This window comes from Sphingomonas sp. Leaf30 (genome assembly GCF_001422525.1).
Classification (GTDB): Bacteria; Pseudomonadota; Alphaproteobacteria; order Sphingomonadales; family Sphingomonadaceae; genus Sphingomonas; species Sphingomonas aerolata.
Window position 1 is genome coordinate 63,106 of the sequence record NZ_LMKZ01000017.1, and the last position, 100,065, is coordinate 163,170.

General features: G+C 68.7%; 85 protein-coding genes, 1 tRNA gene and 1 pseudogene. 37 read left to right on the forward strand and 50 right to left on the reverse strand.

Translation table 11 applies throughout. The features are described from left to right. Both ASE89_RS13345 and ASE89_RS13350 read right to left on the reverse strand, forming a co-directional pair. The coding region (locus ASE89_RS13345; RefSeq protein WP_056678654.1) for a DUF2189 domain-containing protein at positions 1-772 on the reverse strand (772 nt) is incomplete at its 3' end. Positions 773-809: 37 nt separating this feature from the next. After that, positions 810-1,304 carry a TspO/MBR family protein gene (locus tag ASE89_RS13350; protein WP_056678816.1) on the reverse strand — a complete coding sequence of 165 codons (495 nt, stop codon included), beginning with the start codon at positions 1,302-1,304 and terminating at the stop codon, positions 810-812. Between the two features lie 47 nt (positions 1,305-1,351). Here ASE89_RS13350 and ASE89_RS13355 point away from each other — a divergent pair, with 47 nt between their 5' ends. Genes ASE89_RS13355 through ASE89_RS13370 form a run of 4 tightly spaced genes read left to right on the forward strand, consistent with a single transcriptional unit; the run spans position 1,352 to position 5,095 of the window. Further along, entirely contained in the window at positions 1,352-2,317 is a 966-nt protein-coding gene (locus ASE89_RS13355; protein ID WP_056678657.1) for an ATP-binding protein, read from the forward strand. Further along, positions 2,314-4,014, forward strand: coding sequence for a magnesium chelatase subunit D (locus ASE89_RS13360; RefSeq protein WP_056678660.1), 1,701 nt, complete (start codon positions 2,314-2,316; stop codon positions 4,012-4,014). The genes ASE89_RS13355 and ASE89_RS13360 overlap by 4 nt, the downstream gene beginning before the upstream one ends. Then, positions 4,011-4,901: an alpha/beta fold hydrolase BchO gene (gene bchO / locus ASE89_RS13365; RefSeq protein WP_056678663.1), complete on the forward strand. Its 891-nt coding sequence runs from the start codon at positions 4,011-4,013 to the stop codon at positions 4,899-4,901. The genes ASE89_RS13360 and bchO overlap by 4 nt, the downstream gene beginning before the upstream one ends. Next, complete coding sequence (locus tag ASE89_RS13370; protein WP_056678666.1) at positions 4,898-5,095, forward strand: hypothetical protein; 198 nt, start codon at positions 4,898-4,900, stop codon at positions 5,093-5,095. Before bchO ends, ASE89_RS13370 begins: the two co-directional genes overlap by 4 nt. On the opposite strand, the gene ASE89_RS13375 is transcribed toward ASE89_RS13370, so the two are convergent. Together ASE89_RS13375 and crtD are read right to left on the reverse strand one after the other, a co-directional pair. Then, positions 5,042-5,752: a hydratase gene (locus ASE89_RS13375; protein ID WP_082451539.1), complete on the reverse strand. Its 711-nt coding sequence runs from the start codon at positions 5,750-5,752 to the stop codon at positions 5,042-5,044. The genes ASE89_RS13370 and ASE89_RS13375 overlap by 54 nt on opposite strands. Before the next feature lie 122 nt (positions 5,753-5,874). Further along, on the reverse strand, positions 5,875-7,449 hold the full coding sequence (gene crtD, locus ASE89_RS13380; RefSeq protein ID WP_236701794.1) for a 1-hydroxycarotenoid 3,4-desaturase CrtD: 1,575 nt from the start codon (positions 7,447-7,449) through the stop codon (positions 5,875-5,877). A gap of 51 nt (positions 7,450-7,500) precedes the next feature. Between crtD and ASE89_RS13385 the strand changes: the two genes are divergently transcribed. From ASE89_RS13385 to ASE89_RS13425, 11 genes are all read left to right on the forward strand, one after another. Continuing rightward, positions 7,501-8,625, forward strand: coding sequence for a methyltransferase (locus tag ASE89_RS13385; protein ID WP_056678671.1), 1,125 nt, complete (start codon positions 7,501-7,503; stop codon positions 8,623-8,625). Positions 8,626-8,712: 87 nt separating this feature from the next. Then, entirely contained in the window at positions 8,713-9,639 is a 927-nt protein-coding gene (gene bchC / locus ASE89_RS13390; RefSeq protein ID WP_056678675.1) for a chlorophyll synthesis pathway protein BchC, read from the forward strand. Beyond that, positions 9,636-10,619 carry a chlorophyllide a reductase iron protein subunit X gene (locus ASE89_RS13395; RefSeq protein ID WP_031394550.1) on the forward strand — a complete coding sequence of 328 codons (984 nt, stop codon included), beginning with the start codon at positions 9,636-9,638 and terminating at the stop codon, positions 10,617-10,619. Before bchC ends, ASE89_RS13395 begins: the two co-directional genes overlap by 4 nt. Before the next feature lie 286 nt (positions 10,620-10,905). After that, entirely contained in the window at positions 10,906-12,306 is a 1,401-nt protein-coding gene (bchY, locus tag ASE89_RS13400; protein WP_156363501.1) for a chlorophyllide a reductase subunit Y, read from the forward strand. Then, positions 12,303-13,748, forward strand: a complete 1,446-nt coding sequence (gene bchZ / locus ASE89_RS13405) for a chlorophyllide a reductase subunit Z (protein WP_056678677.1) — start codon at positions 12,303-12,305, stop codon at positions 13,746-13,748. The genes bchY and bchZ overlap by 4 nt, the downstream gene beginning before the upstream one ends. 136 nt (positions 13,749-13,884) lie before the next feature. Then, positions 13,885-14,049, forward strand: coding sequence for a light-harvesting antenna LH1, beta subunit (gene pufB, locus ASE89_RS19945; protein ID WP_081874172.1), 165 nt, complete (start codon positions 13,885-13,887; stop codon positions 14,047-14,049). Between the two features lie 41 nt (positions 14,050-14,090). Further along, positions 14,091-14,261: a light-harvesting antenna LH1, alpha subunit gene (pufA, locus tag ASE89_RS19950; RefSeq protein ID WP_081874173.1), complete on the forward strand. Its 171-nt coding sequence runs from the start codon at positions 14,091-14,093 to the stop codon at positions 14,259-14,261. A gap of 153 nt (positions 14,262-14,414) precedes the next feature. Continuing rightward, positions 14,415-15,239: a photosynthetic reaction center subunit L gene (gene pufL / locus ASE89_RS13410; RefSeq protein WP_031439813.1), complete on the forward strand. Its 825-nt coding sequence runs from the start codon at positions 14,415-14,417 to the stop codon at positions 15,237-15,239. A 13-nt stretch (positions 15,240-15,252) separates the two neighbouring features. Continuing rightward, the gene (gene pufM / locus ASE89_RS13415; RefSeq protein WP_031439814.1) at positions 15,253-16,227 is read left to right on the forward strand and encodes a photosynthetic reaction center subunit M; all 975 of its coding nucleotides are present in this window, start codon (positions 15,253-15,255) and stop codon (positions 16,225-16,227) included. Continuing rightward, positions 16,224-17,342, forward strand: a complete 1,119-nt coding sequence (gene pufC / locus ASE89_RS13420) for a photosynthetic reaction center cytochrome PufC (protein WP_236701796.1) — start codon at positions 16,224-16,226, stop codon at positions 17,340-17,342. Before pufM ends, pufC begins: the two co-directional genes overlap by 4 nt. 58 nt (positions 17,343-17,400) lie before the next feature. Next, positions 17,401-18,717 (forward strand): DUF3422 domain-containing protein, encoded by a 1,317-nt coding sequence (locus ASE89_RS13425; RefSeq protein ID WP_056678827.1) that lies wholly within the window; start codon positions 17,401-17,403, stop codon positions 18,715-18,717. Positions 18,718-18,774: 57 nt separating this feature from the next. Here ASE89_RS13425 and hemA read toward each other — a convergent pair whose 3' ends face one another. The 14 genes from hemA to bchF form a co-directional block, all read right to left on the reverse strand. Continuing rightward, complete coding sequence (hemA, locus tag ASE89_RS13430) at positions 18,775-19,995, reverse strand: 5-aminolevulinate synthase (RefSeq protein ID WP_056678680.1); 1,221 nt, start codon at positions 19,993-19,995, stop codon at positions 18,775-18,777. Beyond that, entirely contained in the window at positions 19,985-20,788 is an 804-nt protein-coding gene (gene puhE / locus ASE89_RS13435) for a putative photosynthetic complex assembly protein PuhE (protein WP_056678830.1), read from the reverse strand. The genes hemA and puhE overlap by 11 nt, the downstream gene beginning before the upstream one ends. Then, on the reverse strand, positions 20,785-21,843 hold the full coding sequence (gene acsF, locus ASE89_RS13440; RefSeq protein WP_056678833.1) for a magnesium-protoporphyrin IX monomethyl ester (oxidative) cyclase: 1,059 nt from the start codon (positions 21,841-21,843) through the stop codon (positions 20,785-20,787). Before acsF ends, puhE begins: the two co-directional genes overlap by 4 nt. Before the next feature lie 71 nt (positions 21,844-21,914). Next, positions 21,915-22,211, reverse strand: coding sequence for a hypothetical protein (locus tag ASE89_RS13445; RefSeq protein WP_031439820.1), 297 nt, complete (start codon positions 22,209-22,211; stop codon positions 21,915-21,917). Beyond that, on the reverse strand, positions 22,208-22,690 hold the full coding sequence (puhC, locus tag ASE89_RS13450; RefSeq protein ID WP_056678685.1) for a photosynthetic complex assembly protein PuhC: 483 nt from the start codon (positions 22,688-22,690) through the stop codon (positions 22,208-22,210). Before puhC ends, ASE89_RS13445 begins: the two co-directional genes overlap by 4 nt. Then, entirely contained in the window at positions 22,687-23,343 is a 657-nt protein-coding gene (puhB, locus tag ASE89_RS13455; RefSeq protein ID WP_082451525.1) for a photosynthetic complex putative assembly protein PuhB, read from the reverse strand. Before puhB ends, puhC begins: the two co-directional genes overlap by 4 nt. Next, positions 23,340-24,107 (reverse strand): photosynthetic reaction center subunit H, encoded by a 768-nt coding sequence (puhA, locus tag ASE89_RS13460; protein WP_031439823.1) that lies wholly within the window; start codon positions 24,105-24,107, stop codon positions 23,340-23,342. Before puhA ends, puhB begins: the two co-directional genes overlap by 4 nt. A 10-nt stretch (positions 24,108-24,117) precedes the next feature. Beyond that, on the reverse strand, positions 24,118-25,578 hold the full coding sequence (locus tag ASE89_RS13465; RefSeq protein WP_056678687.1) for a BCD family MFS transporter: 1,461 nt from the start codon (positions 25,576-25,578) through the stop codon (positions 24,118-24,120). Next, the gene (gene bchM, locus ASE89_RS13470; RefSeq protein ID WP_056678690.1) at positions 25,575-26,273 is read right to left on the reverse strand and encodes a magnesium protoporphyrin IX methyltransferase; all 699 of its coding nucleotides are present in this window, start codon (positions 26,271-26,273) and stop codon (positions 25,575-25,577) included. Before bchM ends, ASE89_RS13465 begins: the two co-directional genes overlap by 4 nt. Next, a complete protein-coding gene (bchL, locus tag ASE89_RS13475) occupies positions 26,273-27,175 on the reverse strand; it encodes a ferredoxin:protochlorophyllide reductase (ATP-dependent) iron-sulfur ATP-binding protein (protein ID WP_056678693.1) in 903 nt (300 codons plus the stop codon). Before bchL ends, bchM begins: the two co-directional genes overlap by 1 nt. A 10-nt stretch (positions 27,176-27,185) precedes the next feature. Next, positions 27,186-30,734 carry a magnesium chelatase subunit H gene (locus ASE89_RS13480; protein WP_056678697.1) on the reverse strand — a complete coding sequence of 1,183 codons (3,549 nt, stop codon included), beginning with the start codon at positions 30,732-30,734 and terminating at the stop codon, positions 27,186-27,188. After that, complete coding sequence (gene bchB / locus ASE89_RS13485) at positions 30,724-32,277, reverse strand: ferredoxin:protochlorophyllide reductase (ATP-dependent) subunit B (RefSeq protein WP_056678699.1); 1,554 nt, start codon at positions 32,275-32,277, stop codon at positions 30,724-30,726. The genes ASE89_RS13480 and bchB overlap by 11 nt, the downstream gene beginning before the upstream one ends. Further along, positions 32,277-33,578 carry a ferredoxin:protochlorophyllide reductase (ATP-dependent) subunit N gene (locus tag ASE89_RS13490; protein ID WP_056678701.1) on the reverse strand — a complete coding sequence of 434 codons (1,302 nt, stop codon included), beginning with the start codon at positions 33,576-33,578 and terminating at the stop codon, positions 32,277-32,279. Before ASE89_RS13490 ends, bchB begins: the two co-directional genes overlap by 1 nt. Continuing rightward, the gene (gene bchF / locus ASE89_RS13495) at positions 33,575-34,114 is read right to left on the reverse strand and encodes a 2-vinyl bacteriochlorophyllide hydratase (protein ID WP_056678704.1); all 540 of its coding nucleotides are present in this window, start codon (positions 34,112-34,114) and stop codon (positions 33,575-33,577) included. The genes ASE89_RS13490 and bchF overlap by 4 nt, the downstream gene beginning before the upstream one ends. Before the next feature lie 356 nt (positions 34,115-34,470). Here bchF and ASE89_RS13500 point away from each other — a divergent pair, with 356 nt between their 5' ends. The 6 genes from ASE89_RS13500 (at position 34,471) to ASE89_RS20855 (ending at position 40,963) form a co-directional block, all read left to right on the forward strand. Continuing rightward, positions 34,471-35,244 (forward strand): cobalamin B12-binding domain-containing protein, encoded by a 774-nt coding sequence (locus ASE89_RS13500; protein ID WP_168427677.1) that lies wholly within the window; start codon positions 34,471-34,473, stop codon positions 35,242-35,244. Positions 35,245-35,352: 108 nt separating this feature from the next. Then, positions 35,353-36,705 carry a transcriptional regulator PpsR gene (gene ppsR / locus ASE89_RS13505; protein WP_236701797.1) on the forward strand — a complete coding sequence of 451 codons (1,353 nt, stop codon included), beginning with the start codon at positions 35,353-35,355 and terminating at the stop codon, positions 36,703-36,705. Positions 36,706-36,777: 72 nt separating this feature from the next. Next, positions 36,778-37,686, forward strand: coding sequence for a chlorophyll synthase ChlG (gene chlG / locus ASE89_RS13510; RefSeq protein WP_056678713.1), 909 nt, complete (start codon positions 36,778-36,780; stop codon positions 37,684-37,686). Further along, complete coding sequence (locus ASE89_RS21520) at positions 37,683-40,229, forward strand: geranylgeranyl diphosphate reductase (protein WP_330219061.1); 2,547 nt, start codon at positions 37,683-37,685, stop codon at positions 40,227-40,229. Before chlG ends, ASE89_RS21520 begins: the two co-directional genes overlap by 4 nt. 6 nt (positions 40,230-40,235) lie before the next feature. Then, positions 40,236-40,718, forward strand: coding sequence for a TspO/MBR family protein (locus tag ASE89_RS13525; protein ID WP_192003381.1), 483 nt, complete (start codon positions 40,236-40,238; stop codon positions 40,716-40,718). An 89-nt stretch (positions 40,719-40,807) separates the two neighbouring features. After that, on the forward strand, positions 40,808-40,963 hold the full coding sequence (locus tag ASE89_RS20855; protein ID WP_168427679.1) for a hypothetical protein: 156 nt from the start codon (positions 40,808-40,810) through the stop codon (positions 40,961-40,963). 158 nt (positions 40,964-41,121) lie between these two features. On the opposite strand, the gene ASE89_RS13530 is transcribed toward ASE89_RS20855, so the two are convergent. From ASE89_RS13530 to ASE89_RS13550, 5 genes are all read right to left on the reverse strand, one after another. Beyond that, a complete protein-coding gene (locus ASE89_RS13530; RefSeq protein ID WP_056678716.1) occupies positions 41,122-41,682 on the reverse strand; it encodes a c-type cytochrome in 561 nt (186 codons plus the stop codon). Positions 41,683-41,928: 246 nt separating this feature from the next. Beyond that, positions 41,929-43,281 (reverse strand): MFS transporter, encoded by a 1,353-nt coding sequence (locus ASE89_RS13535; protein ID WP_168427681.1) that lies wholly within the window; start codon positions 43,279-43,281, stop codon positions 41,929-41,931. After that, positions 43,259-45,334, reverse strand: a complete 2,076-nt coding sequence (locus ASE89_RS13540) for a glycoside hydrolase domain-containing protein (RefSeq protein WP_082451529.1) — start codon at positions 45,332-45,334, stop codon at positions 43,259-43,261. The genes ASE89_RS13535 and ASE89_RS13540 overlap by 23 nt, the downstream gene beginning before the upstream one ends. 194 nt (positions 45,335-45,528) lie before the next feature. Beyond that, positions 45,529-46,758, reverse strand: coding sequence for a YdcF family protein (locus ASE89_RS13545; RefSeq protein ID WP_156363497.1), 1,230 nt, complete (start codon positions 46,756-46,758; stop codon positions 45,529-45,531). Continuing rightward, positions 46,755-49,319 carry a TonB-dependent receptor gene (locus tag ASE89_RS13550; protein ID WP_056678722.1) on the reverse strand — a complete coding sequence of 855 codons (2,565 nt, stop codon included), beginning with the start codon at positions 49,317-49,319 and terminating at the stop codon, positions 46,755-46,757. The genes ASE89_RS13545 and ASE89_RS13550 overlap by 4 nt, the downstream gene beginning before the upstream one ends. 122 nt (positions 49,320-49,441) lie before the next feature. On the opposite strand from ASE89_RS13550, the gene ASE89_RS13555 reads away from it, so the two are divergent. Further along, positions 49,442-50,554, forward strand: coding sequence for an ROK family transcriptional regulator (locus ASE89_RS13555; protein ID WP_236701798.1), 1,113 nt, complete (start codon positions 49,442-49,444; stop codon positions 50,552-50,554). A gap of 15 nt (positions 50,555-50,569) precedes the next feature. On the opposite strand, the gene ASE89_RS13560 is transcribed toward ASE89_RS13555, so the two are convergent. From ASE89_RS13560 to ASE89_RS13580, 5 genes are all read right to left on the reverse strand, one after another. Then, positions 50,570-51,886, reverse strand: a complete 1,317-nt coding sequence (locus ASE89_RS13560) for an MFS transporter (RefSeq protein ID WP_056678729.1) — start codon at positions 51,884-51,886, stop codon at positions 50,570-50,572. Then, the gene (locus ASE89_RS13565; RefSeq protein WP_056678732.1) at positions 51,883-52,776 is read right to left on the reverse strand and encodes an ROK family protein; all 894 of its coding nucleotides are present in this window, start codon (positions 52,774-52,776) and stop codon (positions 51,883-51,885) included. The genes ASE89_RS13560 and ASE89_RS13565 overlap by 4 nt, the downstream gene beginning before the upstream one ends. Next, a complete protein-coding gene (locus tag ASE89_RS13570) occupies positions 52,773-54,575 on the reverse strand; it encodes an alpha-amylase family glycosyl hydrolase (protein WP_056678735.1) in 1,803 nt (600 codons plus the stop codon). The genes ASE89_RS13565 and ASE89_RS13570 overlap by 4 nt, the downstream gene beginning before the upstream one ends. Positions 54,576-54,588: 13 nt before the next feature. Beyond that, positions 54,589-57,123: a TonB-dependent receptor domain-containing protein gene (locus ASE89_RS13575; RefSeq protein WP_056678738.1), complete on the reverse strand. Its 2,535-nt coding sequence runs from the start codon at positions 57,121-57,123 to the stop codon at positions 54,589-54,591. 116 nt (positions 57,124-57,239) lie between these two features. Next, the gene (locus tag ASE89_RS13580) at positions 57,240-58,223 is read right to left on the reverse strand and encodes a LacI family DNA-binding transcriptional regulator (protein ID WP_056678741.1); all 984 of its coding nucleotides are present in this window, start codon (positions 58,221-58,223) and stop codon (positions 57,240-57,242) included. A 284-nt stretch (positions 58,224-58,507) separates the two neighbouring features. Between ASE89_RS13580 and ASE89_RS13585 the strand changes: the two genes are divergently transcribed. Together ASE89_RS13585 and ASE89_RS13590 are read left to right on the forward strand one after the other, a co-directional pair. After that, complete coding sequence (locus ASE89_RS13585) at positions 58,508-59,443, forward strand: DMT family transporter (RefSeq protein WP_197979481.1); 936 nt, start codon at positions 58,508-58,510, stop codon at positions 59,441-59,443. A 34-nt stretch (positions 59,444-59,477) separates the two neighbouring features. Next, complete coding sequence (locus tag ASE89_RS13590; protein ID WP_197979482.1) at positions 59,478-60,947, forward strand: sugar porter family MFS transporter; 1,470 nt, start codon at positions 59,478-59,480, stop codon at positions 60,945-60,947. A 3-nt stretch (positions 60,948-60,950) separates the two neighbouring features. Here the strand turns inward: ASE89_RS13590 and ASE89_RS13595 are convergent, their stop codons facing one another. Next, entirely contained in the window at positions 60,951-61,904 is a 954-nt protein-coding gene (locus ASE89_RS13595) for a LacI family DNA-binding transcriptional regulator (protein ID WP_056678744.1), read from the reverse strand. A 110-nt stretch (positions 61,905-62,014) separates the two neighbouring features. Here ASE89_RS13595 and ASE89_RS13600 point away from each other — a divergent pair. Beyond that, positions 62,015-63,844, forward strand: a pseudogene (locus ASE89_RS13600) (DUF885 domain-containing protein). A 13-nt stretch (positions 63,845-63,857) separates the two neighbouring features. Here the strand turns inward: ASE89_RS13600 and ASE89_RS13605 are convergent. From ASE89_RS13605 to moaA, 6 genes are all read right to left on the reverse strand, one after another. Further along, entirely contained in the window at positions 63,858-65,507 is a 1,650-nt protein-coding gene (locus ASE89_RS13605; RefSeq protein WP_236701799.1) for a L,D-transpeptidase family protein, read from the reverse strand. Between the two features lie 37 nt (positions 65,508-65,544). Then, entirely contained in the window at positions 65,545-65,889 is a 345-nt protein-coding gene (locus ASE89_RS13610; protein ID WP_056678747.1) for a hypothetical protein, read from the reverse strand. A 7-nt stretch (positions 65,890-65,896) separates the two neighbouring features. Beyond that, entirely contained in the window at positions 65,897-66,727 is an 831-nt protein-coding gene (locus tag ASE89_RS13615) for an aldo/keto reductase (protein WP_056678750.1), read from the reverse strand. A gap of 154 nt (positions 66,728-66,881) precedes the next feature. Next, positions 66,882-66,956, reverse strand: a tRNA-Asn gene (locus ASE89_RS13620). Between the two features lie 90 nt (positions 66,957-67,046). Continuing rightward, positions 67,047-67,826 carry an NAD kinase gene (locus ASE89_RS13625; protein ID WP_056405940.1) on the reverse strand — a complete coding sequence of 260 codons (780 nt, stop codon included), beginning with the start codon at positions 67,824-67,826 and terminating at the stop codon, positions 67,047-67,049. Continuing rightward, positions 67,823-68,851, reverse strand: coding sequence for a GTP 3',8-cyclase MoaA (gene moaA, locus ASE89_RS13630; protein WP_056678753.1), 1,029 nt, complete (start codon positions 68,849-68,851; stop codon positions 67,823-67,825). The genes ASE89_RS13625 and moaA overlap by 4 nt, the downstream gene beginning before the upstream one ends. A gap of 115 nt (positions 68,852-68,966) precedes the next feature. On the opposite strand from moaA, the gene ASE89_RS13635 reads away from it, so the two are divergent. Both ASE89_RS13635 and ASE89_RS13640 read left to right on the forward strand, forming a co-directional pair. Further along, complete coding sequence (locus ASE89_RS13635; protein WP_236701800.1) at positions 68,967-70,652, forward strand: EAL domain-containing protein; 1,686 nt, start codon at positions 68,967-68,969, stop codon at positions 70,650-70,652. After that, positions 70,649-71,092 carry a YybH family protein gene (locus tag ASE89_RS13640; RefSeq protein ID WP_236701801.1) on the forward strand — a complete coding sequence of 148 codons (444 nt, stop codon included), beginning with the start codon at positions 70,649-70,651 and terminating at the stop codon, positions 71,090-71,092. Before ASE89_RS13635 ends, ASE89_RS13640 begins: the two co-directional genes overlap by 4 nt. Positions 71,093-71,104: 12 nt before the next feature. Here ASE89_RS13640 and mfd read toward each other — a convergent pair whose 3' ends face one another. Then, entirely contained in the window at positions 71,105-74,575 is a 3,471-nt protein-coding gene (mfd, locus tag ASE89_RS13645) for a transcription-repair coupling factor (protein WP_056678762.1), read from the reverse strand. Positions 74,576-74,703: 128 nt separating this feature from the next. Further along, complete coding sequence (locus ASE89_RS13650; protein WP_031395519.1) at positions 74,704-74,970, reverse strand: FAD assembly factor SdhE; 267 nt, start codon at positions 74,968-74,970, stop codon at positions 74,704-74,706. Positions 74,971-75,043: 73 nt separating this feature from the next. Between ASE89_RS13650 and recG the strand changes: the two genes are divergently transcribed. Beyond that, positions 75,044-77,095: an ATP-dependent DNA helicase RecG gene (gene recG, locus ASE89_RS13655; RefSeq protein WP_056678765.1), complete on the forward strand. Its 2,052-nt coding sequence runs from the start codon at positions 75,044-75,046 to the stop codon at positions 77,093-77,095. A gap of 12 nt (positions 77,096-77,107) precedes the next feature. On the opposite strand, the gene ASE89_RS13660 is transcribed toward recG, so the two are convergent. From ASE89_RS13660 to serS, 5 genes are all read right to left on the reverse strand, one after another. Next, entirely contained in the window at positions 77,108-77,425 is a 318-nt protein-coding gene (locus tag ASE89_RS13660) for a PilZ domain-containing protein (protein ID WP_056678769.1), read from the reverse strand. 105 nt (positions 77,426-77,530) lie between these two features. Next, on the reverse strand, positions 77,531-78,754 hold the full coding sequence (gene tyrS, locus ASE89_RS13665; protein WP_056678772.1) for a tyrosine--tRNA ligase: 1,224 nt from the start codon (positions 78,752-78,754) through the stop codon (positions 77,531-77,533). 85 nt (positions 78,755-78,839) lie between these two features. Continuing rightward, a complete protein-coding gene (locus ASE89_RS13670) occupies positions 78,840-80,060 on the reverse strand; it encodes a LysM peptidoglycan-binding domain-containing M23 family metallopeptidase (protein WP_056678774.1) in 1,221 nt (406 codons plus the stop codon). Continuing rightward, entirely contained in the window at positions 80,057-80,821 is a 765-nt protein-coding gene (gene surE / locus ASE89_RS13675) for a 5'/3'-nucleotidase SurE (protein ID WP_056678777.1), read from the reverse strand. Before surE ends, ASE89_RS13670 begins: the two co-directional genes overlap by 4 nt. Beyond that, positions 80,821-82,101: a serine--tRNA ligase gene (serS, locus tag ASE89_RS13680; protein WP_056678779.1), complete on the reverse strand. Its 1,281-nt coding sequence runs from the start codon at positions 82,099-82,101 to the stop codon at positions 80,821-80,823. The genes surE and serS overlap by 1 nt, the downstream gene beginning before the upstream one ends. Before the next feature lie 97 nt (positions 82,102-82,198). On the opposite strand from serS, the gene ASE89_RS13685 reads away from it, so the two are divergent. Further along, entirely contained in the window at positions 82,199-82,639 is a 441-nt protein-coding gene (locus ASE89_RS13685; protein WP_056678783.1) for a host attachment family protein, read from the forward strand. 77 nt (positions 82,640-82,716) lie between these two features. Here ASE89_RS13685 and ASE89_RS19955 read toward each other — a convergent pair whose 3' ends face one another. After that, the gene (locus ASE89_RS19955; protein WP_051916670.1) at positions 82,717-82,971 is read right to left on the reverse strand and encodes a PEP-CTERM sorting domain-containing protein; all 255 of its coding nucleotides are present in this window, start codon (positions 82,969-82,971) and stop codon (positions 82,717-82,719) included. Between the two features lies 1 nt (position 82,972). Here ASE89_RS19955 and ASE89_RS19960 point away from each other — a divergent pair, with 1 nt between their 5' ends. The 3 genes from ASE89_RS19960 to ASE89_RS13700 all read left to right on the forward strand — a co-directional run bounded on the left by ASE89_RS19960 (position 82,973) and on the right by ASE89_RS13700 (position 85,118). Then, positions 82,973-83,623, forward strand: coding sequence for a hypothetical protein (locus ASE89_RS19960; protein ID WP_236701802.1), 651 nt, complete (start codon positions 82,973-82,975; stop codon positions 83,621-83,623). Positions 83,624-84,146: 523 nt separating this feature from the next. Next, positions 84,147-84,608 (forward strand): RNA polymerase-binding protein DksA, encoded by a 462-nt coding sequence (dksA, locus tag ASE89_RS13695; protein WP_031393916.1) that lies wholly within the window; start codon positions 84,147-84,149, stop codon positions 84,606-84,608. An 87-nt stretch (positions 84,609-84,695) separates the two neighbouring features. Further along, a complete protein-coding gene (locus tag ASE89_RS13700) occupies positions 84,696-85,118 on the forward strand; it encodes a PilZ domain-containing protein (protein WP_235188463.1) in 423 nt (140 codons plus the stop codon). Positions 85,119-85,303: 185 nt separating this feature from the next. Here the strand turns inward: ASE89_RS13700 and ASE89_RS19965 are convergent, their stop codons facing one another. Then, positions 85,304-85,459, reverse strand: a complete 156-nt coding sequence (locus ASE89_RS19965) for a YdcH family protein (RefSeq protein ID WP_081874429.1) — start codon at positions 85,457-85,459, stop codon at positions 85,304-85,306. 221 nt (positions 85,460-85,680) lie between these two features. Between ASE89_RS19965 and ASE89_RS13705 the strand changes: the two genes are divergently transcribed. Beyond that, positions 85,681-85,878, forward strand: a complete 198-nt coding sequence (locus ASE89_RS13705) for a YdcH family protein (protein WP_031393918.1) — start codon at positions 85,681-85,683, stop codon at positions 85,876-85,878. A 168-nt stretch (positions 85,879-86,046) separates the two neighbouring features. Beyond that, positions 86,047-86,508 carry a DUF1465 family protein gene (locus tag ASE89_RS13710; RefSeq protein WP_031441823.1) on the forward strand — a complete coding sequence of 154 codons (462 nt, stop codon included), beginning with the start codon at positions 86,047-86,049 and terminating at the stop codon, positions 86,506-86,508. Positions 86,509-86,549: 41 nt separating this feature from the next. On the opposite strand, the gene ASE89_RS13715 is transcribed toward ASE89_RS13710, so the two are convergent. Continuing rightward, complete coding sequence (locus ASE89_RS13715; protein WP_056678853.1) at positions 86,550-87,524, reverse strand: NAD(P)H-dependent flavin oxidoreductase; 975 nt, start codon at positions 87,522-87,524, stop codon at positions 86,550-86,552. Positions 87,525-87,652: 128 nt separating this feature from the next. Between ASE89_RS13715 and ASE89_RS13720 the strand changes: the two genes are divergently transcribed. Then, a complete protein-coding gene (locus ASE89_RS13720) occupies positions 87,653-90,238 on the forward strand; it encodes a M1 family metallopeptidase (RefSeq protein WP_056678787.1) in 2,586 nt (861 codons plus the stop codon). A 49-nt stretch (positions 90,239-90,287) separates the two neighbouring features. On the opposite strand, the gene ASE89_RS13725 is transcribed toward ASE89_RS13720, so the two are convergent. The 4 genes from ASE89_RS13725 to paoA form a co-directional block, all read right to left on the reverse strand. Next, positions 90,288-90,812 (reverse strand): gamma carbonic anhydrase family protein, encoded by a 525-nt coding sequence (locus ASE89_RS13725; RefSeq protein WP_056678790.1) that lies wholly within the window; start codon positions 90,810-90,812, stop codon positions 90,288-90,290. 140 nt (positions 90,813-90,952) lie between these two features. Next, on the reverse strand, positions 90,953-93,154 hold the full coding sequence (gene paoC / locus ASE89_RS13730) for an aldehyde oxidoreductase molybdenum-binding subunit PaoC (RefSeq protein WP_056678793.1): 2,202 nt from the start codon (positions 93,152-93,154) through the stop codon (positions 90,953-90,955). Positions 93,155-93,159: 5 nt separating this feature from the next. Continuing rightward, positions 93,160-94,110, reverse strand: a complete 951-nt coding sequence (locus ASE89_RS13735; RefSeq protein ID WP_056678795.1) for an FAD binding domain-containing protein — start codon at positions 94,108-94,110, stop codon at positions 93,160-93,162. After that, positions 94,107-94,748 (reverse strand): aldehyde dehydrogenase iron-sulfur subunit PaoA, encoded by a 642-nt coding sequence (gene paoA / locus ASE89_RS13740; RefSeq protein ID WP_037529025.1) that lies wholly within the window; start codon positions 94,746-94,748, stop codon positions 94,107-94,109. The genes ASE89_RS13735 and paoA overlap by 4 nt, the downstream gene beginning before the upstream one ends. 274 nt (positions 94,749-95,022) lie before the next feature. Between paoA and ASE89_RS20545 the strand changes: the two genes are divergently transcribed. Together ASE89_RS20545 and ASE89_RS13745 are read left to right on the forward strand one after the other, a co-directional pair. Next, complete coding sequence (locus ASE89_RS20545; RefSeq protein WP_156363498.1) at positions 95,023-95,193, forward strand: hypothetical protein; 171 nt, start codon at positions 95,023-95,025, stop codon at positions 95,191-95,193. Between the two features lie 443 nt (positions 95,194-95,636). Then, positions 95,637-97,163, forward strand: a complete 1,527-nt coding sequence (locus tag ASE89_RS13745; RefSeq protein ID WP_168427683.1) for a hypothetical protein — start codon at positions 95,637-95,639, stop codon at positions 97,161-97,163. Between the two features lie 22 nt (positions 97,164-97,185). On the opposite strand, the gene ASE89_RS13750 is transcribed toward ASE89_RS13745, so the two are convergent. After that, entirely contained in the window at positions 97,186-99,795 is a 2,610-nt protein-coding gene (locus ASE89_RS13750) for a glycoside hydrolase family 3 protein (RefSeq protein ID WP_056678801.1), read from the reverse strand. Between the last annotated feature and the right edge of the window lie 270 nt (positions 99,796-100,065).

Consider the following 100,065-nt stretch of genomic DNA (forward strand, 5'->3'; position numbering starts at 1 on the left):
TATAGAGGTGCCAGGTCGCATAGCCGAGCCAGGGCAGCACGACCGCCAGCCCGATCGCGAGCGGGATCAGCCCGAGGACCAGCAGCCCGGCGACGCGCGCACCCCAGCCGAACACCGCACGCGGGTTTCGTCGCGCCGCCGCGAGCGAGGTGCGCAGCGCAAGGCCTGCATCGACCGGCTGATCGACCACCATCGGGAACGCGACCAGCGCGAAGACGAGCGTGGCGATCGCGAACGGCGCGCCCGCCAGATTGCCGAGCAGGATCAGCGTCCACCCCTCCTGCGTGGTGAACAGCCGGCCGGCGACGTCGCCAATCCGCAGCGGCGCGGTCGCGCCGAAGGTCAGGTCATAGACCGCATAGGCCGTCGCCAGCCATCCGACCATGAGGGCGGCGAGCCCGGCGGTGAGGACCGCAAGCGGCAGGCGGCTGCGTCCGTTGAGCGGATCGAGGAAATGCCACCAGCTCGAGTCGCGCCTCTCTTCGCGGCGACGCGCGAGTTCGTAGAAGCCCGAGGCGGCGGCGGGGCCGAGGATCGAGAGTCCTGCGACCAGCGGGAAGAACAGCGGGAGCAGCGGCGCGTTGTACGTCACCACCGCGGCGACCAGGCAGACGATCGGGTAGAGCAGGCCGATCACGATCAGGTCGCCGCGCTTGGCGAGAAAATCCTTCCACCCCTCGGCGAGGGCCCAGCGCAGGTCGGCGGTGCTGATCTTGCGGATCTCGGGGATGGCGGGTGCTGGCGCGATGAAGCTGTGCGGATGGGTGGCCATGATCTGCTCTCCGTTCAGGGGGTGGCGTATATCCTCGTCATGCGGGGTATCGTTGGGCGGCGTGACCGAACGGCCGGTTCAGCCGCACGATCGCCCAGTTGAGCCAGGCCGCAAAGCTGACCCACAAGAGATAGGGCGCGATCAACAGGCTCGCGAAGCGGTCGATGGGCCACAGCCCGACGACCAGCGCGACCAGCGACGCCCAGAGAAACACGACCTCGATCAACGCCCAGTCGGGGCGCCGGGCGCGGAAGAAGAGCGGGCTCCATAGCAGGTGGAAGACCGCGTTGACCGCAAACAGCGTGACCACCTGCGCGCGCGTCGCGGCGTCGGGGGCGGCGGTCCAGGCGATCGACGCGGACCAGGCGGCTAGGCCGAGGATGATCGTCCAGGCGGGGCCGAACAGCCAGTTTGGCGGCTGCAACCGCGGCTTGCGCAGCGTGCGGTACCAGGGGCCGATCGGCGTCATCAGTCCGCCGACGACGCAGAGCGCGATGGCGGCACTGCCGCTCACGACAATCGGGTTAAGCATTACATTGTCCATCTTGCCGAGTGTCCAATGCGTGTTACACCTTTGGCATGCGCGTGTCTTTCCCCTTTTCGGCGATCGTCGGCCAGGACGAGATGAAACGCGCGCTGCTGATCGCGGCGATCGATGCGCGGATCGGCGGAGTGATGGTGTTCGGCGATCGCGGCACGGGCAAGTCGACCGCGGTCCGTGCGCTCGCCGCGCTGCTGCCGCCGGTGCGTGCCGACCAGGCGGGGTATCAGGACGGTACGCCGCGGAGCGGGCAGGTGCCGGTGCCGTTCGTCGACCTGCCGCTCGGCGCGACCGAGGACCGGGTGGTCGGCGCGCTCGATCTCGAACGCGCGCTGGGGGCCGGGATCAAGGCGTTCGAGCCGGGGCTGCTCGCGCGGGCTAATGGCGGCTTCCTGTATATCGACGAGGTCAATCTGCTCGAGGATCACATCGTCGACCTGCTGCTCGACGTCGCCGCGTCGGGCGAGAATGTCGTCGAGCGCGAGGGGCTGAGCGTCCGCCACCCGGCGCGGTTCGTGCTGGTCGGCAGCGGTAACCCCGAAGAGGGCGAATTGCGGCCGCAGCTGCTCGACCGGTTCGGGCTGTCGGTCGAGGTCCGCACCCCGCAGGATCTGGACCAGCGCGTGGAGATTCTGCGGCGCTGCGATGCGTTCGAGCGGTCGCCGGCGGCGTTTGTCGAGCACTGGGCGGCCGACGAGCGCGCGACGCTGGCGGCGATCGCGCGGGGGCGGGCGGGGTTGCCGATGGTCGTGCTGCCCGATGCGGTGCTCGCCTTCGCCTCCCGGCTGTGTATCGCGGTGGGGGCTGACGGGTTGCGCGGCGAACTGACGCTGATGCGGGCGGCGCGGGCGCTCGCGGCGCTCGAGGCGGTGGCGGAGGTGACGCAGGCGCATGTCGCGACGATCGCGCCGATGGCGCTGCGCCACCGGTTGCGGCGCAACGTGCTCGACGAGACCGGGTCGACCGCGCGGATCCTGCGCGCGCTGGAGGAGGTGGCGGGGTGACCGGGCCGGCAGCGGGGGCGCCGGATCCGCTGGCCGATGCGCTGATCGCGGCGCAACTCTGTGCTGCCGATCCTGGGCTTGGCGGCATCGCGCTGCGCGGCGGCGGCGCGCTGCGCGATGCGGTGATCGCGGCGCTGCGGTCGCATCTGCCGGCCGATGCGCCGCTGCGGCGGGTGCCGGTCCATGTCGATGACGACCGGCTGTTCGGCGGGCTGGATCTGGTCGCGACGCTGGCCCAGGCGCGCGCGGTGCAGCGCGCGGGGCTGCTCGTCGAGGCGGCGGGCGGGGTGCTGGTGCTGGCGATGGCGGACCGGCTGTCCGATGCGGTGGCGGGGCGGATCGTCGCGGCGATGGACGGCGGCGGCGTCGGGCGAGCCCTTGTCGTGGCGCTCGACGACGGGGACGGTCCCGACGAAGGGCCGCCCGCGGCGCTGCTCGAACGGCTGGCGTTTCGCATCGACCTGCACGACGCCAAGCCTGCGGGGGCGATGCGGGGCGGGGAAGATTTCGGGGACGCGGGGACGCCGCAGACGCCCGACGCGGTCCTTGCAACGCTGGTCGCGACCGCGGCGGCGCTGGGCATCGAGACCGCGCGCGCGCCGCTGTTCGCGTTGCGCGCGGCGCGGGCTGCGGCGCGGTGTGCGGGGCGCGACGTCATCAGTGACGAGGATCTGATGCTCGCCGCGCGGCTGGTGATCGCGCCGCGTGCGACGCGTCTGCCGGCCGAGCAACCGGACGACGCGCCGCCGCCACCCGAGCCGCAGCCGCCTGACGCGCCGCCGCCGGACGCGGGGGATCGCGACCAGCCGGAAGGAGAAACCCGGCCACTCGACGACGTCGTGCTGGAGGCCGCGCTCGCGGCGCTGCCGAAGGATGTGCTGGCGCAGATCGCGGCGGGGGGCGTACGGCGCGGGCGGACGCGCGCGTCGCGCGGTGCGGGCGAGCGGCGTCGATCGCCGGCGCGTGGCCGGCCCGTCGGGGTGCGCCCGGGCGTGCCGGGCGGCGGGCAGCGCCTGAGCCTGATCGACACGCTGCGCGCGGCGGCGCCGTGGCAAAGGCTGCGGCGCACGGCGGACAGCGCGTCGCGGGTGCTGGTCCGCCGCGACGACCTGCGGATCCGCCGGTTCGAGACGCGCGCGGAGTCGGTCACGATCTTCGTCGTCGACGCGTCGGGATCCGCCTCGTTGTCGCGACTCGCGGAGGCGAAGGGCGCAGTCGAGCTGCTGCTCGCCGATTCCTATGTTCAGCGCGCGCAGGTCGCGCTCATCGCGTTCCGGGGCAGCGGCGCGACGGTGCTGCTCCCGCCGACCCGGTCGCTGGCACGCGCGCGGCGATCGCTCGCCGAGCTGCCGGGCGGCGGTGGCACGCCGCTCGCGGCGGGACTGCGCGCCGCGATCGACGTCGCCGATGCGGCACGCGCGCGCGGCCAGACCCCGTTCGTCGTCCTGCTGACCGACGGGCGCGCGAACATCGCCGCGGATGGCCGGGCGGTGCGCAGCGTCGCCGCCGCGGATGCGAGCGCCGCCGCCGCCGCGCTCGGCCGTGCGGGAATAGCCGCGGCATTCCTCGACATCTCCGCGCGGCCGGGACCCGAGGGGGCGGCGCTCGCCGCGGCGATGCAGGCGCGCTATCTGCCGCTGCCGCGCGCGGATGCGGTGCGGATGCACGCGGCGGTCCGCGCGGTGCAGCCCGCATGAGCGCGCCGCGCTGGAGCGTCGAGGGGCGCGGATGGCCCAATCGCGCCGCCAGCCGCTTCGTCGCGGCCGGTGGCCTGCGCTGGCATGTCCAGACCTTCGCGCCCGAGGCCCGCGACGCGCCCGCGACGATCCTGCTGCTCCACGGTACCGGCGCGGCGACGCACAGCTGGCGGACGCTCGCACCGTTGCTCGGCCAGCACTACCACGTCGTCGCGGTCGATCTGCCGGGGCATGGCTTCACCACCGGCCGCCCAGTCGACGGCCTGTCGATCGCGGGCATGGCGGGCGCGGTCGCGACGTTGCTCGGCACGTTGAAGGTCACGCCGCAGGTGATCATCGGCCATTCGGCGGGGGCGGCGATCGCGGCGCGGCTGGCGATCGACGGCACGGCGACCCCCGCGGCGATCATCGGGTTGAGTGCGGCGCTGCTGCCCTTTCCGGGGCTGGCCGCGACGCTGTTCCCGACGATGGCACGCGCGCTGTTCGTCAATCCGATCGCACCGCATCTGTTCGCGCGGATCGCCCGCACCCCGGGCGAGACAGGTCGGTTCCTGTACCGGTCGACCGGATCGCGGATCGATGACGCGGGCGTGGCCTGTTATGCAGCGTTGCTCGGCACGTCGGCGCAGTGCGCGGGCGCGATCGGCATGATGGCGGCCTGGGATCTGGTCGGGTTGCGGCGGGATCTGGCGCGCCTGAAGACGCCGGTGCTGCTCGTGCATGGCGACGCCGACCGGGCGATCCCGTTGTCGAACGCGCGCGAGGCGGCGGCGGCGGTCGGTGACGGGCGGCTCGAGACGCTGCACGGGCTCGGCCATCTCGCGCATGAGGAACGCCCCGAAGAGGTCGCGGCGATCGTCCGGCAATACATGGAGGCCCGTATATGACCGGTGTTCTCGGCCTGCTCGACCTGATGATCGCGGGCGCGCCGGTCATCATCTTCTGCGTGTGGCAGCTCGTCTCGGTCAATCGGGCGATCGCGCGGGACAAGGTCGCCGGAGACTCCCCGACACCGCCCGACGCCGCTTCACCAGAAGGCGCGGGGCATCCGGTAGGGGAGCATCGACTGGACGATCGGTGACCGGAAGCGGCCGAGCGCGAGGCTTTCGTGCACCGCGCGCACCTCCTCGCCGAACAGTCGCGTGGCGAGCGCGGAACGGGCATAGAAGGGCGCATCGATCCACGTCTTCACCACGCGCGGGCGATGTCCCGCATCGGCCCGCGTCGCCCGCTTTATGAGCCAGCCGGTCCGGGGCAGGGCCGCCGGGGCGGGCTGGACGACGTCGTGCCACCGGCCCTGCGCATCGAATTTGAGCACGAGGTCGAACGGCGTGCCGTCGCGGCGCCGCCCTTCGTACAGCACCGCGACATCGCTTTTAAGATGCGCGCGCGACCAGTGCCAGTCGTCGAACCCCGCCTCGAGCGGTTCGTCGCCGAAGTTCGAATCGAAATAGCCGGGGCCCGACCAGCGGACGCCGGGATGCGTCATCGCGACCTCGACCTGGGCGCGCGGTGCGACCGGATGCCAGCGATGCCGCCCGCCCGGATCGAGCGCGAAGGCGGTGGTGCCGATCATCGCGGGGCTGACGCGGATCGTGCCGCGCACAGGGTAGGGCAGCGGCGCGGATCGCTCGCGGATCTCGATCACCAGCGTGTCGCCGTCCCAGCTGAGGCCGCTCGGGCCGACGACGAGATGATCGGTGCCCCGGTCGACGCGGTGCGCGGGACGTTCGGTCATCGCCCAGGCGCTGCCGCGCGGGCCGGTCAGCGCGACGTTGATCGCGCAGTGGTTTTCGGGGGTCTTCCGGCCGCTAAGCTTGTAATAGGGCGAGAAGACGCTGCCGATGAAGGCGATGATCGTCAGCCCGTGGGCGCCGTCCGCGCTGGTCGCGTCGACATACCACCAGGCATAGCCCTGGGCATCGACACGAACGTCGAAGCGTGGTCCCTGAGCAGGCAGTCGACGGCTAGCCGGCCGGAAAGCGCCGCCATCGGGACGCCCGCGCCGGGGTGGGTGCTCCCGCCCGCGCAATAGAGCCCAGGGATCCGAGTCCGGCTGCCCTGCCGGCGGAAGGACGCCGCCCACCCGTGCGAGGCCCGTCCATAAAGGGCTCCACCCGTCGAGGGACACAGTGCCTCGAACGCGTGCGGCGTCGTCATGACGGTCGAGGGCGCCAGATCGAGCGAAAGTCCCGCCTGCGAAACGCCCTCGAGCATGCGCCTCGTCCATGTCGCGATCTCCTCCTGGCTGGTGTCCGGTCCGTCGCCGGTGGGCGGCGCGTTGACGATGATCTGCACGCGTTCGGGGCGGGCCGGGGCGCGCGCGCCGCGGCGGTCGTCGTCGCCGCTGTCGCTGCGATCCTGCGCGCAGACATAGACGCTCGGCCGGGCGGCGGCGCGACCGGCCGACAGCGCGGCGAATTCGGCCGGATAGTCGTCCGAGAAGAAGACGGTGTGGCGGGCGAGCGGGAAGCCCGCGGCCTGCGCATGTCCGGTCCACACCATCGCGCTGAGCGATCGGTGCGCGGCGGGGACGGGGGCGACCGCGTGACGGACCGCGGCGCCGAACCGGCCGACGGCGAGGGCGGCGGGATCGGCGTTGCAGATCACCGCCGACGCGGCGATGCGCTCGCCGTCCTCGAACATGACCCCGGCGGCGCGGCCCCGCTCGATGAGGATCGCGCGAACCGGCGCGCGGTAGCGGAAGCGGACGCCGTTCTGCCGGCCAAGCGCCTCCAATGCGAGCGCGAGCCGATACATGCCGCCGTCGATCAGCCACACGCCGCTCGCCTCGACATGCGCGATCAGCATCAGCGTCGCCGGGCACTGCATCGGCGACGCCCCGCAATAGGTCGCATAGCGCGCGAAGAGCTGGCGCAGTCGCGGGTCGGTGAAATAGCCGCCGAGCGCGTGCCACAGCGACGTATAGGGGCGCAGCGTGCAATAATCGCCAAGGCCGCGCAGGCCCATCCGCCAGCCCAGCGTCAGCGGCCCCGGGCGTGTCGCGTGGAGAAAGGGCTGGTCGAGCGCGGTGAACAGCCGTTTCGCCTCGGCCCGGAACGCGCGATAGCCGCGGGCATCGGCCGCGCCGGCAAAGGCGCCGATCGCGTCCTCGCTCGCGGCGGGATCGGCGAACAGGTCGAGGCGGGCGGGACCCCAGGCATGGCGGGCGAGCAGCGCGGCGGGGCGCATCGTCACGTGGCGGTCGAGCGTGTCGCCGCATGCCGCAAAGACATCCTCCATGACCGATCGCAGCGTGAACACCGTTGGCCCCGCATCGATCGCGTCGCCATCGACCGCGATCGTGCGCAGCTTGCCCCCCGGCCCGGGTTGCGCCTCGACGACCCGCACGGTGCGGCCCTGCGCGGCGAGCAGCGCGGCGCTGACCAGCCCGCCGACCCCCGCCCCGATCACCACCACGCCCGCATCCGACACCGGCATCCTCCAATTGACGCGATGCTAACACCTGTCCACAAATATGGACACATGAAAACGTATCATCATCTTTTCGCCCGGGTGCGGGAGCGGTGGCTGGATTGTCGCAACCGCCTGCTCGCCGATCCGCGCGTCCAGCACGCGGCGCAGCGCTTTTCGCTCAGCCGGCCGATCGCGCGCCGCCGGGCGGGCGCGCTGTTCGATCTGGTCGCAGGGTTCACCTATTCGCAGATCCTTGCCGCCTGCGTCGAAACCGGGCTGCTCGCGCGGCTGGCCCGCGGCCCGGCGGACGCGCAGACGATCGGGGCGCAGCTCGACCTGCCGGTGGCGGGCGCCGAACGGCTGTTGCGCGGTGCGGCGGCGTTGCGGCTCGTCGAGGCGTGCGGGGCGGACTGGGCACTTGGCAGCGACGGCGCGGCGCTGCTCGGCAATCCCGGCATCACCGCGATGATCGCACATCACCGTCTTCTCTATGCCGATCTGGCCGATCCCGTCGCGCTGCTGCGCCGCGGGGGCGGGGGCGGGGCGGTGTCGGATCACTGGCATTATGCCGAGTCGGCGGGGCAGGGCGATGCCGCCACGGTCTCTGCTTATTCGACGCTGATGGCGGCGTCGCAACCGATGGTCGCAGGCCAGACACTCGCGGCCTATCGGTTCGACCGGCATCGCCGCGTGCTCGATGTCGGCGGCGGCGAGGGCGCGTTTCTCTGCGCGCTCGGGGCGCGGTTCGCGACGCCCGGTCTCGGGCTGTTCGACCTGCCCGCGGTCACCGAGCGCGCGCGCGGGCGGTTCGACTCGGCAGGGCTGGGGACGCGCGCGACGCTGCACGGGGGCAATTTTCTCGCGGATCCGCTGCCCGAGGGCTATGATCTGATCACGCTGGTGCGCGTCCTGCATGATCATGACGACGCGGTGGCGCTGACGTTGCTGCGTCGTATCCATGCCGCGCTGCCCCCCGGCGGGACTATGCTGATCGCCGAACCGATGGCGCAGACGCCGGGTGCGGAGCGGTCCGGCGATGCGTATTTCGGCTTCTACCTGCTCGCCATGGGGACCGGGCGACCGCGCAGTGTCGCGGAGATCCGCGCGATGCTGCACGCCGCGGGCTTCGGCCAGGTCCGCACCCGGCGCACCGCGCTGCCGCTCGTCGCCTGTGTGATCACCGCGACACGATAAGGTGTCCAATCAAGTTGACAACCTCATCTGTCTAGAGCAGATTACGGCCATGATCTGATGGAGGACGGGGCGGTGGGCAACGGACGTATGGACGCACTGGCGGTCATACTGGAAGCGCCGGAAAGGCTTGCGCTCCGCACCCTCTCGCTCACGCCGATGGGCGATGCCGATCTGTGCGTCGAGATCGACTGGAGCGGGATCAGCACTGGCACCGAACGGCTGCTGTGGAGCGGCCGGATGCCCGAATTTCCGGGCATGGGCTATCCGCTGGTCCCGGGATATGAATCGGTCGGGCGGATCGTCGATGCCGGTGTCGATGCGCGCGCGCGGATCGGCGAATATGTCTTCGTCCCCGGCGCCAATTGCTATCGCCAGGCGCGCGGCCTGTTCGGGGGGGCGGCCCGGCGGGTGATCCTGCCCGGTGCGCGCGCGGTGCCGATCGACGCGACGCTCGGGCGCAACGGCGTGCTGCTCGCACTCGCCGCGACCGCGCACCACGCGATCGCGGTCGGCGGCGCGCCCGACCTGATCGTCGGACATGGCATATTGGGGCAGCTGATCGCGCGGATCGCGGTCGCGTCGGGGGCGGGTGCGCCGACGGTGTGGGAGGTCCAGCCGGCGCGTCGGATCGGATCCGGCTACCGCGTGATCGACCCGGCCGACGATGATCGCTCCGACTATCGCACGATCTGCGACGCGAGCGGGACCGCCGATATCCTCGACCTGGCGTTTGCGCGGCTCGGCAAGGGCGGCGAGGTGGTGCTGGCCGGCTTCTACGATCGGCTGTCCTTCGCCTTCCCGCCGGCATTCCTGCGCGAGGCGCGGATGCGCGTCGCGGCCGAGTTCACCCCTGCGGACATCACCGCGGTGCTCGCGCTGATCGAGACCGGGCTGCTCGAGCTCGACGGCCTGATCAGCCACACCCGCCCCGCCGGCGAGGCGATGGACGCCTATCCACAGGCCTTCACCGACCCCGATTGCGTCAAGATGGTCCTCGACTGGAGAGCGCTATGAGCATGTTCGATCCCGGACCCCTGCGGCGCGAGGCCGAACAGGAGCCGGATCCGGTCCCGACCGGCCCGGTCACCAAGGAGACGCAGATCATCGCGATCTACGGCAAGGGCGGCAGCGGCAAGTCGTTCGCGCTCGCCAACCTCAGCTACATGATGGCGCAGCAGGGCAAGCGCGTGCTGCTGATCGGCTGCGATCCCAAGAGCGATACCACCTCGCTGCTGTTCGGCGGCAAGTCGACCCCGACGATCATCGAGACCAGCTCGCGCAAGAAGCTCGCGGGCGAGGAGATCGGGATCGAGGACGTCTGCTTCCAGCGCGACGGGGTGTTCGCGATGGAACTGGGCGGGCCCGAGGTCGGGCGCGGCTGCGGCGGGCGCGGGATCATCCACGGGTTCGAGACGCTCGAGAAACTCGGGTTCCATGAATGGGGCTTCGACTATGTCTTGCTCGACTTCCTCGGCGACGTGGTGTGCGGCGGCTTCGGCCTGCCGATCGCGCGCGACATGTGCCAGAAGGTGATCGTCGTCGCCTCGAACGACCTGCAGTCGCTCTATGTCGCGAACAACGTCTGCAAGGCGGTCGAATATTTCCGCAAGATGGGCGGCAATGTCGGCGTCGCGGGGATGATCCTCAACAAGGACGACGGCACGGGCGAGGCGCAGGCGTTCGCCGCCGCGGTCGGCATCCCGGTGCTGACCGCGATCCCCGCGAACGAGGACATCCGCAAGAAGAGCGCGAACTACCAGATCATCGGCAAGCCCGGCGGGCAATGGGCGAGCCTGTTCGAGGAGCTTGCGGTCAATGTCGCCGAAGCCCCGCCGCTGCGTCCGACACCGCTCGACCAGGACGGGTTGCTCGGGCTGTTCTCGGCGGATGTGACGGGCGCGGATTATGCGCTGAAGCCTGCGAGCCAGGCGGACATGCGCGGGGTGGCCTATGTGGCGAAGCCGACGCTCGAGGTCGTGTACGATGCCGTCTGATGCTCCTCTTCTCTCTGAGCCCCTCCCCTTTAGGAGTGAGGCGGCAGCCCTGTCCCCCGGACAGGGCCAAGAGCCGCCTCACTGGGTTGGGGTGGGGACGTCCGACCGCGTTCGGGACGTGATTTCGAACTTCCCCACCCCAAACCCAGTGGCAGGTCGATCAGGCTCCCAGCCTGATCTGAACCGCGCGGGGCGCGGTTCACCCGCCACTCCTGAAGGGGAGGGGCTAAGCTGTTCGAGCGCCGGCACCCTCCGCGCAGCCGCTGAACTCGCGGGAAAGTCCGATATCCTAGCCCGCTACGACGCAGACTACCCCAAAGGCCCGCACGACCAGCCGCAATCCATGTGCCCAGCCTTCGGATCGCTTCGCGTGGGGCTTCGGATGCGCCGCACCGCGACGGTGCTCTCGGGCTCCGCCTGCTGCGTCTACGGCCTGACCTTCACCTCGCATTTCTACGGTGCGAAACGCAGCGTCGGCTATGTGCCCTTCTCGTCCGAGACGCTGGTGACGGGCAAATTGTTCGAGGACATTCGCGACGCGGTCCACCAGCTCGCCGATCCGGCTTTGTACGACACGATCATCGTGACCAATCTCTGCGTGCCGACCGCATCGGGCGTGCCGCTGCAATTGCTCCCCGACCAGATCAATGGCGTGCGGATCATCGGGATCGACGTTCCTGGTTTCGGCGTGCCGACGCATGCCGAGGCGAAGGACGTGCTGGCGGGCGCGATGCTCAGCTATGCGCGCAAGGAGGCCGAGAGCGGCCCCGTCGCCGCGCCCAAGCAACGACCGGACCGGCCGAGCGTGACTCTCCTTGGCGAGATGTTCCCGGCTGACCCGCCAGGAATCGGGCTATTGCTCGAACCGCTGGGCCTTGCGGCCGGCCCGGTCGTCCCGACGCGCGAATGGCGCGAGCTCTATGCGGCGCTCGACTGCGCGGTGGTGGCCGCAATACACCCCTTCTACACCGCCAGCGTCCGTGAGTTCGAGGCGGCGGGGCGGACGGTGGTCGGCTCGGCGCCGGTCGGCGCGGACGGGACCGCGGCGTGGCTCGATGCGATCGGCGCGGCGTGCGGGATCGCGCAGGACAAGGTCGATGCGGCAAAGAACCGTGTCCTCCCGGCGATCTGCGGCGCGCTGGCGGCACGGCCGATCAAGGGGCGGATCACCGTGTCGGGCTATGAAGGCTCCGAACTGCTCGTCGCGCGGCTGCTGATCGAGAGCGGTGCGGACGTGCCCTATGTCGGCACGGCCTGCCCGCGCACGCCCTGGTCCGAACCCGATCGTGACTGGCTGGTGAGCCGCGGCGTGCAGGTCCAGTATCGCGCGAGCCTCGAACAGGATCTTGCCGCGGTCGACGCGTTCGGCCCCGATCTCGCGATCGGCACCACGCCGGTGGTGCAGCACGCCAAGCAGAAGGCGATCCCGGCGCTGTATTTCACCAACCTCATCTCGGCGCGGCCGCTGATGGGGCCGGCGGGGGCGGGGAGCCTTGCGCTGGTCGTCAACGCGGCGCTTGCCAACCAGGCGCGGTTCGACCGGATGACCGCGTTCTTCGACGGTGTCGGCACGGGCGCCACCGCGGGTGTGTGGGAAGACACGCCGGTCGACCGGCCCGAGTTCAAGGCCAAGTATGCCGCCAAACGCATCGCTGCGGCCAAGGCCGAAGAAAGCATCGGGATATGACCCTCATCCTCGATCATGACCGCGCGGGCGGTTATTGGGGGGCGGTCTATGCCTTCACCGCGATCAAGGGATTGCAGGTGATCATCGACGGGCCGGTGGGGTGCGAGAATCTCCCGGTCACCTCGGTGCTCCATTATACCGACGCGCTGCCGCCGCACGAATTGCCGATCGTCGTCACGGGCCTTGGCGAGCAGGAGCTTGGACGCGACGGCACCGAAGGCGCGATGAAGCGCGCCTGGGCGACGCTCGATCCGGACTTGCCCGCGGTCGTCGTGACGGGGTCGATCGCCGAGATGATCGGCGGCGGCGTCACGCCCGAGGGCACCAACATCCAGCGCTTCCTGCCGCGCACGATCGACGAGGATCAATGGCAGTCGGGCGACCGCGCGCTGACCTGGCTGTGGACGCAGTTCGGCCCGAAAAAAGTGCCCGCGCCGCGTCCGCTCAAGGACGGCGAGCGCCCCAGGGTCAACATTATCGGGCCGATGTACGGCAGCTTCAACATGCCCTCCGATCTCGCCGAGATCCGCCGCCTGATCGAGGGGATCGGCGCGGATGTAGGCATGGTCTTCCCGCTCGGCAGCCATCTCGCCGATGTCCGCAAGCTGGCGGATGCACAGGTCAATGTCTGCCTGTACCGCGAGTTCGGACGCGGACTGTGCGAGGTACTCGAACGGCCCTATCTGCAGGCGCCGATCGGGCTGGAGAGCACGACGCTGTTCCTCCGCAAACTCGGCGAGATGCTCGGGCTCGATCCCGAGCCTTTCATCGCACGCGAGAAGCACACGACGATCAAGCCGCTCTGGGATCTCTGGCGCTCGGTCACGCAGGATTTCTTCGGCACCGCGAGCTTCGGCATCGTCGCGACCGAAACCTATGCGCGGGGTATTCGCAACTTCCTCGAAACCGACATGGGGTTGCCCTGCCACTTCGCGTTCGGGCGGTCGGCGGGGGTCAAGCCCGACAATCAGGCTGTGATCGATGCGATCCGCGGCAATCCGCCGCTGATGGTCTTCGGCAGCTTCAACGAGCGGATGTACATGGCCGAGGCCGGCGCGCGGGGCGTCTATATCCCGGCGAGCTTCCCCGGCGCGGTGATCCGCCGCCACACCGGTACGCCGTTCATGGGCTATGCCGGCGCGACCTATCTGATCCAGGAGGTGTGCAACGCGCTCTTCGACGCGCTTTTCCACATCCTTCCGCTCGCCGGACAGCTCGACCAGGTTGAGGCGACGCCGGCGCGGATCGACCGAGACGTGGCCTGGGACGACGATGCCAAGGCCGCGCTCGACGCGGTGATCGAGCGCGAGCCGGTGCTGGTGCGGATCTCTGCCGCCAAGCGCATCCGCGACGCGGCCGAACGCGGCGCGCGGCGCGCGGGCGAAGCGTCGATCAGCACGGACCGCCTCGCGCACGCAATCACCGAAAGCCGCGGGCGATGACCCCGGCACTGCCTTTCCCGTCCGGCCCCAGCGGTGCCGATGCGGGTGACTCCTTCCTCGCGGGCATCCGGTCCGCCTGGATCCAGGGAGCGCGATTCACGCTCCCCTTCTCCTCGGGAACAACGGAGACGTCATCATGAGCGACCTGAGAGACAAGGACGAGAGGATGGGGCTTGGCACCTACCTCACGCCCGAAGAGGCCAAGGAGTTTCACAAGCTGTTCATCACCAGCTTCCTGATCTTCACCGTCGTCGCGGTCATCGCGCATTTCCTGGTCTGGAACTGGCGCCCCTGGTTTTGAGCCGCACGCCCTAATCGCAAACCAATGAGAGGAACCACGTCATGTGGAGAATCTGGCTGATCTTCGATCCGCGGCGTTCGCTCGTCGCTCTGTTCACGTTCCTACTGGTGCTGGCATTGCTGATCCACTTCATCCTGCTCAGCACCGATCGCTTCAACTGGCTCGATGGCCCGCACAAAGCGCCCGCCGTCACCGCGCCCGCGGGCAGTTGATGCGACGATCGGCGGTTGCGGAGGACGGGGGCAGACCGAACCCGTCCTCCCATACCCCCTGGCTCCACCGCAGTCCCGACCCCGGCCGATCGGCACGGGTGATGGGACGGCGTGACGGGATGCGGTGACGAAACGGGGAAACGGAGACGTGCCATGGCGCTGTTGAGCTTCGAGCGAAAATACCGGGTGCGCGGCGGGACGCTGCTTGGCGGCGACCTGTTCGACTTCTGGGTCGGGCCCTTTTACGTGGGCTTCTTCGGCGTCACGACCGCGATCTCCGCGCTGCTCGGCACGTTGCTGATCTTCTACGCCGCGTCGCTCGGGCCGAGCTGGAATCCCTGGCTGATCAGCATCGCGCCGCCCGACATCGCCTATGGTCTGGGGCTGGCGCCGTTGCGCGAGGGCGGGTTCTGGCAGGTCATCACGATCTGCGCGATCGTGGCCTTCGTATCCTGGGCGCTCCGCGAGGTCGAGATCTGCAACAAGCTCGGCATGGGCTATCACGTGCCCTTTGCCTATGGCTTTGCGATCTTCGCCTATGTCTCGCTGGTCGTCGTCCGGCCATGGCTGCTCGGCGCGTGGGGCTTCGGCTTTCCGTACGGGATCTTCAGCCATCTCGATTGGGTGTCGAACACCGGCTACCAATATCTCCACTTCCACTACAATCCCGCGCACATGCTCGCGGTGAGCTTCTTTTTCACGACCGGGGGCGCGCTGGCGTTCCACGGCGCGCTGGTGCTGTCCGCGGTCAACCCGGCGGAGGGCGAACCGGTCAAGTCGCCGGAATATGAGGACGCGTTCTTCCGCGACACGATCGGCTACTCGATCGGAACGCTCGGCATCCACCGGCTGGGCCTGTTCCTCGCATTGTCGGCGGGGTTCTGGAGCGCGATCTGCATCATCATCTCGGGGCCGCTCTGGACGCGCGGCTGGCCCGAATGGTGGACGTGGTGGCTCAACCTGCCGATCTGGTCCTGAAGGGGGTATGGCGATGGCGCGCTATCAGAACATGTTCACCCAGGTGCAGCTGCGCGGTCCGCTCGAGGCGGGACCGCGGCTTCCCCCGGGCAGCTTCCCGCGGGTCGGCACGGGGACCTATAATTACTGGATGGGCAAGCTCGGCGCGGCCCAGATCGGTCCGATCTATCTCGGCAGGCTGGGCCTCGCCTCGCTGATCTGTGCGTTCCTGTCGTTCGAGATCATCGGGCTGAACATGGCCGCCAGCGTCAACTGGGACCCGGTCCAGTTCGCGCGCCAGCTGCCCTGGCTCGCGCTCGAGCCGCCCGGCCCGCAATGGGGGTTCAAGCTGCTGATGCCGCTTGCCGAAGGCGGCTGGTGGCAGATGGCGGGCTTCTTCATGAGCGCGTCGCTGATCCTGTGGTTCGTGCGGACGTACCTACGCGCGCGCGCGCTCGGCATGGGGACGCATGTCGCCTGGGCGTTCGCGGCGGGGATCCTGCTGATCCTGACACTCGGCTTCATCCGGCCGATGCTGATGGGCAGCTGGGCGGAGGCGGTGCCGTTCGGCATCTTCCCGCATCTCGACTGGACCGCCGCTTTCTCGATCCGCTACGGCAATCTGTTCTACAACCCGTTCCACTGTCTCTCGATCGCGTTCCTCTATGGCTCGACGATGCTGTTCGCGATGCACGGCGCGACGGTGCTGGCGATCGGCCGCTATGGCGGTGAGCGCGAGATCGAGCAGATCACCGACCGCGGGACCGCATTCGAGCGCGGCGCGCTGTTCTGGCGCTGGACAATGGGGTTCAACGCGACCGCCGAGTCGATCCATCGCTGGGCCTGGTGGTTCGCGGTGCTCACCCCGCTGACGGGCGCGATCGGGATCCTGCTGACCGGGACCGTGGTCGACAACTGGTATCTCTGGGCGGTGCTGCACGGCTATGCGCCGGGCTATCCGGACACCGGCGTCGTCGATCCCGCCTTGCTTCCGGGAGGTGTACGATGACCGCATTACCCACCAAGACGCCCACCAGGACGCCCACCAAGACAATGGTGCTCGGCGTGGCGCTCGTCCTGCTCGGGGGGTGCGAGATCGGCCCCAAGACAGCGACGCAGACGGGCTATCGCGGCGCCGGACTGAACCAGATCATCAACCCCAAGCTGATCGCGGCGGCCAGCACGATCCCAGAGCCGCCCTATCCGTTGCCGCCCGAGGGCGGTCCGACGGCGGGCGAGAGCTACGAGAATGTGAAGGTGCTCGCCGGGCTGGGCCGCGAACGGTTCGACCATCTGATGGCCGAGATGACGCAGTGGGTCGCGCCGCCCGAACAGGGGTGCAATTACTGCCACAACCCGGAAAACATGGCGTCGGACGAGAAATACACCAAGATCGTCGCGCGCCGGATGCTGCAGATGACTCAGGCGATCAACGGACGCTGGGCGACCCATGTCAAGCAGACGGGGGTGACCTGTTACACCTGCCATCGCGGCAATGCGGTGCCCGCGTATAAATGGGCGATCGCGGAGGGGACGCCCGAGCCCGGCAAGGTGCTGGGCAACCGGCATGGCCAGAACGCGCCGAACCCGAATGTCGGTTATGCGTCGCTGCCCTATGATCCGTTTGCCGAATATCTCGGCGGACGGGCGCAGATCCGTGTCGCCAGCAGCAGCGCGTTCCCGAACGCCAACCATATCGTCTCGATCAAGGCGGCGGAGAAATCCTATGGGCTGATGATGCATGTCAGCGGCGCGCTGGGGGTCAATTGCACCTATTGCCACAACAGCCAGTCGTTCCGTTCGTGGAACCTCAGCAGTGCGCAGCGCGGTACGGCCTATTACGGTATCCGCATGGTCCGCGACATCAACCAGACCTACATCACACCGCTGCAACCGATCTTCCCGGCCAATCGCAAGGGGCCGCATGGTGATCCCTACAAGGTCAACTGCACCACCTGTCACCAGGGCATCAACAAGCCGCTGGGCGGGGTGAGCATGATCGACCAGGCGCCGATCCTGCGGGGCGCGTCGATCGCCCGCGCGGTGCCCGAGGGTGGACCGGCCGCCGGCGTCGCGGTGCCGGCCGCCTTTGCCCGGCCGGCGGCGATGACGGACACAAAGTGATGTGGTCCGCGCCGCCGGGGGCGCGGATCCCACCGCTATCGGCCGGGCGGGCCTGACGATGCACAATCACCCGCTGCGCGCCGCGCTGGCCGAAGAGATGCATCTTCGGCGACTGCCGCGTTTCGCCGCGCCGTGCCGGATGGTGCAGATCGTGACCGTGATCGAGGAGGCGGCGGCGGACGCGGCACGCGCGCATATCGCGACGCTCGCCGAGCAGGGCCGCGAGATCGTACCCGTGGCGGGAAAATACGGCGTGCTGGGCCTGGGGCCGGTGACGCTGGTGTGGGAGCGCCATACCGAATTCGCGACCTATACGCTGTTGCGCGGCGGTGCGGGCGAGGCCGAGGCTGGGGCTGAAGCAGAGGCAGAGGCTGGGGCCGCCGCCGGCACGCCGTCGCGATACGCGCCGTCGCTGTTCGATCCCGGCCCGTTCGAGCCCGCGCTGTCGGCCATATTTAAGGACCTGCCCGGTGCGATCATCCGGGCGACGCAGATCGCGCTGGTGCCGCGCGCGGCGGGCGATCCGACACCCGACGATCTCGAACGCTGGTTTGCATCCGAAGCGACGATCCTGTGCGATGTCGCGGACGGGGCAGCGCGGATCGTGTCGGATTTCCGGCTCAACCCCGACGGCTATGGCCGGCTGCTGGTGCTCGACCGGGGCCTCGAGCGGGACGAACCGGCGCAGCTCGTCATGCGGCTTCAGGAACTGGGCAATTACCGGAACATGGCGCTGCTCGGCCTGCCGCTGGCGCAGCGGCTGACGCCGAGCGTCTCGGACCTGGAATCGCGTCTGGCGCATCTGACCCAGGCGGTCTCCGAACGGACATCCGAAGACGACCGGCTGCTCGACGAGCTGACCTACCTGTCCGCCCGGCTCGCCCGACTCGTCGCCGAGACACGCTACCGGATGAGCGCGACGCGCGCCTATGCGCAGTTGAGCACCGACCGTCTTGCCAGCCTGCGGATCGGCGGGGTGCGCGGCTATCAGACACTGGGCGATTTCACCGAACGGCGGCTGGTGCCTGCGGTCCGGACCTGCGATTCCTTCTCGGCCCGGCTCGAGGATCTGTCGCAGCGCGCAGCCTGGACGAGCGAATTGCTGCGGACGCGGATCGACATCGCGCTCAGCAAGCAGAATCGCGACCTCCTCTTGTCGATGGACCGTCGCGCGACGGTGCAGCTGCGGCTGCAACAGACGGTCGAGGGACTCTCCGTCGTTGCGATCAGCTATTATCTGGTGTCGCTCATCGGCTATCTGCTGACGGCCATTCCGGGCGTCCATCATGACGTCGCCACGGCGGCGGCGGTGCCCGTGGTGATCGCGCTTGTCGCGCTGGGGCGCTGGCGGATGCATAAACACCTGGCGGCGTGACGCCCGGCGGCGGCGGTCCCGAGCGGTCGGCGCGCTTTAGACGCCGACGGCACCCGGTCAGGCCGCCATCGCCCGCCGCGCCAGCGCGCATTGCGACCATATTTCGCTGAGCGCGGTCACCAGCGTGTCGATATCCGCATCGCTATGCACCGGCGACGGCGTCAGCCTGAGCCGTTCCGTGCCGACGGGGACGGTCGGGTAATTGATCGGCTGGACATAGATGCCGTGATGTTCGAGCAGCCAGTCGCTGATCCGTTTGCACTTATGCGCATCGCCGACCATCACCGGGATGATATGGCTCGGATTGTCGACCGTGGGAATCCCGGCCGCATCGAGCCTGCGGCGGACGGTCGCGACGCGATCGCGGTGCCGCGCACGCTCGACCTGGCTCACCTTCAGATGACGGATGCTCGCGGTCGCGCCAGCGGCGAGCGCGGGGGGGAGGGCGGTGGTGAAGATGAAGCCACTCGCGAAGCTGCGGACGAAATCGCACAGCGCCGCCGACGCGGCGATATAGCCGCCCATCACGCCAAAGGCCTTGCCGAGCGTGCCCTCGATCACCGTGACCCGGTCCATCAGCCCCTCGCGCTCGGCAACGCCGCCGCCGCGCGGACCATAGAGACCGACGCCGTGCACCTCGTCGAGATAGGACAATGCGCCATGCGCCTCGCACACGTCGAGCAGCTCGGCGATCGGCGCGATGTCGCCGTCCATCGAATAGACGCTTTCAAAGGCGACGATCTTGGGCCGCGACGGATCGAGTTGCGACAGCCGGCGATCGAGATCATCGGGGCTGTTGTGCGTGAAGACCTGCACCTCGGCGCGGCTGTGGCGGATGCCCTCGATCATCGACGCATGGTTGAGCGCGTCGGACAGGATGACGCAGCCGGGCAGCCGCGCGCCGAGCGTGCCCAGCGCGGCCCAGTTCGAGACATAGCCCGAGGTGAAGAGCAACGCCGCCTCTTTCCCGTGGAGATCGGCCAGTTCGGCCTCGAGCAGCACATGGCTGTGCGTCGTCCCCGAGATGTTGCGCGTCCCGCCCGCGCCTGCCCCGCACCGGTCGATCGTCGCATGCATCGCCTCGAGCACCGCGGGATGCTGGCCCATGCCGAGATAATCGTTCGAGCACCACACCGTCACCGGTCGCCGGGTCCGGCGGATGACCTGTTCGGCGGCGGGAAAGGCGCCCGCGGTGCGCTCGAGCTCTGCAAACACCCGGTAGCGCCCATCGTCGCGGAGCGCCGCGAGTTCACCTTCGAAAAATGCCTCATAGTCCATGCGATCGTCCCCGTCCGTCGGTGATGGCGGCCTGTGCCGCTCGTGTGGAGGAAGCGGCCCAGCGCCAGAGGCGCGCATCGCGCATCGGCAGGACCAGAAACAGATGCTCGACGAGCCCGAGAACCGCCAGCCCCGCGAGCAGCGTACCCGCGGCCGCAGCGCCGCTGCCGGTGGGGGCGGCCTCCGCCACCGTCCATGCCCAGGCGGCGGTTGCGCCACTGGCCAGGATCGAGACCGGGAACAGCGCGTTCAGTCGGCGCTTGCGAAAATAGCTTTTGAGATAAGCCAGATGCGCGGGAAACACCTCGTCGCTGAGATTGGGCACGCCCAAGTAGAGGTTGAACTTGGCCGACAGCCGCAACACGAACAGCAGCAGGAAGGTGAGCGGCGCGGCCTGGTTCGGCCCGCCCCAGCTGACCGCGAAGAGCAGGATCGCGGTCGCGGCGATCGCGAGCTCGTGATGGATCACGGTGGCGGTCGCGGCGCGGAAGCGGGGCCAGCCGGTCGCGTCGGGGGGACATTCCGTCCGGCGCGGGCCCGCGACCGCCCCCATGAGAAAGCTCATTTCGTGCCACCCCCAGATCAGGATCGCCGCGGCGAACCCGGTATAGGCGGCGCCGGCGCTCGCATCGTCGGCGATCGACCCGACCAGCGCGACCGCGGCGATCGCGACCAGCCCGGCCAGCGTCAGGCTGGTGCGGAAGGTCGCCGCCGGACGGCTGTCGAGCCAGACCACGGCGGCGGTCCCGATAAACCACATCAGCAGCGCGAAAAGCAGCGGGGGGATGCTCACCACGCCGGGACCAGCCGCACCGTCGCGGGCGCGGTGTTGCGCTTGACCGGCGTGAGGTACAGCCAGGCAAAGCTGACGGCGGCGGCCGCGGTCAGGCCGAGGCGCTGGATCCCGCCGAGCACCCCGCCGCCCGCCTTGGCCGCGTCGATCGCCCCCGCGATCCGCCGCATCCGCTCAAGCCCGGCGCGAAAGCGCGGACTGTCGGTGTCGAGCACGACCGGAAACACCTGCCGCGTGATCGCCGAACAGATCGAAAAGACGCGCATGTCATAGTCGGTCGGGTCGATCCCCAGCGCCTTGTGGAAGGCGGGCCGGTTGTGATCGCGCACGTACATCGTCGCATAGACCGCGACGAGGAAGAAGCGGATCCACCATTGGTTGACGCCGCGCAGCAGCTTCGGATCGGTGCGCATCAGGATCGCAAAGGCGTCGCCGTGGCGGAACTCGTCATTGCACCAAAGTTCGAACCAGTCGAAGATCGGGTGGAAGCGCAGCTCGGGATGCCGGGCGAGGTGGCGGTAGATGGTGATGTAGCGCGCATAGCCGATCTTCTCGCTGAGATAGGTCGCGTAGAAGATGAATTTCGGCCGGAAATAGGTGTATTTCTTCGTCCGCGTGAGGAAGCCGAGATCGACGCCGATGCCTGCATCCTTGAGCGTGTCGTTGATGAAGCCGGCATGGCGGCTCTCGTCGCGGCTCATCAACTTGAACAGCTGTTTGACGTCGGGGTTGGTCACGCGCTTGGCGATCTCGGCATAGAGGATGCAGCCGGAGAACTCGGCGGTCAGCGAACTGACGAGGAAATCGGTGAATTCCTCGCGGAGGCCGTCGGGGAGGCTTTCGATCACGCCGTCGAATGCGGCGGTGCGCTTGAAATGCAGGCGGTTGGGATCGCTCGCCATCTCGCCGATCAGCGCATCCCATTCGCCGCGAACCGCCGAGACGTCGATCCGGTCCATCGCCGCGAAATCGGTGGTGTAGAAGCGGGGCGACAGGACGGTGTCGGCGCGGGCGATCGCGAGTGTATCGGGCAGGGGGGTATCGGGCGGGGGCATATCGGGCAGGGGCGCGGGCGACGCGGCGAGAGGGGCGGCGAGCGGCGCGGGGGCGAGGCTGGTAATCCTGTTCATGCTATCGTCCGATCCGAAAAGCTGACCTCGTATAATTCCGTCATCGCGAAGTGGCCGGCGAACTGCGTCCAGAGCCGCCCGGCCAGACCCGCGCGTTCGACCGTTGCGATCCGGTCGACCACGCAGCGCTCGCCGAAACCGACCCGGATCGGTGCGCCGTGCACGCGGACCCGGTCGCCGGGCCCGATCGCGACATCGCCCGCCAGCACGACATGCGCGCAAAGGAACGCGTCGCTATGCTCGATCTCGACGCGGCAGGGCGTGTCGAACCGGGTGGACCGCAGCAGCGTCATGTCCCGGGCGCCTGTGCGGGCAACAGCGCGGCAAAGGTCGCGCGGTTGGTCGGGCCGAAGGCGCTGAGCTCGATCGTCCGGCCCGTCGCGGTGTCGGTCAGCGACAATTCGCCGTCGCGCCAGAGCGTCAGCGTGAAGGGGGGGCGGTCGTTGATCCCGCGCGCGCGCCGGTCGCGCGCCAATCCGCGCATCACGCCGCGGACGAACCCGGTCTTCTGCCCCGCCGCAATCACCGCCACGGTCCCGCCGCGCGCATTGCCGATCACCACCGAGCCATCGGCGCGGTCGACGAAGCGCAGGTCGCGCGACGCGAGGGGGAGGATCTTCGCCTGTTCGCGCATCAGGACGGGCGAGGCCGCCGGGGCGATGTTCGCGATCCGGACGATGCTCGTGGCCGCGAGCGTGAAGGCCAGCAATGCGCCGGCACCGATGAGCGTGGTGCGCGGGACGAGGTCCGGATGGCGATGCGTGCCGCTCATGCCGCCTGCGCCTTGGCGAAGACGCTGTCGACAGAAGCATTTTGGGTTGTCTCGGAAGCCGCCAACTGCCCTGTCGGGTGCACCGTCAGGCAGGTCCGGGCGATCAGCGCGGCGACGGTCGCGGCATCGGGCACCGCACGCAGCATCGGCCGGGGCGTGACGATCCGCCAGGGTCGGGCGTGCGGCCACAAGGCGAGATAGCCGAGCTTGTAGCGGCCGGTGACCGTCAGCGGCATGTCGCCCGTCCCGTCGGCGCGCTCCGCGAGATCGACCGCGCCGATCAGCGCCAGCGGCAGGTTGATGCATTTGGGCAGCGCCATGCCGATCCGCAGCACCACACGCCGGGTGGTCAGCGTATAGAGCGTCGTCCGCGCCGCGCCCCAGGCGAGCAGGTGGAGCAGCGCGACGCCCAGCAGCCCGACGATCGCGGTCATCGCCGCTCCGACGAGGTCCCGCGGACCGTCGATCCCCTGCCGTCCGGCCTCCGCCAGGGCCCACAGCGTCAGCGCCGCGAAATAGGCCGCGACCAGTCGGGTGTGGAAGGCGGTGCGCGCGAGCACCCGCCAGTCGGGTGATCCCTGCCACAGGATCCGCTCACCGGGCGGGGGCACCCCGGGAAGGCCGGGGATCGGTTCGACGTCATGCTCGGTCACAGCAGCGGCTCCTGACGTGCGGGCGTGGCATAGAGATAGCCGCCGCCGAAATAGGCCTGGACGCGCTCCTCCTCGTACAGCGTGATCCGGTCGGCGGCCTCGATCGGCGGCACGTCGGCGAACTGGCTGGCGAGCAGCGCGTCGATGACGACGCGGCGGCGGCGACGATCGACCTTGGCCATCATCATCGGCGCGAGCACCGCGCGGCCACCGACCGACACCTGCATGTAGCGGATCAGCCGGTCGGCGCGGTCGATCCACAGATCGTCGATCGTCCCGGCGACCACGCCATCCGCGCCCAGCATCGGCCATCCGAGCAGGTCGGGATCGCCGACCGCGACCGCATAGTCCGACGCCACGCTGAGCGGGACGATCCGCGGATGCCCCTCCATGTCGAGATCGGGATGCCGCGCGCGCTCGGCCCAGGCGGCGGGACCGATGCCGTCGACGAGCGGGTTGCCGGTCGGCGCATAGGGGGCGCCCGCGAACCGGTCGGTGCGCCTCGCGGCGATGTCGACGGGCTCGCGCCCCTGGGTCGGCGCCGTGACGCGGCCACGACCGAAGGGCAGCAGGAACGACTTAGTCGAGGCGGTATGCAGCGGGCCACCGACCGTATCGAGCCGGCCGGTCAGTTCGTCCTCGAGCGGATAGCCCTCGCGCCGATCCTCGCGGCGCAAATAGAAGACGAGCACGAGGAAGAACAAGGCGAACGCCCAGAGGACCAGGAGCGCGACGTCGATGCCGGATGTCAGATGCGGGTTCATGATCGTCCCTTCAGACCGGAAATTCGCTGAGACCGAAACGCGGCACCGGCCGCTCGCCGACCGCATCGACGATCGCGCCCCGACCGCGCACGAGCGGGCCGAGCGCGACGAGCGTGCCGAGCAACAGGAGAATCTCGACGCCGTAGACCGCGGCATAGCCGGTGACCCGGGTCGCGAGCGTCGGGCCGTACGCCCCCGCCATCGCTGACGCCGAGACGAGGTCGCGCAGGACTGCACCGAGTGCGATCGCGACGCCGGCACTGCTCGCCTGCACCGCGCCCCAGGCACCCAGCGCGAGCCCGGTGCGGCCGTCGAGCGGCCCCGCGTCGGCGATCGCCATCGCGGCGGTCAGTGTGCCCACCGAGAACAGTCCGCCGCCAAAGCCGATCAGCGCCGCGCCGGTACCGAGCAACGCGACCGACGACAGCGCGGCCGCGAAGATCACGCACAGGAACGCGGTGACGCCAAGCACGCCGCCAAAGCCTGCGAGCTGATGCGGATCGTCGCCCTCGCCAAGCCGTCTGGCGGCGAGTGCGAACCCGCCCAGCATGCCGAGCGCCCAGAGCGCGGTCAGCGCGGTGGTCGCACCGACCGTCATGCCGAGCACCTGTCCGCCATAGGGTTCGAGCAGCACGTCCTGCACGCTGAACGCCGCCGCGCCCAGACCGACCGCGACGAGCAGCCGCAGCGTGCGTGGCCGGGCGATGAATATCGCCCAGATCGCGCCGAAGTTCGGGCGATCGGGCCGGGGCACGACCGAACGAGGCCCCCGCGCTTCCTGTTTCCACATCGCGACCAGATTGAGGACGACGGTCAGCACCGCTGCGCCCTGGATCAGCTGGACCAGCTTGGTCGGGGTGAAATCGGCAAGCAGCCGGCCGATCACGATCGCGCTGACCATCATGCCGAGGACCAGCATGACGTAGAGCAGCGCGACGACACGCGGCCGCGCATCGTCGGGGGCGAGATCGGTCGCGAGCGCCAGCCCCGCGGTCTGCGTGGTGTGCATCCCCGCGCCGACCATCAGGAAGCCGAGCGCCGCGCCGATCTGCCCGAAGAGCGCGGGGCCCGTGCCGCCGCCGGTCATGACCAGCAGCGCGAAGGGCAGGATCGCCAGGCCGCCGAACTGGAGCAGCGTTCCGAACCACAGATAGGGCATGCGCTTCCATCCGAGCAGCGAGGCATGGTGATCCGACCGGAACCCGATCAGCGCGCGCAGCGGCGCGAACAGCAGCGGCAGCGAGACCATCGCCGCGACGAGGCTGGTCGACATGCCGAGCTCGACGATCATAACCCGGTTGAGCGTGCCCGTCAGCAGCACCGCGGTCATCCCGACCGACAGCTGGAACAGCGACAGCCGCAGCAGACGCCCGAGTGGCAGGTCGTCGGTCGCCGCGTCCGCGAACGGCAGGAACCGGGTGCCGAGCCGCGCCCAGAATGCGCCGGTCTTCAAGGCGACCAGCCGGTTCATGCGGCGACCATCTCCAGCGCGTGGCTGGTGTAGAAGCCGCTGGCGACGCGCGCGTCGCGGCCGATCCGCGCATGGCCGACGCTCGCCTGCAGCTGCGCGCGCAGGACGCGTTCGCGGACGGGCTCGATCGCCGGCGCACGGTCGGCGCGGGGAAAGAGCGTGCCGATCGCGTGCATGACGACCAGCGGCCGGGTCGAGGGCGCGAAGGTGAACAGCATCGAACCGCGTGTGCGTCGGGTCAGCGTCTCCACCAGCTCGACGAGGTCGGTGCTGCGGTAATGGATCAGCGAATCCATCGCGACGACATGATCGAACATGCCGAGCGCGGGGTCGCGCATGTCGCCGACGCGCCAGTCGATCGCGAGCCCGGCCGGCGACCGCTCGCGCGCGACCTCGACAAGGCTGGCGGCGAGATCGATCGCGACCACCGCCGCGCCGCGCCGCGCCGCCTCGACCGCCAGCGCGCCCGTGCCGCAACCCGCATCGAGCAGCCGCAGTCCGGTCATGTCCGCGGGCAGCCAGGACAGCAATGTCTCGCGCATTCGGTTGCGGCCGGCGCGGACCGTGGCGCGAATGCCGCTGACCGGCGCATCGGACGTCAGCCGTGCCCAGGTCTGCGACGCGGTGCGGTCGAAATAGGTCTCGAGCCGGTTGCGCCGCGCGGCATAGCCGGTGGAGGGAACCAGGCGGGCCATCATTCGAACCCCAGGAATTCGAAGATGTCGCGATCCTTCATCGGCACCGCATCGAGCGCGTCACAGCCCGACCAGAGCAACGCGGCGAGGCGCTTATATTCATCGCACGCCGCCGCGACCTCGGGCGTCTGCTCCATTTCGAACAGCGTGCATTTCTTGAGGCGGCTGCGCCGGATCGCATCGAGATCGGGGAAATGCGCGAGGCGCTTCAGCCCGGTGGCGGCATTGTAGCGGTCGATCTCGTCGGTCGCGGCAGACCGGTTGGCGATGACGCCCGCCATCCGCACCTCGTAATTCTTCGCCTTGGCCTGGATCGCGGCGGCGATGCGGTTCATCGCGAAGATGCTGTCGAAGTCGTTCGATGCGACCACCACCGCGCGCTCGGCATGCTGCAGCGGGGCGGCGAACCCGCCGCACACAACATCGCCGAGCACGTCGAACAGCACGACGTCGGTCTCCTCGAGCAGATGATGCTGTTTCAGCAGCTTGACGGTCTGGCCGACGACATAGCCGCCGCATCCGGTGCCCGCGGGCGGGCCCCCCGCCTCGACGCACATCACGCCGTTATACCCTTCGAACATGTAATCCTCGGGCCGGAGTTCCTCGGCGTGGAACTCGACCGTCTCGAGCACGTCGATCACCGTCGGCATGAGCTTCTTGGTCAGCGTGAAGGTGCTGTCGTGCTTGGGGTCGCAACCGATCTGCAGCACGCGTTTGCCGAGCAGCGAAAATGCCGCGGACAGGTTGGACGAGGTCGTCGACTTGCCGATCCCGCCCTTGCCGTAGATCGCGAACACCTTCGCGGAGCCGATCCGGTCGGCGGGGTCGAGCCGGACCTGGACGCTGCCCGCGCCATCGGGCCGGGTTGCAACGGGGCGGGTAGGGGGATCGAGCAGGGCCATAATATCGTCCTTATGCCGCGACCGCGGTGATACCCTCGAGGCGATCCTCGAGGTCGTCGCTCGCCGCATGGAGTGCGGCCAGTGTTGCTGCGTCGGGTGACCAGAAATGCCGGTCGCTCGCTTCGATCAGGCGGTTGGCGACACGCGCCGACGCCTTGGGGTTCAGCGTCGCAAGCCGTTCGCGCATCGCGTCGTCGAGCACATAGGTCTCGCTGATCCGCTGATAGACCCACGGGCTGACGTCTCCGGTCGTCGCCGACCAGCCGAGCGTGTTGGTAACGTGCGCCTCGATATTGCGGACGCCCTCGAAGCCGTGCTTGAGCATCGCTTCATACCAGAGCGGATTGAGCATGCGCGTCCGTGTCTCGAGCTCGACCTGTTCGGACAGCGTCCGGACCTTGGTCGCGCCCTGCGTGGCATCGACGATATAGACCGGGGCCGCGCTGCCCCGCGCGCGCGTGATCGAGCGGCTGATCCCGCCTAGGGCGTCGACATAATGGTCGATATCGGTGACGCCAAGTTCGACCGAGTCGAGATTCTGATAGGCGAGGTCGACCCCGGCGAGCGCGGCCTTGAACAGATCGGCCTGGCGCGCGGGGGTGCCGGTGCGGCCATAGGCATAGCCCTTTTGCCGTTCGAACACCTCGGCGATCTCGTCGGGGTCGCTCCACGCGCCATCGTCGATCAGCAGGTTGACGTTTGCGCCATAGGCGCCCTCGGCATTGGAGAAGACGCGCAGCGCCGCGGTTTCGAGGTCGCAGCCGGTCCGCTCGGCATAAGCGAGCGCGTGGCGGCGCACCGCGTTGCGGTCGAGCGGTTCGTCCGCGGTCGCGGCGAGCCATGCGGCCTCCGCGATCATCCGCGTCTGGAGCGGCAGCAGGTCGCGGAAGATGCCCGACAGCGTGACGATCACGTCGATCCGTGGGCGGCCGAGATCGTCGAGCGCGATCAGTTCGGCGCCCGCGAGCCGGCCATAGCCGTCGAATCGCGGGCGTGCGCCGATCAGCGCGAGCACCTGCGCGATCTGCGTCCCCTCCGATTTCAGATTGTCCGTCCCCCAGAGCACCATGGCGAGTGTCTCGGGGAATGGCGCGCCGCTGGCGGTGTGGCGTGCGATCACCTCGTCGGCCTGTGCGAGGCCCTGCGCCATCGCGAAGCTGCCGGGGATCCGGAACGGGTCGAAGCCGTGGATATTGCGCCCGGTCGGCAAGGCCTTGGGGTTGCGGAGCACGTCGCCGCCGGGCGCCGGGCGGACGAACCCCGCATCGAGCGCATGGATCAGCGCGCCGAGTTCGGGATTGTCGGACGACAGCGACGGATCGGCGCCCGCGGCGATCATCTGCGCGCGCATCGCCTCGGGCAGCGGCTGGCCGAGCACATGCAGCCCGTAGGGAATGAGCTCGCGTTCGACTTCGTAGAGATTGGCCGACAAGGCATCGAGATCACGCGCGTCGAGATCGAGCGCGGCCGCCGAAGCGACGATCATCGGATCGAGCAGGTCGCGCTCCGCGTCCGACGGCGACGAGCGCCACCGCTCGAGCAGCGCCTTGAGCTCGGTCATCCCCTTGTAAAGCCCCGCTTCCGCGAGCGGCGGCGTCAGATAGCTGATCAGCGTCGCGCCCGAGCGGCGCTTGGCGATCAGCCCTTCGGACGGATTGTTCGCGGCATAGAGATAGAGGTTGGGCAGATCGCCGATCAGCCGTTCGGGCCAGCAATCGCCGCTCAACCCCGCCTGCTTGCCCGGCATGAATTCGAGCGCGCCGTGTGTGCCGAAATGCAGGACCGCGTCCGCGGCGAAATCCTCGCGCAGCCAGCGGTAGAAGGCGCTGAACGCATGGGTGGGGGTGAAGCGGCCCTCGAACAGCAGCCGCATCGGGTCGCCCTCATAGCCGAAGGCGGGCTGGATCCCGACGAACACCTGCCCGAACTGCGCGCCGAGGACGTGGATCGACGCGCCGTCGCTCTGTTGGCGGCCGGGGGCGGGGCCCCATTGCGCCTCGATCGCGGCCAGATGCGGCTCGCGCCGGACATGGTCGTCGGCGGGGATGCGCGCATGGACATTGGCATCGGCACCGTAGCGCGCGGCGTTGCCGTGGAGCACCGCCTCGCGCAGCGCGTCGACATCGGCGGGAACCTCCACCGCATAGCCCGCGGCCGCGAGTGCCGTGAGTGTCGCGTGGAGCGACTCCCAGACGGCGAGATGCGCCGCGGTACCCGTCGCGCCGGCATTGGGCGGGAAATTGAAGAGTACGACCGCGAGCCTGCGCGCGCGTCGTTCGGACCGGCGCAGGTCGACCAGCCGCGCGACCTTGCCCGCCAGCGCCTCGGCCCGGTCGGGGCAGGAGCGCATCTCGCGCGTCAGCTCCGATTCGGTGAACGTGCAGCGGCGTGCGCACCCGGTGCAGGCGCCCGATCCGTCGGCACGACCGCCGAACACGCTGGGGACGACCGCACCGTCGAGCTCGGGAATTGCGACCATCATCGTCGCCTCGAGCGGCAACAGCCCCTGGCGGCCCGCGCTCCATTGCTGGAGCGACTGGAATTCGAGCGGATGCGCCGCGACATAGGGCACGTCGAGCGTGGCGAGGATCGCCTCCGCCGCCTCGGCATCGTTATAGGCGGGGCCGCCGACCAGGCTGAACCCGGTGAGCGAGACGACCGCATCGACGATCCGCACGCCGTCGCGCATGAAGAAGCGCTCGATCGCGGGGCGCGAGTCGAGCCCGCTGGCAAAGGCGGGGATCACGCGCAGCCCGCGCGCCTCGAATGCGGCAATCGCGCCGTCATAATGACCAGTGTCACGACCGAGCAGATAGGAGCGCAGCATCAGCACGCCGACCGTGCCGCGCGAGCCTCCGTGAACAGGCAGCGCGTCCGCCCGGTCGGCGATCCGGTCCGGTATCGCCGGATGGTAGACGCCGACCTCGGGATAATCGTGCGGCGCGGCGGCGCGGACGGCGTGGCCCGCATAGCGGCCGGCGAGCGCCTGGATCATCCCGACGACATTGTCGTCGCTGCCCGCCAGCCAATATTGCAGCGTCAGGAAATAGGCGCGGACGTCCTGCGCGGTGCCGGGGATGAACCGCAGAATCTTGGGCAGCCGCCGCAGCATCCGCATCTGCCCCGCGCCCGACGAGGCGCCGGGCTTGGCCGATCCGCGCAGCCGCTTGAGCAGCGCGAGCGGACCGCTGGCCGGCTTGTCCATGCGATAGTCGCCGAGCCTGGTGAGCCGGACGATCTCGCTGCCCGACATCAGCCCGACCATCGCGGCACAGGCCTCGCGGCGCGCGGTCAGCGCGGGGAGGACCGCGCGGATATGGTCGTCGAGGAACAGCATCGTCGCGATGACGATGTCGGCGCGGCCGATATCGGCGATGCAGCGATCGAGCGACCCGGTGCCGCGATCCCAGTCGGCCGCGGCGTGGAAGCCGATCGTGATCCCGCTATCGTCCGCGGCGAACCGCGCGGCGGCGCGTTCGGCGGCGCCAGACAGATGGTTGTCGAGCGTGACGATCACGACATGCAGCGGGACCGGGCGGCGGATGGCGCTATCGGGCATAATGGGCCTTCGCATCATAGAGCGTGTCGATCGTGATCGTCGCGACGTCGCGCTCGGCGGCGAACCGTTCGGTGTTGCGACGCGCCTTCCCGCGGACGAAGAAGGGGATCTTGAGCAGCTCGCGCTCGGCATCGGCGGACCAGACGCGTGCGGCGCTGGCGTCGGGGGCGGGGCGGGGCGCGACCTCGGGCGATACCGGCTGCGGCGCTGTCTCGGGCGCCACCGGGAGGGGCGCAAGATGGCTCGCGCCGGCCATGTCGCTGAACTCGAAATCGTCGCGGAACATCGTCAGCAGATGCTCCTCCAGCCCCATCACGAGCGGATGGACCCAGGTGTCGAACAGCACGTTCGCGCCCTCGAACCCCATTTGCGGCGAGTAGCGTGCGGGGAAATCCTGGACATGGACGGGGGCCGAGATCACCGCACAGGGGATTCGGAGCCGCTTGGCGATATGCCGTTCCATCTGCGTGCCGAGCACCAGTTCGGGCTGAAGCGCATGGATCGCCTCCTCGACGACCAGATAATCGTCGGTGATCAGCGGCGTGACGCCGTAAAGCGCTGCGGCGGTGCGCAGGTCGCGCGCGAATTCGCGGTTGTAGCAGCCGAGCCCGACGACCTCGAACCCGAGCTCATCGCGCGCGACGCGGGCGGCGGCGATCGCGTGGGTGGCGTCACCGAAGATGAAGACCCGCTTGCCGGTCAGATAGGTCGAGTCGACCGAGCGGCTCCACCAGGGAAGGTGACCAAGGTCGCACGCGCCCGTCGGATCGATCCCGGTCAGCGCCGCCAGCTCGGCGATGAAATCGCGCGCCGCGCCGTGGCCGATCGGCACGGTGGTGACGACGGGCTGGCCGTGTTCGCGCGCGAGCCAGCGGCAAGCGCTGTCGGCGATCTCGGGATAGAGGCAGATGTTGAAATCGGCCTCGGGCAACCGGGCGATGTCCGCGGTGGTCGCACCGAGCGGCGCCACGACGTTCACCGCGATCCCCAGCGCATCGAGGATGCGGCGGACTTCGATCACGTCGTCGCGGTGCCGGAAGCCGAGCGCGGTCGGGCCGAGGATGTTGGCGGTCGGGCGCGCGGTTGCCCGGTTGGGCGCGGGGCTGGCCGCGAGGGTCCGGACGAGCTGGTAGAAGGTCTCCGCCGCGCCCCAATTCTCCTTGCGCTGATAGCTCGGCAGTTCGAGCGCCACGACCGGGCAGGGCAGGTCCATCGCCGCGACCAGCCCGGCGGGGTCGTCCTGGATCAGTTCGGCGGTGCACGAGGCGCCGACCAACATCGCGCCCGGCGTGAAGCGCGCATAGGCATCGCGCGCCGCGGTCTGGAACAGCGCGGCGGTATCCTTGCCGAGATCGCGCGCCTGGAAGGTCGTGTAGGTCACCGGCGGGCGCTTGCCGCGCCGCTCGATCATCGTGAACAGCAGGTCGGCATAGGTGTCGCCCTGCGGCGCATGGAGGACATAATGCACGTCCTCCATCGCGGTCGCGATTCGCATCGCGCCGACATGGGGTGGTCCCTCATAGGTCCAGACGGTCAGCTGCATCACACCCTCAGCAGGTCGCGCCGCCGCAGCGGTCGCGCGAAGAGGTCGGCGAGGTCGCCCGCCTGGTCGAAGCCGTGGACCGGCGAGAAGACGAGCTCGATCGCCCATTTCGTCGTCAGCCCCTCCGCCTCGAGCGGGTTGGCGAGGCCGAGGCCGCAGACGGTGAGGTCGGGGCGGTCCGCGCGCAGGCGGTCGAGCTGACGATCGACATCCTGCCCCTCGCTCAGCCGCGTCGCGGCGGGGAGCAGCGCGAGTTCGCGGGCAAGGTGGCGGCGGTGAAGATAGGGCGTGCCGACCTCGACCGGGACCATGCCGAGCTCGGTTGCGAGAAAGCGCGCGAGCGGGATTTCGAGCTGGGAATCGGGGAGGAAGCTGATCCGCCGTCCCTCGAGCAGCGGGCGTGCATGCGCGAGCGCACGCTTGGCGCGTTCGCGGCCGGGCGCGATCGTGCGCCGAAACTGCATCGCGTCGACGCCGAACGCCTGGGCGGCGGCGTGCAGCCAGTCGGTCGTGCCCTCGGCACCGAACGGGAACAGCGCGTCGAGCCGGGTCGCGCCGCGATCCTCTAGCGCGCGCGCCGTCTCACCGAGAAACGGCTGGGCGAGCAGGAAGCGCGTATTGGGCCCGACCGGCGGCATCGCCCCGGCGCGGCGCGCGGGCAGCGTATGGACGGGGCCGATGCCGAGCGCGTCGAACAGCCGGAGGAACTGGTCCTCGACGACATCGGGCAGCGCGCCAACGATCATCAGGCTCGGCGCGGGGGATGCGTCAGCGGCGAGGCCGGGGACCAGCGCCGCGAGGCAGGCATCCTCCCCCTCGGTGAAGGTCGTCTCGATCCCGCTGCCCGAATAATTGAGGATCCGGGTCGTGCGGCCATGCTTGACCGACAGCCGGGCCGCGGCACGCGAGAGGTCGAGCTTGATCACCTCCGACGGGCAGGAGCCGACGAGGAACAGCAGCTTGATATCAGGCCGGCGCAGCAGCATCTGGTCGACGATGCGGTCGAGCTCGTCATTGCAGTCCGCCATCCCCGCGAGGTCGCGCTCCTCGATGATCGCGGTGGCGAAGCGCGGCTCGGCAAAGACCATCACGCCTGCCGCCGATTGCAGCAGATGCGCGCAGGTCCGCGAGCCGACGACGAGGAAGAACGCGTCCTGGATCTTGCGATGCAGCCAGATGATCCCGGTGAGACCGCAGAACACCTCGCGCTGGCCGCGTTCGCGCAGCACGGGCGCGGCGTCGCATCCGGTCCGGCCAAGCTGCGGGGCGGTGGGCAGGGGGGTGGAAAGCGGGGCGGTCATGACGCGGCCATGCTTGCCGGTGCACGCTGCAACCGCGCGGCCCGCAGCTTGATCAGGAACTGCGCGGCATTGACGACGTAGCTCGCATAGGCCGCGAGCGCGAGCCACATGCGTCCCGCCTCGCTGCCGAAGTCGCGGGCAAGCGCGACGAGATAGGCGGTGTGCAGCGCGAGCACGAGCATGCTCACCACGTCCTCCCAGAAGAAGGCGGGGGCGAACAGCCATCGGCCGAACACCTGCTTCTCCCAGATCGCGCCGGTGATCATGATCGCGTAGAGCGCGCCCGTCTTGACCATGATCGATATCGTGGCGGCGACCACGCCGTCGCCCGTCGCGAGATAGCGCAGCACCAGCGTCAGGCTGACGAGGAAGATCAGGAACTGGATCGGGGCGAGCACCCCCTGGACCAGTGTCCAGGCCGACGAGTCGCGGCGGTCGCGCTGGTCCGGCGTGTAGAGCGGGGCGGCTGCCCGGCCGGAGCCCGGGACGGCCGCGCCGCCCTGCCGATCTGCCGGAGAAAGGTCGTTCGCTCGCATCGCGCCCCGCCTGCCCAAGTTCCGATCGAGACCTTACGCCCGCCCCTCAAAAAGTGTCAAGTTATTTGGACGTCCACAATCCGGAACAGGTTGTGCGATGCAGCAAAACCGTCAGGTTGTCAGTCAATTGCAAGTGGGATATGCTGCGAGTCGCCGCTAATCTGCCAAATGCAGGTCCCGGTCTGTAGTTGTTGGCGTGTCGACCAGGCTGGGGAGAGCCGGTAATGGCAGCGGTTACTCACTATTCGCGCGGTTTCCGGTGGAGCACCGGGTCGTTCGCACGTCGGGACTGGAGCGATGGCCGCCGAGATCTTGGTCCGGGGCCGCGTCGCGATGACGGGGACTATGATCGCCCTTTGTCTGCGCTGATCGAATGCGAGATCATTCCACGGCTGATGGCCGCGCATGCCAGTGCGGCGATACCCTCCGCCGAGATCGGGACGGATGGCCCGATCGACAGTGTCGAGGTGGGCATCTTCGCGCCGCTGGTGATGCAGGTCGATGCCGACCGCCTGCTTGCGCATATCGAGACGATCCTCGACCGCGGCGTCTCGGTCGAGACGGTCATGGTCGATCTGCTCGCACCCGCTGCGCGTCTGCTCGGCGAATATTGGGATGATGATCGCTGCGATTTCGTCGATGTCACGATGGGGTTGTGGCGGCTCCAGGAAGTCGTGCACGAGATTGCCGGTCGCATGCCCAGCATCCGGACAGATCCGGGCGATCGACATCGGGCTTTATTCGCGTCGTTACAGGGCGATCACCATAGTTTCGGGACGATCGTCCTCGACGAGGTCTTTCGGCATGGCGGCTGGCTGACGGACCGGATCAACGACGCGGAAACGCCCGTGTTGCTGGATGCTGCGACGGCGGATTGGTTCGATATCATCGGATTGACGATCAGTTGCGACTGCCATATCGCCGGACTTGCATCGATCATTGCTGCGTTGCGAGGGATTTCGCGAAATCCTCGTGTCTGCATCATGGTCGGCGGTGCGATTTTCAATGCAGACCCGGATCTCGCCACCAAAGTCGGCGCCGATGGTACCGCGTCCGATGCGAAACTCGCGCTGAAAATGGCCGGCGATCTTCTCCGCGAAAGCGCATGGGGGACCACGGCGTGTAATTGATTGCTGCAGATTGGAGCGCGACGCTCGTCGATGGACAAGACTATCGCCTCTTCCCCGCATCGGGCCTTCGCCCGCCCCGACGCCGCGCCCGGGGCCCTGAGCGCGCGCGTGGCCGCGTCGCTGCTCGCGGCCGTCGGCGACGTCGCCTTCATCCTCGCCGCCGATGGGCGGATCCTCGACGTTGCGGTGTCGCAGGGTGATCTTGCCAATCACGGCTTTGCCGGCTGGGTCGGCGAACGCTGGATGGACACGATGACGGTCGAAAGCCGTCCCAAGGCGGCCGAGATGCTCGCGGCGGCGGGCAGTCCCGAACCCGCGCGCTGGCGACAGGTGACGCATCCCGCGGCGGGTGGCGACGTGCCGGTCCGCTATCTGGTGATGTCGCTGGGCACACCCGATCGACTCGTCGCAATCGGTCGCGACCTGCGCGGCGCGGCGGCGACTCAGCAGCGGCTTCTGCAGACCCAACAGGCGCTGGAGCGCGACTATATCCGCCTGCGCCAGGCCGAGACGCGGTACCGGATGCTGTTCGACATGGCGTCCGACGCGATCCTGGTCGTCGACGCGGGCTCGCGCCGTATCCGCGAGGCGAATCCGGCGGCGCTGCGGCTGCTCGATGCCGCCGCCGATACGCTGGTCGGTGCACCGGTCAGCACGATCGTCGACCCGCATGATCGCGACGACCTGGTCGCGCATCTCGGTGCGGCGGAGGCGGCGGACGATGTCGCACCGGTTGCGCTGCGGCTGAACGATCGCACGCTCGACGTGCGGATCGATGCGAAGCTGTTCCGTCAGGCGCGCAGCCCGTCGCTGATCGTCCGGATCGAGGCGGTCGAGCCGGTCGTCGGTGCGCGGCGGCACGAGGCGACGCTCGGCGACGTGGTCGAGCGCATGCCCGATTCGTTCGTGCTGGTCGATCGCGACTTGGTGGTGCTGACCGCGAACGCCGCCTTTGTCGAGCTGACCGAAATGCCGTCGATCGAGCGGCTGATCGGCGCGCGGCTGGGCGCGTGGCTGGGCCGGCCGGGCATCGATCTCGAGCTGATCGTCGCGCAGCTGCGCGAACATGGCTCGGTCCGCAACGTTGCGACGATCCTGCGCGGCGCGGCGGGTGCGCAGGCCGAGATCGAGGTGTCCGGCGTGGTCGCGCCGATGGGTGGCAGCGAGTGTTTCGGCTTCACGATCCGCCATGTCGGACGTCGCCTTCGCCAGGTGCCGCTGGTCGCGCACGACACGCCGCGATCGGTCGAGCAGCTGACCGAGCTGGTGGGGCGCATGTCGCTGAAAGAGATCGTGCGCGAGAGCACCGATCTGATCGAGCGGCTCTGCATCGAGGCGGCGCTGGCCTATACGTCGGACAACCGCGCGTCCGCGGCGGAAGTGCTCGGCGTGAGTCGGCAAAGCCTCTATTCCAAGCTGCACCGCCACGGCCTTGGCAATCTCGTGTCGGGTGACGGCTGAACGCGCAAATGTCATCAACATTGGTGTCAACATATGTTGACAGATAAGGGCGTCTGATCCTAGCTTCTTGGCATGGATCGCTTGTCCGCTCCCCGTGTCGCGATGCCGCTGCCCGCGGCCCGCGACGTGCTGGAACTGCTCAAGCCGGTCACCTGGTTTCCACCGATCTGGGCGTTCCTGTGCGGGGTCGTGTCGTCGGGCGTTCCGCTGGGCGATCGCTGGCCGTTTCTTGTCGGGGGTGTCCTGCTGACGGGGCCGCTGGTCTGCGGCACGAGCCAGGCGGCCAATGACTGGTTCGACCGCCATGTCGATGCGATCAACGAGCCGCTGCGGCCGATCCCGTCGGGGCGGATCGCCGGCAGCTGGGGCTTGTGGATCGCGATCGCGGGCAGCCTGATATCGGCGGCGGTCGGGGCGGCGATGGGGCCGCTGGTGTTCGCGGCGACCGGCGTCGCGCTGGCCTGCGCCTGGGCCTATAGCGCGCCGCCATTCCGGTTCAAGGCGAGCGGGATCTGGGGCCCCGCGGTGGTCGCGCTGACCTATGAGGGGCTGACCTGGTTTACCGGTGCGGCGGCGATGACGGGCGGCTGGCCCGATGCTGCGGTGCTGGTCATACTCGGCCTCTACACCGCCGGCGCGCACGGCATCATGACGCTCAACGACTTCAAGGCGGTCGAGGGCGATCGGATGATGGGGCTGCGCTCGCTGCCGATCGTGCTGGGGGTGGATCGCGCCGCCCGGCTGGCCTGTATCGTCATGGCGGTCCCGCAGGTCGCGGTGATCGGCTTGCTGGCGTTGTGGGGGCACGCGCTTGTCGCGCTGCTGGTCGCGTCCTTGCTGGCGGGGCAATTGGCGCTGATGGTGCGGCTGCTGCGCGATCCGCTCAAGAACACACCGTGGTATAATGCGACCGGCACGACGCTCTATGTCCTCGGGATGCTGGCGTCGGCGTTCGGGCTCGGCGGGGTCGCGGGGTTGTGAGCGCGGTCCCGCTCGGCTGGCTCGGTATCGGGCGGCTCGGGCTGGTGCAGAGCGCGATCGGCGCGATCGTGATGCTGGCGACCTCGCTGCTGAACCGCGTGATGGTGGTCGAATATGCGCTGCCCGCGGCGCTCCCCGCAGGTCTGGTCGCCTGGCATTATGCGGTCCAGCTGTCGCGACCGGTCTGGGGGCATGGTTCGGATCGCGGCGCGCGGCGGACACCCTGGATCATAGGGGGTATGGCGGTGCTCGCGCTCGGCGCCTTGCTCGCGGTCGCCGCGCTGCCGCTGCTCGCCGCACGCGCGCCCGGGGGGCTGGCGCTCGCGATTGCCGCGTTTGCGATGATCGGCATGGGCGTGGGCGCGGCGGGCACCTCGCTGCTGGCGTTGCTCGCGACCCGAGTCGCGCCCGAGCGGCGCGCGGCGGCGGCGGCGATCACCTGGATCATGATGGTCGCGGGGATCGCGGTGACGGCGGGGATAGCCGGTGCGCTGCTCAAACCCTTTTCCGCAGCGCGGCTGACCCAGGTCGCGGCCGGCGTCGCGGCGTGTGCATTCGCGCTGGCCGTGGTGGCGCTTCTCGGCGTCGAGGGGGCTGCACCGTCCAGGGCACTCGCCACGCGGGTTGAAGCGTCGCGGCGAGGGGAGCGATCGGCTACGCTGACGACGGCGTTGCGGACGATCTGGGACGATGGCGAGGCGCGCCGCTTCACGCTCTTCGTCTTCGTCTCGATGCTGGCCTATGCGATGCAGGACCTGATCCTCGAGCCGTTCGCCGGGCTGGTGTTCGGGTTCGCGCCGGGTGCCTCGACGCAGTTGTCCGGGGTGCAGCACGGGGGTGTGCTCGTCGGGATGATCGTCGCGGGGGTCGGCGGCGGGGCGTTTGGCGGCGGGCGGGGTGAAGGCGGGGAGACGCGCGGGCTGCGCTGGTGGATCGGTGGCGGGTGTCTCGGGTCGGCGGCGGCGCTGGCGGGGCTCGCGCTGGCGGCGCGGATCGGGCCGGGCTGGCCGCTGACCGCCAATGTCGCGCTGCTCGGGCTTGCCAATGGCGTCTTCGCGGTCGCGGCGATCGGCGCGATGATCGCGCTGGCGGGACGCGGGCAGGCAGAGGGGCGGGAGCAGGCGGGACTCCGCATGGGCGTGTGGGGCGCGGCGCAGGCGATCGCCTTCGGGCTCGGCGGGCTGCTCGGCGCGACGGGCGTCGATCTCGGGCGGAGCCGGATCGACTCTCCCGCCACCGTCTTCACCCTGGTCTTCCTGGTCGAGGCGCTGGTCTTCGTCGCCGCCGCAGGGCTGGCGATGCGCAGGCCGGGTCGCTGGCAGGACATGACGCCAGTCGCGCGCGCGCGCGGCGGCGGCATGACGACCTATGATTGCGTCGTGGTCGGCGGCGGCCCGGCCGGGGCGACCGCCGCTGCCGAGCTGGCGCAGGCGGGGCGATCGGTGCTGCTGCTCGATCGCGCGGGCCGGATCAAGCCGTGCGGCGGCGCCATCCCGCCGCGGCTGATCCGTGATTTCGCGATTCCCGATCATCTGATCGTCGGGCGGGCGCGAACCGCGCGGATGATCGCGCCGTCGCGGCGTGCGGTCGACATGCCGGTCGATCCGAGCGGCGCGGGCGGCTATGTCGGCATGGTCGACCGCGACACGTTCGACGAGTGGCTGCGCGACCGCGCTGCCAAACAGGGCGCTGAGAGGCGCACCGGGCGGTTCGAGGCGATCGTCCGCGACGGCGATGGTGGCGCACAGGTCCGCTATACCGATGGCGAGGGCGATCATCGCGTCCGCGCGCGGTGCGTGATCGGTGCGGACGGCGCCCGGTCGCGCGTCGCCGAGGCGGTGTTCGACGATGCGGTGCGCAACCCGTGCGTCTTCGCCTATCACGAGGTGATCCGTACGCCGCAACCCGGCACCGCGGCGTTCGACCGCACCCGGTGCGACGTCTTCTATCAGGCCGAATTTTCGCCCGATTTCTACGGCTGGCTGTTCCCGCACGGCGACACCGCGAGCATCGGCGTCGGCAGCGCGCACAAGGGGCATGGTTTGCGTGACGCGACCAGCCGGTTGCGCGTGCGGCTCGGGCTCGAAACGTGCGTGACGCTGCGTCGCGAGGGCGCGCCAATCCCGCTCCGCCCGTTGCGGCGATGGGATAATGGCCGCGACGTGCTGGTAATCGGCGATGCCGCGGGGGCGGTCGCGCCGGCCTCGGGCGAGGGGCTTTATTACGCGATGCTGTCCGCGCGGTTCGCCGCCGAGGCGGTCGATACCTTCCTCGCCAGCGGAGACCCCAAGGCGCTCGGCGCGGCGCGGCGGCGGTTCATGCGCGCGCATGGGCTGGTGTTCCGCATCCTCGCGATCATGCAGCATTTCTGGTACCGCGACGATCGCCGACGCGAACGCTTCGTGGCGATGTGCGCCGACCGCGACGTCCAGCATCTGACCTGGCACGCCTATATGAACAAGCGGCTGATCTATGCGCGGCCGCTCGCCTATGCACGGATCTTCGTCAAGGACATGCAGCATCTGCTGCAGACCGCGAGCTGATGCACGATGGATAGGGTCTGGATCTTTCCGGTGTGCATCGCGGCATTGCTCGCGACATTGGTGGCGCTGGTGGGCGCGACGATCATCGACACCGGATCCTGGTATGCCAGTCTGCTCAAGCCGCATTGGGCACCGCCCGACGCCGCCTATGGGCTGGCCTGGACCGCGATCTACAGCTGCACGGCCCTGGCAGGCGTGACGGGGTGGCGGGCGATTGCGGGGTGGCGCGAGCGCGAATGGCTGCTCGGGCTGTTCGCGGGAAACGGGTTTCTCAACATCCTGTGGAGCCTCGTCTTCTTCCGCCTGCAGCGGCCCGACTGGGCGGTTGCAGAGATGGTCGTGCTCTGGCTGTCGATCCTGTTTCTCATCGTCATCCTGGCCCGGCATTCGCGGTCTGCGGCAGCGCTGTTGCTGCCCTATCTGCTGTGGGTGGGGTTCGCGGGTTACCTCAATCTGGCGATCGTCCAGCTCAACGGACCCTTTTCCTGACCTGGCTGTTCGCCAGCGGGCACGCGGTCGAAATCGTGCTGGGGGTTCTCGCCCTCGAACTTCTCTGGCTGCGACGGCAGGGGTGGAGCATGGCGACCGCGGCACTCCGGCTGGCGCCAGGCATGTTGATGCTGGTCGCGCTGCGCGCCGCGCTGACCGGGCTCGACTGGCCTTGGGTCGCGGTACCGCTCCTCGTGTCGCTTCCGGTCCATCTCGCCGATCTGGCAAGGACGGCGCGAGGCTGAATGTCGATCATGCCAGGATGCAGGACCGGTCCTGGCGTTTCACACCCTGCTCTGCGGCGACCGACCATGGTCGCGCGGTCAAGCGAAGCTGCGACCGATCCCGCCCGGTCCCGCAACAGGCAGGAGCGGGACCGGTGGGGCAGGGGCGGCGGTTCGGCTCAGCCGCCGGCTTGCAGATAGGCGATCACGTCGGCGCGCTTCTGCGGATCGGGGATACCCGGGAACGCCATCTTGGTACCCGGAACGACACGTTGCGGCTTTTCCAGATATTGGAACAGCTTTTCGGGGGTCCAGGTGATTCCGCTATTCTTGTTGGCGGCGGAATAGGTGTAGCCGGCGACCGTTCCCGCGGCGCGGCCGACCACTTCGTACAACGAGGGGCCGATCTTGTTCACGCCGGCCTCGACCGCGTGACAGGTCTGGCAGGTGATGAACGCGGTCTTCCCCTTGGCGGCATCGCCCGTATAGCCGGCGAATTTGACGCCGCTGAGCGTATCGACATTGTCCGGAGCCGGAGCTGCGGCGGATGCGGTCGCCGCCGGCGCGGCAGCCGCAGCCGGAGCCGCGGCGTTTGCGGTAGCGGCTTCCGGCGCGGCGGCAGCGGTTTCGCCCGCGGCGGGCTCCTCGGCCGCCTTTTTCGAGCAGGCGGAGAGCGCCGTCGCCGAGAGCGCGACGCAAAGTGCCAGATGTCCAAACCGAATCGTGGATGCTGATTTCATAATCTTGCTCCTCTCGACCAAGCGCCGGGTCCGCATGCCAGGCTGTACACTGTCTATTATTCTTCACAGTATCTGCCGTCCAACACTTTGTTTCAGCAACTGTAAGGAGCGGCCCCCGGAAAGGCGTCGGAGGGCGCGGGGATGCGCCGGAGATAGCGACCGCGAAATGCGCGGCATGGTTCGATATACCGACGTGCGGGGCGATGTATGACAACGGGGCCGGCCGCTATCCGGCGCGGGATCTGCTCACGCTCTTGGGCAGGCTGCGCGCTGCAAGGATGAAGGAACGTTCCGCACCGGTACGGATCTGCAACACAAGATCGCGATTCCGATGACCGCGCCCGCCACCGGCATCGCCCACGCCATGGCCAGCAGTTGTCCGCCGCCGGTCTCGCCGAGCGGGGCGGTGCCGGTCCAGCCGGCCAGCGCCAGGCCCTGACCGAACAGCGCACCGCCGATCCCGCCACCCAGCTTCAGCGTCAGGAGCAGCAACGCGACCGGCACCGCCTCGAGCCGGACGCCGGTCTGGCGCTCGCCGTGATCGATCGCGTCGGCGAGCAGCGCCCAGATCATCATCTGCACGCCGGCATTGCCCGCACCGAACAGCGCGATCCCCGCCATCATGCCGCGCGGTCCCGTCGCGAACACCGCCGATCCGACCGCGACGAGGATCAGCGCGACCGCCAGCATGCCGCGCTGGCTGGCACGCCGGCTCGCGGCGACCCACACCGGCAGCATGACGAGTTGCGACAACGCGAGCGTCGTGAGCGCGCGTGCGGTCCAGTCGGGGTCGTGGATCACCCCCTTGCCGATATAGGCGAAGGATCGCGCAAAGACCGGCAGCGTCAGCGCCTGCGCGAAACCGAACACCAGCAGCGCACAGAACGGACGATTGCCGAGGATCCAGACCCGGAGCGGCGTTTGCGGGATGGATGGGGTTCGCGGGAGGCGCGGGGTGGCGGCCGGCCCCGATGCGGCGGCCAGCCACAGCGTCGCGACATAGGCGAGGGCGGCACAGGCCGTGGTGACGATGAGGCGATGACCGCCCGCGAGCGCGGGGTCGACAAAGGCGGGGGCGGACCCGGCGACCGCCAGCGCGCCGAGGCAGCTGAACATGTACCGCAAGGCCGACAGCGTCGTCGCGGCACCGCGCGGTCCGGTCATCCGCATCATCAGCGCATTATGCGCGACATCGCAGGTCGCATAGGCGGTGCGGAAAACCAGTACGAGACTGATCGCCCAGGGAATTATGAAGGATGGCTGGGGGGTGGGGAGGAGGAAGAGGATGGTGAAGGGGATGGTGACGACAGGGGCGGCGAGGACGAGGAGGCGGCGGTAGAGCCCCGCGCGGTCGGTGGCGCGGTCGAGCAGGCGGCCGAGCAGCGGGTTGCACAGCCCGTCCCAGACCAGCCCGAGCATCACGATCAGCCCGGCGGCGAGCGGCGATATCCCCCAATATTCGGTCAGCGTGAACATCAGGAAGACGTCCATCGTCGAGGCGAGCAGATTCTTGCCGAAATTGCCGCTCGCATAGCCGAGCATCCGCGCCGTGGCAGGCGGCGCGGCGGCGGCGGCGTTATCGGGGGGGGAACATGCCATCGACCGCGACCCTAGCGCGGCTGTCTTGCAGTTGCGGGACATTTTGCGTGGGCGGCGCCTGCGTGGTGACGACCAGCGTACCGCCGCGCATCAGATCGGCATGATCGATCCGCGTTTGCGACAGCGCGCGTCCGTCCAGGGTCACCCGTTGGACGACGCCGTCCGCTGGGCCGTCGCGGCGGATCAGGAGCACGTGCCCCTTGCCGAGATCGAGACGGACCCGTTCGAACGCGGGCGTCGTCGGGACGTACCAAGGCTCTCCCGGTACCAGCGGATAGAGCCCGAGCGATGCGAAGACGTACCAGGCGGTCATGCCGCCCGCGTCATCGTCCATCCCGTCGGCAAATCCCTGCGGCGCCAGCGCGAAGCTGGGCCCGACGAACGGCACCGCGAGCTTGCCGCTGTTGGTATAGGGATGCGCGATCGGCCGGGTCAGGATCGTCCGGACGAGATCCGCGGTCGGCCGGGGCTCGCCCAGCGCGGCGAACATCCAGGGGACGTGGATGTCGGGCTCGTTCGTCATGTTGAACAGGCCCTGCCCGAAGAAGGTCTGGAGTTCGCCCAGCAGCCGCGCGCGCCCGACGGTCCGGGTGATCCAGCCGAGATCGAAGACCGGTGCCCAGCGATATTGCCACAATGTGCCCTGGTAGAGACCGCGCGCCTTGACGACGTCGCTGTCCGCGCCGGGCGACTGGAACACCGAGCGCCACATTGGGCGGTAGGACAGCGCCTTTGCGGTGAAGCGCGCGGCGAGATCGGTGCGGCCGAGATCGCGTGCGAGTTCGGCGGTCGCCCAGTCGTCATAGGCGGCCTCGATCTGTTCGTCTGGGGTGCCGCGCTTGAGCGTGGCGCTGTCCGCGACCATGCCGGCGAGCGCCGCGTCCGTGTCGAACGCGATCCCCTTGCGGTGCAGGTCGAGCAGCGCGATCCCAGCATGTTCGGTGCGCACCGTCAGAAACGGTTCGTCGCGGGTCGACCATTGCGGCTTGCCGCCGGCATAGAGCGCGACCAGCGAGGCGGCGATGTCGGGGCTGCGGTCGGGCTGGAGCAGCGCCAGCAGCGGCATCTGCGTGCGGTAATTGTCCCAGAGCGACCAGCTGGCATAGCGCGTCGTGCCCTTGGGCGAGACGGCGATGCGGCCGGTCTTGTCGCGGTGACGGCCGTCCGGATCGTCGATTGCGACCGGGGTCTGCATGACACGGTAGAGCGAAGTGTAGAACAGCGCGCGGCGGTCGCGCGGACCGGTCGGCACCACCCGCCCGAGCACGCGGTTCCAGTCGGACCGGGTCGCCGCGGCGATGGTCGCGAACGGCCGGTCGCCGAGTTCGGTGTCGCGGGTCAGCGCCGCGCCGCCGCCGTCGACGCTCGACAGGCCGGTGCGGATCTCGATCCGGTCCCCCGCGCGGGCGACGAGGCGGAGCGTCGCCAGATCACCGGTGCCGACACTCAGCCGGCGATGCACGAGGCGACCGTTGACCCGGATCCGGCTGGCGGTGTGGAGGCGATAGGCGCCCTGGTCGCAGACGGTGCCCGCAACGAGATCGGCACGCAGGTCGTCGCTGTCGAGGCGTGCCCAGTTGGCCGAGAGCCGTTTGGCATAGCTGCGTCGCGGGTCGATCCGCAGGTCGAGCGTGCCTGCGCGCGGTACGGTGAAGCGCAGCACGCCGCCGCCGCGCGTCGCGGTCGTCTCGGCAAGGATGCCGCCGTCGTAGCGGACGCTGTAGGTGCCGGCGCGCGCGCGTTCGCGGGTCTTGTCGATCTGTGCGGGAGCCGCATCGCTACCGGCATAGCGTAGCGCGATCATCAGGTCGCCGCCCGCACCGCCGCAGCCGACGCCGACGCCGCGCGTGTGCGAGAAGCCGAGCAACGTGGTGGCCGCGTGATCATAGCCGGCGTGGTTGGCGGGGCTGGTGTCGGGGCCGAGCTGGACCATGCCGAACGGCGCGACCGCGGCGGGGGTGAGCTGGCCGAAATCGGCGAGTGTCCCGACGAAGGGGTCGACGAGATCGGCGGGGGTGTCCTGGGCGGATGCGGCGGCCGGAACTAGCAGCATGGTCAGGACGAGCGGATGGGTGAGGATGCGGCGTGACCGTCGCGGTTGGAGTGGGGTCGGGATGGCGGGGAGGAACGCGCGTTGTTCCCGATCAGTGTCGTTTCCCAACTGGGCCCCGGCCTTCGCCGGGGTGGGGGTTGGGGTTGGGGTTGGGGAGTTTGTGTTTGCGGGGTCTGACCGCTGAAGGACATTGGTCATGGGTCGAGCGGATCGCGGGGATCCTGGCGGAGCGACTGGCGCGACGGGCGGAATTCGAGGTCGTAGACGGATAGCCGCCGGCCGATCGTGCCGGGCATGTAGCCGAGCTCGGCGGTGTTGCGCGTGGTGAAGGTCGGGCTTTCGATATAGGCGCTCTGCTGCGCGTCGGTGACGATCAGCGTCGGCCGGTCGAGCGGGATGCCGAGCGCGACCATCCGCCGCGTGGCGTTGCGCAGATTGGTCGTCGTGTGCCGCGCATAGGGTTCGAGGATGATGCGATCGGCGGGGATTGCGTAGCGCTCGATCAGTGCGCGGCGGATCTCGACGGCTTCGACGAAGCGCGTGCCGCGCGGGTGGACCGCGCTGCCCGAGACGAGGATGAACGGGGCGAGCCCCTGGCGAAAGCGTTGCGCGGCGAGCAGCGCGTGGAGCTTGCTGCGCGGGCTGAGCCGTGTGGCGCTGTCCTCCGGCCCGACGCCGGGCACGATCAGCGCGGTATAGCGGAAGGCGGCCCAGTCGGTGCGTGCGGCCGCGGCACGGGCGCCGGCATTTTCGCGGTCGTCGAGCGGTTCGAACAGCGTCGCCGCGGTCGCGTCGTTGCCATCGAGCAGCGCGAGCGCGAGCGCGACGCTGCCGTCGAGCGTGTCGGGTGCGGCGCCCGAGGCGGCGCGGGCGAACTCGATGCCGACTGCGACGCCGTCGGCGAAAAGCGGCACCGCGGGGGTGAAGACGGGGCCGTCGATCGCGGGATAGCGTGACGGATGGCCGAGCCCATAGACGCGCAGCACCGCGTTCAGCCCGTCGAGCTCGGCATCGATCGCCGCGACCGGCGCGAGATCCGCGTTCGGTGCGAGCGGCGGCAGCCCGCGCTTGGCCGCGAGCCGGCCGAGGATCGCGACGAGTGCGGCGCGGTCCTCGGTCGTCCAGATCGCCGCCTCGATCGTGCAGGCGGCTGTGGTGCCGCATGCCGCGCGCCGTGCGGTGCGGGCGGCCTGCAGCGTGCGCATCGCCGGGTCGCGGTCGAGCGCCTGCGCCCAGCCCTGCGTCGTGCGCAACGCGACGAGCCGGGGAAACAGGCGCTGCGAAAGCGCGTCGATCGGGGCGTCGGGGGATTGCCCGACTGCCCCGATCTGCCCGGTCGTTGCCTGTGCCGGTCCCTGCGCGCCGAGCGGCACCGATGCGCTGCCTGCCAGCGCCGCCGCGAGGATCATCCGCAGGCCGGTCACCAGGACTTGCTGACCACGAGGCGGACGTTGCGGCCGAAGATCGGACGGCCGTAGATTGCGTCCGCGGTGCCCTGGCCGCTGAGCTGGTCGGTGCGCGTATTGCCCTCGGTCAGGCCCTTGGCGTTGAAGATGTTGTCGCCGACGACCTGCATCTGCCACGTGTCGCGCGTCAGCGTGATGCCCGCGCCGACCGTCCCATAGGCGGGCAGCGCGGTGTTGTTGAAGAAATCGACATAGCGTTTCCCGACATATTCGTAGCGACCATAGAGCTGGACCGCATTGCCCGCGATGTCGAAATCGACCGAGGGGCGGATATTGCCATAGACCTTGGGCTCGCGGACGAGCTGGTTGCCCTCGACATCGCCCGCGCTGGCGCCGTTCGCGTTGACGAGGCTCTTGTACTTGGGATCGCTGACCGTGACCGCGCCAGTGATCGCAAAGCCGTAGGGCAGCGCGAGATTGCCGTCGATCTCGATCCCCTTGATGTCCGCCTTGCCGACGAACGGCACCGACTGGTCGTTGCGGCCGGTGACCGGGTCGAGCGCAACGAACGAGGCGTTGAGCGGGTCGTAGCGCGTGTAGAAGCCGATGACATAGAGATAGGACCGTCCGAACGCCGCCTTCAGCCCGACCTCATACTGGTTGGCCTTGGGCGTCAGGATCGTCGGGTTAATCTGATAGGTGACCTGGGTCGAGGGCGGGGTTTCGAGATGCGAGGCGCGCGCATAGGCGCCGAGATGGCGGGTGACGTCGTAGTTGATGCCCGCGGTCCAGTTGGTGATGTCGGGCGCGAGCGAGGAGCGGATGATCTGGCCGGTAAAGGCGCGCACGGCATTGTCGGCGAGCGTCGTCGGGTCGCCGAGATTGGCCGAGGTCGTCGCAAAGGCATAGCCGTCGAAGCTGTAGCGTTCGTGACGGATGCCGCCGTCGATCTTCAGCCCCGGGGTCAGTTCCCAGGTGTCGTTGGCGTAGAAGGCGTACATCGACGCGTCGGTGTTGCCGCGGTTGAGCGTGGTCGTATAGCGCAGCACGCCATTGTCGGTCACCGAGCCGAGCGCCTGGCCGGCGGCGTTATAGGCGATCAGGTCGAGCGTGCGCGGCTTGCCCCGGACCTCGAGCAGATAGTCCTGATAGGCAACCTCGTTGGTTTCGCCGTACAGGCTGCCATAGACGCCGACGCGCAGGTCGTGCGTGCCGAAGCCGGTCGCGATCGAGCGGGTGACGCTGAGATCGCCCTGGGTCGAGTAGAATTTCGACGTGACGTCGCGGAACTGCGCGGGGACGACCAGGCCGGAAGCCGCATTGGGGTCATAGACCTCGGCGCCGTCGGTGCCGGCGATCGCATAGCCGAGGCGGGTGACGCCCGCGCCGAAGGCGGTGCGCGCGGCGGTCAGATAGCTGCCCGCAAAGGCGGTCGCGTCGGACGGATTGCTGGTCGAATAGAGCGCGTTGAAGTGGAGCTTGCCGATGCTGATCCCACCCTTGGCGGCGACCTTCCAGCCGTCGTAATCGGCGTCGTACTGAACGCCGATATTGCCGAACTGCGTGTGGCGGCCATTGCCGAGATCGGCGCCGACGTTGCGCGTCGTGCCGTCGGCCTCGCGGTAGCGGATCGTCGCGTTGCGCAATGCGGGCGAGTTCATCGTGCCGCTGAAGAAGTCGATATACTGGTTGAGCGACTTGGACGGATCGCGCGGGTCGGCGGTCGGGATCGGCAGGTAGAAGACGTTGTGGTCGTTCAGGTAATTGCCCGACACGCGCAGCGACCCGTTCGAAAAGTCATGTTTGATGTTGGCGCGGACCTGGCCGCCGCGGTCGTTGGGGAAGCCGTTGTCGCGATAGCCGTCGTGGCGGCGGAGGAAACCGCCGATCGCGTAATAGGTCGAGTCGTCGATCGGCCCGGCCTGATAGCCGTCGATCCGGTAGAGGCCGGTGTCGCCGAGCGTGAGCTGTGCCTTGCCGCGCACCGTGTCGGTGCCCGAGACGGTGATGTTGTTGACGATCGCGGCGGCATAGCTCGCATAGACGGGGGCGGGGCCGCCGCGCACGACTTCGACGCGCTGCGTCATCAGGTCGAAGCGGTTGAGGCTGTCGCCGCGGAAGAAGTTGCCGTCATTCTCATGGAACAGCGGCAGCCCGTCCTGCTGGAAGGTGACGAGGCCGCCGTCGCTGGGCAGACCGCGCAGCCGGATGATGTTCTGGACCTCGCCGCCGGTATTCTCGACCGCGAAGCCGGGCAGCTTGCCGAGCAGATCGGCGAAGTTGAGCGGCGCGAGCTTCTGGATGTCGGCATTGCTGAGCGAATTGACCGCATAGGAGACGTCGAAGCGACGCTGCTCGCGTGCCGAGCCGGTAACGATGATGTCGGTGCCGGCTACGGGGTCGGCCTGGGCGGGATCGGACTGAGCGGGATCACCCTGGGCGGGGTCGCTGGCCGGGTCGGCAGCGGTCGCGGTGGTGGCGGCGGGGGCCGACGGCGCCGTCTGTGCCCAGGCCGGCGTCTGTGCCGCAATCCCCAGCGCGATCAGCGCACATCCCGAACGCAAGCCGTGTTTTGTCATGATTGTTTCTCCCACCCGATTGATATGTCAGCCGTTGGTCGGGGAATATGACAAAATTAATTAATTTCACGAAATAAACTAATCGGCTATCTGGTGCGGCGAAGGGGCGTGTGCGGATGGCGATGTCGCGGTTGAGACTGGATGACGACGAGCGGCGCGTGATGCAGATCCTGCGGTCCTGGGGGGCACGGTCGCGCAAGGATCTCGCCGCCGACCTGGGAATGAGCGCGACCAAGATCACGCGGCTGTCGGCGACGCTGCTCGCGCACGGGCTGATCGAGGAATGCCCGGGGGCGGCCCCGGTCGCGCCCGGCCGCCCCGCGGTCCCGCTGCAGATCTCGCCCGAGGCGGGATACGGGGTCGGGGCGATGCTCCACCGCGGGCTGCTCGAGGTGGCGCTGGTCGACTATGCGGGCGGTGTGATCGCGCATCGGTCCGCGCCGTTCGACGATCCCGACCCGCGCGTGTTCGCGCAGCGGGTGACCACCGCGATGCACGAGATGGCGACCGCGAACCGGCTGCTCGGTCGGCGGCTGCTGGGCGTCGGGATCGGCGTGCCGGGGGCCGCGCTGTCGATCGAGGGGACGCGGCGCTGGACGGTCGACAGCCTGGCAGCGTGGCGCGGGATTGACCTGAAGGCGCTGTTCGAGGAGCATATCGGCCACCCGGTGTGGATCGAGAACGACGCGAACGCGGCGGCGCTCGCGGAATATTATGTCGGCGGACTGATGCGGCGCTGTTCGACCGCGGTCGTCATCCTGCTCGGGCACGGGATCGGCGCAGGGATCATCGTCGAGGGGCGCATCCTGCGCGGGGCGATGGCGAGCGCGGGGGAGATCGGCTGCCTCTACCCGACCAGCGCGCCGCGCCCCTCGACGCTCGACCTGTTGTCGACATTGCGCGAGGCGGGCTGCGCGATCGACTCGCTGGTGGACTTCGACCGGGTGATCAAGGGCTATGAGCCGGTCGTCGATGCGTGGGTGCGCCGGGCCGCGGGGCAGATCGGGCCGATCATCAACTGGGGGATCGCCTGGATCGATCCGGGCGAGTTCGTGATCTCGAGCCCGTTGCCGACGCCGATCCTCGACGCGCTGGTCCGCCACATCGACTTCGGCGCGATGCATATCGGCGACCATTGCAGCGTCCCGCCGCGCATCTCGGTATCGACGCTGCAGGGTGCGGCCGCGACGATCGGCGCGGCGCTGATGCCGATCCACGCGACCGCGGTCGGCTGACGCCCGGTCCCGCCGTTACGATGCCGATCGCGTCGCCGTCGCGGGCATCCGGACCCGCATCGTCGCGGCCGCGCCGAGCACCATCAGCGCGCCCGACACATACAGGATGTTGCGCGGGTCGCCGCCGAGCAGCGACTGGTAGAAGAGCGGGACGGTCAGGCTCTCGATGATCATCGGGATGACGATGAACATGTTGAAGATGCCCATATAGACGCCGTTGCGTTCGGGCGGGATCATGTCGATCAGCATGACGTACGGATTGCCCATCATGCTCGCCCAGCCGATGCCGATGCCGAGCATCGCAACGAACAGCCCCGCCTCGTCGCGGATGCCGGGGATCGCCAGCATCGCGACGCCCGATGCGAGGAGGCAGGCGGCGTGCGCCGTCTTCGCGCCGAAGCGGCGGGCGACCGGCACCAGCGCGATCGCCGCGACGAACGCGACCGCATTGTAGAAGGCGCCGAGCTGGCCGACCGTCAGCACGGTGTCGCGGAACGCGACGCTCTTCGCATCGGCCGTGCCGTGCAGCGAGCGTGCGACCGCGAAGGTGATGAACTGCCAATAGGCGAACATCGCATACCATTGGCACAGCATGGCGAGCGCGAGCTGGCGCATCGGCCGGGGCATCTCGACCAGCGCGGTCTTGAGGTCGCGCAGCGTGCCGCCGAGCGTCAGCGGTTCCTTCGCCAGCCGCGCCTTTTCCTCCTCGGGAAGGGGCAGTTCGGGTACGCGCAGGACCGACCAGAGGATCGTCGCGAGCGACAGCACCGCGCCAATCAGGAAGGCGATCCGCGTGATGTCGGGGATGCCGTTGCCGTCGACCGCATCCTTGTTGAAGCCGATCCAGACGAGCAGCGACGGCGCGAGATATGACAAGGTCTGCGCGAGGCCGGTGAACGCCGACTGGGTCAGGAACCCCGCGGCGCGCTGATCATCGGGCAGCCGATCGCCGACATAGGCGCGGTAGGGCTCCATCGTCACGTTGTTGGCAGCGTCGAGCACCCACAACAGGCTGGCCGCGACCCACAAGGTCGGGCTGTACGGCATGGCGAGCAGGCACAGGCTGCACAGCACCGCGCCGACGAGAAAATAGGGCGTCCGCCGCCCGATCCGGGTCGAGGTCCGGTCGCTCATCGCGCCGATCAGCGGTTGGATCAGCAGCCCGGTCACCGGCCCTGCGAGCCAGAGCAGCGGCAGGCTCGCCTCGTCCGCGCCGAGATAGCCGTAGATCGGCGCCATATTGGCCTGTTGCAGGCCGAACGAGAATTGCAGCCCGAGAAAGCCGAGATTCATCTCGATGAGGCGGATCAACGACAGACGGGGTTTGGTCATCGACGCGCCCTTTGTGCGAGTGCCAGCGCGCCGAGCAGCCCGGCGCGGTCGCCCAGTCCCGGCGCGACGATGAGGGTGGCATAATCGTGGGTGCCGAAATAGCCGTTCGCCATCCGCGCGGCATGGTCGCGAACCCGGTCGAGCAGTCCGGGCGTTCCGAGCACGCCGCCGCCAAGGACGATCCGCCGCGGCGACAGCAGTGCCTGCTGCGCGACGACCAGCTGGGCAAGATAATAGGCGACGATGTCATGCGCGGGATGATCGGGGCCAAGCTCCGACAGCGACGCGCCCCAGCGCGCGGCGATCGCGGGTCCGCTCGCCAGTCCTTCGAGGCAATCGCCGTGGAACGGGCAGGTGCCGGCGAAGTCGCGGTCGTCGGGATGCCGGCGGGGGAGGATATGGCCCATTTCAGGATGGCGGCTGCCGTGCACGGGGCGTTCCTCGACGAGCGCACCGCCGCCGATGCCGGTGCCGACGGTAACGTACACCGCGATGTCCGCGCCGGTGGCGGCGCCCCACAGGCTCTCGGCGAGGATCGCGCCGTTGACGTCGGTGTCGAACCCGACCGGGCAGTCGAGCGCGCGGGCGAACGGGCCGACCAGGTCGGTGCCACTCCAGCCGGGCTTGGGTGTGTCGACGATCCGGCCCCAGCCCGGTGACGAGCGATCGAGATCGACGGGGCCGAACGAGGCGATGCCGAGCGCGTCGAATGCACCCCATTCGGCTTGCGCCGCGGTGAAGAATTCGAGCGCGGCGGCGAGCGTCTCGTCGGGCGTCGTGGTGGGGATGCGTGCGGTCCGGAGGACGGTGTCGGGATCACGCGCGACGCCGAGCACGAACTTGGTGCCCCCCGCCTCGATGCAGCCGAACAGCGGCGGGGCGGCGGTCATGCCGAGGGTCCTGCCCAAAGCACGCTCCAGGGACCGATCATGGCGTCGTCTCCGATGGGGGTATCCGCCACCCGGTCGTGCCGGCCGGCGAGATCGCCGACCCGGACCGCATGGGGCGAGAAATTGAGGAAGACGCGGTCGCTGCCACAGGCGATACCGAGCAGCGCGGACGTCGACGTGGCGATCGTCGCGGGCGCGCCGGCCCCGCCGCTGGCGATGCGCGCGGTGCGGAGCGCCCTGATGTCGCCGGAAATGCGAAGGGCGGCAACGCGGTCGAGCGCGTCCCAGTCCATCACCGGGCGGTGCAGCCAGCGCCCCTCATGCGCGCGATCGGGATCGTCGCGATAGCTGTGGTCGTTGAGCAGGCCGGCCTCGTCGCCCATATAAAGCGTGGCGAGCCCGCCGCTGGCGATCGACAGCGCGTTGAGCAGCGCGATCCGGCGAAACGCATGCTCGCGCTCCTCATCGGTCCGCGCGGCCTCGAGCCCGGCAAGCGACGCCATCGTCCCGTTCGAGCCATGCAGCACGGAGCCATCGGACTGGAACGGTTCGCCCCGCGCCCAGCTGCCGTCTGCGCCGTCGAGAAACTTCGCCGCGATGGTCAGCCGCGCGACGGGGTCCGGGTCGATCCCGGCAAGGTCGCCGATCACCGCGCCCCAGCCGATATCGTCGTGGCAGCGCGCATAGCTGAGCCAGTTCGCGCCGCGCGGCAGGCCGCCGCTCGCCGCGACGATCGCGTGGGGCAGCGCGGCCGACTGCTCGGCGAGCCCGACCCAGCCGGCGACCATCAGCGAGTTGTTGTAGACGAGATGGCATTCGGGCTCGAACCCGCCATCCCAGTCCGACCCCTCGTCCGCGCCGAAATAGGGCGGGACCAGCGCGGTCGGGACGATCGCCTCGGCCTTGAGCAAGGTCGCGGGGGCGACGATGTCGAGCGCGGCGCGCAGTGCGCGGACGATATAATGCGCCTGCGGCCGGTTGCGGCAGTCGGTACCGAGCTGCTTCCAGAGGAACGCGATCGAATCGAGCCGGAACGCCTCGAACCCGTGATTGGCGAGCCGGAGCATCGTGTCGACGATTGCGAGCATCACCTCCGGGTTCGCCCAGTTCAGGTCCCACTGGAACGGGTAGAAGGTCGTCCAGACCTGTCCGCCCATCGCCGGGACATGCGTGAAATTGCCCGGTGCGGTGGTCGGGAAGACCTGCAGCAGATCGGCCTCATAGGCCTGCGCCTCGTCGTCGCTGAGGACGTGGTAGAAGGCGCGGTAGTGAGGATCGCCGTCGCGTGCTGCCTGCGCCCAGGCATGATCGTCGGCGGTATGGTTGAGCGCGAGATCGACACACAGGCTGATCCGCCCCTCGCGCAGCCGTGCGGCGAGCCGCTCGACATCGGCCATCGTCCCCAGTCGTGGCTCGACCGACAGATAGTCGGCAACCGCGAAGCCGCCATCGCTGTCGCCCTCGCGCGCCTTCAGCAGCGCGAGCAGGTGGAGATAGCGGACACCGAGCGATTCGAGATGGTCGACATGCCCAATCAGACCCTCGACCGTCCCGGCGAACCGGTCGACATAGGTCGAATAGCCGAGCATGTCGTGCGCGACGAACCAGTCGGGGTCGGCGAGCCGCGCCTCGTCGAGCGCGGCCATTGCGGCGGGGCGTTCGGCGGCCCGCTCGCGCAGGATCGCCTCGAGCCGCGGCCAGATCGCCAGCCCGGTACTGCCATAGAGGCGTTCGAGCTGGCGGCGCAGGCGGGGCCCGAGCGCCGCGAGGCGACGCTCGGTGGGGGAGGATACGCGCACCTGGGTCAGCCGATCAGAAGCCGAAGCGGACGGCGGCGGAGATCGTGCGACCGGTAATCGACCGGGCGCGGACGATGCCGTTGGTCGGGATCGCACCCTCCTCGGCTTCGGTGATGCCCTTCACGTCGAACAGGTTGTTGCCGTTCACCGACAGCGTCACATTGTCCGCCGGGCGGATCGATACGAACGCGTTGACCTGCGTATAGCCCGGCATCTTGAGGACGTTGTTGTCCTGCGCATAGCTGTCGGTCGTGCCGATCACGTTCGCGCCGATCGTCACGCGGTCGAAATCGACCTGTGGCGTCGCCTGATAGATGAACTTGGCCTGGCGGCGCGGGCGGTTGCCCTCGACCCCGGGGTTAAGCACGTCGCGGGTGATCTCGGCATCGGTATAGGTGCCGCCGGCCGAGAGCGAGAACGGCCCGCGTGCGATCCGGCCCTCGATCTCGACGCCCTTGGCGTCATATTCGCGGTTGAAGAAGCGTTGCGTCGTCGCCTCGAAATTCTGTTCCTCGGTGCGCGCCCAGAAGCCGGTGGCGTAGAGCGAGACGCCGCCCTGGCGGAACTTGAACCCGCCCTCGAGCTGGCGGACGAAATCGACCGCTGCGCCCTGGTCGGTCAGCCCGCCCGTCGCGGTGTTGATCGAGGGGCCGAACAACAGGCGATCGGCATTGGCACGGCCGCCGCGGCTGTAGCGACCGAACACCGCGGTGCTGTCGGTCAGGCGGAAGTTCACGCCGCCCGAATAGGACAGGTAATCATAGTTATAGTCGAGCGGCGAGCGGGCGTTGGGGATCACCGCGACCTGACGCTCGGCTGCCGAGATCACGCCGTCGCCGTTGATGTCGAACGTCGTGATGCCGCTGCCGAACGCGGCGCCGAGATCGGAGCCGGCGACGCTGCCGCGCGCGCGACCGAAATCATAGCGCAGCGACCCGTCGATGTTGAACCGGCCGAGCTCGAGCCCGAGCTGCGCGAACGGTGCGTAGGTCGTGTAGTCGAGGTCATAGGAGCGGCGGCAGCAATTGCCGAAGAAGCTCGCCGAATAGCCGGGGACGCCGTTCTGCGTGACGGGCACGCCCGCCGCGGTGCGGACATCGACGAGTTCCGAGCGGCCATTGTCCGCGACGGTCTGGACGGACGAGGTCCACAGCCAGTCGCTCTTGATGTCCTGACGCGAGGCATAGAAGCCGCCGGTGACCGCGAGCGACCCGCCGGCGAACGGCAGCGAACCGTTCAGGCGGATGTCGTTGGTGATGTTGTTGAGGCTCTTCAGGTCGACATCGAACAGGACGATGTTGGCGAGCAGGCCGTTGCCGTTGAGCGAGGCGGGGTCAGCGATGCGCTGACCGGCCTGCGCGCCGCTGGCGTAGAAGAGCTGTGCGCCCGCGCCGCCGATGCCGTTGGCGATCGACTGCGCCGAATCGACGCTGGCAGGGAAGGGCGAGGTGAAGCCGCCCGAAATGTCGGCGTAGCGGAACCGCTCGACGATGTTCCAGTCGTCCGCGAGCGGGATCTGCGTCTCGAGGCCCGCCGAATAGACGACCGGGTGCTGGCCGTCACGGATCGAGCGCGTGGTCAGCCGGTTGTTGCCGTCGAGCGTCTGCGCGGTACGGATGTTGGCGCTATGCAGCGTGCCGTTGTTGATCGAGAAATTGGCGATGCTGCTGTAATCGGGGTCGCTGTTGCTGCCCGTGACGCGGACCGGGTTGGGGAGATAGCCGATCGCGCGGTCGTCGAGATACTTGCCGTAGAGCCGGACATAGCCGCCATTGCCGAACGACTTGGTAATGTTCGCCTTGAGCTGGCCACCCTTGACGCCGTCGAAGCCGACTTCGCGCTGGCCGTCGCCGATCCGGTAGAAGCCGCCGACATGATAGGTGACGCTGTCCGAGAGCTTGCCGCCCTGGTCGAAATCGACGCGGAATTCGCGGTAGTCGAGCCCGCTCGACAGCTGGAACGCGCCGCCTTCCTGTTCGCCGGTCTTCGAGATGAAGTTGATCACGCCGCCCGGCGAGTTGGACGCGAAGGTCGAGGCGGAGCCGCCGCGGACCGACTCGACCGTGCGGACGTTGAAATCGGCGCGCAGGAAAATGTCGGCATTGCCGAAGGTGATGTCGCCGAATTCGAGGATCGGCAGGCCGTCTTCCTGGAGCTGGAGGAACTTCGAGCCACCCGAAGCGACCGGTAGGCCGCGGACCGAGATGTTGGCGTTGCCGTCACCGCCCGAGGCTTCGACGCGGATGCCGGGCAGGTTGCGCAGCAGCTCGCCCGAGGTGCGCGGCGCGAGCTGGATCAGCGCGTCGGAGCCGATCGAGCTGGTCGTGATCGAGGTGTTGAGGCGGTTGGTGCCACGCGCGACTGCGGTGACGACGATGTCGTCCTGGCCGTCAATCGGCGCTGCAGTCGCGGCGGTGTCGACTGGCTGATCGCCCGGTGCGGGTGCGGCCTGAACGGGCGCGTCCTGGATGGGCGTGGTCTGCGCTGCGGCCACCGTCGTGAAGGACGTGGCGGCGATTCCGGCGAGCAAAACGTAACGTGCTTTCATGATATCCTCCCTGCGCGGTGGCTTTCTATGAAGCCCAGAATCGCCTCATACGCTTTTCACAATCGATTGCAAGACTCCTTATGCAATCGATTGTGAAGCGGCTCGGGCGGAGCGGTTCAGGCGGACTGGCGCTCGATCAGGACGGGGGTGACGATCGCGGATCCGGTCGCATGGCCCGCGATCCGCTGCATCAGGCGATCGACCATCAGCGCGGCGCCCTCGGCGAGATCCTGGCGGATGGTCGTGAGCGCGGGCGAGGTATGCGCGGCCAGCGTGACGTCGTCATAGCCGATCACCGCGGTGGTGGCGGGGACGTCGATCCCGGCTTCGGCGAGCGCACGCAGCACGCTCATCGCGGCGACGTCGGACGCGGCGAAGATGCCGTCGGGGGGCGGCGCGGCGGCGAGCCGCTGCGCCATCGCCGCGTGCACGGCCTCCGGGGTCATCGGCGTTTCGAGCAGCTCGCACGCCAGCCCCGCCTCCGCGGCGGCGGCGGCGAACCCGGCGTGGCGATCGGCGAATTCGGGCGGGGCGGGGTCACCGACGAACATCAGCCGCGACCGGCCCTGGTCGATCATGCGGCGGCCCGCGAGTCGGCCCCCCGCGACATTGTCCGAGCCGATCGTCAGATGGTTCTGGTCCGCCCGGTACGCGCCCCACACGACCAGCGGCGCATAGCGGTGCGATACGCGTTCGATCACCGCCCCCTGGTCGGACTGGCCGACGAGGAGCAGGCCATCGATGCGGCCGCTGTCGACCAGCCGGTCGAGCCAGTCGTCGCCGTCGGGGATGACCCGCGACAACAGGATGTCATAGCCGCGCTCGACCAGCAGATCGGCGAGCAGCCCGAGCAAGGTCAGGAAGAACGGATCGGTGAGATGCTGCGTGCGGGCATGGCCGAGTGGCAGGACCAGCCCGATCGCGCCGGTGCTCTTCAGCCGCAGGTTGCGCGCGAGCTGGTTGGGACGGACGTCATGTTCCTGCGCCAGCGCCTGGATGCGTGCGCGGGTCTGCGCATTGACGGACGAATGCCCGGCCAGCGCGCGTGACACGGTTGCGGTCGAAACGCCGGCGAGCACGGCCAGATCGGCTAGCTTCATTGCGATAGGATATCCTCATCGTCACGGGTGATCGCCCGGTCGTACCGTCAGCTGCGCCAAGCCGCAATTGCGCGCGGCCGAAGCGCAGTAGTACCGACGTGCCAGGTCAAAACAGAAAACGTTTTCTGTTGCGTCATGCACGCCCAATCGGTAGGAGCGGGATACGCAAAGAGACAGAGCTGTGTGCCGCCCCGCCATCCGGTGACGTCGGGGCGGTGGCGGCGTTCGCTCGTGCCCGCGGCTCCGGGGAGTCGTCACCGTCCACGCCAGCCCGAGAGACGCAATTGAGCATCGATCTTACCATTCAGAGCCATGGCGCGCGTCTGGCGGCCATCGGTGGTGTGCCACTGGCGTTCCTCGCTTACGCCGCCTTCGCATTCAGCGACGCGTCGGTGCGGCTGCTCGAAGGCGCGTTCAGCCCGTTCCAGGTGACGTTCACCGGTGCGCTGCTCGGGCTGGTCGCCTTGCCGTTCGTGCGCACGCCCGGCGACCGTCTGCTTGACGTGTTAAGCGCGACGCGACGCTCGCTATGGCTGGCGCGCGCGATCGGATCGTCGATCAGCGGCCTGTCGAGCGTCGTCGCCTTCACGCGCCTGCCGATGCCCGAGGCGTTCGCGCTGATCTTCCTGATGCCGATGCTGGTGACGTTGCTGTCGATGCTGTTCCTGAAGGAGCAGGTCGGTGCCTGGCGCTGGGCGGCGGTGGCGATCGGCTTCGTGGGTGTGCTGATGGTGCTGCGTCCCGGGCTGCGCGCGTTCGACCTTGGGCATGGCGCGGCGATGCTGTGCGCACTGTCGAGCGCGATCGTCATCGTGCTGTTTCGCGCCGGCGGTGCGGGCGAGAAGCGCGTGTCGATGCTCGGCGCGGGGCTGATCGGACCGCTGGTGATCAACGGCGCGGCGCTGTTGTGGCTGCAGGCGTTCCGCTGGCCGAACGGGGCCGAGATGGTCCTGCTCGCCGGCTATGGCCTGCTCGCGATCCTCGGTCAGGCGCTGCTGATGCTGGCGGCGCAACGCGTCGCGGTCAGCCGGATCGCGCCGCCGCAATACAGCCAGATGATCTGGGCGGTCGCGCTCAGCTACACCGTGTTTCACCAGAGCGTCGACCTGCCGACCTTTGCCGGCATCGCCGTCATCATCGGTGCCGGTCTGCTGACCTGGGCGCGCGAGCAGATCCGCTTGCCGTCCTGGCGTCGCCGCTTCGCGCTGCGCCCCCGCTGAACACCCTCTCGACAACCACGGAGTCCTCCACGTTTTGACAGATCACAGCATCGCCCCATCCCTGACGCGGCGCAGCCTGACGGCGCGCAACGAGCCGAGAATTCCCGAACCCTATGCCAATGGCGACCGGGTGCTGCGGACCGCAGCGTTCGTCGCCGCGGTATGCGGGGCGCTCTATGGCTATGACACGGGGATCATATCGGGGGCGCTGCTGTCGATCACCGACGAGTTCGGGCTGGATCACCGCATGCAGGAGATCGTCACCGCGGCGATCCTCGCGGGCGCGGTGATCGGTGCGCTGGCGACGAGCTGGCTGTCCGAACGGATCGGCCGCAAGCTGTCGGTGATGGGGGTGAGCGCGCTGTTCACGCTGGGCGCGATCGCCTGTGCCATGGCGCCGAGCGTCGGCGCGCTGATCACCGCGCGGGTGTTCCTGGGCATGGCAGTCGGCGGATCGACGCAGGTCGTGCCGATGTACATCTCCGAACTCGCGCCGCAGCATCGTCGCGGCAATCTGGTGACGATGTTCAACGTCGCGATCGGCGTCGGCATCCTGCTCGCCAGCATCGTCGGGTTCGGTCTGCACGACGTCTGGAGCTGGCGGACGATGGTCGCGGTTGCGGCGATTCCCGCCGCAATCGTTTTCGTCGCGATGGCGTTCATGCCGCGCAGCCCGCGCTGGGCCGCAGAGAATATCGGCATTCACGCCGCGATCGACGTGCTGCGCCGCGTGCGGACCACACGCCGCGAGATCCGCCACGAAGTCACCCAGATCCGCGATGCGACGACCGACGCGGATCCGGCCGATAGCGGCTGGCGCGGCATTCGTCAGGCCTGGGCGCGACCGGCGCTGATCGCGGCGCTGGGGGTCGCGTTCTTCACCCAGTGCGGCGGGCTGGAGATGATGATCTACTACGCGCCGACCTTCCTGTCGGGGGTGGGGTTCGGCAAGGAGTCGGCGCTGCTCGCCAGCCTCGGCGTCGCGATCGTCTATGCGGTGATGACATTGCTTGGCTGTCTGTTCGTCGACCGGATCGGGCGGCGGCGGCTGATGCTGGTGATGATCCCGGGATCGGTCGTCAGCCTGATCGGGCTCGGCATCATGTTCGCCAGCGGCGCGCATGGCGGGTGGCAGGGCTGGCTGACGATCGGCTTCCTGCTGGCGTTCATGCTCTTCAATTCGGGCGGCATCCAGGTGTGCGGCTGGCTGCTGGGTGCGGAGATGTTCCCGCTGGCGATGCGCGGCCCCGCGACCGCGCTGCACGCGGCGATGCTGTGGGGTAGCAACCTGATCGTCACCGGGACCGCGCTGTCGCTGGTCCATGCGATCGGGCTCGGCTCGACGATGTGGGTCTATGCCGGGGTCAACCTGGCGTCGTTCGTGTTCGTGCTGTTCTTCGTGCCCGAGACGGCGGGCGCGAGCCTCGAGGATATCGAGGCGGCGCTGCGCAGCGGCCGGTTCCGCCCGACGCGCGGGCACACCGCGATCGCCGCCGCCGCCTGAAGCTCAGGCGGGGCTGACGATCGTCCCGTTGAAGACTAGCCGGACGACGTCGCCCCCCGCACCGGTCATGCGTTCGACGAGCAGCGCCAGCGCGGCATGCGCCATCTCGTCGACCGGCTGCTCGACGACGATCGGCGCGGCGTCGAGCAGGCGCAGCCAGGCGGCGTCGTCGAACCCTGCGAGCCGGACGGGCGATGCCGGCGGTTCGGGTCGGCCGCGTAACACGACCGCCGCCTCGAGCATCAGGAACGTGTCGCCGACGAGCACCGCGTCGCAGGCGGTGTCGGCGAGCGCGGTCCGCACGCAGGCCGCGCGCGCTGCGGGGTCGTGCGGGACGTCGATGATCCGGGCTGGAAGCGCGTGGCGGTCGAGCGCGGCCGCATAGCCACGACGGCGGTCGACCGCGGTGCTGCCGCGTTCGCCGAACAGACCGGTGATCCGCCGACAGCCCGATACGTGTAGCGCGTCGACCAGCGCGCCCGCCGCGCCGGCATTGTCGAGCCGGACGCTGTCGACCTGCGGCGTCCCCTCCACCCGATCGACCAGCACGAGCGGCGTCGCGGTCTCGGGCACGCCGCCGGCGCGCGTGGGGGCGAGGATGATGCCCGATACGCGCTCGTCCTCGAGCAATTGCAGGTAATGGCGTTCGCGCGCGGGATCTTCGCCGCTGTTGCACAGGATGACGCGCAGCCCCTCGCGCCAGGCATAGCCCTCGACCGCCTGGACGAAGGCGACGAAGAAGGGGTTGCCGATATCGGGCACGATCAGACCGATCACGCTCGCGCGCGTCGAACGCAGCCGCCGCGCCGCCAGATTGGGGCGATAGTCGAGCGCGGCGAGCGCGTCGTCGACGCGGCTGCGATAGGCGGGGCGGACGGGCTTGCCCGACAGGACGCGCGACACCGTCGCGATCGAAACGCCTGCGCGTGCAGCGATGTCCTTCAGTCCGATCGTCACGTGCCTCAGCCCTTTTCCCCGCCGACCTCTAGGCGGCGGCGGGTGTTTGTCCACCGTGATGGGACAGCGGTGCGTTTGACCGCGGCGGACGCCACGTCCATGTTTCGCGGATGAACCAACCCCTGTTCCGCCGCCGCGACGCGCTTGCCGGCATCGCGGTCACGCTCGCCGCAGCACCCGTCTCCGCACAGACTGCCGGCCGCTTGCCGGCATCCGCCGACGCGGCGACTCTTCTTGACCGGCTCGCGTGGCAGTTGCTGACGCTCGATCCCGGCAAGGCGACCGGGCTCGGCCTCGACACCGGCGCGCATGCGGCGTTGCGGGGCCAGCTCGACGACCGGTCGCCGGCGGGCATCGCGGCGCGGCGACGCGTCCTCACCGACGGGCTGGCGGCGCTCGGCCGGCTGCCGCGCGACGGGATCGATCAGGCGACGCTGACCAGCATCTCGGTGACGCAGAGCGCGTTCCAGACCGCGCTGGACGGGATGGCGCTGCCTTACGGCGTCGCGACGATCGGCGACTGGCGCAACACGCCCTATGCCGTCATCCAGAATGTCGGCGCCTGGCTCGACGTGCCGCAGCTGCTCGACGGCGATCAGCCGCTGCGCACGGCGGCGGATGCGGAGGCCTATCTCGCGCGCGTGGCGGCGATGGCGAAACAGCTCGATGACGAGACGGGCAGGGTGCGCACCGCGCGCGAGCAGGGGCTGGTCCCGCCCAGTTTCCTGCTCGACAAGACGCTGGCCGGGATGCGACGTACGCTGGCCGAGGCGGCGGCGGTCGACGGTCCGCTGATCGGGCCGCTCGCGCGCAAGACGCAGGCGATCCCCGGCGACTGGACCCGGCGTGCGACACAGATCGTGCGCGATGCGGTCATCCCCGCGCTCGAGCGGCAGATCGCCGAACTCACCGCGCAGCGCGCGGTCGCAACCGACGTCGCCGGACTGGGATCGCGCCCGCATGGCGCGGCCTGGTATGGCTGGGGGCTGCGCGCGGGGACGACGACGCGGCGGAGCCCGGCGGAGATCCACGCGCTGGGGCGTGCGCAGCTCGTCGAGCTGCAGGCGCAGATGGACAGGATCCTCAAGGGCTTCGGGCTGACCAAGGGGACGGTGGCGGAGCGCGCGGCCGAATTGCAGCGTCGGCCGGACATCGCCTTTCCGAACGACGATGCCGGCAGGCAGCAGATCGTCGCCTATATGCAGGGCCGGATCGATGCGATCCGGCCGCGCCTGCCAAAGGCGTTCCGCACGCTGGTGACGGCCAGGCTCGAGATCCGGCGGATGCCGCTCGCACAGGAGGCGGGGGCACCCGCCGCCTATGGCGGGCCGGGCGCGCTCGACGGATCGATCCCGGGCAAGATCTGGGTCAATCTGGGCGATCCCACGATCCACAACCGCGTGACGATCCCCGATCTGGTATTCCACGAGGGGATTCCCGGGCATGTCTGGCAGGGGGAATATGCGCAGCAGCTGCCGCTGATCCGCTCGGTGCTGGCGTTCAATGCCTATACCGAGGGCTGGGCGCTCTATGCCGAACAGCTTGCCGACGAGCTCGGCCTGTATGACGGCGATGCGGCGGGGCGGCTCGGCTATTTCATGGGACTGTCATGGCGTGCGGTACGGCTGGTGGTCGATACCGGGATCCATGCGATGGGCTGGACGCGTGAACAGGCTTTGCGCTAATTCGTCGCCGCGACCGGACTGCCGATGAGCAACGCGGTGAGCGAGGTCGAGCGCTATTGCGCCTGGCCGGGTCAGGCCTGTGGCTACAAGATCGGCCAGACCGAGATCGTCGCGCAGCGGACCCGCGCCAAGGCCGAATTGGGTACCCGGTTCGACGTGCGGGACTTCAACCAGGCGGTGCTGGCTGGCGGCAACGTCCCGCTCGACGTGCTGACCGGCAATGTCACGCGGTACATCGCCGCGCGCAGGGGCTAGTCGCGCCTCACGCTCACGGGCCGATATCGATGTCGCGGGCCTCGGCACGCCGCGCCGCCGATCGCTCGAAACCGAGCTGTTCGGCGACGGGATCGTTCCAGCCATAGGGGTCGGTACGGAAGGCGACCTTGCCGGCGTCGCCGACATAGACATTCTCGTACAGCAGCCGCACCGGGATGCGGCGCGGCAGCGGGACAAACTGCATCTCGCCCGACGCCTGCGCGGTCTGCCATGCCTCGGTAACGCCCTGGTCGTCGGCGAGCATCTGCGCGAAGCCGATCGCATCCTCGACGCGGACGCAGCCATGGCTCAGATGCCGCTGGCTGCGGTCGAACAGCCCGGGGGCGGACGTGTCGTGCAGATAGATCGCCTGGTCGTTCGCCATGTCGAACTTGACGAGGCCGAGCGCATTGCTCGGGCCGGGCTGCTGAACGATCCAGCCGTCGCGCAGGACCATGTTGTGCTCCTGCAGATAGGCGTCGTCGACATTGGCCATCTCGCCGTTCTGGATCGACTTGGGCACGGTCCAGGTCGGGTTGGCGACGAGGCGATAGATGGGTGAGGACAAGGCCGGCGTCTCGCGACCGGGTTCGCCGACGATCACCTTGCGCTGATCGACGAGCACGCCGTCGCGGTAATAGCGCAGTTGCGAGGCGGCGGTATTGACGTCGATCCGCGTCGCCGGGGGCGTCCGTTCGAGCCAGCGCCGCCGCTCCAGCGCCACCGCGAGCGCGCGCGCGCGGTCACCGGGTCCGAGATTGAGGACCTTGAGCGTCTCGGGCCCGACGATCCCGTCCGCGGCGATGCCGTAATCGGTCTGCAGCCCCTTCATCGCGTCGGCGATCGCCTGCGTATAGGCCGGGGCGCTGGACGGGGTGGCCGGCTGGAGGCCGGCGATGGTCGAGGCGGATTGCGTTAACGTTGGCGCGGCGACGGGGCCGGGCGTCAGGAGATAGCCGCTCTCGACCAGCTGTTCGACGATCGTCGCAACGCGCGGATCGCGGGTGCCGACGCGGATCAGCGCGGCAGCGCCCGTCTGGGCGGGCGCCTCGAGCGGTGCGGGGCCGGCTGGTGCGGTGAGCGCCTTCTCGCTGAAGACGCGATAGGCATCGGACAGCAGGCGATAGTCGGCATCCTGCGGCGCCAAGCTTTCGAGCCAGTCGTCGACCTTGTGCCGCGCGATCGCGGCGACCAGCCCGGTGGCGAGATCGACGCTGGGTCGCGGCAGGGTATAGACCTGATGAAGCGTCGCCGGATCGACGCGGCCCCTTGCCAGAGCACCGGCATAGGCGAGCGCGACGCGCGTGCGGGCGACGTCGATATCCGCCGGGGTCGCGTCGGCGGGCAGGTCAGGCAGGAAGGCGACGTGATCGAGCCCGTGACGGCTGCGGTCGCCGAGCGCAGTGTTGAGCGCCGCGACGTCTGCATCCGACCAGACCGCACGCCACTTCGCCTTGGTATAGACGGCGCGAACGGTCGCGTCCGTCACCGCCTGCCGGCTGATGACGACGCCGCCGACCGCAGCGGGCACGGCGCTCTGCTTGGCAGGGGGCGCGGCGCGTCTCGGCGCAGTCTGGGCGGGCTGGGCACCGGCGGCGCCGTTCGTCAGGAGGAGTGCAAGCGGCATCGCGCCGGACGCGAGCCGAGCTCGCAGGGTCGTCACTGTCATCCCTGTTCAACGTGCCAGTCGCCGCATCGGCTCAGATCGACGGCGAAATTCCCGCGAACCATGCCGCATAGGGGGTGTTGGCGGCCATGTGGCGGTTATAGTCGGGCGACCCGTCGTGCCACCAGACCGGGCCGCGTTCGCCGAGCCCATGCTTGGCCGCATCGACGTCGGCACGTGCAGCGGCGACCGCGTCGGCATCGTCCCGACGTCGGGCCACGCCGACCGCGCGTCGCGCCGCCATCAGTGCCCGCACCAAATCGGCACGATCGGCTTCGGGCAGCGATGGATTCGCGCACCGCCACAATCGGCCGCGGACGACGAAATAGCGGCCGTCGGGGGTCGTCGGATAGGCCTTGGGGGGCGTGCTGCCGGCCATGCCGCGCTCAGAGCATCTCGAGCGGTTGTGGCGACCGCGGGCGGGGAAACGCCGTGTCGAGCGCGGCAAGATCGTCGGCAGACAGCACGAGATCGGCGGCCGCCCGGTTTTCGCGGACATGCGCCACGCTCGCGGCCTTCGGGATCGCAATCGTCGCGGGACGTTGCAGCACCCAGGCGAGCGCGACCTGCGCGGGCGTCCTACCCATGTCGCGCGCGATCCGGGTCAGCGCCGGATCGGCGAGGAGCCGGCCCTGTTCGACCGGACTATAGGCCATGACGGGAATGTCGTGACGGTCGAGCCAGGGGAGGAGGTCATGCTCGGGACCCCGCCGCGTCAGGTTGTAGAGGATCTGGTCGGTCGCGCAGCTCTGTCCGCCCGCTGCATCGAGCTCTGCCATGTCCTGCGTATCGAGATTGCTGACGCCCCAGTGGCGGATCTTGCCCGCGGTCTTGAGCCGTTCCATCGCCTCTATCGTCTCGGCGAGCGGTACCGACCCGCGCCAGTGCAGCAGATACAGGTCGAGCCGGTCGGTCCTCAGCCGCCCAAGGCTCGCCTCGCACGCGGCCGTGAGGCGGTCGCGCGAGGCGTTCTGGGGATAGGCCTTGCTGACGAGGAACAGCGTGTCGCGGACATCGTGGAGCGCATCACCGATCAGCGTCTCGGCGGCGCCGTCGCCGTACATCTCCGCCGTGTCGATCAGCGTCATCCCGCACTCGACGCCTGCGCGCAACGCAGCGGTCTCGGCCTCGCGACGATCGGCGCGCTCGCCCATCATCCAGCTTCCCTGGCCCAGGGCAGGCACCGTCTCGCCGCCCGGGAGAATCACCGATTTCATCGTCTGCCCCAATCGCTCTGGCTGTCAGGGGTCAACGCTGGTCGGACGCGCGGGATGCGTGCCTCGAGGGTTGTATTGCAAATAGTGTATCGGGGGATCTTGCCGCGGTCTGGCGCAGGCGTCTCGGCAGAAGCGAGATTTCGCGGCGTAAAAATGGCTCCCTGAGTAGGATTCGAACCTACGGCCACTCGATTAACAGTCGAGAGCTCTACCGCTGAGCTATCAGGGAACGTTGCCGGAGGCGGCTCTATAAACGGCCAGTTGGACGATGCAACCCGGTTTTTGTCGATTTCCGCAACAAATTGCGCCGGGGCCGGGGCTATGCTGCGAACTGTTCCATCGTGATGCGGTCGTCGAGCGCATGCTCGGGATCGAACAGCAGGGTGAGTTCGCGCGCACGGTCCATGCAGATGTCGACTTGTGCCACGTCGCGGATCTCGCGCTGGTCGGCGACCGCGGAGACGGGGCGCTTGCCGGGGTCGAGGACACGGATGCCGATCCGGGCCTTGTCGGGCAGGATCGCACCGCGCCAGCGCCGCGGACGGAACGGGCTGATCGGCGTCAGCGCGACCATGCCCGAACCAAGCGGCAGGATCGGGCCCTGTGCCGACAGATTATAGGCGGTCGAGCCCGCGGGGGTCGCGACGAGGATGCCGTCACAGGCCAGTTCGGCGAGCACGACGCGGTCGTTGACCGTCACCTCGAGCTTGGCGGTCTGGCGCGTCTCGCGCAGCAGCGAGACCTCGTTGATGGCAGGGAGGGTGAGGGTGCGTCCGTCGATCCCGGTCGCGGTCATGCTGAGCGGCGTGACCTTGAACGGCTTAGCGCGCGAAAGCCGGTCTTCGAGCCCGTGATGCCGCCACTCGTTCATCAGGAAGCCGACGGTACCCAGATTCATCCCGAAGACCGGGACCGCAGGCTTGCGCCGTTCGAGCATCGCATGGAGCGTCTGCAGCATGAACCCGTCACCGCCGAGCGCAATGACGACATCCGCCTCCTCGGGCTCGACCCAGTCGCCCAGATCGGCGAGCTGAGCGGCGGCGGCCTGTGCCGGCGGGGTGGCGGAGGCTACCAGCGCCCGGCGGACATAGTCGGTCACCCGCCGGTGACGCTCATGTGACGCGCGACCGCAGGGCCTTCGCCCTCGCCGATGCGGAAGTCGTGCCGCTTGGGCTTGGCGTAGAGGCCCGCGTCGATCGCCTCGTCGAGGCCCGCGATGCCGCCGTCGCGGAGCGCACCCTTGAGGTCGACCTGATCGTCATGCCCGAGGCACAGGTACAGCTTGCCCTCGGTGGTGAGACGAACGCGGTTGCAGCCTTCGCAGAAATTGGCGGTGAGCGGCGAGATGAGCCCGAGCCGCGTACCGGTGCCGTCGACGTTCCAGTAGCGCGCCGGCCCGCCGGTCTTGTACGAATCGCGCTCGAGCCGGAACCGGGTCTCGAGATCGCGGAACACGCCGGTGAGCGGGAGGAAGCGATCGGTGCGATCCTCGTCGATCGCGCCGAGCGGCATTGTCTCGATCAGGGACAGGTCGAACCCCTCGTCACGGCACCAGGCGAGCATCGGTGCGATCTCGTCCTCGTTGAAGCCCTTGAGCGCGACCATGTTGATCTTGATCGCGAGGCCGGCATCGCGCGCCGCCATGATGCCGCCGATCACCTGCGCGACGTCGCCGTGCCGGGTGATGTAGCGGAACCGTTCGGGATCGCGGCTGTCCATGCTGACATTGACGCGGCGGATGCCCGCATCGACCATCGCCGGCGCATGCTCCGCCAGCCGCGTGCCATTGGTGGTCATCGTCAGCTCCTCGAGCCCGCGGCCGAGATTGCCACCCAGTCGCTTGACGAGATCGCCGACGTCGCGGCGGACGAGCGGCTCGCCGCCCGACAGGCGGATCTTGGTCACGCCGCGCGCGATGAACCGCTCGGCGATGATCGCGATCTCGTCGAGGCTCAGCAGCTTTGCGCGCGGCAGGAAGGTCATCGCCTCGGACATGCAGTAGCGGCACCGCAGATCGCAGCGGTCGGTGACCGAGATCCGCAGATATTTGATCGTTCGCTGATGCCGATCGACCAGCGGACGATCGACGGTTGCGGAGTGGCTCGAAGGGGAGTGAGACGCCATAGCAACAGAGCTAGGTGGTGCAGTGTCGAGCGGCAAGTGCGTTCCAGGATTGGCGACGGGCGATGGGGTGGCTAGGTTGTCGGTGATGACACCGGCCACACTGGATACAAAGGACATGCTGAACAGAACGATGCTGTTCGCATGCTCGTTCCGTCACTTCGCGGAGATCGCTGATATTGCGGTGGCTTGCGGTTGGGATGCGGTGGTCACTGCGACCGCCAGCGGTATCGACCCGGCCTATGTCGAAAGCGGCGCGCCGGTCGTGCTGATCGATGCGCGCGGGGCGATCGCGCAGGGGCTGGCGGCGGCGCAGACGATCGCCCCCCGGGTGGCCGAGGATGGCGGGGCGCTGCTGTTCGTCCTGTCGCGCCGCGACTGTACGGCGCTCGACCGTGTGTTCGAGCTGGGGGCGACGCATTTCCTGATCGACCCGGCGAGCGACGGCGAACTGATCCAGTCGCTGCGCTTCGCGGCGCGCCATGTGACGCGCGCGCCGGGCCGGCCGGGCATCGTCGACCGCCGCGACGCGATGGCCGGCGCACGCTTCGGCCGCGATCCGAACCTTGCGCAGCAGTGGATCGCCGCGCGGATCGGCGACGGACAGCCGGTCTCCGTCGTGCTCGTCTCGCTGTCACGGCTCGACATCGTCAACGCCGCGCATGGTCGGCCCGCGGTTGATTCGCTGATCGAGGTCGCGGTCGAGCGGGCGGAGGCGGTCGCGGCCGAGGCGATGGCGGGCGCCGCTCGCGTCGCGCGTCTCGGCGGCGCGGATCTCGCGCTCGTGGTCGGGGCCGGGGCCGCGGACATCGCCGCGCTGATCGCGGCGCTCGACGAGGCGCTGGCGCGGCCGTTCGCGGTCGCCAACGCGCTGGCGGTGCTCGGCTGCCGGTTCGGTGTCGCGAGCCACCAGCTGGGGGATCCGAGCGATCCGGCGGACGGTGCCGCGACGCTGATGCGGCGGGCGTTCGGTGCGCTCGCCAAGGCCAAGACCAGCGACGGCGCGATGCTGCAGATCGCATCGGCGGCGCACGACATGTCGCTCGACGCGCTGGCGATCGACCTGCACCACGCGATCGAGCTCGACGAGATCGACATTCGCTTCCAGCCACAGGTCGAGATTGCGAGCGGGCGGATCACGGGCGTCGAGGCGCTCGCGCGCTGGGATCACCGCAAGCTCGGACCGCTGGGCGCGGATGCGCTGTTCGCGGCCGCGGACCGCGCCGATCTGGGGATTGCGCTGTCCGACCATATCCAGCGGCTGGTCCTGGCACGCGCGCTGGCATGGCCCGAGGCGCTGGCGACGCTGCGCGTGTCGCTCAACCTCACCGCGGCGGATATCGCGCGGCCCGGCTTTGCCACGCTGTTCCTTGCGCGGGTCGACGATAGCGGCTTTCCGCGCGGGCGCCTGACCGTGGAGATCACCGAGACCGGGCTGATCGCGGATCTCGCCAGCGCATCGACGCTGCTCACCGAATTGCGCGGGGCGGGGTGCCGCGTCGCGATCGACGATTTCGGCACGGGCTATTCGAGCCTCGCCTATCTGAAGGACCTGCCGCTCGATTATGTGAAGATCGACAAGGCGCTGGTCCACGACATCGGCGGCAGCCCGCGCGACCGGGTCGTCGTCGCCGGCGCGATCACGATGGCGCGGTCGCTCGGCCTGTCGGTGATCGCCGAGGGGGTCGAGACGCGCGAGCAGCTTGAACTCCTCGCGGCGTGCGGGGCCAGCCTGTATCAGGGCTTCCTGCTGTCCGAGCCGGTCGGCGACGCGGCCTTGCTCGAACTAGTGACCCGGGCATGAGCCGGGCGAGATCCGCGATGATCGTCGCGGTTGCCGCAACGACGGCCGTCACGCCCGCGCTGGCCGCGCCCGACCGGGCACCCGCATCGGTGGCGATCCGGGAGGCGATGGCGGCAAGCGCGGCGGGGTGGAATGCGGGCGACCTCGCCCGGTTCGTCGCGGTCTATGCCGAGGATGCGGTCTTCGTGACGCCCAAGGGTCTGGTACGTGGAAAGGCCGCAATAACAGCGCGCTATGCGCAGAGCTTCACGGGCGGTGGCAACACCCGGGGGCAGCTGAGCTTCGCCCCGGCCGAGCTGCGCGGGATCGATCCGACGCATGCCCTGCTGGTCGCGCGCTGGACACTGACCGGCGCGACCTCGACCGAGACGGGGATGACGACCTTGCTGTTCGAGCGACGCGGCGACGCTTGGAAGATCGTCGCCGACCACAGCAGCTGAGCGCGGTGGCGCTCAGCCCGCCGCCTTCGCCAGCCCCTTCGACAATTGCAGCGCACCGTGCAGCCGTGCCTTGGGATCGCCCCAGGCGCGCTGAAGCACCAGCTTGCTGTCGGGCCGCAGCCGCGCGACGCCGTTGAGCCGTTCGACATAGGCGAGCAGCTTGTCGATATTGGGCGGGGTGTCGTTGTGGAACGAGACGAGCACGCCGCGGGGCCCTACGTCGATCTTCGACACGCAGGCACGCTTCGCATTCAGCTTGATCTCGATGACCCTGATCAGATTCTCGGTCGCGTCGGGCAACGGGCCGAAGCGATCGATCATCTCGGCGGCGAACGCCTCGATCTCCTGACCTTCCTCGAGCTCGTTCAGGCGGCGATACAGCCCCATGCGGAGGTCGAGATCGGGGACATACTCCTCGGGGATGAGGATCGGTGCGTCGACCGTGATCTGCGGCGAGAAGTCCTTCGGGCGTGCGGAGGCGAGACCACCCGACTTGGCGTCCATGATCGCCTCCTCGAGCATCGCTTGGTAGAGTTCGAACCCGACCTCCTTGATGTGCCCGGTCTGCTCGTCGCCGAGCATGTTGCCGGCCCCTCGGATGTCGAGATCGTGGCTCGCCAGCTGGAACCCGGCGCCGAGCGAATCGAGATCGGACAGCACCTTCAGGCGCTTCTCGGCGGTCACCGTCATCTGCCGTTCGGGCGGGGTGACCAGATAGGCATAGGCGCGCGTCTTCGAGCGGCCGACGCGTCCGCGCAGCTGATAGAGCTGGGCGAGGCCGAAGCGGTCGGCGCGGTGAACGATCATCGTGTTGGCGGACGCGATGTCGATCCCGCTCTCGATAATGGTGGTCGAGACGAGCACCTCGAACTTTTTGTCGTAGAAGGCGGACATGCGCTCCTCGACCTCGGTCGGTGACATCTGGCCGTGCGCGACGACGAAGCGGATCTCGGGCACCTGTTCGCGCAGGAACTCCTCGATCTCGGGCAGGTCGGCAACACGCGGGGTGACGACGAAGCTCTGCCCGCCGCGATAATGTTCGCGCAGCAGCGCCTCGCGCAGGACGACGGGGTCGAACGGCATGATGTAGGTGCGCACCGCGAGGCGATCGACCGGCGGGGTCTGGATCACGGACAGCTCGCGGATGCCCGACATCGCCATCTGGAGCGTCCGCGGGATCGGCGTCGCGGTCAGCGTGAGCATGTGGACGTCGGCCCGGAGCGCCTTCAGCCGCTCCTTGTGCGTGACGCCGAACCGCTGCTCCTCGTCGACCACGACCAGGCCCAGCCGTTTGAAGTCGATATTCTTCGCCAGCAGCGCGTGCGTGCCGATGACGACGTCGATCGTGCCGTTCGCCAGCCCCTCCTTGGTCGCCTTCGCCTCGCTCGCGGTGACGAGCCGCGAGAGGCGGCCCATGTTCATCGGGAAGCCTTCGAACCGGCTGACGAAGTTGTTGTAATGCTGGCGCGCGAGCAATGTCGTCGGGCAGACGATCGCGACCTGCTTGCCGCCCATCGCCGCGACGAACGCGGCGCGCAGCGCGACCTCGGTCTTGCCGAAGCCGACATCGCCGACGACGAGCCGGTCCATCGGCTTGCCCGCGGACAGATCGGCGAGAACCTCCTCGATCGCGCGGTCCTGATCCTCGGTCTCCTCATAGGGGAAGCGATCGACGAAGCTGGGATAGCCGCTGGCGTCGGGTTCGAGCACGTCGCCGGGATGGAGCGCGCGCTCGGCGGCGGTCGCGATGAGCTCGCCCGCAATCTCGCGGATCCGCTCCTTCATCTTCGACTTGCGACGCTGCCAGCCTTCGCCGCCCAGCTTGTCGAGCGATGCGCCTTCCTCCGACGAGCCGTAGCGCGAGAGGACGTCGATATTCTCGACGGGTACGTAGAGCTTGTCGCCGCCGGCATAGCTCAGCGCGACGCAGTCGTGCGGGCTCTGGCCGACCGGGATCGAGGTCAGGCCTTCGTAGCGGCCGATGCCGTGCTCGGTGTGGACGACCAGATCGCCGGGCGTCAGCGTCGCCAGTTCGGCGAGGAACGCGTCGGCGGATTTCTTGCGCTTCTTGCGGTGGACGAGGCGGTCGCCGAGCATGTCCTGCTCGGTGAGGACGGCGACGCCGGGCGCGGTGAAGCCATGGTCGAGCGGCAGGACTACCAGTGCGACGCCGAAGCTTTTCGCGGTATCCGAGACGCCGAGCGCCTCCTGCCAGGTTTCGGCCTGCTTGCCGCCCTTCATCCCGTGGTCGGCGAGCAGGCTCCCCAGACGTTCGCGCGCGCCGATCGAATAGCTGGCGAGGATCGGCTTGCGACCCTGTTTGCGCAGTTTCTCGACATGATCGGCGACAGCCTCGTAGATGTTCGCCTGCGCGGCGCGTTCGGGGCCGAAATCGCGCGGGCCGTCGACGTCGAAGTCGAGTACGGTGGCGCTGGTCGGCTCGTGGAAGGGCGTGACGACATGCGCGGTGGCGGCGTCGAGCGCGACGGACCAGTGTGGCGCGTCGAGATAGAGCGCGGTCGCACCCAGCGGGCGATAGCTGCCGGGCTGCGCGGCCTCGGCGCGCCGGCGGTTCGCATAATAGTCGGTGATCGATTCGAACCGGCTCTCCGCCGCGGCGCCGACCCCGCTGTCGCGAACGACGACGTCGTCGCCGCCGAGATGGTCGAACAGCGTCGCCATCTTGTCCTCGAACAGCGGCAGCCAATGCTCCATCCCGGCGATGCGGCGGCCGTCCGAGATCGCCTGATACATCGGGTCGCCCGTCGCGGTCGCGCCGAACGCGTCGCGGTATCGCGTCCGGAAGCGCTTGATCGACTCCTCGTCGAGCAAGGCTTCGGAGGCGGGGAGCAGGACGAAGCCGTCGATCCGGCCGGTGGTGCGCTGATCGGCGGCGTCGAAGGTGCGGACGCTCTCGATCTCGTCGCCGAAGAAGTCGAGGCGCAGCGCATGGTCCTCGCCCGACGGATAGAGATCGACGATCCCGCCGCGGACCGCATATTCGCCCTGATCGTGGACGGTGTCCGTGCGGACATAGCCGTTCGCCTGGAGCAACGTGGCGAGCGTGTCGCGGCCGATCCGCTCGCCGGGCGCGAGGCGGGCGACGAGCTGGCGGACGCGGAAGGGGGTCAGGACGCGCTGGGTCGCCGCGTTGACCGTGGTGAGCAGGAGCTGCGGGCCCTTGGGCTTGGCCTGCAGGCGGTGCAGCGCGGCGACTCGCTCGGCCATGATCCGTAGGGTCGGCGAGGCGCGGTCATAGGGAAGGCAATCCCAGGCGGGGAAGCTCAGCACCTCGAGATCGGGCGCGAAATAGGCCGCGGTCGAGGCGATCGCGCGCATCGCCGCATCATCGGGCGCGATGAACACTGCGCGCGTCTTCGCGGCGCGGGCGAGGTCGGCTAGCAGCGACGGCTGGAACCCCGATGGCACGCCCGACAAGGTCAGCGGGGTGGTCGCGGAGAGGATCGTGTTCAGATCTGGCATATTCGCTTCTCGTTCCCCGGCGAAGGCCGGGGCCCAGTTGGGAAGGCAATCGTAAATCAGGTTTTGACGTCAATCATCGACGTCCCCCAACTGGGCCCCGGCCTTCGCCGGGGAACAGTGTCTCGGCGTTACTTTACGACCGTGACGTAGTTGATGTCGCGCATCGCCTGCATCATCGGGCCGTCCCATTCGGGCGGGCAGGGGATCGAGCCGATCGCCCAGCCCATGATGTCGACGTCCTGCTGTTCGAGCAGTGCCTCGAACCAGTCGAGCTGCTCGGGCGTCCAGCTGCGGCCATAAGTTTCAAAGAAGCCGCCGATCATCATGTCGGCTTCGCGCGTGCCGCGGTGCGAACTGCGGAAGCCGAGGCGCTTGAGGCGGGTTTCGTGGTCCATCATATCTCCAACGCCGATTGACCGGCGACCCGCTGGCGGCGGGCGTCGGCTGGGCTATAGGGGGCAGATAGTCATGCGACCCGAAATCCTCAATCCGCTGTTCGCCGAAACCCTCGTCCTGAAAGGGGTGGGGCCTGCGCTCGCCAAGCCGCTCGACCGGCTCGGGCTCGCGCGCGTCGTCGACGTCGCCTTCCATCTGCCGACCGGCTATGTCGATCGGGTGCCCCGCACCGAGCTGATGTCGAGCGATGCCGGGCGGATCATCGTCATCACGCTGACCGCGCGCGAGTATCGCGTCAGCGCGGGGCGTGGCCCGACGCGCGTGCAGGCGACCGACGAGCATGGCAACTATGTCAGCCTCGTCTTTTTCGGCGGAAGTTCGGGCTGGGCGAAGAAGCTGCTCCCGATCGGCGAGGCCAGGCGCGTGTCGGGGCGGCTCGACGAATATGGCCAGGAACTGCAGATCGTCCATCCGGACATCGTCGAGCAGGACGAGGAGTTGCGCGAGCGCGAGCCGATCTATCCGCTGTCGGAGGGGCTGACATCGCGGCGGCTGGCGGCGCTGACGACGCAAGCGGTCGGGCGCGCGCCGGACCTCGCCGAATGGATCGAGCCCGGGCTCAAGGCGAAGCGCGAATGGCCGGGCTGGCACGAGTCGCTGGCGCGGATCCACGCCGACCCGTCGGATGCCAAGGCGCGCGAGCGGCTGGCCTATGACGAGGTGTTCGCCAACCAGCTCGCGATGACGCTCGTCCGCGCGGACACGCGCAAGCGGCGGGGGCGCGCGCTCCACGGCGACGGGCGGCTGCGCGGCATGCTGAAGCTGCCCTACACGCTGACCGGCGCGCAATCGCGGACGGTGGGGGAGATCGAGGGCGATCTGGGGCAGACCGCGCCGATGCTGCGGCTCCTGCAGGGCGATGTCGGCTCGGGCAAGACGCTGGTCGCGGCGATGGCGATGCTGATCGCGGTCGAGGCGGGCGCGCAGGCGGCGATGCTCGCGCCGACCGAGATCCTCGCGCGCCAGCATTACGAGACGCTCAGAAAGACGCTCGCCGGGCTGCCGATCGAGGTCGGCGTGCTGACCGGGCGCGACAAGGGCCGCGTCCGCGAGGCGACTCTGATGGCGCTGGCAGCCGGCGAGATCGACATCCTCGTCGGCACGCACGCGATCTTCCAGGATGCGGTCGCCTACAAGGACCTTGCGCTGGTGGTGGTCGACGAGCAGCACCGCTTCGGCGTCGCCCAACGGATGACGCTTCAGGCCAAGGGGATCGCGCCGCCGCACCTGCTGGCGATGACCGCGACGCCGATCCCGCGCACGCTGACGCTCGCGCAATATGGCGAGATGGACGTCAGTCGCCTCGACGAGATGCCGCCGGGCCGCCAGCCGATCGAGACGCGCGTGATCTCGGAAGACCGGCTCGACGACGTGGTCAACGCGCTCGGCCGGCATCTGGCAGACGGGGGACAGGCCTATTGGGTGTGCCCGCTGGTCGAGGAGAGCGAGAAGAGCGACCTTGCCGCCGCCGAAATGCGTGCGGAGGTCCTTCGTGCGCGGTTCGGCGACAAGGTCGCGTTGGTCCATGGCCGGATGAAGCCTGCCGAGAAGGATGCGGTGATGGCCGAATTCTCCGCCGCGCGCACCGCGGTGCTGGTCGCGACGACGGTGATCGAGGTTGGCGTCGACGTGCCCAATGCGACGCTGATCGTAATCGAGCATGCCGACCGCTTCGGCCTAGCGCAGCTTCACCAGCTGCGCGGTCGGGTCGGGCGGGGAAGCGGGCGGTCGATCTGCCTGCTGATGCGGGGTTCGTCGCTCAGCGAGACGTCGCGGGCGCGGCTGGCGCTGATGCGCGAGACCAATGACGGGTTCCGGATCGCCGAGGAGGATCTGCGGTTGCGCGGCGCGGGCGAATTGCTGGGTACGAAGCAGTCGGGCGAGATGGCGTTCCGGCTCGCGACGCCCGACATGATGGCCGACCTGCTGCAATGCGCGCATGACGATGCGCGGCTGCTGATCGATCGCGACGGCGGGCTGGAGGGACCGCGGGGGCAGGCGGCACGCACCGCGCTGTACCTGTTCGACCGCGATGCCGGGGTGGCGTTGCTGCGATCGGGTTGAAGGGCGGCCCGGTCAGCTGGTGCGGAGCATCGCCGCGAGCATGCCGTAATAGGCCTTGGGCGGGATCGTCCGGTCGAACGCGTAGCCGATCCGTCCGCCGAGCGACCAGCGGACGTGGGCGAGGATGTCACCGACGATCGGCATGCGGACGTGGAGCCGCTCGCCGGCGTCCAAAACGCCGTCGCAGCGCGCCATGAGGCCGCTTGGCGAGACGTTGACCAACGTAAGCCTCAATTCGGTGCCTGCGCTGTCCGCCGCACGCGTGCGGTGCATCACTTCGTCGCGCGGCTCAGACCGCGTCTCGTGCCTAGACGTCGCTTGGTTCGGCATCGGTCAGTCCCCGCTGTGCCCCGGTCGAGGGCTAGGCCGACATCATGAAGCCCGTGCCACCAACCATCCCTAACGCAGTGTTCATGACCGTGCCGGTCCGGCGGGTCAGCCGGGCAGCAGCATTCCGTGACGCTTCTTGCCGAGGCTGAGGCGGACCGGCGCGGCGACGGGGATCGTGGCGGCGGGGTCGCGCAGCGGTTCGCCGTCGACACGGACTGCGCCTTCGCCGATCTTGCGTCGTGCTTCGCCGTTCGATGCGACGAAGCCGAGCCCGACCAGCGCCTCGACGACGCCGATGCCGGTCCCGGTGCAGACGAGACTCGGCAGCGCGTCGCCCGACGCGCCCTCCTCGAAGGTCTTGCGCGCGGTCTCCGCGGCCTGCTCGGCGGCATCGCGGCCGCGGCACATCGCGGTCGCCTCGTTCGCGAGGACGACCTTCGCGGCATTGATCTCCGCGCCTTCGAGCGCCTCGAGACGCGCGATCTCGTCGAGCGGCATGTCGGTGAACAGCCGCAGGAACCGGCCGACGTCGCGGTCGTCGGTGTTGCGCCAGAACTGCCAGTAATCGAAGTGCGGCAGCTGGTCCTCGTGCAGCCAGACCGCGCCCGACATCGTCTTGCCCATCTTGCCGCCGTCCGCGGTCGTGATCAGCGGGGTGGTGACGCCGTACACCTCGGTCCCGTCCATCCGGCGCGACAGCTCGATGCCGTTGACGATGTTGCCCCACTGGTCCGAGCCGCCCATCTGCAACCGGCAGCCGGCGCGGCGCGACAGCTCGAGAAAGTCGTAGGCCTGGAGGATCATGTAGTTGAATTCGAGGAAGCTCAGCGACTGTTCGCGGTCGAGGCGGAGTTTGACCGAATCGAAGGCGAGCATCCGGTTGACCGAGAAATGCTGGCCGACGTCGCGCAGGAACGGGATATATTCGAGCGCGTCGAGCCACTCGGCATTGTCGAGCATGACGGCGTCCGTGGGGCCGTCGCCAAACGTCAGGAAGCGTTCGAAGATGCGGCGGATCGAAGCGACGTTGGCCTTGATGCCGTCTTCGCCGAGCAGCTTGCGCGCCTCGTCCTTGAAGCTCGGATCGCCGATCTTGCCGGTGCCGCCGCCCATCAGGACGATCGGCTTGTGCCCGGTCTGCTGAAGCCGGCGGAGCAGCATGATCTGGACGAGGCTGCCGACGTGCAGCGACGGCGCGGTCGGGTCGAAGCCGATATAGCCGGGTACGACCTGCTTGCCCGCGAGCGCGTCGAGCGCGGCGGCGTCGGTCATCTGGTGGACATAACCGCGCGCGGTCAGCGTGGTGAGCAGGTCGGACTGGTAGGTCATGGAGGAGCCACTAGCAGCGGTTGTGCGGTCCGTCATCCCGGCCCCCAATCGTCATGCGAGCTTTCGTTCGCTGAACCGGGGGGGATCAGCTGCGGGGGAGTTGCGACGACGGGTCGACCGGGGTGCGGCCCTTGCGGAGTTCGAAATGGAGTTCGGGCCGGTCGGCGAATCCGGTGTCGCCCGACAGCGCGATCGTCTGGCCGCGCTTCACGCTCTGGCCGCGCTGAACCAGGAGTTTTGAGGCATGGCCATAGACGCTGGTCCAGCCGCCGCCATGCTTGACGATCACCAGCCCGCCAAGCGCGGCGATGCCGTCGCCGACATAGGCGACGACGCCGTCGGCAGTGGCGCGGATCGGGGTCGAGACGGGAATGGCGATCTTGATGCCGTCATTGCGTTCCCCGCTGGCGCCGTGGCCGAACCGCTTCACGACGCGGCCGTCAACGGGCCAGAGGAAACCGCCGCCCGCGAGCCGTACCGGGGCGGTGACGACGGCGCTCGGCGGCAGGACGCGTCGCGGGGTCGGGGTGGGGCGGACCGGCGCCTGGTTGCTCGCAAGCGCAGGCTCGCCGCCGGTCAGGATGTCGTCGACGTCGAGCGTGAACGCGGCCGCTCGATCGGCGAGGCTGGTGCCGCCTTCGGTATCGGGAATGACGATGCGCTGGCCCGCGCGCAGCACATAGGGTTCGAGCAGCGCGTTGACGGCAACGATGCGCGACCAGGCGACCCCATAGGCACGGGCGATCGCGATCCCGGTCTCGCCGCGCCGCACGAGGTGATAGCGGCCTGCCGGGATAGTCAGCCGCTGTCCCGTCTGGATCGTGAAGGGCGGTTCGATCGCGTTGGCGCGCGCGATCGCCTCGCTGCTCGCCCCAGAGCGTTCGGCGATGACGAGCAGCGTATCGCCGGGGCGGACCGTATAGAGTGATTGCTCGACACGCCGCGCATCCGCCGCGACCGGGCGCTCCTCCCAGGCGGGGCGCGGCGCCGGCAGCGTAGAGACGGGCACGGGGGTGCGATCGGCGCGCCGGACGGGTGAGGGGGCAGGGCTGGCGTCCTGCCGCTCCGCGCGGCGCGGATACGCACGCCGACGCGGCGGAGCGTCATAGGTGTCGGATCGGTCGGCGTCGCTGCGATCGCGCACGTCGTTCGCGTAGCGGTCCTGCGGGTCGGCGCGCGGGAGGCGCTGGATCCGTTCGAGCGACTGCGGCGGCGGCCTGCGGTCGGACCGGACCGGCGTGTCGACGCTCGGGATGCACCCGGCGAGAGCCAGCGCCGCGCCCAGGATCGCGGCGGCGCGCGTCACGCGTAGGCGCGTCCCAGCATGTCCAGCGACTCGGCATGCGTCAGATCGAGATGCAGCGGAGTGACCGAGATATAGCCGTCCGCAATGGCCTCCAGATCGGTCGCGTGGAGCGGCGTCTCGACCGCGCCGCTCAGCGCGAACCAGTGATACTCATAACCGCGCGGGTCGGTGTTGGTGACGATCTGCAACCGGCCATAGTCGCGCAGGCCCTGGCCGACGACGCGAATGCCGCGCACCGCATCGGCCGCACCGACGGGGAAGTTGACGTTGACGAGCGTCCGGGGGGCAAGCGGCGCATCGAGCAGCGGGCGCAGCACGCGTTCGCCCCAGGCGGCCGCGACCTCGAACGGGACCGAATCGCCCATGCCTTCGCGGCTGTAGACCTGGCTCAGCGCGATCGACCGGACCCCGGCCAGCGCACCCTCCATCGCGGCGGAGACGGTGCCCGAATAGGTCACGTCCTCGGCGAGGTTGGCGCCGCGATTGACCCCCGACAGGATCAGGTCGGGGGGGCTGTCCTTCATGATCCGGGCCAGCGCCATCATCACCGCATCGGTCGGCGTGCCGGCGACGGCATAGCGTTTCTCGGCGAACTTGCGCACGCGCAGCGGTCGCGACAGCGTCAGCGAATGGCCCGCGCCCGACTGTTCCTCCGCCGGCGCCACCACCCAGACATCGTCGGACAGCGTCGCGGCGATCGCCTCGAGCACCTTCAGCCCGCGCGCGGGATAGCCGTCGTCATTGGTCAGCAGGATCCGCATCAGGCAGCGGGCTCGAGCAGGGTGAGGCCGCCCAGATAGGGCTGGAGCGCGGTCGGCACCGCGACCGCGCCATCCGCCTGCTGATAATTCTCGATCACCGCGACGAGCGTGCGACCGACCGCGAGGCTGGAACCGTTGAGCGTGTGGACGAACCGCGTCGCCTTCTCGCCCTCGGGGCGATAGCGCGCGTTCATGCGACGCGCCTGGAAATCGGTGCAAGTCGAGATGCTGGAGATCTCGCGATACTGCGCTTGGCCGGGGAGCCAGACTTCCAGATCATAGGTGCGCGCCGCGGTGAAGCCCATATCGCCACCGCATAGGAGCATCCGCCTGAACGGGAGCTGCAACGCGTCGAGCACGCCCTCGGCACATTGCGTCATCCGCTCGTGCTCGGCCTCGGACTGGTCCGGCGTGACGATCGCGACCATCTCGACCTTGTCGAACTGGTGCTGGCGAATATAGCCGCGGGTGTCGCGACCGGCCGACCCGGCCTCCGAGCGGAAGCACGGCGTCAGCGCGGCGAAGCGCAGCGGCAGTTCGCCGTCGGTCAGGATCCGTTCGCGCACGATGTTGGTCAGGCTGACCTCTGCGGTCGGGATCAGCCAGCGGCCGTCGGTCGTCCGGAACAGGTCCTCGGCAAACTTGGGCAGTTGGCCGGTGCCGAACACCGCTTCGTCGCGTACCAGCAACGGCGGCGCGACTTCCTCGAAGCCGTGATCGCGCGTCAAGCGGTCGAGCATGAACTGACCGAGCGCGCGTTGCAGCCGGGCAGCGGGGCCGCGGACCAGTGTGAAACGCGCACCGGACATTGCAACGCCGGTCTCGAAATCGAGCCCGATCGCCGGGCCGACGACGTCATGCTCGCGCGGGGCGAAGGCGAAGTCGGGCTTCGTCCCGCGTGCATGAACGAGCACATTCCCGCTCTCGTCGACACCCGCAGGGACGTCCGATGCGGGCAGATTGGGAATCGCCGCGAGCGCCGCATCGAGCTCGGCGGTCAGCGCCGCCTCGTCGGCCTCGAGCGTCGGCAGCGCGGCCTTCAATGCGGCGACCTCGGCCATCAACGCCTGCGCGCGCGGCTCGTCCTTCTGCGCCTTGGCCTGGCCGATCGCCTTGGACAGCTCATTGCGGCGGGTCTGCGCGGCTTGTGCCTCGGCGATCGTCGCACGGCGGCGCTCGTCGAGGGCGACGAGCCGGTCGCTGGCGGGGGCAGCGCCGCGGCGGGCGAGGGCTGCGTCGAACGCGGCGGGGTTTTCACGGATCAGACGGATATCATGCATGGCGCAAGGCTATGCCGAGGCCGGCAGGTACGCGCAACCCGGTGCGCCCGCGGGACGTTGGGGAGGGCAGAGGCACAGATCAAAGAGGAGAAAGCCCGTGGATCTTCCGCACAAGTCCGTCGTCATGGTCGCCGATGGCCGCAAGATGTTGTTCCTGCGCAACGAGGGCGATGCCGCCTTTCCTAACCTCGTCGTCGAAGAGGCGGTCGAGCAAGAGAACCCCGCGACGCGCGACCAGGCGACCGACTCGGCCGGCCGCGCCTCGTCCCCGCAGGGTGCCGCGCAGAGCTCGGTCGAACCCACCGATTTTCATCAGATCGAGGAAGACCGGTTCGCCGCCGACGCAGCCGAGCTGCTCAAGACGCGTGCGTTGAAGAACGACTTCGATTCGCTCGTCATCGTCGCACCGCCCAAGACGCTGGGGGAGATGCGCAAACATTATCACAAGGCGGTCAGCAGCAGGCTGGCGGGCGAGCTTGCGAAGGATCTCACCGGGCATACGATTGCCGACATCGAGACGGCGCTCAAGAACGCCTGATCATTGCCACCCGATAGTTGAAAAGGCCCGCAACACGTTGTTTCGGGCCTTTTTTTATGTCCGAGATTTATGCAGGATCAGTGCGCGGCGCGTTTCGTGAACCGCCGGCGGGCAACGAGGGCCGCGGCCGCTGCGCCGAACAGCAGCACCATCGGGGGTGCCGGAACCGGGGCGGGTGGCCCGCCACTTGAGCCGGTGCTGCCATTGCCGCCGCCGTTTGAGCCATGCCAGCCGCCGTTCGAGCTCCAGCCGCCATTGCTGCTCCAGCCGGCGCTGCTCGATCCATAGCTCGACGACGAGGTCGAACTTGATCCGCTGCTGGTCGACGACACGTTGCCGCCCGAACTGCTGCTGGTCGACGAGGCGACGTTGCCGCTGGACGAGGAAGACACGTTCCCGCTCGACGACGACGAAACGTTGCCACTGGATGAGGAGGATACGTTACCGCTCGACGAGGACGATACGTTACCGCTGCTCCCGCCGCTGGCGGACGACGAGGTGCTCGACACCGACGCGCCGCCGGTGCTGGACGACGATCCGCCTGTCGATGATCCGCCCGTGGATGACCCGCCGGTCGACGAGGTGCTGCTGACGCCACCGCTCGAGGTCGATCCGCCGCTCGTGCTCGATGAACCGCCGCTCGTGCTCGACGAGCCTCCGCTCGAGGTCGACGAGATGACGATGCTGCCGCCCGAGCCGCCGCCGCCAAAGAAACCGCCGCCAAAGCCGCCGCCGCCAAAGCCGCCACCCGGGCCGCCGCCGCCGAAGAAGCCGCCGCCGCTGTTCACCGGCACCGCGGTCGGGCTGCCAGCGCCGCCCACGAACGGGTCCGCGAACCCCACGGGAACCGGGGGCGCATTGGCGACCGTCACCATGGCCGGCGCGCAGGCGGTCGTCCGTGTGGTGACGACGCGACGAATGCGGGGACGGGCGACGGCGCCAATCTGGCGGGGGACAACGCGCTTGGTCATCGTCTTGGCCTGAATCGCGCGCTTCGGACGCTCGGCGACATGGACGGCGCCGCCGCCGATGATCGCGCCTCCGCAGGCGCACGCGCATAATTTGGCCAAGGCCATCCGCACCGACATACTCAAAGTCTCTCTCGTTGCCGACGCGCAGACGACGTCGGATCGCGTTCACGGCACTCGGACGCCGTGTTCGCACAAAGCGCAAAACAAAGCGTTAAGCGCAAGCGCCCATGACGTGATCTGGTGGTCATTCTTACAATATCGCGACGGGCGGGGCGCTCAATACGCAGACCGTGCCGTGGCGGGACAGTTGTCGCATCCAGGATCATGGCGACGGGCTCGTTCGCGGGACTCGCTGAGGCCGTAGGCGGGCGGTGTAACCCGGATGCATCGGTACGCAAGAATGTGTCTTCATTATCGATCCAAGCGCAAGTCTGCTCGCTTGTGGTCCGGAACACGTAAGACTATAGGCCCTTTCACCATTTGGGGGTGGCTTCGAGACGCGGCTTTTCGCGCCGACCGGCCAGAGGGAGAGTGGTATGGCAACGGTAATGAATCGCGTAGACGAGCACGGTACCAATCTTGCAGCAGCCAATGATGCCGATGGCTATCGACCGACGGCGGACGAGCCGTTCATGAGCCTGCGTCAGCAGGCCTATTTCCGGCAGAAGCTGCAGCAATGGAAGGACGCTATCCTGCGGGAATCGCAAGAAACCTTGTCGCAGTTGCAGGTCGATTCGCTGCGCGAGGCGGATCTGACCGACCGTGCGTCGAGCGAAACCGACTGGTCGATCGAACTGCGGACCCGGGATCGCCAGCGCAAGCTCGTCTCGAAGATCGAGGCGGCGATCCGCCGGATCGACGATGGCGAATATGGCTATTGCGAAGTCACGGGCGAACCGATCAGCCTGGCACGCCTCGAGGCGCGGCCGATCGCGACGATGACCGTGGAGGCGCAGGAACGCCACGAGCGCAACGAAAAAATCTCCCGCGAGGACTGATATCGGGTCGGCGAACAGCGCATAGGCACGTGGTCCGCCTTCTGATATATGCGACGCATATCTCGACGTCGGGACACAGGAACACGGATGGACATGAGAAACCAAGGGTCGTTGGGCGCCGAGGGTGCGGCAGGGGCCGGCGCCGGGGAGTCCGTCGAGGATAGCGCAGACCCGGGCCAGAACCGGCCGGTCCGTGACAGTCTGCTGATGATCGCGCGGTTCAGCTATGCCGACGGTGCGGGTGTGTACGAGGTGCGGGTCCGCAACCTGTCGGAAGGCGGGCTGATGATCGAGTTCGATCGGCCACTCGCCGTCGATACGCCGGTCACGATCGACCTGCGCGGGATCGGTGAAGTTACCGGACGGGTGGCGTGGTGCACGCAGGGCCGTTTGGGAATCGCGCTCGACGAGACGATCGACCCGATGAAGGCGCGCAAGTCGGTCGGGCAGGGGCAGACGACGCCGACCTTCGCCAAGCCGATCGTGTTTCGCGAGCCGCGGTCACGGTAACCTCGTCTGTTAGAGCGGCGCAGCGGTAAGTTGCCGGTGACGGTCTAATAGAGGGGCTGACTGAAGAGGCGGTGGTGGCGTATCCGGCACCCCGCCAGTCCGGCTTTCCCGAGGGGGAAGGAATCGGAAAAGCCGGAACCGCGTGACGACAGGCCGATCGCCCGCCGCCACGAACGGCGTGGGGTTTAGAGGTTGGCGAGTTCTTCCTTCAGGCGAAGCTTCTGCTTCTTCAGTCCTGCGAGCGCCAGCGCGTCGGGCATAGGCCGGTGTACCTCTTCGGAAATCCGGCGGTCGAGCATTTGATGCTTGGTTTCCAGCGCAGCCTGGTGCGTCGTTTGCATGGTGGAAAAACTCCTTCTGCATTCGTGTTGGGGTCACGAGTAAACCATCGCCGCACCAAAAAGTCTTTAACGAAGATTGGTGAATCGACCGGGCGAGCCGTCGCGTGCGACGGCCCGAGTCCTGTGGCCCCCGACGGCGCGCGCCGGGTAGTTTTTGGTGCTCGCGCAATGCCATGCATTTGCTAAGGACCGCGTAGCAGGGGTGGGCGAAGGACATGATGGTGGACGAGGCACAGATCAGGGTCCGGCTGGACGAAATCCGGACCGAGCATCGCGACCTCGATTCGGCGATCGCCGCGCTCTGGTCGCTCACCGTTCCCGACCAGCTGCAGATCGCCCGGCTCAAGAAGCGCAAGCTGCGGCTGCGCGACGAAATTGCCGCGTTCGAGGACCAGTTGATCCCCGACATCATCGCCTGATCCGTCCGGGCAGGCACGAATGCGGGGCGTGATTTCGGCCAGCGCCTTCAAATCACGACATAATATTGATCAAGAGGTCGATCGAAGCGGCGCGTTTCGGGACACATCCTGGCGCATCGCGGCGTTTTCCCGATGGGCGCGGCGATGCGGCTATGGCAGTCGGGCAGAATGATTGGTCGACCGCCCGAACTGCCCCTGCAAGACCGCATGATCGGTGCGCTGTACCGTGAGGCGATGCGGCTGGCCGAAGAGGCGCGGGCCTATTTCGACGATACGGGACGGACCGACCGGGACGGGCTCGAACCGCTCGTCCGCGTCAGCCTGAGCTGTGAATCGCTCAAGGTCACGACCCGGTTGCTCCATGTCCTCGCGTGGTTGCTGACACAGCGCGCGGTCCAGGCTGGCGAACTCACGCGGGGCGAGGCGCTGGATCCGGCGCGGCGGCTCGGCGAGGCGCCTGTGACCGATGACGCGATGCTGGCAGCGTTTCCGCCCAGCGCGAGGGCGCTGATCACCGCGAGCATGCAGCTTCACCGGCGCGTCGCGCTGCTCGACGCCGCGCTCGATGCGCCACGGCCCGCCGCCAGCCCCGCCTTGTCGATGCAGGATCGCCTCGCCCGCGTGCTCTAGCGCGGCGGGCGGGGCGTACCGTCAGACGGGCCTAGGCTAGCCTAGGCTAGGCCGAGCCGGGTGCGTGCCGCGCGATATTCGCGCTCGAGCCGGTCGACCCGGTCGGCGACGCTCTCGACTGCGGTGACCGCGCCGATCCCCTGGCCCGATCCCCAGATATCCTTCCACGCCTTGGGCTTCGATCCACCCTCGGCATTGGCACCGCCCCCGAAGTTCATCGTCTTCAGATCGCCCTCGGGCAGCGCGTCGGGATCCATCCCCGCCGCGACGATCGACGCGCGCAGGTAATTGCCGTGCACGCCGGTGAACAGGTTCGAATAGACGATGTCCGCCGCGCGCCCTGCGACGATGCCGTCCTTATAGGCCTGGTCGGCATTCGCCTCGACCGTCGCGATGAAGGGCGAGCCGATATAGCCGAAATCGGCGCCCATCGCCTGCGCCGCGAGCACCGCGTCGCCGGTCGCGATCGCGCCCGACAGCGCGAGCGGACCGTCGAACCACTGGCGAATCTCCTGGATGATCGCAAAGGGCGACAGTCGTCCGGCATGGCCGCCGGCGCCCGCGGCGACCGCGATCAGGCCGTCGGCACCCTTTTCGATCGCCTTGCGCGCGAACCGATCATCGATGACGTCGTGCAGCGTGATCCCGCCCCAGCCATGCACCGCGGTGTTCAGATCCTCGCGCGCGCCGAGCGAGGTGATCACGATCGGCACCTGCCATTTGGCACAGGTTTCGAGATCGCGTTCGAGCCGGTCGTTCGACTTGTGGACGATCTGATTGACCGCGAACGGCGCGGCGGGGCGATCGGGATTGGCGCGATTGTGCGCGCTTAGCTCCTCGGTGATCCGGTGGAGCCATTCGTCGAGCATCGCCTGCGGTCGCGCATTGAGCGCCGGGAAGGATCCGACGATGCCCGCCTTGCACTGGGCGATCACCAGGTCGGGTCCGGAAATGATGAACAGCGGCGACCCGATCACGGGCAGGCGCAGGCTCTTTAGAATAGCGGGTACGGTCATGGCGCGTTTCATAGCGCAGCCGAAACGGCTGCGCCAGCACTCTGGTTAGAGCGGCAGTCACGTGTGATTGCCATGTGACCGCAAATGCTTAGAGCGGTCGGCATAGAATGTTCCGGAGATGTGCCGCCATGAAGTTTGCCGTTATCGCCCTGCTGGCGCTGTCCGTGTCTGCGCCCGCGCTTGCCGCAGGTCAGTTGCCGCGCAGTGTCGTGCCGATCCTGTACGATATCCAGGTGCGCCCGGACGCGAAGGCGATGACGTTCAGCGGCACCGAGACGGTGACCATCGACGTCAAGCAGGCGACCCGGACGATCCAGCTGAACGCGGCGGATTTGAACATCACGTCGGCGACGTTCGACGGCCGCCCCGCCACCATGAAGGCGGACGCTGCCGCGCAGCTGCTCACGGTGACGCTGCCAGCGGCGGCGAGCGTCGGGCGGCACAGCTTGGCCTTTGCCTGGACGGGCAAAATCAACCAGTCCGCGTCCGGGCTGTTCGCGATCGACTATGCCAATGCCGACGGCTCGTCGTCGCGGATGCTCGCGACGCAGTTCGAGGCCCCCGACGCGCGCCGGTTCGCACCGATGTGGGACGAGCCCGCGTTCAAGGCGAAGTTCCGTCTGTCCGCAGTCGCGCCGGGCGCTCAGCTGGCCTTCTCTAACATGCCTGCGACGGCGATCACGAAGCAGGCGGACGGCACACAGCTCTACAAGTTCGGCGAGACGCCGCTGATGTCGAGCTATCTGCTGTTCCTCGGCATGGGGGACATGGAGCGCAAGACGCTGATGGCCGGCAAGACCGAGATCGGCATCATCAGCCGCAAGGGCGTCGTCGATCAGGGCGACTATGCGCTCGCCGCCGCGAAGGACCTGCTGGCCTATTACAACGACTATTTCGGCCAGCCCTATCCGCTGCCCAAGATGGACATGATCGCGGGGCCGGGATCGAGCCAGTTTTTCGGCGCGATGGAGAATTGGGGCGCGATCTTCTATTTCGAGAATGAACTGCTGTTCGATCCGAAGCGCGCGACCGAAAGCGCCAAGCAGCGCATCTATACCGTCGTCGCGCATGAGATGGCGCACCAGTGGTTCGGCGATCTCGTCACCATGGCGTGGTGGGACGATCTGTGGCTGAACGAGGGGTTCGCTTCGTGGATGGAGGGCAAGTCGAGCGGCGTGCTCGTGCCCGCGTGGAAATCCGAGGCGGCCGCGGTGTCGGGCGAGCGCGAGGGGGCGATGGGGATCGACGCAACGTCCGCGACGCACCCGATCATCCGCAAGGTCGAGACCGTCGACCAGATCGGCGAAGCGTTCGACGGCATCACCTATTCGAAGGGGCAGGCCGTGATCGGCATGCTCGAATCAACGCTCGGCCCCGACGTGTTCCGCAAGGGCATCCGCAGCTACATGGCCAAGTATAAATACGGCAACACGGTCACCGAACAGCTCTGGGCCGAATTGTCCGCAGCCGCGGGCAAGCCGGTCGCCGAGATCGCGCACGACTTCACCTTGCAGGGCGGCGTGCCGCTGGTGACGATGACGGGCGCGACCTGCAATGGCGGCGTTACCACCGCCACGCTGACGCAGGGCCGGTTCGGGCTGGATGCGGCATCGAAGACGCCGCAGACCTGGCACGTGCCGCTGGTCGTGGGCAATCTCGGCGGTGCGCAGACGGCAACGATCGTCACCGGCGCGGCGCCGTCGCGAGTCACGATCCGGGGATGCGGTACGGTCGTCCTCAACCGCGGCAAGGGCAGCTATACCCGCGTGATGTACGACGATGCGGGGCATGCCGCGGTCGTCCGCGACTATGCCAGGCTAGACCTGGCCGACCGGCTGGGCACGCTGGGCGATGACTTCGCACTCGCGGCCGGCGGCTATCAGGACCTGTCGCGCTACTTCGCGGTGATGGACAAGGTCGGGCCGGACGCGGATCCGCTCGAATGGTCGTCGGTCGCAGGCGCGCTCGGGCGGATCACCGGGCTGTACGACGACACACCGCTCGAAGCGCCGCTGCGCGCGCGGTCGGTCGCTATCCTCGGCCCCGTGCTCGCGCGGATCGGCTTCGAGGCTAAACCGGGCGAATCGCCGCTGACGAGCAATTTGCGCGAGACGCTGGTCGGGCGGCTCGGCACCAATGGCGATATGGGCGTCGCGGACCGCGCGCGGCGCTACGTCGCGGCGCTGGCGACCGATCCGACCGCGATCCCGCCGGCGATCCGCCAGCCGATCCTGTCGACCTATGCCGTCAATGCGACCCCGGCGGAATGGGACGCGCTGCTGGCGCTTGCCAAGGCGGAGAAGAGCCCGGTTGCCAAGAACCGGTTCGTGACGCTGCTCGGGGCCGCGCGCGATCCCGCAACCGCGGGGCGGGCGCTCGCGCTGCTCAAGACCGACACGATCACCGCGCCGCAAAAGGCCGGGCTGCTCCGCGCCGTCGCGGGCGCGCATCCCGACCTGGCGTTCGACTGGGCGGTCGCGAACCGTGAGCTGGTCGAGAGCTTCCTCGAGGCGAGCACGCGATCGGGCTATATCGTCGGGCTCGGCGCGGGCTCGAACGATCCTGCGATGCCGGGCAAGATCAGCGCCTTCGCGGACAAGTATCTGCCCGCCTCGTCACGGGGCGGCGTGACGCGGTCGCTGTCGACGATCGCGGTCCGCAAGGCCGCCGCCGACCAGCTGCGTCCCGCCGTCACCAAATGGGTCGCCGGCTGACACAACGGCGCCGGATCCCGGGCGATGTCCCGGGATCCGGTGCTCACCCCTAGTCGATGCGCGTCAGTCCGGTTGCGCAGGCGCGGGCCTTCTCGACATAATGCTGGGCGGAGACGCGGAGCGCCGCGATCGCCTGCGCATCGAGCTGCCGGACCGCGCGGGCCGGGCTGCCGATGATCAGGCTGCCCGCGGGGAAGGTCTTGCCCTCGGTGACGAGCGCGCCGGCGCCGACGATGCAGTCCTCCGGGATCACCGCATGGTTGAGCAGGATTGCCCCCATGCCGATCAGCGACCGGTCGCCGACCGTGCAGCCGTGAAGGATCGCGTGGTGGCCGATCGTGCAGTCCTCGCCGATCCGAAGCGGCGCGCCGGGATCCGAATGGAGCATCGCGCCTTCCTGGATGTTGCTGCGCGCGCCGATGACGATCGGCGTATTGTCCGCGCGGACGACCGCCCCGAACCACACGCTCGCCGCCTCTCCGAGCTGGACATCGGCGATAAGGTCCGCGCTTGGCGCGACCCAGGCGGTCGGGTGGCAGGTGGGGCGTTTGTCGCCCAGGGCATAAAGCGGCATCGCAAGGTCTCTCCGTCGAACCCGCGGGCTGCGACGAAGCCCGAAACGACACCGCCGCACCGCAGATCATCGGTTCGATGTCTGCGATACGGCGGGATCGTCTGCAAGAGCGGCAGGACAGGCCGTCAGGCGACGGTATTTCAGGCGACGGGCGGCATGCCCTTGATCACCTTGTCGAGCGTCAGCGGATATTCGCGGATCCGGACGCCGCAGGCATTGTAGACCGCGTTCGCGACCGCAGCGCCGACGCCGCAGATGCCGAGCTCGCCGACACCCTTGGCCTTCATCGGTGACGACTTGGCGTCGGTCTCGTCCATGAAGAACACGTCCTGATACGGCACGTCGGCATGAACCGGGACATGATATTCGGCCATGTCGTGATTGACGAAATAGCCGAACCTTTTGTCGACGACCGCGTCTTCCATCAGCGCCGCACCGACGCCCATGGTCATCGCGCCGATGACCTGGCTGCGCGCCGATTTGGGGTTGAGGATCCGCCCGGCGGCAAACGCGCCGCTCATCCGGCGTACCCGAACCTCGCCGGTCGCCGAATCAACCGCGACCTCGACGAAATGCGCGCCGAAGGTCGACTGCGCATAGGTCTTGGTCAGATCGCCGAACTCGATCGAATCCTCGGCCGACAGGCCCGCATCGCCCGCCGCCTCGGCGAGCGAGACGCCGCGGTTGCCCGACTTCACCTTGCCGTCCTCGAAGACGATGTCGGTCGGGTTGAAGCCGAGCTTGCGTGCGACGGTGTCGCGCAGCGCCGAACAGGCGGCATAGACGCCCGCGGTCGAGCTGTTGCCGCCCCATTGGCCGCCCGAACCGGACGAGACGGGGAAGCTGCTGTCACCGAGCAGGACGATCACCTTGTCGAGCGGCACGCCCATCATCTCGGCTGCGGTTTGCGCGATGATCGTGTAGCTGCCGGTGCCGATGTCGGTCATGTCGGTGGCGACGGTGACGACGCCCTTCTTGTCGATCCCGACGCGCGCGCCCGACTTCATCGTGACATTGTCGCGGAAGGCGGACGCCATGCCCATGCCGATGAGCCAGCGGCCTTCGCGGACCTGGCCCGGCACGGGATTGCGCTTGTTCCAGCCGAACCGCTCCGCGCCCGTCCTGAGACAGCCGACGAGATCGCGGTGCGAGAAGGCGCGCTTGGGCGATTCGGGATCGACCTGCGTATCGTTGACGATGCGCAGCTGGACCGGATCCATCTTCAGCGTCTCGGCAAGCTCGTCCATCGCCGCCTCGAGCGCGAGCAGCCCGACCGCCTCGCCGGGGGCGCGCATCGCGTTGCCTTCAGGAAGGTCGAGCGTCGCGAGCCGCGTCGCGGTCATCCGGTTCGCGCCCGCATAGAGCAGCCGGGTGACGTTCGGCGCGGTCTCGGGTCCGCCACCGGGGAGATCGCCCGACCAGCTTTCATGCGCGATCGCGGTGATCGTGCCGTCCTTGCGCGCGCCGATCCGCAGCCGCTGGATCGTCGCCGGACGGTGCGTGGTGTTGTTCATGATCTGCGGACGGGTCAGCGCGACCTTGACGGGCTTGCCGCCGATCGCCCGCGAGGCGAGCGCGGCCATCACCGCATCGCTGCGGATCCAGAGCTTCGACCCGAAGCCGCCGCCGACGAAGGGCGACAGGACGTGGATGTCCTCCTTGGGAATGCCGAGCGTCTCGCTCATGTCGCGCACCGCCCAGTTGAGCATCTGGTTCGACGTCCACAGGGTCAGCTTCGACCCCGTCCACGCAGCGGTGGTCGCATGCGGTTCCATCATCGCATGGCTCTGATCGGGCGTGGTATAGGTCTGGTCGAGCTTGACCGGGGCCTTGGCAAACGCGCCGGCGAAGTCGCCGATCGCGGTATCGGGCTTGCCGTCCTTCGGCTTCACCGCGGCGGATTTCTCCGCGGCGAGATCGAACTTCCCTGCGCTGCGGGCATAGGTGACGCGGACCAGCTTGGCGGCAGCGCGCGCCTGTTCGAACGTCGACGCGACCACGATCGCGACCGCCTGATCGAAATGCTGGACGTCGGGGCCCGCGAGCATGCGGGCGGTATGCGCCTGCGCCTTGGCCACCGTACCGGCATTTTCATGCGTGACGACGGCGAGGACGCCTGGTGCAGCCTTGGCTTCGGCGAAATCGATCCGCTCGATCCGGCCCTTGGCGATCGCCGCGCCGACGATATAGCCATAGACCGCGCTCGGTGCGGCGTCGTTGCGTTCATAGGCATAGCGCGCGGTTCCGGTGGTCTTGCGCTTGCCGTCGATGCGGTCGACCGGTTGGCCGACGACCTTCATGCGGTCGATCGGGTTGGTCGTTGCGGGAGTGTCGAACTTCATGGCGATCAGGCCTTCGCTTCTTCGAGCACTGCGTGGATCGTGCGTTCGATCAGCGGCAGCTTGAATGCATTTTGCGACGTCGTGCGGGCACCAGCCAGAACGGCCGCGGCCGTGGCCTTGGCGCCCTTGGGCAGTTGCGCCTCGGCAGCTTCGACCCGCCACGGCTTGTGCGCGAGGCCGCCAAAGGCAAGGCGCCCGCGGCCATCGGGCTGGATGACCGCCGCGACCGACACCAAAGCGAACGCGTAGGAGGCACGGTCACGCACCTTCTGGTAGATGTGCGTGCCGCCAATCGGCTTTGGCAACGTGACCGCGGTGATCAGCTCACCCGAGGCGAGCGCGGTCTCGATATGCGGCGTCGTGCCCGGCAGCCGGTGGAAGTCGGCGATCGGGATGGCGCGTGTCTGGCCGGCCGAATTGACCGTCTCTACGGTCGCATCGAGCACTCGCATCGCGACCGCCATGTCGCTCGGGTGCGTCGCGATGCACGCATCGCTGGTCCCCATGACCGCGAGATTGCGGTTGAAGCCGCCGATCGCCGCGCAGCCGCTGCCCGGCTGGCGTTTGTTGCAGGGCTTGGTGGTATCGTAGAAATAGGGGCAGCGGGTCCGCTGGAGCAGATTGCCCGCGGTGGTCGCCTTGTTGCGCAACTGGCCGGACGCGCCTGACACGAGTGCCCGGCTGAGCACGCCGTAGTCCTTGCGGACGCGGGCGTCGGCGGCGAGGTCGGTGTTGCGAACCAGCGCACCGATCCGCAGGCCGCCGTCGCTGGTTGGTGCGATCGTATCGAGATCGAGGCCGTTGACGTCGATCAGATGCTGCGGCGTCTCGATCTGCAGCTTCATCAGGTCGAGCAGGTTGGTCCCGCCCGCGATGAACTTGGCGCCAGGCGTACGGACCGCCGCTGCCGCGGCGGCGCTCGCGGTCTTGGCGCGTTCGAAGGTAAAGGCCTTCATGCCATGCGCTCCGTGCCGGCGACGTCGTGGATCGCGTCGATGATGTTCGAATAGGCGCCACAGCGACAGATATTGCCGCTCATCCGCTCCTGAAGTTCGGCGGTCGTCACCTTCGGCTTGGCGGCGATGTCGCCGGTGGCATGGCTGGGGATGCCTTCCTTGATCTCGTTGAGCGTCGCGACCGCGGAGCAGATCTGGCCTGGCGTGCAATAGCCGCACTGATAGCCGTCATGCTTGACGAAGGCGGCCTGCATCGCGTGCAGCTTCTCCGGCGTGCCCAGACCCTCAATCGTGGTGATCGAGTCGCCCTCGTGCATCACTGCGAGCGTCAGACAGCTGTTGATCCGCCGGCCTTCGACGATGACCGTGCAGGCGCCGCACTGGCCGTGATCGCAGCCCTTCTTCGTGCCCGTCAGCTTCATCGTCTCGCGCAGCGCGTCGAGCAGGGTCGTCCGCGTATCGACCTCGATCAGGGTATTGCGGCCATTGACCTTGAGCGTCACCGGCATCGTCGTCGGCGGGGTCTGTTGCGGTGCCGCCACCTGCGCACCCACCGGGGTCCCGGTCAGGGTCGCGGTCGCTACGCCACCCGCGATCACGCCACGGCGCGATACGGGAAATCCGTCATTGCTGTTCATAAAGATCTAAAGCTCCCTGATCCGCTAACGAACGGATCGCCACGGAACCGGTTGCGTCGCCACGCCGGAATCCGCCCTAACTCGGAAAAAATAGGTATCAGGCGGCTGCCGCGCCATAGGGCGGGACCGAGATAATTGACGGTCTAAGCCAAAAGTCCCAGTCCGACACCGTCATTGACCCTTCAAATCGCACGCAATTCTGATATCGTCATGATCACGATCAAGGGATTGAGCGATGCAGAGTTACGCGCAGACGGTTGCTCGACTGAGGTCGATGGCTTTCCTCCTTGAGGAGGCGTTGCGCATCGCTGACGAGGGCGGCAACGCGCTGGTCGGGGCGAAGATCAGCGATTGTGTCGACTGGATCGAACAGGAGCTGACGTCGGTCAACGTGCGCGCCGCGCTCCATCCGATCACCGAACAGGGCAGCGCGGACCCCGCCTGAGGGGCTGGCGCTCGGCGAGTCGAAACCACGTCAGTCGTGGCGCCGGGGAAAGGTCCCGTTCTAGAGGATCGCCAGCTGGACCGTCCGGGCATGATCCGTCTCGGCGTTCGATCCGCTCGCGCGCGGCCGATGCCAGTTAAGGCGGCCGATAACGGCGGCGATCCGTGAACAGCGTCGCTCGCCCTGACTGTACGCGCTGCCGGTTGCCGCAGCGCGCGCGCAGTCCGCATCCTCGCGCTTTCATCGGTGCCGCGACTCGACGTCAAAAAAAGTCGGAGGTGGAGCGATGGACAGTCTGCGCCCCCTGTGCTCGGATCTGTGCAGAGGGGAACAGCATGAGACCGGTTTTCAGATCTAAAATGGCGCTGACCGCGGTCGCCGTGACGATGGCTTTTGGCATGACCCCAGGGGTGGCCCGCGCCCAGGTCGCAGATCCCCTAGCGATGACGACCGATCCCGCAGATCGCGAGGTGATGGCGGAGGCAGCGTCGGCGATTGCCGGACGATCGCCCGACATCGCCCGGCTCGATGCGGTCCTTGCCAAACTGCCGCGGCCGACGCCGCTGCGCGGCATGGTGCAGACGGTGCGGGCCGGTGTTCTCGCAAGCGCGCAGGCGACCGGCCCCGCGGTCGCGGCGATCGAGGAGGCGCTGCGGCTTCTGCCGGATGATCCGCGGCCGAAACTCGTCGCGACGGGAATCTATACGTTTTCCGGTTCGCCGCAGCGCGCCGCGGATCTCCTCATTCAGGCCAGCCGGCTTGCGCCGGAGATGACGCGGCATTTCGACCGCTACGTCGTCATGGCGTTGACGGGGCGTTTGACCGAGATCGGCGACCGGAGCCGGGCAGACCGGCTCAACGCCCGGCTTGGCGAGATCGGCTTCAGTTCGGGGCTCGCGCCCGAACGCTCGACCGCAGCCTTGTCCCGCACGCGCGAGGCGATGCGGATGTCGACAGGCGCATCGACTGACGAGGCGGCAAACCTCGTCACGACGATCGGCGATCCGGACGATCTGCTCACACTCTATATCGACCGACGCTATGCGCCGCTCTGGCCGCGGATCGCGGAATGGGCCGGGGCCGATCTCGCTGCCCAGTCGCGGCGCTACCTCGACGAGCTGCGCGGCGACTGGGCGGCGGCTGCCGATTTCGACACCGCTACGCCCTATGCGCGTCGCCTTTCCCGCCTCGAGGCGTATCCCGCGGTGCTCGGCCTGTTCCTGCCAATGTTCGACGGGATCGACACCGGAGCGGCGGTGCCAGTGGAGGCGCGTGCCGCGGGCGCGCCGCGGGGCGAGGGCGTGTTCCTCGCGCCGATCGTCGCCAGGGCGCTGGCGCATCAGGGGCGCTATGACGAGGCGCAGGCATTGCTGGCCAGGGTCGCGACGACCGTGCCGGCCGACGACCAGGGCAATGGCCTCAATCTCGACGGCGCCTATCTGCAGCTGGCGGCGATGGAGACCGACTGGCCGCAGGTCCTCACGCGCGCCGACGTCTTTCTCGATCGGGCGAAACGATACGGGAGCAACGTCAACCGCGCGTCCGTCCTGCTCGTCAAAGCCTGGCAGGCCTGTGCGCTCGCCCGGACTGGACAGAGCGCTGCCGCCGAACCCGTCACCGCAGAGGTGCTGTTGGACGAAGCGCTGGTGCCGGGCGCCGCGATGCAGATGTATGTCTGTCGGGGCGACCAGGCCGCGGCGCGCGCGCTCGTCATCCGCCGGCTCGCTGACGAGACGACCCGCGACTGGGCGCTGCGCTATGTCCAGCCGACCGGCTCCGCAACGACGACGCCGCTCGACCGGTTGACGGACCCGGTCGACGACGCGGTCCGGACCGCGCCCGACGTCGTCGCCGCGGCGACGCGGGTAGGGCGGATCCTGCCGAATCCCGTCAGCGTCGGGCTGCCGCAGGGGTTCGATCCGTTCCGCCTCCAACCGCGGACGACGCCGCTGGACGCGAACGCCGTCTAGGCGGCCGCGACGCCGATCGACCTCAGTCGCCGCACTGGGTCATCGGCACCGGCGCCGAATCGATCCTCACGTCGGATACCGACACCCCAAGCGCGCCGTCGGTCGCGAGCACGAAGGGTGCGGTGACATCCGCCATGTCGACACCGCGCTTGGCAAAGCATTGCAGCGGCACGACGACCTGGCGCCATTCGCCCGGCGTACCGGTCGCGAGCGTCCTGGTGATCGGGACGCTCACCACGGCACCGTCATGGCTGACCATGCCGATCGTGACGGGTGCGCTGGCGGCGCGATCGACGCGCAGGTCGACGACGAGGCTCAACTCGCCATTGCTCTCCCGCGTGAGATCGAGCGGACGATCCGCCTCGATGCGTGCCTCGGCCGCACCGCCCGACCAGACGAGGCTGCGTGCATCCTCCTGGCGGCGGCGGTCGACCGCCGAGGCGGTGAGCCGCCGGTTCGTCGTCGTCGCATTGACGCCAAGGAGGCGGACCTTCGACTGTCCCTGTTCGGCGAGGACGAGCGACCAGCCTTCGGGGACGCGACCCTTGCCGAACACGATGCCGCTCGATGCCACGGCGAGTCCGGCGGGGCGCGTCTCGTCGAGCTTCGGGACGGTGCCCGGCTTCGCGTAGCTCAACCCATAGCCATAGGCGAACAGCGGATCATAGCCGGGGTCCGCGCGGTTGAGCACATATTGATCGGGGCGTTTGGGCCAGGAGAAGCTGAGCTTGCCGCGAAAGTCGTTCGCGATGCGCCCGTCCTTGGTGCGGAACAGCACGTCGGCGACGCCGCCGCCCTCGCTGCCCGGCAGGAACGCCGCGACGAACGCATCGGCGGCGTTGAGCTCGGCGTTCACCCAGAGCGGCCGGCCGGAGAGGAATACCGCCACCACCGGCACGCCCGCCGCCTTGAGCTTGCGCAGCAGCGCGAGATCGGCCTTGTCGTCGGGGCTATAGTCGAGCGTCGGGCGGTCGCCCTTGAACTCGGCATAGGGCTGTTCGCCGAACACGACGATCGCCGCATCGGGTTTCTTCGCGAAGCCGCCGTTCGCCGACAGCGTCGCGGTGCCGCCCGCCGCCTTGACCGCCGCGTCGATGCCCGACCAGATCGACTGGGCATTGGGGAAGTTCGCATTGGTGAGGCCGCTACCCTGCCAGGTCAGCGACCAGCCGCCCGCCTGTTGCGCGATATCGTCGGCACCGCCGCCCGCGACCAGGATGTTGGCCGAGGGCTTGAGCGGCAACAGCCCGCCTTGGTTCTTGAGCAGTACCAGCGATTCGCGCACCGCCCGCCGTGCGATCGCACGATGGTCGGCCGCGCCGATCCGCTCCATCTTGCCCGCGAGCGCGCGTGACGACGGGCGACCGCGATCAAATGTGCCGGCGCGCAGCTTGACGCGGAGGATGCGGCGGACCGCGTCGTCGAGCCGAGCGGCGGAGATCTCGCCCGACTGCGCCTGTTTCAGCGTGTTGGCGTAGAGCGTCTTCCAGCCGCTGCCCGAATACATGAACATGTCGAGCCCAGCGTTGATCGCAGCGGCGCAGCTCTCGTTCGAACAGCCCTCGACTTGGCCGTGGCCGTTCCAGTCACCGACGACGAAGCCGTCGAAATGGAGCCGGTCCTTGAGCACGCCGGTCAGCAGGCTCTTGTTGCCGTGCATCTTGGCGCCGTTCCAGCTCGAGAAGCTCGCCATCACCGACTGGGTGCCGGCCTCGATCGCGGCGGGGTAGCCACCGAGATGGATGTCGCGCAACGCCGTTTCGGGGATCAGCGCATCGCCCTGGTCGCGCCCGCCGGTGCCGCCGTCGCCGAGGAAATGCTTGGTCGTCGCGATCACGCGGTCGGGGGCAAGGAAATCCCTGGTGCCGACCTTGCCCTGCACGCCCTCGATCACCGCGCCGGCAAAATCGGCCTGGACCGCGGGTTCTTCCGCATAGCTTTCATAGGTGCGGCCCCAGCGATCGTCGCGAACCACCGCGAGCGTCGGCGCGAAGGTCCAGTCGATCCCGGCTGCGGCGGTCTCGATCGCGGTCACGTGACCGATCTCGCGCATCAGGTCACGGTCCCGCGTCGCGCCAAGGCCGATATTGTGCGGGAAGAGCGTCGCACCGGGGATGTTGTTGTTGCCGTGCACCGCGTCGGTACCCCAGATCACCGGAATGGCGGGCCGACCGTCGCTGCGCTCCATCGACGCATCGTAAAAGGCATCCGCGAGCTTCAGCCACTCGATCGGCGGCGCAAGATCGTCGCCGTTCGGCCCCGAATTGCCCCCGTTTAGGATCGAGCCGAGCTTGTAGGTACGCAGGTCGGCGGGGGTGATGCTGGCGATGTCGACCTGGATCAGCTGGCCGACCTTGTCCTCGATCGACATGCGCGCGACGATCCCGTCGAGCCGCGTCTCGATCTTCGCATCGCGCAAAGGCATGGCCTTGGCGGTCGGCCAGAGACCTGGATTCGCGACCGCCGAAAGCGGTGTGGACGCCGGGCTCGCGGCTGGCACGGCAGATGTCGGAGCAGATGTCGGGGCAGGGGCAGGGGCAGGGGGCGGCGAGGCTGGCGGTCGCGACGCGATCGGCGCGGCCGCGGTCTGTAGCAGCAGTGCGATCGTCACCGATGAGAAACCCGTCGACATCCTTATCTCCCTGATCCCGGTTCGAAGCGCTTCGACTGATGCCGACGCCCCCGGGCATTGCCACCCTGCTATCGCCGCAGCGGGCCGTCGGGCAAATCATTTACGTTACAAGGTAAGGGAAGGATCGAGCTGGCGTCCGAACTTCGGTGTTGTCTGCCACCGCTCGGTAGCCCCGTATAAGCGTCACGGGGGCCCAGAACGCGTCAGGGCGCGAAAATTGCCATAAAAGTGAAATTTGCGTTTGACGGGATTGCGGATGGGCCCTAGAGG

Bases quoted from the DNA above. Each gene is read 5' to 3' on its own strand.
- ASE89_RS13580 (WP_056678741.1), bottom strand. From the start codon at position 58,223: ATGAAGCTAGCCGATCTGGCCGTGCTCGCCGGCGTTTCGACCGCAACC.
- ASE89_RS13700 (WP_235188463.1), top strand. From the start codon at position 84,696: ATGGACATGAGAAACCAAGGGTCGTTGGGCGCCGAGGGTGCGGCAGGG.
- ASE89_RS13535 (WP_168427681.1), bottom strand. From the start codon at position 43,281: ATGGCATGTTCCCCCCCCGATAACGCCGCCGCCGCCGCGCCGCCTGCC.
- ASE89_RS13575 (WP_056678738.1), bottom strand. From the start codon at position 57,123: ATGAAAGCACGTTACGTTTTGCTCGCCGGAATCGCCGCCACGTCCTTC.
- ASE89_RS13550 (WP_056678722.1), bottom strand. From the start codon at position 49,319: ATGACAAAACACGGCTTGCGTTCGGGATGTGCGCTGATCGCGCTGGGG.
- ASE89_RS13745 (WP_168427683.1), top strand. From the start codon at position 95,637: ATGACGACCGATCCCGCAGATCGCGAGGTGATGGCGGAGGCAGCGTCG.
- ASE89_RS13490 (WP_056678701.1), bottom strand. From the start codon at position 33,578: ATGACCGCCCCGCTTTCCACCCCCCTGCCCACCGCCCCGCAGCTTGGC.
- bchB (WP_056678699.1), bottom strand. From the start codon at position 32,277: ATGCAGCTGACCGTCTGGACCTATGAGGGACCACCCCATGTCGGCGCG.
- pufL (WP_031439813.1), top strand. From the start codon at position 14,415: ATGGCGCTGTTGAGCTTCGAGCGAAAATACCGGGTGCGCGGCGGGACG.
- ASE89_RS13560 (WP_056678729.1), bottom strand. From the start codon at position 51,886: ATGACCAAACCCCGTCTGTCGTTGATCCGCCTCATCGAGATGAATCTC.
- pufB (WP_081874172.1), top strand. From the start codon at position 13,885: ATGAGCGACCTGAGAGACAAGGACGAGAGGATGGGGCTTGGCACCTAC.
- ASE89_RS13525 (WP_192003381.1), top strand. From the start codon at position 40,236: ATGGATAGGGTCTGGATCTTTCCGGTGTGCATCGCGGCATTGCTCGCG.
- pufA (WP_081874173.1), top strand. From the start codon at position 14,091: ATGTGGAGAATCTGGCTGATCTTCGATCCGCGGCGTTCGCTCGTCGCT.
- puhA (WP_031439823.1), bottom strand. From the start codon at position 24,107: ATGAACCCGCATCTGACATCCGGCATCGACGTCGCGCTCCTGGTCCTC.
- ASE89_RS13355 (WP_056678657.1), top strand. From the start codon at position 1,352: ATGCGCGTGTCTTTCCCCTTTTCGGCGATCGTCGGCCAGGACGAGATG.
- ASE89_RS13395 (WP_031394550.1), top strand. From the start codon at position 9,636: ATGAGCATGTTCGATCCCGGACCCCTGCGGCGCGAGGCCGAACAGGAG.
- ASE89_RS13530 (WP_056678716.1), bottom strand. From the start codon at position 41,682: ATGAAATCAGCATCCACGATTCGGTTTGGACATCTGGCACTTTGCGTC.
- ASE89_RS13615 (WP_056678750.1), bottom strand. From the start codon at position 66,727: ATGAAATCGGTGATTCTCCCGGGCGGCGAGACGGTGCCTGCCCTGGGC.
- bchO (WP_056678663.1), top strand. From the start codon at position 4,011: ATGAGCGCGCCGCGCTGGAGCGTCGAGGGGCGCGGATGGCCCAATCGC.
- ASE89_RS13425 (WP_056678827.1), top strand. From the start codon at position 17,401: ATGCACAATCACCCGCTGCGCGCCGCGCTGGCCGAAGAGATGCATCTT.
- ASE89_RS13465 (WP_056678687.1), bottom strand. From the start codon at position 25,578: ATGAACCGGCTGGTCGCCTTGAAGACCGGCGCATTCTGGGCGCGGCTC.
- dksA (WP_031393916.1), top strand. From the start codon at position 84,147: ATGGCAACGGTAATGAATCGCGTAGACGAGCACGGTACCAATCTTGCA.
- ASE89_RS20855 (WP_168427679.1), top strand. From the start codon at position 40,808: ATGGCGACCGCGGCACTCCGGCTGGCGCCAGGCATGTTGATGCTGGTC.
- mfd (WP_056678762.1), bottom strand. From the start codon at position 74,575: ATGCCAGATCTGAACACGATCCTCTCCGCGACCACCCCGCTGACCTTG.
- moaA (WP_056678753.1), bottom strand. From the start codon at position 68,851: ATGGCGTCTCACTCCCCTTCGAGCCACTCCGCAACCGTCGATCGTCCG.
- bchL (WP_056678693.1), bottom strand. From the start codon at position 27,175: ATGGCCCTGCTCGATCCCCCTACCCGCCCCGTTGCAACCCGGCCCGAT.
- paoC (WP_056678793.1), bottom strand. From the start codon at position 93,154: ATGAAGTTCGACACTCCCGCAACGACCAACCCGATCGACCGCATGAAG.
- ASE89_RS13660 (WP_056678769.1), bottom strand. From the start codon at position 77,425: ATGCCGAACCAAGCGACGTCTAGGCACGAGACGCGGTCTGAGCCGCGC.
- surE (WP_056678777.1), bottom strand. From the start codon at position 80,821: ATGCGGATCCTGCTGACCAATGACGACGGCTATCCCGCGCGCGGGCTG.
- serS (WP_056678779.1), bottom strand. From the start codon at position 82,101: ATGCATGATATCCGTCTGATCCGTGAAAACCCCGCCGCGTTCGACGCA.
- ASE89_RS13610 (WP_056678747.1), bottom strand. From the start codon at position 65,889: ATGGCCGGCAGCACGCCCCCCAAGGCCTATCCGACGACCCCCGACGGC.
- ASE89_RS13715 (WP_056678853.1), bottom strand. From the start codon at position 87,524: ATGACCGTACCCGCTATTCTAAAGAGCCTGCGCCTGCCCGTGATCGGG.
- recG (WP_056678765.1), top strand. From the start codon at position 75,044: ATGCGACCCGAAATCCTCAATCCGCTGTTCGCCGAAACCCTCGTCCTG.
- bchC (WP_056678675.1), top strand. From the start codon at position 8,713: ATGGACGCACTGGCGGTCATACTGGAAGCGCCGGAAAGGCTTGCGCTC.
- ASE89_RS13370 (WP_056678666.1), top strand. From the start codon at position 4,898: ATGACCGGTGTTCTCGGCCTGCTCGACCTGATGATCGCGGGCGCGCCG.
- ASE89_RS13375 (WP_082451539.1), bottom strand. From the start codon at position 5,752: ATGACCGAACGTCCCGCGCACCGCGTCGACCGGGGCACCGATCATCTC.
- ASE89_RS13445 (WP_031439820.1), bottom strand. From the start codon at position 22,211: ATGACGCTGCTGCGGTCCACCCGGTTCGACACGCCCTGCCGCGTCGAG.
- acsF (WP_056678833.1), bottom strand. From the start codon at position 21,843: ATGCCCCCGCCCGATACCCCCCTGCCCGATACACTCGCGATCGCCCGC.
- ASE89_RS19965 (WP_081874429.1), bottom strand. From the start codon at position 85,459: ATGCAAACGACGCACCAGGCTGCGCTGGAAACCAAGCATCAAATGCTC.
- ASE89_RS13385 (WP_056678671.1), top strand. From the start codon at position 7,501: ATGAAAACGTATCATCATCTTTTCGCCCGGGTGCGGGAGCGGTGGCTG.
- ASE89_RS13720 (WP_056678787.1), top strand. From the start codon at position 87,653: ATGAAGTTTGCCGTTATCGCCCTGCTGGCGCTGTCCGTGTCTGCGCCC.
- hemA (WP_056678680.1), bottom strand. From the start codon at position 19,995: ATGGACTATGAGGCATTTTTCGAAGGTGAACTCGCGGCGCTCCGCGAC.
- tyrS (WP_056678772.1), bottom strand. From the start codon at position 78,754: ATGACCTACCAGTCCGACCTGCTCACCACGCTGACCGCGCGCGGTTAT.
- ASE89_RS13480 (WP_056678697.1), bottom strand. From the start codon at position 30,734: ATGCCCGATAGCGCCATCCGCCGCCCGGTCCCGCTGCATGTCGTGATC.
- bchF (WP_056678704.1), bottom strand. From the start codon at position 34,114: ATGCGAGCGAACGACCTTTCTCCGGCAGATCGGCAGGGCGGCGCGGCC.
- pufC (WP_236701796.1), top strand. From the start codon at position 16,224: ATGACCGCATTACCCACCAAGACGCCCACCAGGACGCCCACCAAGACA.
- ASE89_RS13725 (WP_056678790.1), bottom strand. From the start codon at position 90,812: ATGCCGCTTTATGCCCTGGGCGACAAACGCCCCACCTGCCACCCGACC.
- ASE89_RS13540 (WP_082451529.1), bottom strand. From the start codon at position 45,334: ATGCTGCTAGTTCCGGCCGCCGCATCCGCCCAGGACACCCCCGCCGAT.
- puhC (WP_056678685.1), bottom strand. From the start codon at position 22,690: ATGAGCGGCACGCATCGCCATCCGGACCTCGTCCCGCGCACCACGCTC.
- ASE89_RS13710 (WP_031441823.1), top strand. From the start codon at position 86,047: ATGATTGGTCGACCGCCCGAACTGCCCCTGCAAGACCGCATGATCGGT.
- ASE89_RS13750 (WP_056678801.1), bottom strand. From the start codon at position 99,795: ATGTCGACGGGTTTCTCATCGGTGACGATCGCACTGCTGCTACAGACC.
- bchM (WP_056678690.1), bottom strand. From the start codon at position 26,273: ATGGCCCGCCTGGTTCCCTCCACCGGCTATGCCGCGCGGCGCAACCGG.
- ASE89_RS13650 (WP_031395519.1), bottom strand. From the start codon at position 74,970: ATGGACCACGAAACCCGCCTCAAGCGCCTCGGCTTCCGCAGTTCGCAC.
- paoA (WP_037529025.1), bottom strand. From the start codon at position 94,748: ATGAACAGCAATGACGGATTTCCCGTATCGCGCCGTGGCGTGATCGCG.
- ASE89_RS13555 (WP_236701798.1), top strand. From the start codon at position 49,442: ATGTCGCGGTTGAGACTGGATGACGACGAGCGGCGCGTGATGCAGATC.
- ASE89_RS13635 (WP_236701800.1), top strand. From the start codon at position 68,967: ATGCTGAACAGAACGATGCTGTTCGCATGCTCGTTCCGTCACTTCGCG.
- ASE89_RS13735 (WP_056678795.1), bottom strand. From the start codon at position 94,110: ATGAAGGCCTTTACCTTCGAACGCGCCAAGACCGCGAGCGCCGCCGCG.
- pufM (WP_031439814.1), top strand. From the start codon at position 15,253: ATGGCGCGCTATCAGAACATGTTCACCCAGGTGCAGCTGCGCGGTCCG.
- ASE89_RS13640 (WP_236701801.1), top strand. From the start codon at position 70,649: ATGAGCCGGGCGAGATCCGCGATGATCGTCGCGGTTGCCGCAACGACG.
- bchZ (WP_056678677.1), top strand. From the start codon at position 12,303: ATGACCCTCATCCTCGATCATGACCGCGCGGGCGGTTATTGGGGGGCG.
- ASE89_RS20545 (WP_156363498.1), top strand. From the start codon at position 95,023: ATGGCTTTCCTCCTTGAGGAGGCGTTGCGCATCGCTGACGAGGGCGGC.
- chlG (WP_056678713.1), top strand. From the start codon at position 36,778: ATGGATCGCTTGTCCGCTCCCCGTGTCGCGATGCCGCTGCCCGCGGCC.
- ASE89_RS13565 (WP_056678732.1), bottom strand. From the start codon at position 52,776: ATGACCGCCGCCCCGCCGCTGTTCGGCTGCATCGAGGCGGGGGGCACC.
- ASE89_RS13350 (WP_056678816.1), bottom strand. From the start codon at position 1,304: ATGCTTAACCCGATTGTCGTGAGCGGCAGTGCCGCCATCGCGCTCTGC.